The following is a 115343-nucleotide window of genomic DNA, read 5'->3' on the forward strand; positions in this document are numbered from 1 at the left end:
CATCCAGCGGTGTTGCCAGCTCACCCACCGCCCCGGAGCCGACCTCCTGATTCTGGTTGGCTACGGGTGTCAGGTAATACGCTACTTCCTCGTACGGGTGGGCCGCCCGCAACGCAGCCAGCAATGCATCCTGTGAGTGAGTGGGCAGGATTACCTCAATCCGGTTTTCGGGTTCCTGATGGTACTCGCCTATCTCGCCCAGAACCGGGTGCGCCTGTTCACCTGCTTCGTAGGCACCTGTTCCGGCAACCCGAAAACTACAGTTTTTATACGCCCCAATTTGACCGGCCCCCGCCTGATGGAGGGCATCCAGCACCCGCTGTGTGTCGGCCACGGGTACGAACGTCACCAGTTTGGTCAGGGTCTGGGCCTTGGGAGTCAGTATCCGGATGTTCTGCAACTGTAGCTTTTCAGCAATGTGGAAATTGACCCCGCCGATCACATTATCCAGATTCGTGTGGGAGGCATAGATGGCTACATCGTGTTTGACAGCCTTGATTACCGTGCGCTCCACGTAGTTTTTGCCATTCAGCTTCTTCAGCCCTTTGAACACGATGGGATGATGGGCCACAATGACATTGCACCCTTTGCTAATTGCCTCATCAACAACTTGTTCGGTAGCATCCAGTGTAACCAGTACGCCGGTAATGTCGGTGGATGGGTCGCCTACAATCAAGCCCGCATTGTCGTACGATTCCTGATAGGAAAGGGGGGCAAGTGCTTCGAGGTAGGTAGTAAGCTGTCGAATTTGAGTCATAGTAGCCGCTGAATTCCTGCTAAGAGGGTGCTGGTTTAGTTGTTTGCAAAGCTACGCATTGCGCAGGCCGATTCGGCAGTTTGTTGAGCATACGACGTACACAAACCGGTACCTGTTCCCCGGGGACAAAATGTGCTGGTGGGTTAGGTCTGCCGCGTATTGTAGCGTAACTCCAGTGGACAGGGCATATTACGGTAGCCTAAAAAACGGAGGTGTGCTCAGATAAAACTCCAAAAGTGAGCAACAGGACCAAATAGGATATAGTAATGATGATGTTGAATTTTAAGAAGCATTTTAGCTGTGTCATGCTTTTGTGCAAAAAAATATAAGAAAGTTCGTGCTTGTTTTAGTTACTATAAAATTGACGAAGACGGAAAGAAAAACGGAGTGAACGAACTCCCGGAAGAGCACAACGTATAACCAAGTGTACCTATTAAATTTCTACTATTTATGAATAAGAGAAGCTACTTATTTTTGCTGATTTGGCTGGCCATCTGCGGAATGGCACAGGCCCAGAATCAGCGCGTTACGGGGAAAGTTTCGGCCAAAAGTGATAAGCAGGGATTACCCGGTGCCAATGTCATCATCAAAGGCACTACTACGGGTACCTCTACAGATGTAGACGGCCAGTATTCACTGGAAGTGACTCCGGGAGCCGTTTTGCAGTTCAGCATGATTGGTATGACACCGCAAGAGGTGCCAGTGGGAAACCAAAGTGTTGTTAACGTTGAACTGGCCGACGATGCGCAGGCGCTGGAAGAGGTTGTAGTGGTTGGGTATGGCACCCAGCGACGGCGTGACCTGACGGGAGCCGTAGCGCAGGTGAAGGGGGAGGAAATTGTGAAGTATCCCGTTCAGACACCCACACAGGCCCTGCAAAGTAAGCTGGCCGGGGTGCAGGTCATCTCATCCGGGCGACCCAACGAACAGCCCCAGATTCGGGTGCGGGGCGTGGGTTCGGCACTGGCCGGCGTTAGTCCGCTGTACGTGGTGGACGGTGTACTGACCGACGATATTCGTAACATCAGTAATAACGATATTCTGAGTATCGAAGTCCTGAAAGATGCGTCGGCAGCTATTTACGGCGTTCGGGCCGCGAACGGGGTCATTATCGTTACGACCAAACGCGGTAAGAAAGGCCCCGTTCAGGTGCAGTATGATGCCAACATCAGTACGCGTCAGCCCGCTAACCTGGTCAATATGGCCAGCCGTGACCAGTACATCAGTTACCTTGCCGATGCTGCACCGACCAAAAACGTGAACGATTCGCCCCTGACCTATGGCGGCACTACCAACTGGTACAATGAGGCCCTGCGTAGCGCCCCCCAATCGAACCAGAATCTATCCGTTTCGGGCGGAGGGGAGAACAACACGTTCTTCTTTAGCGTGGGTTACTTCACCGACCAGGGGATTGTAAAAACCAATGACTTCAAGCGGCTAACCATTCGAGCCAACAACGAAATCAACATCAGCAAAAAAGTTACTTTCAGCAACCAGCTTTCGTTTTCCAGGGGGAACGAGCGAGCCGTCGATTTGGGGGGAGTGTACCCGAGCTTATACCGGGCCGCACCGATTGTACCGGCCATTGTAGATGGCAAATACGGTAACCTCTCGGCCTTCGGTAACGTGGGTAACCCCCTACTATCTCTGAACAACCGAAACCAGCGGATCATTAACAACCGGCTACAGGGCAATCTGTCCCTGGATTACCGGCCCGTTGAGTGGCTCAAACTGCACTCGGCCTTTAACACCGACCTGATTTTCAATCGGGACCAGACGTACCTGCCCGCTTTCCAGAACGATGCCAACACCTTTATTACGGCGGGTGGTAATCAGCGACAGCAAAACAGTTCGCTGAACCTCAACAATGGCCAGTCGATTCGGTATATCATCGACAATACCGCCACCGTCGACCGGGCGTTTGGCGAGAACAACTTCACCTTTTTGCTGGGTTCGGTAACGGAGCGATTTTCGTCCAATTTTATTGAGGGAGCGCGCATCAACGTACCGAACGATCCAAATTTATGGTACCTCGGCCTGGGCGATCCTAATCAGCAGTTATCCAATAACTCCGGGGGCGACCTTCAGACCCGGCAGTCATTCGTGACGCGGGGTACGCTTAGTCTCAAAAACAGGTACCTCTTCAATGCGTCGCTCCGAGCCGATGGTAGTTCCAAATTTCAGGAGCGGTGGGGCTATTTCCCAACGGCTGGCGTGGGCTGGGTCATTTCGGACGAAGCTTTCATGAAAAATCAGTCGCTGTTCGATTTCCTGAAGTTTCGGGGAAGTTGGGGTATTCTGGGTAACGATGTTATCGAAAGTAATGCCTACCTGCTGACAGCGGGTATTAACATTCCTTACTTCTACAACAACGGCCTGGTATTGGGTACGGCCATTCAGGATATCAAAAACCAGCAACTCAAGTGGGAACGTACGCAACAGGTCGATTTAGGGCTGGAATTCGCGTTCTTCGATAGCCGCCTGACCGGTGAGATCGACTACTACAACAAAACCACCCGCGACGCGCTGGCCTTCCAGATTATTCCGGCCATCTTCGGCGACCCGGACAACCAGTATCTGACCAATATTGCCTCGTTCCAGAATCAGGGGGTGGAGTTCGTCCTGAACTGGAGAGAAACAACCAAGAGCGGGCTTGGCTACAGCGTTGGCGGCAACCTGACGCTGAATAAAAATCAGCTCGTGGGTTTGAACGGAGGGCAGGCATTGCTGGCGGGGGGCGTTGGGCAACAGGGATTCACGACCCGTTCCGACAATGGCCAGCCGGTGGGCAGCTTCTACGTACTGAATGCTACCGGGGTGTACCAGAATCAGTCCGAAATAGACGGATCGCCCGTGTTTGGTACCCGCGCCAACGTTAAGCCCGGCGATCTGAAATACCAGGACGTGAACGGTGATGGGGTTATTAACTCCGACGACAGGATATACGCTGGTTCCTACCAGCCCAAACTCTACTACGGCATCAACCTGGGCCTGAACTACAAAGGGTTCGACCTGGCCGCCGATGTGTATGGCAACGCGGGCAACAAGGTTTACAATGGCAAAAAAGCGTTTCGGTTCGAAAACACCGATAACATCGAAGCATCTTATGCCGAAGCCCGCTGGACTCCTACCAACGCGTCTACTACAGATCCGCGCCTGATCACGTCAGCTACCCCTGCCTCTACGTATTTTGTGGAGTCCGGCTCCTTTGTGCGGCTCAATAACCTCACACTGGGCTACACCATTCCGGCTAGTCTGCGCGACAAAGCCAAACTCCGCCAGGCCCGCGTTTACATAACCGCGCAGAATTTGTTCACCGCCAAAAAATTCAGTGGCTTTAGCCCTGAACTGCCCGGCGGGCCGCTGGACTCCGGCATCGAACTCAGTTCATATCCTACTACCCGTACGTTTGCCGTTGGCCTGAACGTAGGTTTTTAATCAATCGACTTTACAAACATGAATCATACAAAACAATTCATCCGGCTTTCGCTGCTTACGGTCCTGTTTGGCACCGTGCTAACGGCCTGTAACGATTTTCTGACTACGCCACCGCAGGGGCAAATTGGTGTGGCGGCCGTGCAAAACGACCCCGCAGCCGCTCAAAACCTCGTTACGGGGGTATACAACATTATGTGGGAGGGTAGTATGCACGGCTTTGATTACGTGGGTATGACCAACATCGCATCCGATGATGCCGATAAGGGCAGCTCGCCCGCCGATGGGGCCAACTCGTACGGTACGTTCGATAACCTGAATATGACCCCCGGTGTAGGCAATATCAATAACGTCTGGTCTACCTATTTCCGGGCCATTGCCCGCGCCAATCAGGCACTGGGGTTGATTCCGCAAAGTGCCGCCGACCAGACCACCCGCAATCAACTGGAGGGCGAAGTTCGATTTCTGCGGGCTTATTTCTACTTCAAATTGGTCCGGTTTTTTGGCGGGGTACCACTCATCGAAAATGTGCCACCGGTAGAAAGCATCAACGACATAGCTCTGCAAAAGCGAGCTACCCCCGAAGCCGTTTACGCCCGCATCATTACCGATTTGCGGTTTGCCGTCACAAATCTGCCCATCAAAAGCCAAACCGCTACGGGTAAAGCCACTAAAGCAGCTGCCATGGCCATGCTGGCAAAGGTATATCTGTACCAGAAAAACTGGCAGCAGGCCTATAACCTGACCGATTCTATCATTAAAAATCAGGTGGGCACGTATAGCTTACTGCCGAATTATGCCAACATATGGCGGGAGGTAGGGGCCAATAGTTCCGAATCCATCTTTGAGGTACAAACGGGTATCAATCTGGCCTGTGATGCTGCCATTCCAATTTATGTCGTTAGTCAGGGACCACGCGCCGGGGGTAAACGCGGCTGGGCCGACTTAGGCTTTGGTTTCGGAACACCATCGCAGAGTTTACTGGACGAATACGAGCCGAACGACGTGCGAAAAGCTGCTACCATCATTTTTATCAACCCTGCTCCTATGGGTACGGTACTGTGGGATGGCTACCGGATTCCCAGCCGCGACTCGGTTGAAAATGACCGCTATAATTACAAGGCCTATCATAGCCGCACAGCCGAGAAGAACTGTGGTGTGAATGACCGGCTGCCCAAAAACCTGCGCATCATGCGCCTGGGCGAAGTATTGCTTATTCACGCCGAAGCGGCCTTTGCGTTGGGCAACAGTGCCGATGCGCTGACCGACATCAATAAACTCCGGGTTCGCGCCGGGCTGCCCGCCCAAACGACCATTAACCGGGAGCAAATCTGGCACGAACGGCGCGTGGAACTGGCGATGGAACATGACCGCTTTTTCGACCTTGTCCGGCAGGAGAGTGTCCAGCCCGGCCGGGCGGTGCAGGCGTTTGCTGCCCACGGCAAAACATTTATAAAGGGTAAAAGCGAAGTATTCCCTATTCCGCAAACCCAGATTCAGTTGAGCGGAGGGGCACTAACCCAGAATCCGGGGTATTGATATCGTAGACCTGTTTACCCACCCCTTGCTGTATGAATATGGCAACGGGTGGATGACGTTTAATTGCTCATACCTGCTTATGAAATCAATTGCCGCATTACTACTAGGTTGTCTTTCACTTCATAGTGCCTACTGTCAGCCGAAACAACGGGTGTCCGGCACGTCAACCACACGTCTGAACAATAACCAACAGGCTTTTCTGGATAGTCTGCAACGCGACACATTTCGCTATTTCTGGGAAACGGCTAACCCCGACAATGGCCTCGTGCCCGACCGTGCGCCAAGGCCTTCATTTGCCAGCATTGCCGCTGTTGGTTTCGGGCTTACATCGTACCTGGTAGGCGTGGAGCGGGGCTACATAACCCGGCAACAGGCGGCAGACCGAACCATAAAAACACTACGCTTTTTTGCCAATGCGCCCCAATCGGAAAACGCGGCAAATGTGTCGGGTTACAAAGGGTTTTTCTACCACTTCCTGGACATGAAAACCGGCGAACGTTTCAAGCAGGTCGAACTCTCCACCATCGATACGGCCCTGTTATTGGGGGGAATACTCAGTTCACAATCGTATTTTGACAAAAACACGCCGGTCGAAACGGAAATACGGCAGTTGGCCGAGCAGGTTTATCGGCGCGTTGACTGGACGTGGATTCAACCGCGCAAGCCTTTTGTGTCTATGGGCTGGCATCCCGAAAAAGGGTTTATCAAAAACGACTGGAAAGGCTATAACGAAGCCATGTTACTTTACGTGCTGGCCCTGGGCTCGCCCACGCATCCGGTAGAGGCCGATGCCTGGTCGGCCTGGACAAAAACGTATGACTGGGAAACGTTTCAGGGGCAGACACACGTCAACTTCGACCCGCTTTTCGGGCATCAGTACTCGCACATTTGGATTGATTTTCGGGGTATCAACGACTCATACATGACTGGAAAAGGTATCGACTACGCCGAAAACTCACGTCGGGCAACTTACGCCAACCGGGCCTACTGCCTGGAAAATCCAGCTAAGTGGCAGGACTACGGGCCAACCATCTGGGGTCTGACCGCCTGTGATGGCCCTAAAGATACGGTAGTCAATGGCAGGAAGTTCTTCTCGTACCGGGCGCGGGGCGCTGCGTCGACCCAGATTGTGGACGATGGTACTATTGCCCCAACGGCTGCCGGTGGCTCTATGGCCTTTGCCCCCGAAATATGCATTCCTGCACTCCAGACAATGAAAACGAAGTACGGCGCCAAACTCTATGGTGACTATGGCTTCCGCGATGCCTTTAATCCTACCTATCGCTACCCGGCCCGGATTTCCAACGGGCCTACCACAATGGGGTGGTTTGACATTGATTACCTCGGCATTGATCAGGGCCCTATTCTGCTGATGGCCGAGAATTTGCGAACGGAATTTATCTGGAAGCTAATGCAGCGTAATCCGCATATTCGGAAAGGCTTACAACGCGCCGGGTTCACCGGTGGCTGGTTGAAGTAATTGTTCGTGACCTTACCGGGTCTTGTTTTTCAGCACAACCAGCGGCAGGTGCATGTTCCAGCTTGGGGTTATCTTTTCCTGAATGATGAATGTTTTTGAGAAATTCCCCAGCACTACGTCCTGATCGCCATCCTGGTCAACGTCGGCTACATCCATACATATCCAGCGGCCCAGCGTGCTGACGGGCATGGCATGGGGTTGGAATTGCAATGATTCCTTCTGCTCAAAAAGTAAACACCCTTCGGAAGGATTGTGCCGGAAATCGGCAAAAAAGGCGATGGTCGCAATGTCCAGATCACCATCCTGGTCAAAGTCGGTTGCAACGGCTTTGGTACAGCCGTTGATGGGGTAAAAGTAGGCTTGTTTGTACTGTAAATCATCCTGATTCAGGTAGATATACAGGCCATGATAGGGTTTTAGAATCTTGGAATAGTCGCTGTTATCGCCACAAGTGTAAATAATGTCCAGTTTGCCATCCTTATTAAAATCTACTAACTGAAAACTGGTAGAGCCGTAAACCGACGGGAAACGGAGCAGATTTCGCTCGGTGAAGCCGCCCTTTTTATTGTTCAGAAACAGCCAGATACCTTCGTCGGCGTGGGCAAAAAGTACCATAAGGTCGGGCCAGCCATCAGCGTTGAAATCGCCGGTGATTGTCTGAATGGCACCGGGCGTGTCCCGAATAGTTTGTTTAGTGAATTTATCGTTGGCCTCCTGTTTCAGCCAGTAAAGTCCCCCTTTCAAGTGGCCAAATCCGCAAACGACCCAGTCCATCCGGCCATCTTTATTAACATCGACGGGTACCGATTGTAAAGGGCGGGGCAAATCGACCGCCAGCGTAGAGGAGTCTGCTTGCTGGTTACCATCCAGATTCAGTGAGACCAGTTCTCCCCGCGCAATATCGGCGGCCCGCATGGTTCCCAGCGTCGTGAAGGTCCCCCGTTCTTTTCCCTCCTTATCCCGAAAAAAATCAGCATTGACCACCGCCGAATTAAGTTGCCGAAAGCGGGTGGGTTGCAGGGCTGAATTCCAGCGGGTGAGGTCGCTTCGGAACGCATCACTAGTGTATAGTTGATGCCCGATGGTATCCATTTTTACCAGCGTCGTCATGGCCGTTCTGGTTGTATCGAGTCGAGGTTTTTCTACCGTGAAAATACCCCAGTTATCTATGGCGGGGGTGGGCTTGCTGGCTGGTTTAAGTTTTACCGGGGCAAGCGTTTGGTAGTAGGCAGTGAGTTTCTGCCAGTCGTCGAACGAAATTGCTGATTTACTACCGGCATAGTACAGCCCTTCGGGATATACTTCAAGTCCCAGATTGGTAGCCATAGCGGGTAGTACGTGCTTCACCCAGGTATCCTTATCCAGTAGCTCAGGCGAGGGAGTTTGATGGCAGTTGCTACAGTAGTGTTGCGCCAGTAGCCTGCCTTCCATAATCAGCGGGTCTTCCTGGGTGGACTGGCAACCAGCCACGGCGATGAACAACGCAAAACAGGTAAACAGTGGCAATCCAATCAACTGCCTGCTGATAGACTGACGGGACAAACCCACAGGCATGATACGTACAAAAAGGGGCAGGCTGTACCGGGTCACTCGTTTGTTGATTAGTAACGCTATTAAGGAACTGCCTGGACGGATGGGTTTATTTTTCACTCGATTCGATGCACTTTTCTACGTCCTCCGGCACTTGGCCGGGAGCGTGGTCGCTTACGGATTGGACAAGGAATAGCCCGCTTTACAAAGATAGTTTCCAAAGGCCGGTCATTTTTATTTTTCGGTTTTCAGACGGGTGCAACATCCAGTCGAATACTGAGTCTTTGGTTCATCGTATTGCGCTCCTCCACCTGTTACCCGCAACGCTATGATCCGCAGTTACCTCAAAGTCGCCTGGAGAAACCTCTGGAAAAATAAGCTATTTTCCTTTATCAATATCTTGGGGCTGGCCCTGGGCATGGCCTGTAGTCTGATGATTATGATATGGGTACAGGATGAATTGCGGATGGACCGATTCCATCAGCACGACAGTCGCCTGTATCGGGTTATGGAAAACCAGCAGTATACGGGCGTTGTCAATACGTATGCGTCGACACCCGGTATTTTGGCCGAAAATATCGTCAAAGACATTCCGGAGATTCAGTTAGCCAGTCAGATGCTCTGGGAAAATACACCTTTGTTTACGGTTGGAGATCTGTTTGAAAAGGAGAAGGGCCGTTACGTTCAGGGCGATTTTCTGACAATGTTTTCGTTTCCCCTCAAAGCTGGTGACCCCAAAACTGCCCTCAAACGACCCGACGGGCTGGTAATCTCTCAGAAACTAGCCGACAAATATTTTAAGGGCAAAAATCCGATGGGTCAAACCGTTCGGATAGACAACACCGATGATGTACTGGTAACGGGTATCCTGGCCGATATGCCGGAAGCCTCCTCGCTGAAATTTGATTTTCTGCTGAATTACAATCAATGGCAAAAGGCCAATAAATGGGCTACCGAATGGGGAAACAACGGCCCCCGGTGTTACGTGTTACTGGCCCCCAACGTGTCGATTGAAAAAGTAAATGCCAAAATCAAAAATTACGTAAAAACTAAAAACAAGGACAGTAACGTCGACCTGTTTTTGCAAAACTACGGCGAGTCGTACCTCTATTCGAACTGGGATGCGGGCAAGCAGAACGGGGGGCGGATTGAGTACGTTAAACTCTTTTCCATTGTCGCCATTTTCATTCTGGCCATCGCCTGTATCAACTTTATGAACCTGGCCACGGCCCGCTCCGTCAAACGGGCCAAAGAAGTGGGAGTTCGGAAAGTGGTGGGGGCTTACCGGAATAGTTTGATGGGCCAATTTCTGGGGGAGTCCATGCTGATTACCCTGCTGTCGCTGGTATTCTCGGTACTGATCGTGTTGCTGATGCTACCCGTGTTCAACACCCTAACCGAAAAACACCTGTCGCTTGCTTTCTCCAATCCTGCTTTCCTGGTATTGCTGGTCAGCCTGTCGCTGATTACGGGGCTTATTTCAGGGAGCTATCCGGCGCTTTTTATGGCCTCGCTTAATCCGGTGGTCATTTTGAAAGGGAGTTTAAAATTCAAATCGAGCGCAACGTATTTCCGGAAAGGGCTGGTCGTTCTTCAGTTCGGTTTATCCATTATGCTCATTTTTGGTACGCTGGTTGTGTACCGTCAGATTCAGTTTATTCAAACCAAAAATCTCGGCTACGACCGCGAAGATTTGGTGTATATGCCGCTGGAAGGCGATTTGCAGAAGAATTTTCAGGCATTCCGTCAGGACCTGGAAAGGCAGCCGGGTATCAAATCCGTGACCTGTGCCCAGGCAGACCCGCTGGAAGTGGGCAGTTCCACGCAGGGTGTCAGGTGGCCCGGAAAAGATACGACGCAGTTAATTTTGTTCAGCCAGAACGCCATCTCGTACAATTACATTAAAACGATGGGGATTAAGCTCCTTGGCGGACGTGACTTTTCAACGGACTACAGCACCGATACGACTAACTACCTGATCAACGAAGCAGCGGCCCGGAAGATGGGCTACACAGACCGGAACCGCACCGGCGGACCGGCCGGATCACCCGTTGGTAAAGAAATGACGATGTGGGATAAAAAGGGCAAAATCATTGGCCTGATGAAAGACTTTCACTTTAATTCCCTCCATACCGCTATTGACCCGCTGATTCTGCATTTGCAGCGTGGGGTGAGTGATACGACCAAAAATTGGGGGAGTGTGCTGGTCCGAACGCAACCCGGACAAACTAAACAGGCGATAACCAGTATGGAAGCCTCTTTCAAACAATTTAATCCGCATTTCCCCTTCAAATACTCCTTCACCGATCAGGAATTTGCCAACCTGTACAAGGCCGAAAATACGGTTAGTAAACTATCCAGCTACTTTGCCTTTCTGGCTATTTTCATCTCCTGCCTGGGCTTATTCGGGCTGGCGGCTTTCACCGCCGAACAGCGCACGAAGGAAATTGGCATTCGGAAAGTGCTGGGCGCCAGTGTTACCAACCTCGTAGGTATGCTGTCGAAAGAGTTTATCCAGCTCGTGCTGCTGGCAGCTTTCATTGCGTTTCCGCTGGGCTGGTATTTCCTGAGCGGCTGGCTTGGGAAGTACGCCTACCGAATCGATATTGAATGGTGGTATTTTCTGGTGGTCATAACCATAGCCGTGCTGATCGCGTTAGTGACGGTCAGTTTTCAGAGCATCAAAGCGGCCCTGATGAACCCGGTAAAGAGCTTAAAGACGGAGTAAAATTTATTCCTCGTAGAAATAACCGAAAATAATCCCCATTTCGTCCTCGCTGGTCAGGCCAAAATTGATGAGCTTCGATGAGGTGTTGTTATAGGTGATTTCGGAGGTCAGTCCTTCGCCTTTTTTCAGGCTGATGGGGGTTTTAAAGGTGATAATGTCGGGATGTTCCCAATCGGTTGACGTGTAAACAACCTCCCCATCACGGGGGCCACCCTTGATTTTAATCACGAATTTCTCGCCCATCTTGTGCATGTGCGACGTCAGCGTCAATACCAGCCGGGGCTTATCGAACGTAAACGACTTGGTCATTGTAGTCCGGGTGTTTGCGGGCAGGTTGAGGTTGGTATTACCCAGATTCAGCGTTTGCACTACATGTTGCACCGTGGATTTGTCGACGGTATAGAAGTTTATCTGGGCTTCCCCTTTCATCACCGTATTTGTCTTATTGACAAAATGAGTATTCAGGTCGAGCGATGCTCCGGCTGGAACGAGCAGGGCGGCCCCTGCCGGGAAAACGTAATCCTGGTATTGCGCCTGAGAACCGGCAAAATACAGGTGATTAGACATGCTGAGCGCCGTGAACAGGTTCAATGATTTGTCGGGATTTCGCAAATCGCGAATATCGTTGAGGTTAGGGAGTATGCCTTTATTCTGAAAATCGTACGCGACGAAGTGGTGGCTTCCATTGCGCATTTTGGTTTCGTAGCGATTTACGTAAATATCCTGCGTGTTTCCAACCATCCGGCGGGTAAATAACTCCCGCTCAAAATTCGGCTGAATCTCGAACAGCGGCACGGCCATCTGATAACCGGTACCAGCCGCCGGTACGGGAAGCGGATCGTAGGTAACTACCGTAACTGTTTTATCGTCGAGCAATGCGGCATCGGCTATAGTTCCCGTTTTGGGTGCTCCCGCGTCAATCCACCGCCTTACAAACTCAATCTGTCCATCTGGCAGCAACGTACCTCCCAGTGGCATCGGGTTTCCGTACTGCTTTCCTGAATGATGACTGGCAGCGGCACCCACGAGTTTATGGAACAGCAGGCTTTCCTGCGAAGCGAAAGCCTTCACCCGCTTCAGGCGGTCCGTTTTAGCATCAGTGTTTTTAGGGTCGACCCCCACCAAATTCTGATAGGCTACCCCTTCGGCCAGCACCAGGCCATGCTGGATAAAGGTGATATCTTTATCGGACAAATGGCAACCCGATGTGGCACAGGATGGGGTCAGGATTTTCTGCTGAATCAGGTCAAACGACGCTAGTTCGGTTGGGGCGGGGGCATCGGTGGCGGTTTTGGTGCAGGATACCAAATTCGTTAGCAGGATGGCCACAGCGGCACTAAAACCTAAGCGGGTATAAGTCAGGAAGTTCATAGATGAATAAGGCGTAGTTCGCCTGTTGAAAGGTAACGAAAAATGTTGGCTTTTCGTCCGCTCATGGTCAGGCAACGCTGCAATTTATGACGTTGACAGGATGGGATTACAAAGCCGCGTAGTTTTTGGCGGCATCGTCCAGCACCAGCACCCAATCCTGACCGTATCCCTGCGTTGGTGGCGTAAACTGCTTTGGCTGCTGATTACCGAACGTTCCGGCCGATTTTGTTTTGCCCGAACGCGGGTCGAACCAGGTTGCCGTAACCGTTTTTCCCGAAATTTTCCCCGGATTCACTGTGAATGGCTTCCCGGCAGTTGTGTATACAAACGCGTAATCAGTACCTCGGGTGGCCTGAATCCGTTCGGCAGGAGGGAGGTTATTTTCTACAATTAGGGACTGGTCCGGTACGCGGTCGAGCAGCGGGCGGGCCGTTATCAGGTGCCGAACGTGGGTCATCTGCCTGGCGCCGGGTAGGTCGAGGGCTTCCTGCCAGTAGAGGTGTGGCCCATTCACCGCCGGTCGGTTCGCACTGTACATCTGCCAGATGTCGTGGCAGCCGTAGGTATGGCCATGCGCCCCCGCAAACAGGTCGAGGTAAGCGTACACCCGAACATCATACGCGTTGGAGGTACCCAGGTCTTTGGCATTGAAACAAACGGGATGATCTTCGTAGATAGGTTCGGCATCCATCGTCGGTTTAACGGGCTGATTGTTGTAGGATACCGTAATGTTGTCGTACACGGCGGTATTGCGGCAATGGCCGTTCTGGTGCATATTGAAATCGAACCAGGCATCATCCTTAAACCATTTTGAGGCACCCCCATCCAGACCGTTAGGTTGGGGGTGGTAGGTCATCAGGGCTTTGTCGGCGCCCCCAACGCCTTCCTGAATACCGTTGGCCATTGCCCGCCAGATGGCTACGTCCTGAGAACCATCGCGGGGTTGCCGGTCACCACCCAGCACCCAAACGATATTCGCCCGGTTTTTATAGCGGTTCCCCACGTAACGCCCGTACGCACGGGCATTGGTAGGCGTAAATATTTCCGGGCCTTTCCCCCAGGTATTTTTAAAGACTTTGTCGCCCCAGGTTGGTAAAAAGGCAATGACGATGCCGTACTGAGCCGCTTTGTCAATGATATAATCGACGTGCTTGAAATAAGCTTCGTTGGGTTTGGCAGGGTCGTTGTCCAGCAGCGGCACTTCGCCGTAGGGGTTTTGCTCCTTGAGTCCGTCGAATTCGGCTAGGGCAACCGCCTGTACTACCGTAAAGCCCTGTTCAGACCGGCGTTTGAGATACTGGTCGGCCTCTTCCCGATTCAGCCGGTGGAAGAGCTCCCAGGCTGTGTCGCCCAGCCAGAAGAACGGACTGCCATCCTGATGCACCAAGTACCGGTGATTTTCGGATATGGTCAGCCTGCCACCCTTGAACGACTGCTGCGCCAGTGTCGGGCTTTGCCAGAGTAGTAATGCCGTAAGAACAACGCTGTATTTCATAGAGGATGGGTTTATTTTATCCGTCAACTCGAGCCACTAATGTCGCCGGACCTACTGTTTGGTAGCGGTGAAACTTACCGTCGAGTTGTTGAACGGGTAGGCCTTCATGGTAAGCGTGTTGTTGAACCAACTCCCTACCTGAGTACTTCCCGACAGCAGTGCAATGGCATTGCCCGATGGCTGGAGGGTGATCTGTTTGGTTTCTGAGAATGTGGAACTGCCCGACGTACCAACGGTGGCGTAGGTAAGCGTAAACAGGATAGCCGAGAGGGACTCGCCATCACGAACCATCAACGTACTACCATTGGTAACCGTAATAGCCGTCTGACTACCTGCCAGTGTTACTTCTGCCATTCGGTATAAGCCCACCACTGGCTTAGCCAAATCCTGGGGTGTGGTATCCGTTTTTTTGCAGCCGGTTGCGAGGGCTAAAAGGCTGATGAAACCAAGCAGTAGGTAACGCATAGGGTTAATAGGGATGGTATAACGTGAGTAGGGAATGTAAAAAACGGCAGGTAACAGGACTACCTATCGCCTTTATATAATTACCCTATAATGAAAGTCATCCAGTCAATCCGTTTACTGTTGATTCATTTCGGGGTACACAACTCCAATTAGCCATCGGCGTGTCGGCTGTCCTGTCTGGATGCTTATATTTGGCCATAAATCTGTTATTGACCCCTGATATGACCGTTGGCGCAGATTCTACCTATATGTCCTCTGCCTCTAAGCAACGATGGCAGCGTGCACTGGGTATCCGGCCCGAAGAGGGCCGAACAGTCGGGTTGTTTTTTGTTCATAACTTTCTGCTGGGCATTGGCACGATTCTGATTTACGTGGCGGCCAATGCGATTCTGCTCGAAAACAATCCGGAAACCAGTCTGCCGGTGGCCTACGTGGCTGCCGCCCTGTCTATGATTGGGGTAAGCCGGGTATACGCTTATTTTGAGCATCATCTGGCTTTGCAGGTCGTGGCTGTGCGCGTGCTGATAGCGGCCGTTGTTATGACGGTAGTGGTTGGTATACTGGTTGTTGTGGGACATTCGGTGGTGGCCGCAGTGACGATTATGACGGGCTACCGAATCATTTATCTACTGACTAATCTTGAGTTTTGGGGTGTTTCGGCGGTGGTGTTCGATACGCGTCAGAGTAAGCGACTCTTTGGCGTTATCAGTTCGGGCGATATGCCCGCCAAAGCAGCAGGTGCGGTGCTGGCGGCACTGGTTCACGCCCATGCCGATGTATTGCGGTTGCTGCTGGTGGCGTTTGGGGCCTTTCTGGCCGCCCTCTATGTACTCCGGTTAACCATCCGTTCGCACGATGTTCAGGCCGCATCGGGAGCCAGCCGGGTAGCCCGCCGGGAGCCGTCGCGGCTGGTAGGGAAACGGTTTGGGGGTAGTGAGTTAATTTTTTACATGTGCCTAAGTTTTACCGTGCTGGCCGCTGTAGCTACGGAAATAGAATACAATTTCTTTATCAACGTAAAACACCGCTTTCACGACCAGACCGACGTAATCCGCTACGTAAGTTATGTGCTGGCCCTGACCTATGGACTGGCTATGCTGGTTAAACTGCTGATGTCGCGGCAGGTACTCGACAAATTCGGTATCCGGCGTTCATTGGTGGTATTACCCTGGGTAGCCCTGGCAGGCCTTACGGGACTAATAATTCTGCATTACGCTGTTGTTTCAGAAACGGTGTTACTCATTTATTTCTGCGGCTTGTACCTGGTTTTTGAGGTGGCCCGGCGTGCCTTATTCGACCCTGTTTTTCTGGTGTTGTTTCAGCCGCTGTTGCCACCCCAGCGACTGAAAGGGCACACCCTGGCCAAAGGATTGTACGAACCGATTGGTTTAGGCGTAGCCGGCATCCTGATATTTTTGTTCCATAATACCCTTGAGTCGACCGGAGCCTTGTTTTGGATAGGCCTGCTCGTGGTGGCCATCTGGTTATTGCGACAAACATATAAACGGTACCTGCACGAATTAAACGATGCCATCGGGCGTCGGTTTCTGGAGCGCGACGAACTGGCCATGCCGGGAGTGGCGCAGAAAAACCTGATCAGGCAACTGCAGAGTAATAAAACCGGTGAGGTACTGACCGCTCTTGGCTGGCTGGATGCTCACAACCCTACCGAATTGGAGCCTCATATGTCCACGCTGCTCACGCATACCGAAAGGGCTATTCGCCGGCGTACGCTGGCAGCCCTGACGCATAGCAATCTGTCAGTACCCGTTCGGCCACTCACGCACATTGCGCTAATGGATGAGGACCCGGAATTGCGGCAGCAGGCGGCTTACCTACTGGGCCGACGTATCAATACCGAACCCGCCGAGCTGGCCCCCCTGATTCACCACACCGACCTAACCATCCGTCGGGGAGCCATCAGGGGTGTTCTGGAACTAAACCCGCATGATACGGCTGCCCAGACCGCGCTGCGCGAACTAATACGGGATGATGAGCCCGAACAGCAAAAAATTGCGCTTGACCTGATTGCGGTCATACAACTGAGTGATTTTGCCCCGGTGGTACAACAGTTACTCGCCAGCCCGAACATCGACGTGAAAAAGGCGGCTATCCTGACGGCTGGTCGCTTGACCAATAGTGGGTTATCGCAGTTCCTGCTCTTGAACCTGACGCACGAAACCCTGGGCCGGACAGTTGTGCAAGCCCTGAAATTGCGCGGCCCCGAACTGATTGCTCAGTTGCACGAGTTGCGCCGGGTGAACGGTAGCCGACTGATACTGGAACGGATTACAACCATTTGTGGGGCTATTCAGGCCCCCGAGAGCCGTCAACTCCTGAACGAACTGGCTCAGCAACCCGACTTATTGATTCGTGGGGCGGCCCTTCGTGCCCTGCGTCGTTTCCCGAACGAACCCGACGATGATGCGCTGTTCCGTACGCTGCTGCATGAAGATGTGTTGCTGGCTCAGCGGATGTTGCACGGCAGTCTGTCGGATGTCCTCCTAACGACAACACTGGATCATGAATTGTCGGTACTGGTGCAGCGGTTGTTCGATACGCTGGCTCAACTGTTTGATACCGAAACCATTGCCGGTGCCCGCATGGGTGTTGGGCATCCCGCCCGCGAACGCCGGGCTAACGCCCTCGAAATGCTGGATAACCTGATTCCCCGGGCTACGTACCAGACATTGCAGGTACTGGTGGACGACTTGCCCCGCCCGGAAAAAGTCCGTATCCTGGATAGTGAACTGGGACCGTTTCGCGAATCGGAACCGATCCGGTCGTTTATTCTTCGAACGGGTGAAACGGTCTTTTCGGCCTGGACTGTGAGTACTGCGCTACGTGGTTTACCCGAGACGGAAGCATCTGCCATCCGCGACGCATTGACCGCTCAATTTCCTGATTTATCCCCGTTGCTTATGCCCCACACGAGTCATTCAACCAGTCAGATTTCCGCGTATGACCGGGTTTTGCTGCTGGCCCAAACCAGTTTGTTTGCCCAAACGCCCGAAAACGTACTGGCCAGTGTAACGCCCATCATGAAGGAGGAAGACTATGTTGCCGGTGATCTGATTTTCCGCAAAGGGGACCTGGGTTCGGGCATGTATATCATCTACACGGGCGAAGTAGCCATTCTGGATGGTGATACCGAACTGGCCCGGTTTGGCCGGGGCGATTTTTTTGGCGAACTGGCCCTGCTGGACACTGAATCCCGCTCGGCCACGGCCGAGGCAATCACCGATGTGCGACTGCTGCGCATCGATCAGGACGATTTTTATGACCTGATGGAGGAGCGGGGCGAAGTATTGCGTAGTATTGTCAGAAGCCTGTCGGGCCGTATCCGGCGACAAAACGAGGTATTGGCAAACCGTGCAAGCGCCACGTAGTCGTTAACCCCCACCCCTCTACGAACATGAGTCTACCAACACCCGATGGCATTGGAACCGTAGTACTGGCAACGGCAGCCTTTCAGTTTGCTAATCGTTTTCTGGGCATAAAAACCCGGCTGCCCGCCTGGGAACCTCATATAAAGCGAATTTGGGCCTACGCCGGTGTCCTGATTGGGCTTGGTTTCGTTTTACGACTCGATTTTTCGACCGGCTGGTTTGCCCTGGCAGCGGGGCTGTTATTCAGTTACATGCTATGGCGGGTGTATGATTACCGGCCCGCCCGAACTGCACTGCTGGCAGCTGCCCCTTTCCTGCTCCTGACAGTAGTGGATAATTTTATGGAGCACTACGCCCCGGCTTTCTATAAGACAAGTGATAACTTTCTGGACAGTGCTATCGGCTTTTCGACCATTTGGGCCGTTACGTTCCTGATAATCGCCAATCGTCAGAAAAAGGCGTTGGTTGAAGAAGAACAGCAGCGATTACTGGAAGCGGAAGAGCGCCGAAAAATTGAAGCCAAAAAACAGGAACTGGAGTACCTGGTATCCGAACGAACTGCTGAAATAATGCGCCAGAAAGAGGAACTGGAACATACAGTAGAAGAACTAAAAGCCACGCAAACCCAACTGATTCAGAGTGAAAAAATGGCCTCTCTGGGCGAACTGACAGCCGGTATCGCGCACGAAATTCAGAACCCCCTCAACTTTGTTAACAACTTCTCCGAAGTCAGCATCGAGCTAATCGATGAGTTAGCCGAAGAGCAGCGCAAAGCCAACCGCGATGCAGACCTTGAAGCCGACCTACTTAATGATTTAAAACAGAACCTTCAGAAAATAACCCATCACGGTGGTCGTGCTTCCAGTATTGTGAAGGGAATGCTGCAACATTCGCGTACCAGTACCGGACAGCGTGAACCAACGGACCTGAACGGGCTGGCCGACGAATACCTGCGGCTTGCCTATCACGGACTGCGAGCTAAAGATAAAACCTTCAATGCCCAGCTTAAAACGGACTTTGACCCAGCCCTCGGAGACATTAGTATGGTTCCTCAGGACATGGGTCGTGTGTTGCTGAATTTATTCACCAATGCCTTCTACGCTGTTCACAAACGCCAGAAACAAGCTGCTGACTCTGGTTACCAACCTACGGTAAGCGTGAGCACCCGCTGCAAAGATGGAGAGGCCGTGATAGTAGTTAGTGATAATGGTGTCGGTATTCCCGACGACCTGAAGCGTAAGATATTTCAGCCCTTTTTTACCACCAAACCCACGGGAGAAGGTACCGGCCTAGGTTTATCACTGGCATACGATATTGTGGTGAAAGGGCACACCGGCACGCTGACGGTGGACAGCACAGAAGGGCAGGGTACCACATTTACCATAACGTTACCTGCCTGAGATGGGTTACGGTTTGAGATTTATAGTTTTCGGTGGCTGACGCGTGAGTGTAGTGCGTCAGCCACCGAAAACTATAAACCATATACCTCAAGCTACATTACTGTTTATCCCACCAAACGCGGGTGTCCTGGTTGTCGGCCCCCTGCCGGGTAACCGCTTCCTGTCGGTTTGCCGTATTGACTGAAATCTCCGAATCTGGGTAAGACAGGCGATTGATAAAGTTGCCTTTGATTTCTTTACCGGGATAGGGGTTTGGTGTCAGCGCAGGAAAGCCACTCCGCCGGAAGTTGGCAAACGCTTCGGGGCCATTTAGGAACGAGGCTACCCAGTACTGCGTATTAATCTGCTCCAGCCCTTTAGCCGCCACGTAGGGGTTAGCCTGTAGGTAGGCCGTAACAGCCGCCGGTGCAATGGCCGAACCTGCATCTACCAGGCCCAGTTGCGCCATATGGCCCGTTACGCCTGCGTTGTAAAAATCAGCCGCATTGCCGGTAATCCAGCCCCGCTGGGCTGCTTCTGCCAGGAGTAGTTGGGTCTGGCCGTAGGTGACCAAAAAGGTAGGGACATCGAAACGCCCTAAACGGTTGCGGTCCAGTTGCGAATAATCGTAAAAACTAGCCAGGCCGTCTTTCGTTGCCTGAGCAGGAATAGTACCATTGTCGAAGCCAAGGGGCATACCAATCTGCTGAGCCGGGTCGCGGATGGCCCGGGCGGGTGTTTGTTCCGGACCACTCTTGGCTCCTACGTAGCGCACGGCAATGGACATGAGCCGGGGGTCGTTGTTGGCCTTCAGGTAGTTGACAAAGTACCGGGTGAGGTAATAGTTGGCGGCTTCGGTGGCGTTCAGCGTGTTGCCCACCGGGTTTCGGTAATTGGCATTGTTCAGAACGGCCATATTGTCGGCATTGCTTTGCATGATGCCACCGGCAAAGGCTTTTTGCGCGGTTGACTGAGCCAGCGTGGGGTTTACTTTCGATAGCCGCATGCCAACCCGGAGCAGAAGGGAGTTGCCCGCCCGCTTCCATTTGCCAATGTCACCCCCATACGTAATCTCACCCGCTTCGGTTGGTTTGGTGGCATCGAGGGCGGCAGTGGCCTCGGTTAGCTCTTTTATCAGATCAGTATAGATACTTTCCTGCGTGTCGTACTTGGGCAATATGTTGCTGTTAATATAGCCCAGACCAGCCTGGCTGTAAGGAATATCGCCGTACGAGTCGGTCAATACCTGGAACACGTAGGCTTTCCAGATGCGGGTCATATTATACAGATTAGCCCGGGCAGGATCGGCTTTGGTTTGATTGATTACATCAACCAGATACCGAACCACATTCTGGTAGTAGCCCTGCCAGATAGCCGCATTGGGCCCCGTGGGCCCCCGGTTGTCGATGTTGAAATTACCCCCTGCCAGTACGCCGGAGTTGGGCGAAAACATCTGCTGCACAATCGCTTCCTCAAATACCAGCGTCGATGCCGGGTAGGCGGTGTTGATCATGGCATTATTGAACGTGAAAACGGGATTGAGCGCCGTGGCCGCCGTTGGATTCACATTCAGTGTATCAAAGCCTTTATCGCAACTGCTGGCAACGGTCAGGAGGACGGCCAGACTCAAAATAAGGTGTATCTTTTTCATGTATGGTAAGGTTTATAGTAGTCAGTTTACGGTATTCGGTTTGTTTGACCGTAAACCATAAACAGAATACCGTAAACTGTTTTAGAATTTAACGTTCAGGTTGAAACCAATACTTCGGGTGGTGGGTAAGCCGGTTGATTCCAGCCCAATCAGGTTATCAGAACTGAAGCCAAATTGCTCGGGATCCAGGTTGGGCAACCATTTTTTCAGAATAGCTACGTTGTTGGCGACCGCGCTGATGCGAATGGCTTTGATGAACAGGTCTTTGGGCAAAAGCTTCGTGAAGTCGTAGCCCAGGCTGATCTGACGGAGTTTCCAGAAGCCAGCATCGTAAACAACCTGCTCGCCTAGGCTCTTTGACCGGCCAACGGAGTAGTAATCCTGCACAAAGGCCCGCACCGCATTGGCTTCGCCATTCGTATTTACCCCTACGCCCACCATTTTATTATCGGCATCGCCCCGGCCCACCAGTGTTTCCTTTTGCAGACCGTGCCGGAACAGGTTCAGGTTTGTACCCGAAATCATCTTGCCACCTAATTTAAAATCAATCAGGAATGACAGGTTAAGACCCTTGTAATTGACCGTATTGGTGATACCGCCAATGTATTTAGGCAGTGCCGACCCGAACGAGATAGGAGCGGGTGTACGGTTGGGTATCCCGTCGCCCCCGTGAACGATACGTCCCTGGGCATCGCGGGCGTAACCAAAACTGTACAACTGCCCCAACTCTTCGCCAACTACCTGCCGAAGATCACCGACGTAAACGCCATTCCCCACTACAATCTGTTCAGGAACTTTTGGAGCCGTAGGGTTTGAGTTAGGAACAAAACCATCTGCTGATATTAATTTGAGCAGTTTCGTTTTGTTGTACGAACCATTCAGGGTTACATCCCAGTAAAAATTCTTGGTACGGATAGGCGAGAGATTCAATAACACTTCTACGCCCCGGTTGCGGCTCTGACCATTGTTGATCAGGGTACTGGTGTAGCCCGACGCATCAGAGGATTGTGCCTGTACAATCTGGTCGCTGGTAACTTTCTCATAAACCGCTATATCCAAACCAACCCGGCTATTGAACATTTTCAATTCCAGACCCGCTTCGGCTTCGGCCACCCGGCTGGGTTTTAGGGTGGCACTTGGTACGGTACTGGACGTAATGAACCCAACAGGTTGCCCCTGCCCGGTCGGGTTAGGAAACAGGTTGGCATTCACGCCGTAAAATAAGTTGTTGGAGTACGGAGACACGTCGCCATCGCTACCCACTTCGGCGTAGGCAGCCCGCAGTTTTCCGAAGTTCAGCCAGCCCGGCAGGTTGTCGAACGCCTGCGAGAAAACGAAACTAGCAGTAACGGAGGGGTACAGGATGCTGCGGTTGGCCGGGGCCAGCGTTGAGAACCAGTCATTCCGAACGGTTCCGTTCAGGTATAGGAAATCCTTGTACGACAATTCTGCCGCGCCATACAGGGAATTCACTTTTCGTTCACTGAGGCCATACAACGGGTCTTTCACGCGTCCGTTTTGTGGTACGTACAAGCCCCGTACAATGAAATCGGTTACCAGAACGCTGTTCAGGTCGCTCCGGCGGTAGAGCTGGTTACCACCCGCCGTAACGTCGATACCAAACACACCAAATTTGCGATTAGCCCCGATGAGGAAGTCCGAATTGAGCTCGCGAAACCGGCGGGCGTCCTGCACGTATGAGCCGTTGACAAAACCAGCGGGAGCCGCAGATAGCGAAGCCTGCCCCGTTGGGAAGTTGTAATCCTGATCCCGTGACCAGTAATCCTGCCCAACCCGGCCCTGAAGGTACAGCCAGTCGGTGAAGTTATAGCGAACGGCGATGTTACCGAACAGACGATCCCGGCGGATGTTCTCAAATTTGTTGCTGAGCACGAAGTAGGGATTCGTCCGGTTCATAAACCGCGAATAAATAAACTCATTCCCCGTGGCTGGGTTGATCTGGTTAGCTTCCAGCACGTCGAGCGGGATGGAGTTCGCCAGTGTATAAACGACCGTTGGCGTACTATTATCCTGCTGGGCTATCTGGGGCGGGTTTTTGTTATACTCATTCGAGTAGTTCATCGTACCCGTAACCGATAGTTTCGGCGACAGATTGTAACTGAAACCGAGGTTAATCGTTTTGCGGCTGTAGGTGTTGTTTCGGGTAATACCTTTATTATCCAGATTAGAGAGCGACAGGTTGAACCCGCCTTTCTCACTCCCCGACGAGAGAGCTACTGAGTTGGTCCAGGTGGAGCCAACCCGATAGAAGGTATTGATCCGGTTGTAAACAGGGGCGTAAGGGAGGGTAACACCACCAAATAACACCTGGGTCTGCCCCGCAAATTTCTCCCCGAAACTCCACACGCCCGATGTGGGGTTGGGCGCCGTTGGCCGAACGCCGTACTCACCCTGCCCGTATTCATATTGAAAATCGGTGTAGTCGAGTGGCTGGTCGGTCGTGAAGTTCGTATTGTATACTACGCCAATACCCTGGCTGGTACCTTTCGTTTTGGTTGTAATCAGAATAGCCCCGTCTTTGGCCCGTGAGCCATACAAAGCAGCTGCTGTACCCCCTTTCAAAACCGTCATCCCTTCAATATCGTCGGGATTAATGGATGAAAGGCCATCGCCCCCGTCGGAGTAGTTATTGCCGCTTCGGCTACCAACGGAGTTATCACCCCCGGTATTCCCGGTGTTCTGCCCGAAGTTAGAGTTGTCGATAGGAACGCCGTTAACAACGATAAGGGGGCTATTCTGTCCCGAAAAGGATGACTGACCCCGGATACGAATCTTGCTGGTACCAGCGGCACCCGTACCCAGATTGGAAATGTTTACCCCGGCAATTTTACCCTGCAGGGCGTTCATGAAGTTAACCGTTCGGTTGGTCGTAACCTGCTCGGGATTGACAACGGCGGTGGCATACCCCAGTCGTTTCGCTTCCTTTTTGATACCCAGCGCCGTAACGACAACTTCGCCCAAACTCTGTTCGGCTTCCTGGAGCGTGACGGTCAGTTGGGTTTGGTTGCCGATGGAAACCGTCTGACCCGTGAAGCCAATCGAGCTAAAAACCAGCGTAGCTCCGGCGGGGGCATTTAACGTGAAATTTCCATCGCCGTCCGTTGTGGTGCCCAACTCCGTGTTCCGGACCAATATATTTACTCCCGGAATGGGTTGCTTGTCCTTGCTGGATATCACTTTGCCTGTTACCCGGCGATCCTGGGCCTGGGCAACCTGCACCATCAGGAAAGTAACCAAAAGCAGGAAGCACCAGGCACTAATCCTTTTTCGTAAATTGTGTTTCATCGGGAATAGGGGTTATTTGTAACATCAATTAATAAGATAAATTAATCTTCTTTAGATTAAATTTCAAAAGTAGGTACAAATACCTATCTACTCTGATTTTCAGGCAATTTTCAAAAGTAAGTACCGGGCATATACGTCGAAGTTTTTTTACAGGAAACAGGATGCTGTGGGGAGTTGGTAAGGGGTAGCCAACCTGCTTGATACCGCTACTGGCACCCGTCACACACCCATGAAGTTGCCGATCCCGGATGAGGTCATACGGTCTACTTCCTTAAACGCAACAACTGGAAATGGATTTACCGGATCTGCCCCGCCTTCTTCAACAGGTCAACTACTTTGTCTACCGGTAGTTGCTCTACCGTATGCCCCTGGTCGCCGGTGGTCGTTTGGGCGGCAAACAGCGAGTTGATAATCGCTTCTTCGGTGGCTTCTATAGCGGCCATAAACAAGGGAGAGACATTATCATTCCGCAACACGTTCGTTGAATCCAGCGTCCGATTGGACTCGTGGGGAATGCGGTAAGCGGTAGATGCGGCAATAACATAATCGCCACTACCATTCGATGCGATACCACCCGTGTGCGCCAGACCCATAAAAGCGCGTTTTGCCAGCCGTTTGAGGTTACGGGCATCCAGTGGTGCATCAGTCAGTACAACCATCATGCAGGACCCGTCCAGGTTTTCTTTGAAGCTGTATTTCCCCAGTTCAACCCCAACGGGTATGCCTGCTATTTGCAGAACGCCCCCGAAGTTTGTTTGTACCAGTACCCCAACGGTATAACCGCCTAGTGAGGCAGGTAAGGTACGTGACGATGTGCCAATGCCACCTTTAAAGCCAAAACAGACGGTGCCAGTACCAGACCCTGCGTTGCCCTCCTCGACCGGACCGGATTTAGCCTGTTGAATAGCCTCCAGCACGTGCTGTTTCGTTACGTGTCGTCCGCGAATGTCGTTTAGAAAGCCGTCGTTGGTTTCGCCGATTACCGGGTTTACAGAGCGCACCTGTTCATTACCAGGCTGGGACAGTGTGTAGTCAATCAGGGCATCGGCAGCGGTGGGTACGCTTAGCGTATTGGTCAAAATGATGGGTGTTTCGAGCGTGCCGAGTTCCTCTACCTGACTGTAACCGGTTAGTTTTCCAAACCCATTGCCGATGTAAATAGCCGCCGGGCTTTTTTGCTGAAACTGATTCCCCGCGTGAGGCAGGATGGCCGTAACCCCCGTGCGAACGTTCTGCCCCTGTTTTATTGTCATTTGACCGACCCGAACGCCCGGCACATCTGTGATGGCGTTGAGGGGACCAGGCTTAAGCACACCGAAACGGATTCCGTACGCACGCGGCCGTTTGGCTGGCTGGGCGAGGGTAGCCTGAACCGACAGCAGGAGTGAAAGAGTCAGAAGTTGGGCGATGGACATCGGGAAGGACGAGGTTAAAACCGTGGTGAGCCAAAATTCGTCCATTTTCTGTCAACTACCAGACGGTTCATAAAAAACCAGCCGATTTTGCAAATGCGTTACCCGCTGCTGCATGTATTCCAGCCGTTCCAGCAGTTCGTTCACCACGTCGAGGTCGTCGGGGTGGATGGCTAAGTCCTGATGCAGCCGGACAAATTTCTCCAGTTGGGGTAACTGTTCGGGTTGCACATAAGTCGCTTGCTGAATCGTTTGCGTTTCAATGAGTCCACGCTGCTCCAGCAATTGAACAAACTCGACTTCGACGTGGTGATACACGCAGAATTCGTTGATGAGGATGAGGTTGGGTTGCATATGGTAAAACGTTACATGGCAGCTACTTGCCGGATTAGTTCTCTCTGCTCTTCAGTCAGGTTGGTGGGTAGTTTAATCTGCCACTGCACGTACAAATCACCGAACGTACCTTCCTGCTTGTATACCGGGAAACCCTTGCCTTTCAGCCGAACTTTTGCCCCGTTCTGGGTTTCGGGTGGTACGGTTAGCTTGACTTTACTGTCCAGTGTTTCAATAATTTTTTCGCCACCCAGTAATGCCGTATAGAGGTCAATTTCTTCATCTACGTAGAGGTCATTGCCTTTGCGTTTGTACCGGCTATCGTCGGCAATGACGAACGTGATGTATAAATCGCCGTTGGGGCCACCATTTACACCCGGCGAACCATAGCCACTCAGCTTTATTTTCTGTCCGTTATCAATGCCGGCCGGTACGGTAATGCGGATGTTTTTTCCGTCAACGTTCATGGTTTGCTTATGCGTCGTGTACGCATCGCGCAGGTTCAGATGCAGTTCGGCCTGGTAGTCCTGCCCCCTGAATTTGGCCTGCCGTCGGCCACCACCCGTACCTGCATCCTGCCCAAACATGGAGGAAAAGAAATCCGAGAAGTCGGCACCACCAAAACCACCCGAAAAATCGTCTCCGCCCGCGTACTGTCGGCGCGATTGCTGTTGTTGTCCCGCGTTGCGCCGGGCTTCGTCAAACTGGTCGGCGTGTTGCCAGTCTTTGCCGTACTGATCGTACTTCTTCCGCTTCCCGGGGTCGCTCAGAACCTCGTTAGCCTCGTTTATTTGCTGAAATTTTTTCTTGGCTTCCGCATCATCCGGGTTTAAGTCCGGGTGATGTTTACGGGCCAATTTGCGGTACGCCTTCTTTATATCGTCGTCTGACGCGGTTTTGGGTACGCCCAGCACACTATAGTAGTCGATGAAATCCATACGGGAGGGATGTTACGTGTAGTTCCGTATAAACTCGGATGAGGCAGGGAAGGTTGTGAACAGATAGAGTTTACATCGCCAAAAGCGGGAGGATTTCTCTATCTTGCTGCCCTCAAAACTTAGCACTAATCCCTATGAAAATTATTCGTTTAATTTCGTTTTTTTTCCTGGTAACCGCTTCTCTTTACGCTCAAACGGCGGCCAAAAAAGGTTCACTAGCCGATGTTAGTTTTATGGAAGGTCGCTGGTCAGGTTGTCCCCAACGGTGGCCCCATTGAGGCTAGCTGGATTGCCCCCGTTGGGGACAACCTGACCGGGTTTATGCGCATGATGAGAGATAATAAAGTTACCATGTATGAAATGTTGATCTTTGAACAAACCGAACTGGGACCAATCGTACTGGTGAAACACTTTAAGCCCGGGTTGATCGGCCAGGAAGAAAAAGACAAATCAGACCGCTACCGATTTATCGAAGCAGGCAGCGACAAGGCAATTTTTGAGAAAGAAGACGGCTCTATTCGGATTATCTACGAAAAACGGTCGCCGGATCAATTGGCGATTCAGCGGGGCATGCAGAAAGACGGTAAGTGGGCATTCAATGATTTGTTCGTCTTCAACCGCGTTCGATAATGATTCGCCTGCTGTTCTAGGGCCGCTCTGCCAACCGTTGAACTTCCTGCCGCAGTGCCCGTACTTCGTTGGTTAGTTCCTGAATAGCCTGTGCTCCGGCTACTTCTCCCTCGGTACTCTCAGCATCGCGGCCAACAAAGTAGGTGGCCAGTGTAGCGGTCACGTAGCCGAAAACGGCAAAGGCATACAGGGCCAGTAGCATACACAAAGCCCGGCCTTCGGGGGTTTTGGGCCAGTATTCTGATCCCATCGTAGTCATCAGCATGGCCGTCCACCATACTGCTTCGCCGTAGGAATTAAGGGAAGTGCCGGGTGCATCGCGTTCGAACGTGTACATGCCGGCAGCACCGGCAAAGGTCATCAGTAGCGTTAGCAGGACGACGTAACCAAACCCCCGCCGACTCATGCTGGCTCCCAATGCCCGCATTCCCCGGTTTATGGAGCCAACTACCCGTACCAGTCGTACGCCCCGCGCTACGCGCAAAAATCGCAGGACGCGTACGATTCTGAACACGCGCAACGCCGGCAGAAACAGGGAAATGACCGTTAGCCAGTTGTGTTTCAGAAACGGAATTTTTTCGGGTGCCAGGGTAAACCGAAGAAGGAAATCGAGGATGAAAATGATCCAGATTACGGTACCCAACTGTTCCCAGAAGGGTGTCAGATCGTAGGCCAGTTCCTGAACAAGCAGGCCCAGCCAAACGAAACCCAGCACCAGCATGGGTGTATCGAGCCAGTTGCTCAGGCGTTCGAGTAATTCGTGTCGTTGGCTGGTGAGTTCTTGCTGAGTCGGTTTTTTCACGGAGTTAGTCGATTGAGGGGTACTAATCTAACCCAGCAGCAGCAAAGTGGTTTACAACTACTGCCATGAACCGACTACGCACAAGTGCGGAACAAACGTGTACTAATGATGGAATGGTTTCAGCGTGGTGTCGGTTTTCGGCATTAGCCAGCCCGGCCAAAACCGACACCACGTTAAAAAGATACCCATGTATAAGGCCACGTACAAAACTGTACCTTGAATCAGACATTACTCCTACTTCCCACCACTCAGCTTAGACGCTTTGGCTTCGTCCAGCTCCTGTAGTAATGCCCCAACGGCTTTATCTAACTGCACGTTTTTGTCGGTATAGCTTTCCCCAATAGGCCTCGAAACGGCAATGTCGACCGGGCGGGGATTCAGTTCCATGTTCTTGCCCGCATTGTCTGTCACCTTGATAAATGGCAGCCGCAGGTTCGAGCCATCGATGAGCTGGGCGGCTGAGGTGTAAATAATCCAGCCCGCCGTTGGTTCACCCACTACTTTACCCACTTTGAGTGCCCGATAGCCTTCCGCGAAATCCTCCGCATCGGACAACGAGTGCTGATTGGTGACTAAAATCGTAGGCGTTTCCAGTGAGCGTTGCCCCAGTTGAGTTCGTGCCGGGGCTGATGGTAGCCCGCGTGGCGTCATGGTCAAATAACCTTTGCGGGTAAACACATCCAGGGCGTAGGCGTTCACAAAACCACCATTGTTGTTCCGAACATCGATTACTACCCCTTCGCGGGCGTGGTTGTCGGCATCCAGATCAATATTCAACTGGGCCAGTGATTCTGCCGACATATCATACAAATGAACATAACCCAGTCTGCCGCCACTGGCTTTATCGACGTATTGCCGCTGTTGCTCCACCCACTGTTTATACAGCAAACCTTTTTCCGTTGCTAGATTAACGGGACGAATAACCACGTCGCGGGGCGTGCCGGTGGGTGAAGAGGCTACGCTAAGGGAAACGCGTCGGTTAATCTGATTCTCCAGCAACTGGTCGAGGTTGGTGGTCGGGGTGATTTTGGTATCGTCAATGGCCAGCAAATAATCACCGGGTTTAATTGTACCCGACAAAGCCGCCGGACTGAGCGTGATGACTTCCGTAATTTTCAGCTTTCCATTGTTTTCATATTCCGCCCGGTCAAACCGCAGTCCAGTACGCCCCGTATTCGTCTGAACAGAACCGGCTGGCGCCGAAATGCCGGAGTGCGAGGCATTCAACTCGCCCAGCATCAGGCTAATCAACCGGCGCAGTTCGTCGGGGGTACGGGCACCGGCAGCCATCGGCTCGTAGGTGGCCCGAATGGCTTTCCAGTCGGCACCGTGATAGGTTGAATCATAGAATCCTTTAGACTGAATGTCCCAGGCCTGCCGAAAAACCTGCACTTTTTCCTCGCTAAAGTCAACATCCATTTCGGCGGTTACGCTCAGTGGTTTTGGCTCGCGCTTGTCCAACGCCACAGACTGAATTTTGCCCTGCTCCAGGTAAAAAACTTCTTTGCTATCGGCCGAAAACTGAGCACCACTTTTACTGCCCGCCGTTGCCGTCAACTGCTTCGCTACGGGCTGGTCGCGCCCTAACTCATCGAGGGAGTAGGTGTACAGGTTTTCCTGCCCCGCTACGGTAGCAATCAACAACAGCGTTTTACCGTCCTTACTAATGGTTTGCGCATCCACATCAACCCCAACCGGTAACAGGCTCAACCGCTGACGAATACCGTCGAACACGATTTTTGTGGGCTGATTTTTCGATTTGGCTGCTGTATCTCCCAGTGCCAGCGCGGTTGTGTCGCGGGGCGTAACTTTTTTGGTAGCCGGTGCCGCCGGAGCGAGGGTCTTCGGGATTTCTTCGTTGAATAGCTCCCGGAACTGATCTTCCCGGAATTTGGGCGGACGGGGTATTAAGTCGATGCGGGCAATCTGAGCGGTTTCGGTTCGCTGGTTGGTGATGAACAGCATATATTTCCCGTCGGGGCTCCAGCTCAGGTTTCCGCCGAACGTATTGGCCAGAAAACTAATTGGCTTACTCTCGCCACCAGCCGCCGGAACAACCGAAATATTCCGGAACGTTTTGGTTCCGTAAGACGTGAAAGCTACCCATTTATTATCCGGCGACCAAACGACTGAACCACTCGTAGCAAACGGCGGACGACCCAGATAGGCTTTTTTCAGGAGTCGCTCTTTTTTAGTGGCCAGGTCCAGAATGCGAAGTTCCTGCCCGTTTCGGACGAAGGCCAGCGATTTTCCATCGGGTGAGAAAACGGGTGAACCGTCGTCCAGTCCGTTGTCCGTCAGGCGTGTTTCGTCGCGGGTCGCAAAATTGTATTGGTATAGATTCGCGGCTCCGTCGCGGGTTGACACGTACACAAGGCTCCGGCTGTTGGGTGCCCAAACGGGCTGCGATTCATTGGCCGGGCTATGGCTAATCCGCGTGGCATCGCCCCCATCTTTAGCCGACGCGGCAAATACTTCTCCGTGAGCGATGAAGGCTACTTTCTTACCATCTGGCGACAAAGCCAATTCCCGAAACTGGTTGGTCAGTTTCAGGTGGTCAACGGCCGGACTGGCAGCCACGCCCCGTAACCGAACCGGAATGGGCGTTGCCTGTTTGGTGGCTATATCGTATTTCCAGAGTTGGAAATCGCGCTCGAACACAATAGCCCGGCCATCGTAGCCAATGGAAGGCCAGAGAACCCGGCCATTGGTAAAACTGGTCAGCATTGCCGCCTGACCACCCGGGGTTTTTGTCCACAGATTTTGGGTTTTGTTCCGGTCTGAAACGTAGTAGAGCGTTTTTCCATCCTGACTCCACATGGGCCACAGCTCTTTGGCACCTCCTTCGGTAACCCGCTCATACTGGTCGGCTTTTTTAGCCTCCGGACGATAGAGCCATAGTTCCGTTTCGTCGAGGTGACTGCGTCCCTTGCGCCACCACTGATTAGAGGCAATGCCCCGTGCCGAAAACGCCAGTGTTTTGCCATCGGGTGATGGGGCTCCGTAAAATTCATTGGCATACCGGTCGGCAGTGACGGGCATGGGCGTACCACCGGTAATGGCCACCCGATAAATATCGTTCATACCGGAAATGTCCCGGCTGGTGGATTGGAAGTACACCATTTTGCCATCCCTCGACCAGGCATTAAGTACCTCATTGCCATCATCATACGTCAACCGTTTTATGGCTCCCGTTTCAATGGTGAGCAGGTAAATATCCCCGTTACCGGTGCGGGATGAAGCAAAAGCCAGGTATTTTCCGTCCGGCGAATAAATTGGTCGGGATTCATTGTCCGGGTGTGACACCAGCAGCCGGGCGTCTCCCCCCGTTGTGGGCACCGTCCAGATATCACCACCCGATACAAACGCTACTTCGGCACCGTCGGGCGAAAGGCTGGGTTCGGCGAAGGCAAAGGTGGGCGTTGGGGGTTTCGTTTGCCCCTGTGTGGGGTTAATGGCGGTAGTAACGACAGCAAAGCAGAGGAGTGCAGAAAACGTACAGGTGCGCATTGCGATGAAGGATTTATTTTCAGGTCGATCTCGTTAGCAGTAACGATCTTATCACGGTAAAAATAGCGTTTAATTTAACAGCGTCCAGATTATCATGACCGTACCGTCTTATACCATTCCCGACCAGACCCGCATTGGGCATATTCACCTGAAAGTCGCCGATTTAAACCGGGCGCTGGCCTTTTACCGCGACCTGCTGGGGTTCTCGCTGGTAACGATGTATGGCAACGATGCCGCCTTTATTTCAGCCGGTGGCTACCACCATCATATTGGCTTAAATACATGGTATAGCAAAGATGGTCCACCGGCTCCTGTCCGTTCGGCGGGGTTATTTCATACCGCCATCGTATACCCTACGCGACGGGATCTGGCCGTAGCCCTACAGCGACTCATTGATGCAAAATATCCCATCACCGGCGCATCGGATCATGGCGTATCGGAAGCTATTTACCTGAATGACCCTGACCAGAATGGCGTTGAGTTATACTGGGACCGACCACGGGAGCAGTGGCCGCGCAAGGCAGACGGCTCCATCGAGATGTACACCCATGCGCTGGACCTGGAGGGATTGCTGGGAGAGATATAGGGTGAAGTAAGGAGTGCATCGCACGATGAATATACGAGAGCAGACCAAAGACACGTTGTTCAAGGGAAGAAAGATTGAGCAATTAGAGAGACTGAAAATTCATAGGATTTAGCACAATGATAGTGTAGGCAACGCACAACTTCTGTAATAATCGGGGTTGTGCGTTTTAAGTATATAACACTTAAACGATCGGAACGGAGTTGTGCTCAGAATCAGAAAAGTACGATAAGGCCAGTTAGATCCATTCACGGATTCTATACATGCTATGATTGGTTGGCACACGGTAGCAAATCTGTTTTAAGAGATTCGTATCAAGTAAAGTTTATCTTACGATGCTCTAATGGTGTGCGATATTCCACCTTATATTTCAAGAACCATTCTGAGATCTGCCTTCTGTGTTCAGGAATTACCTTAACTGCAATTAACTCCATATACAGAATAGATGTTAACATTACTGTTTGAGTTGTCACATCATGGGCTTCTCCCATATTCCTGATCTGATTCATTGCTCCTAAGCCATCTTTACCTCTTACTAGCACGTTAGTAGACAAATCTGTTCCATGAGTTGGATTAGACCAAGATTTATAGAAAAATTCGTACAAGTCTAACTTTTTGAGACGAGTAGCCAGCCACAAAACAGAGGAGGGTCCTTCATAAAGCGAATACCATTTGATGTCTGCATTGGGCTTCTTTTTCACTACTCTCAAATATTCTTCCCGAGCATCCTTATATATTGGTAGATTGACTAATTTCTCTTGATTTTCAAGCATGTGAGCGGCTCCTGGAACTGTGGATAAGCCAGTAAAAAACGAACCATACTGCTTGAGGTCTAACTTAAGTTTTTCGTTTTCCTTCGTGCCAGATGTCAGCTTTCTGTATATGTTTAATTTTCTGTAATGATCAACTATCATAAAACAGGTAGCCCGGCGCTCTCGATCTTTTGCTAGCATATATTCCAAGCTTAAGTAAGCTTCAAGTAAAGCTCTGAGTTGAATCTTGCAGGGCACTGCAATGCCTGCTTTTATTTGTACAGAAATTGCATCGACCAACTCTAAAATATGGCGGAATAATAGCAGAGCAGCTAAATCTACTTCTGAACCTATTTCCGTTTTAGGTTTATTTTGCTCTAAGGACCATTTAAGCATATGGGTACCAAAACAGACAAGTTCATGTAAAGCATCATGGTAAAAATCCATATACTGCTGAACTTTAGTATCTATTGGCAAGGGTAATAGGTCGTCAATTGGCTTAGTCATATAAAATACTCAAAAATTAAGCTTAAACTACTTTATCAAACGACACGACGCATTATAGAGAGTTGTAAAATACCCCAGCAAAACTGGGACTCAGCTATTCAGCAATTGATGATTTTGTTGAAGATTGTGGTCGAAATCACACCATGATCTGAGGAAATGACATATTTCATTGAATATTGCCCACATATAAACAAATGAGCCACTTACATAAATTGTAAGTGGCTCATTTCAACTGTCGGGAAGGCGGGATTCGAACCCACGACCTCTTGCACCCCATGCAAGCACGCTACCGGACTGCGCTACATCCCGAAGATATTTTTTACAGGTTATTGTCCTGTAAATATCGTTTAATTCCCCGGCTTTTAATCGTTTTCTCTGATCGAACTGCTTCAACTCTATCAGTACAATCAAAACAATTTATCAACCTCCAGGGAGCACCTTTCGATGTGTAATTTCCTTTGCCCGAATTGTGTTCCAATAGTCTTCGGTCAATATTGACGGTTTGTCCAGCGTAATACCTTGATAGTGAATCGCTAAAAATTATGTACACTACATATTTCATAAACGACCTTCCCGCTGCAAGCGGGCCACGCTACCGGACTGCGCTACATCCCGAATTGGACTGCAAATGTAGCGAAGTGTCGGTAATTGTCAAAAGATTTAGCGTGATAAAATGGCTATTAACCACGTCTGGGGTTTAAGGCGTTGTCGATGCGCGCTAATACGTCGCTTAGATGATACCGGCTCATCTTGTCGGTTTGACGCGGAATAGCCACCTTTATACTGCCTTTTAGACTAACCAACTGGGCGCGCACTTCCGACATGATGTCGGATTTGCGAACATCGGCAATGGGGCCGGCATTGTAGCGGAAACCATTACCCGAAAAGCCCGCGGCAGGCGCAACGGGTGGAGTTGGCGTCAACATCGAAATTAACTTCTCCGCGTATACTTTCTGAAGGTTACGGCGATACACATCAATGGAATGACCCGCTTTTAATTCTCTCCAGATTGATGATTGAAGATCGGTCATGAATTCATCCAGGCTGTAGGACTTAGCCGGACGGCTGCTGTTTTCAATCAGGCGCGACAGGCGACCAATATCCATCAGGCTGTTTAGAGTGGTTTCCTGTAAAGTTCGCAGGTAATCAACACCCTGGTCAGGCCGGACAAGCTGCATGATTTTAGCGTCCAGCAGCCAGGTTGGTGTTTGAAACAGTTGCTGATTCAGGAAAGTTACCGCGCTTTTTTGTAATGCATGGGGCGTTGGTTCATAAACGATACCCAACTGATCGTATGTGTGAGGGGTTTCATAAACACCACCAACGTACTTCGTTACGTGGCCCATGTACCGTCGGTATTGCCCGGCAATCTCCCCATACATCTCCCGTAGCTTATCGTAATCTTCGGCTTCTTCGCCCGTCCATTTGGTAAGATTAGGTAAAATTCGCTTAAGGTTTTTGATGCCGTATGTACTGGCAATCATGGCATTATCGCCTAGGTCTTCGCTTTGCGAACGGGGGTCAAGCGGGTTCGTTTCGGTGCCGAACCAATAACGTGGATCACCAACGTGTTTTTTTACCCACCCGTTCAACACTAACTTATCTGCCTCAGGTGTTGGTGTGTCGTAGATAGGCTTATAGCCCCACTCAATAGCCCAGATATCGTAGGTGCCAATACGCGGAAAGAGGTCTGTGATGTTGTCTTCAGGCTGCGCTACATAGTTGAAACGGGCGTAATCCATAATGGAGGCCGTGTGGCCGTATTGTTTGATAAATTCTTTGTCCCGTAACTTTTCAACGGGCGTAGCGTGGCTTGAACCGTAATTATGCCGCAACCCGAGTGTATGTCCTACCTCATGCGATGAAACAAACCGCACCAGCTGCCCCATTAATTCGTCGTCAAACTTTGGTTTACGTGCCCGGACATCGACGGCAGCTCCCTGCACCATGTACCACTTCCGTAGCAGGTTCATGACGTTGTGGTACCAGCCGATATGACTTTCGATGATTTCACCCGAACGGGGGTCGTGGACGTTGGGGCCATACGCATTTTCGATGTCCGATGCGAAATAGCGAATCACCGAATAGCGGGCATCTTCCAGACTCAATGTGCTGTCTTTGCTATCCCAGTCTTTCGCCATAATGGCATTTTTCCAGCCCGCTTTTTCAAACGCTACCTGCCAGTCGGCAACGCCTAGTTTTAGGGATTTACGCCATTTGAGGGGTGTTGCCGGATCGATGTAATAAACAATGGGTTTGCGGGGTTCAATGAGTTCACCCGCTTTCTGGCGTTGGGCGTCGGCTGCATTTTTGGGTTCCAGCTTCCAGTGTACGGCAAAGGTCTCATCCTCAGTTCGCTGTGAGGCATCATTATACACCGTGTAACCATTGGCGAAATAGCCAACCCGGCTGTCGAACAATCGTTTCCGCATGGGTGTGCGCGGTAACAGAATCATGGATGTGTTTATCTCCATTGTTACTGCACCTGCTTCGGTACCAACGGGTAACGCTACGGTAGGTAAGGGCGATGGTACGGGCGACGGTACGACCGGTGTTGTGTTGACGGTGAAGGTTTTTGTTACCATCACTTCCGTGTTGATTGGATACGATTTGATGCGTTGTACATATGACCGTTCCGGCGCCAAAGCCGTTAGCCGGTAACGAAATTTGGTGACTGGATTAATGGATACAACCTGATTGTCTCCCCTGAAAAAGTCCGTTACTTCGATCACCGACGCGAGTACGCTGTCTTTCCGAATGGCTCGCAGGTCGAACGCAAAGGCAATCGGTTCGACATTAGAGTTGCGGACGGCCTGCGAAATGGGCAGCGTGTCGCTCCCGACGTTGATGTAGCTCACAACCCGCAAGAGTAGTTTCTTTTCGGGGCCACGCTCCCAACGCAACACCTGTCGGTTGGCTAATTCACCGCCGTAGCCGGCACCGGTTGGCGCTTTGGCAATCCGCGTGATGGCCATGAACTCGCGGCCTAGCAAACTGTCAGGAATTTCGAGGTAAAATTTATCATCAATCCGGTGCGCGGTAAACAGGCCCCGGCTGGTTTGGGCCGCTGCCGTAATTACGTCACGGTAGGGTTTAATGGGTACTTTTGGGGCCGCAACAACGGTTGTTGCCGTGGGTGTCGCTGTAGCCGTTATGGGTAGCGTCATTGTTGGTGACGTTGGCAAGGTGGGTTTTGGGGCTTGTGCCCGTATCCCTTGAACCGTAAGCCCGAGCAGCGTCAGGAATGCAAAAAATAGTGTAGAAATTTTCATTTGATTCTGGAGGTGAATGTAAGTAGAGTAAGTCTGATTCAATAAAAAACGGTCTTTAACCAATCGTTAAAGACCGTTTTTGTGTACTGGTATTCGTATTTAGAACCGCTTAATTTTTGCCACTACCCTGCGTGGCCGGGGGCGGTGTGGGGCGTTTCTGTTGCTGCATGGGGTTTTGCCCCTGCCCACCGCGTTGCTGCTGTTTAAACAGCTGGAAGCGGGTTGGCTCGGCAACGCGGGGAAATGCGTTGTTCTCCGTGTCGATGTCCGCTATTTCCTGGAATGGGTCGAGCGTCCACTGCTTCACTTTTTTATTGGTGGCAATCACTTTCTTGATCGACACATCGTTGAAGCGCCAGATTTCGGCCGGGAAGCGGGCAACCGAATCCGTGCCGTCTTCAAACTCCATGCGTATGATGACCGGCATGGGCAGACCGCCCTTATTTTTCAGGGCCAGCGTATAGAAATTTTGCTTGTCAGCTGCTTCAATAGCTTTTCGCTCATCGTCATTCAACGAAGCCAGGTAATCCTGGTACTTCTTCTTATCAGCGTCGGTAACCGCGTACGGGTCGTAGCTATTATAGAAATCTTTCATGGTCGAATCCTGGGCCACAACGGTTTCGGCCTGCGTAGCGGCATCGCGCTGCTTGCTGATGGTACCGGCTTTGCGTTTTGCTTCGGCGCGGGCGGACGCTTTCGTTATTTCAGGATTACCCGAATCGACCTGGAACCAGTCGACTTCCACCAAATCCTGATCGACGGGTTCAACTCCGTAGAACCAACCTTTCCAAAACCAGTCCAGGTCAACGCCTGAGGCATCTTCCATCGTCCGGAAAAAGTCAGCCGGTTCGGGCGATTTAAACGCCCACCGACGAGCGTATTCTTTAAACGCATAATCGAATAACTCCCGGCCCATCACCGTTTCGCGCAGAATATTCAGAGCCGTAGCGGGTTTTGCGTAGGCATTGGGTCCAAGACCGATTACGTTGTCGGATGAGGTCATGATGGGGGATAACACCGCTTTGTCTGACTTCATGTAGTCAACAATGTATTGCGGCTCACCCCGACGGCTAGGGAAATTATAATCCCAGTCTTTTTCGGCCAGATACTGGCAGAACGTATTCAGGCCCTCGTCCATCCAGGTCCACTGACGCTCATCGGAGTTGACAATCATGGGGAAGAAGTTATGCCCTACCTCGTGAATGATAACCCCAATCATACCCGCTTTTACCTGCGGGGAGTACGTACCATCGGCTTCCGGACGGCCACCGTTAAACGAAATCATGGGGTATTCCATACCGCCACCAGCCGTAGCGTGGCAGGAGATAGCCACGGGGTACGGATACTTGATGGTCCGGTTACCGTACGATTTCAGCGTGTGCTCTACCACCCGGGTTGAATACTGCTCCCAAAGAGGATTACCTTCTTTGGCGTAGAAAGACATGCTCCAGATTTTGTGGCCATCACCGTACACATCGGTTTGCATGGCATCCCAAATAAACCGGCGGCTGCTGGCGAAAGCAAAATCACGTACGTTCTGCGCCGTATACACCCAGGTTTTCTTGCCGTTTGCTGCACCAGGTTTGGCTTTCAGCGCTTCTTCGGCTTCGGCCTGTGTAACGATAACCACCGGTTTTTTCGAGGTACTAGCCTGCGCCATGCGCTTCTGCTGGGTAGCCGATAATACCTGCTTGTAGTTCTGGCACTCACCCGTAGCCCCCACAACGTGGTCATTGGGTACGGTGATGGCTACTTTGTAATTGCCAAAAATGAGGGTAAACTCGCCCTGACCCAGAAACTGCTTGTTCTGCCAGCCATTCACATCGTTATAAGCGCATAAACGTGGAAACCAGTGGGCAATAAAGTAGTTGTAATTACCATCTTTCGGGAAAAACTCCATACCACTCCGGCCGTAATATTCCGTGACGAAGTAGTTCCAGTCCACATTGAAGGAGTAGCTGCCACCCGGTTTGAGCGGGGCTGGCAAGTCAATCCGCATCATGGTCTGGTTGATGGTGTACTTCAGCGCAGTGCCTGACTTGGTATCTTTAACGGATGTGATATTGTACCCGTATTTGTCCGTCGCCTGCTGACTGCTCCGCTCGCGAACGGAGGTCAGGTTTTGCAACTGCCCGAAACTCATGCCGTTTTCGTTGACGCTCCCCGTGCGGGTGACGCTACCGATGGAGCCTTTTGCAAATAAATTCTGGTCGAGTTGAAGCCAGATATAGGGCAATGCATCCGTCGAGTTATTATGGTACGTAACCGTTTCCGAACCAATAATTTTTTGGTTCGCATCGTCCAGCTCGACTTTTATGTCGTAGTCGGCCTGGTTCTGGAAATAGTCCTTACCGGGGGCACCGGCCGCCGTCCGGAAGGTGTTGGGCGTGGGCAGATTGGGGCCGAGTTGCTCAAAACGCGTGTTCGCATTTTGCGTCGGGGCTTGTTGAGCGAATACGACTGCTGACCATAGTGTAAGGCCAGCCATTAACATACTTTTTCTCATCGTTTATTTCTCATTTTAGGTTGTCGTTAATTTTTGCCACTTCCCTGCCGGGCGGGTGCTGGCTGCTGTTTCTGTTGTTGCATGGGGTTTTGGCCCTGCCCACCCCGCTGCTGTTGCTTGAATAGCTGAAACCGGGTGGGTTGGGCTACCGGTGGAAAGGAGTTATCCTCTGTATTAATGTCGGCAATTTCGTAGAATGGGTCGAGTGTCCACTGCTTCACCTTCTTGTTGGTGGCAATCACTTTGTTAATGGACACATCATTGAAGCGCCAGATTTCGGCCGGGAAGCGGGCAACTGAATCCGTACCGTCTTCAAATTCCATGCGTACAATGACCGGCATCGGAATGCCGCCTTTATTCTTGAGCGACAGCGTATAGAAGTTAGTGCCCGCTTCGGTCAGCAACTTTTCTTCAGCGGATAGAGAATTCAAATAGGCCTGGTACTGCTGACGGTCTCCTTCCGTCACGGCGTAGGGGTCGTAGCTGTTATAGAAGTCTTTCATGGTGGAATCCTGCGCTACCACGGTTTCGTCTTTGCTGAGTGCATCCCGTTGCTTGCTGATGGTATTCATCTTTTTCTGAGCAGCGGCACGGGCTTCCACTTTCGAGATGTCGGGATTCTGGGAACCCGCCTGGAACCAGTTGACTTTCACCAATGACTGATCGACGGGTTGTACACCGTAGAACCAGCCTTTCCAGAACCAGTCTAGGTCGACGCCCGAGGCATCTTCCATCGTCCGGAAAAAGTCAGCCGGTTCGGGCGATTTAAACGCCCACCGACGAGCGTATTCTTTAAACGCATAGTCGAATAACTCCCGGCCCATCACCGTTTCGCGCAAAATATTCAACGCCGTAGCGGGTTTACTGTACGCGTTGGGACCAAAGGTGTTGCGCGGAATATTATCCGAACTGCTCATAATGGGCACCTGCTTGCTGGAATCCATCTGCATGTAGGGTACAATTGATTGTGGCTCGATGCCCCGCGCCGGGAAGTTAGCATCCCATTCCAGACAGGCCAGTCCTTCCAGAAAACTGTTCAGGCCTTCGTCCATCCACGACCACTGCCGCTCGTCGGAGTTGACAATCATGGGAAAGAAATTATGCCCTACTTCATGAATGACCACCAGAATCAGAAAATTTTTGGTGCCCTGCGAATAGGTGCCATCAGCCTCCGGGCGGGCACCGTTGAAGCACATCATTGGGTATTCCATGCCCCCAACCGGCCCGTGTACGGAGTAGGCCACCGGGTAGGGATACCCGAACGTACGTTTCGAGTAGGAGCGCAGCGTGTGGGCAACTAGGCGGGTTGAATACTGGCCCCAGAGCGGGTTAGCTTCTTTTGGATAGAGGGACATGGCCCACACCCGCTTGCCTTCCACACTGGGTTGCAACGCATCCCAGATGAATTTACGGCTGCTGGAAAACGCAAAGTCGCGCACGTTTTCGGCTTTGTATACCCAGGTTTTGGTACCCGTTGGCTTGCCTTTCTCGGCGGCTTCGGCTTCGGCCTGCGTTACGATGACCACTGGGTTTTCGCCGGGCTTATCGCCCTTGCCTTTCGCTTCGTTCCAGCGTTTCTGCTGTGTGGCGGTTAATACCTGCCCCGGATTTTGTAGCTCACCGGTTGCGCCTACAACGTGATCATTCGGGGCGGTGATGGCTACTTTGTAGTTACCAAAAATGAGGGTGAACTCACCCTGACCCAGAAACTGCTTGTTTTGCCAGCCATTTACATCATCGTAGGCACACATGCGCGGGAACCACTGGGCCATCTCGTAAATGTAATTACCATCTTTCGGGAAAAACTCGTAGCCGGAGCGGGCATGGGTAGAGGTGGCATCGACAATGTGGAAATTCCAGTCGATTGAGAAAGCGACGGACTTGCCGGGAAGTACAGGTTGGGGCAGGTCAATCCGCATCATTGTTTCATTGATGGTGTATTTGATTGCCTTACCGGCCTGGTCGCGCACGGCGGTAATTTTATAGCCGTAATCTTTTCCAATCAAAGCGGCATCGGGATTGAGCTGGGCGAGACTGGCCCGTTCCGGGTTGAGGCTGTTTGTGGTTGCGGTATTGCCGGTGGCATCGGGGCGAAAAACGTTCTGGTCAAGCTGAATCCAGAGGTAAGGCAGGGCGTCCGACGAGGTGTTATGGTACGTAATCGTTTCGGAGCCGGTAAGTCGCTGTTTAGTATCGTCCAGCGTTGCTTTGATATCGTAGTCGGCCCGGTTCTGGTAGTAGTCTTTTCCGGGGGCACCCGATGCCGTGCGAAATGTATTGGGGGTGGGCAGTTTGGGGCCAAGTTGCTCAAAACGTGTATTGGCCTGCTGAGTAGGTGCCTGAGCAAGCATAGTCCCCATTTGAACGGCCAAACTCGTTACCAGCAAAATTATCTTTTGCATAAAATGGATTGTAGTTGTTGATGAAAAAGCTAAAAATACAAAAAAAAGAGTTTTGCTGACTTTTGATTTTGATGAAAACTCAGAATGGCCGGAGGAACGGTAGGCTTTACTTCAGTAAGTCACTCAAATACGTATTGTTGATAATCAGGGACAGCGCCATTCCGGCAACGATACCCGATATAATAAGCGTCCAGCGAAGACGGCTGGTTTTGAGGATATCGAGCAGCCCATAAGCGATTAAAAGAATCAGTATTACAATAACCAACTGCCCTATTTCCAGACCGATATTAAAAGCCAGCAGTGGCCCGATAATATCGGCCTCCCGGCCCAGCAGGCTCCGCAGGTAATTAGAAAAACCCATGCCGTGAATCAACCCGAAGGATAGTGCCAGTCCATAGCGCCAGGAACGACCGGAGAGTTTGCGAGATGTAAATTTCCGTTGCTTCGTGTCCCGAAAGAAGAAATTGGAAATAGCGGTAATTAGTATCGTAACTGGAATGAGCAGTTCAACAAGGGCTGTTTTATAGTGAATGAGTTGCAGCGTAGCCAGGGCCAGTGTAATGGAATGCCCAATGGTGAAGGCCGTAACCAGAATCAGTACCTGCCGCCACTCCCGAATGATGTAGACTGCACACAGCGCAATAACGAACAGAATATGGTCGTATCCCCTTGGGTCGGTAATGTGGTCGAACCCTAAGCGTAAGTAAATAAGAAAATCGTCCATAAGCGAAAGAAGTGTTCACGGCTGGCTGCCACGGGAACGGCTTCGCGTCAGCCAGCCGTGAACCAAAAACTGTTTACCGTAAACTTATTTAAACCACTTAGCATACATTACATAATTATCGGCGGTTCGGTCAAATATGTCGGCCTGTTCCAGCGAAACCGCTTTTAAAAAACGGGCCGGATTACCGGCGTAGATGCTACCGGGTGGTACTATCGTATGCTGCGTAACAATGGCCCCGGCCGCTATGATGCTACCTGTACCAACAACGGCACCATCCATAACAATGGCTCCCATGCCAACAAGCACGCTGTCTTCCAGCGTGCAACCGTGAACAACGGCGTTATGGGCGATGGAAACCGAACTGCCAATGGTGGTTTTAAACCGTTGGTAGGTGCAGTGGATAACGGCTCCATCCTGAATATTGGTCCGGTCGCCGATGGTGATGGCATTAACGTCGCCCCGGATAACGGCATTGAACCACACCGTGCAGTCCTGCCCCATGGTTACGTCGCCCACAATGGTAGCGTTCTCCGCAAACCAGCAGTTTTCGCCAAACCGGGGATGATTGCCCCGAACAGATTTGATTAGTGCCATACTGCAAAGATAGATAGCGAACTCCTTTTTTGACTGGTCCAACAAAAAGGGGTTGATTCGCTCGAATCAACCCCTTCTTCCAACTGGAAATGGTACTTATTTGGTTACCTTATCGGCGGTCTTGCTAAACCAGTCGCCGATGTCGTCAACAACTTTACTGGTTTCTTTCTTCACATCATCGAATGTATTGGAAGTAGCCCGCTGCACCTTGTAGTAAGCGTCGGACAACTGGCTGCGCTTATCCTGTAGGTCTTTAACCATGTCTTCACGCTTTTTCTTGTCCCGACGGCTTTCGTCTTTTACATCCTGCTTTACTTCGGACAGTTTTTGATCAATCTTGTCCATCTGAGACGAGATTTTGTCGCCTAAATCACGACGGTCCCGGTCAGATGACTGGTTGTTGGATTGATTACCAGTGTTGCTATTATTCTGACGGTAGTTCTGATTCGAGTTATCGTTCCGGTCGTTGTTGTCCCGACGGCTACCCGACATGTTGCTGTAATCACCCTGACGGCTGTTATCGCGGCTGTCGGAAGAGTAATTATTCTGGCTGTTAGTACGATTGGATGAATTGTCCCGGTTATCCATCTGACGATTGTTCCGGTCGTTGTTCATGTTCCGGTTATCGCGATTGTTGTTCCGGTCGTTGTTCATGTTCTGGTCATCACGACTACTGTTCTGGTTTGAATCGTAACTACGATTGTCACGGTTGTCCATCTGCCGGTTATCGTTCATGCTGCCACTGTTGCGGTTAGAATAACCATCATTACGGTAGGAATCCCGATTGTTGTTAGACTGATTATCGTACCGGTTGTTGTACGAATTCTGGTCGTTGTTCATGTTCCGGTCATTGTACGAGCGGTCATTGCTGTACGAATTCCGGGAGTCCCGATCATTATATTGGCTGTTCTGACTGTTGTTCGAGTACCGATCATTGGACTGGCGATCATCGTACGAACGGTTGCTGTTGTTAGACGAATTGCGGCTGTTGTCGTACCGGTCGTTATATGAATTTCGCTGATCGTACGACTGGTTATCGTAGCGGTCGGTGTTCATGCTACGGTCGTCGTAATACCGGCTATCATACGACCGGCTGGTATTGCTGTACCGATCACTATTGTAATAAGGATTCTGACGATCACCCGACCGGTAGGGGTTATTGTAGGTACCACTCCGATAACTCATCCGGCTCCCCTGGTCACCCGAGTTGCTATAAGGGTTCCGGTACGAACTGCTGTTGCGTGAGTTATTACTGTTATACCGCGAGTTGTTACTACTCATTCGCTCGTCATCGTCGGTACGATTTCGACGGTTGAATATCCTGTCCGCCTGATTATCGGCCGTGTTGCGTGATTCGCTGTTGCGATCCCGCTGTACAATGTCTTCCCTGCTGTTCTGTGAGTTTCCGTACAGCCAGCGCTCTGTTGATGCGCAGGATGATAAACTGGCCATTGCTGCCAGTAAAGCGCCTGCTGCCCATATTTTCCTTTTCATAACGTTGTATAATTTAATGATAAACTAACTTGTTTGTCAAAGTTGCTTTAGCCTATATAACTAATGAAGTAAGGCAAATGTTAGTATTTTATCCGTAAAGGAAGGGGGTTTTACTGTTGGTCTTACCGGTCAATGATAGAACGGATAAGCAGGGTGAGCGATGCTAAAAGCACCGTAATGACCATGATGGCTAATGCTGATAGGTAGGCTGACGGTTTCCTGTAACGAGTTTTTAATGACCAGAGCAGGGAGGCCATTTTTATCGCTGAAAACCTGCAATTCCTTATCTGCAACGGACGAAACCGCAGCGTAGTGTTCCAGAAGGCTAGTACGAAGCTGGGTAGACTGGTGCTGATTATCAGCACGTTCAAATAGAATAACTACTTGTTCGGGAATGGGGAGTTGGTTTGCAGGAAAGGCTACACTGGCAATGTAATTCGGCGTAATCAACGATCTGGTCCGGTATTCTTCTTCATACACCACGAATCCTTCGGCGGCTTCATCGGACCACGTTGTGAGGGTACAGCTTATTTTTTTTGGGTTGAAAACGCGCTTCCCCGTTTTCCGGGTGGTTGCTTTGTAGGCACTTTCCTTCATACTCCATAGTAGCCAAACCAGGCATTCCGGGTCAATGGCGCTCTGGATAAGCTGCTGTTCGGACGGGGTAAATAACTTATTCAGAAACCCTTTCCGCTGCCAGTTACTTTCCCGTTTTGCCTGCGCCCGATCAACAATGTCGTTGCCAATCATTTGGCCGCTAACTTTTCCTGGATAATATCAATGGCGGTTCCTACTGTGAGCATCTTCTCCATCGACTCATTGTCAATTTCGATGTCGTAGGCTTCCTCCACATCCAGGGCAATGTCGACCAGGTTAGCCGAGTTAATCTTTAAATCCCGGATAAAATCGGTTGCTTCTGTTACGTGCTCAAATGCCTGCTCATCCTGAACGTAGGGTTTCACAATTGTTTTGAGGGCAGTAATCAATTCGTCTTTTGTCTGCATTGTCTGTTTAGGCTAGAAACTTTTTTAAAAGTATACACGCATTTACGTCGCCAAAACCAAAGTTGGCTTTTGCTATGATCGTAATTTCTTTTCGAATGGATTGCTGAGGAATCCGGCTGACATCAATTTGAGCGGAAATATCCGGGTGACTGTCTTCCGAATTGATGGACGGATAAATAAACCCGTTATACAATTCCAGCACCGAAGCCACGCACTCGATACTGCCGGCGGCACTCAGGCAATGGCCCACCATTGATTTGAGCGAGTTAACATAAGGAAAATCGCCACCCTGGCGCTGCAGAGCTTCGCACCAGGCAGTCACTTCGGCCGGGTCTTTTATCGTTGCCGTCAAATGACCGTCTATTACATCAACTTCGTCGGCCCGGACGCCTGCCTGCACCAAAGCTGTTTCGATGCATTTTCTGACGGCCACCGGGTTGGGTGCGGTCATGGTTCCGCCTGCCCGCTGACCACCGGAGTTCATATGCCCGCCCAGTACTTCAGCATAAATGGTTGCCTTCCGTTCCTGCGCACTTTCCAGCGATTCCAGCACCAGCGCACCCGCACCACTGCCGGGTACAAAGCCGCTGGCGCTGGCACTAAGCGGCCTCGATGCCCGTTCGGGGTCCTCGTTGTACTGATAGGGAAGTACGCGCATGGCATCGAATCCACCCCAGATGTATGGGCCGTGGTCGCTGCAACTACCGGCCAGCATCCGTTTGGCCGAGCCGCTGGCTATTCGTTCGTAAGCCAAAAGTAGGGCTTCGGTACCCGTAGCGCAGGCGGAAGAGTTGGCACTAATCTGGTTACCGCAGCCGGTCATACCGGTCAGGTAGGCACTTACCCCACTGGTCATGATTTGAAGCACCACCGTACTGCCCAGCCGCCGAACCTGCCCCTCATCGACCTTGTAAATAGATTCCCGAAATTTATCGACGCTCAACATACCGGTCCCGAAAATAATGCCCGAATCCCAGTCCGGCTCATCGGTGGCCGTTGGAAGGCCAGCGTTATGCCAGGCCTCCATACCCGCCATAACCCCGTAGATTATGCCACTACTGTTGAGTCCTCTGAGCTGTAAATCAGTGAAGTATTGCTGCTTGTGCGCTTCGGTAACGGGGGGGATACCGCCTACCTGACAGGCGAATTTTAAATCGGCTAATTCCTGATGAAAGGTAATACCACTCTTTCCGGTTTCGATAGCCTCCAGGAAGGCGGGAACGCCTACACCATTGGGCGATACGACGCCCAGACCGGTAACAACAACCCGATTACGCATGTGATTTCGACTTCATCATACCGGCAATGGTGCCCCGGCATACCAGCTCATCCTTATCGTTTAGCATCTCTACTCTACATTTCAACTTATGAAACCGGAAAAAGTCTTTCGTTGACCGAACCGTAACGGTTTCGCCGGGGAAAACGGGCTTGTAGAAATCAATCTGCGTGGCGGTCAGGGCGATTTCCAGTTCGTCGGTTGGGGCGTCATTCAGCAAAAAAATACCCAGACAAACGACACCAATTTGCGCCATTACCTCCGTCAGGATAACACCGGGTGTAACGGGCATTTGGCTAAAGTGCCCGGCATAAAAAGACGAATCGGCTGGAAAAGTATACTGTCCTTCCACGCCATTCTCTGTAACAGATTGCAGGGAGTCAACAAACAAAAAAGGTTTGCCGTAGGGTAATTTCGAGAGGATATGGTCAAATGGCTGCACGTATAGTTTATTGGAGATGCTCGCCACCGTTGACCGGAATTACGGTACCGTTAATCCAGGCGGCTTCGTCTTTACAGAGTAAATAAACGACGTTCGCCACATCGTCGGGTGTGGTTAGGCGAGCCATTGGGTTTCGTTGCCGACTGTGCGCCAGCAACGTATCGTGACCCGGAATCATGCGTAGCGAATCTGTATTGGTAACCCCTGCCATGATGCAGTTTGCTCGAATACCTAAAGGAGCCATCTCCAGCGCAATACTCCTTGAAATAGCTTCTAGGGCCGCTTTAGCCGCCGAAACGGCTGCGTAGTTCTTCCAGGCTTTCGTGCTTCCCTCACTGGTGAAGCTAATAATACGGGCGTCGGGGGCAAACATATGTTCCATTACCAGCGCTTTTGTCCAATCGTACAAACTAATGGCCATCGCGTCGATGGTTAACTGAAAATCGTCGTGCTGGAGGCTCGGTTTCTCCTGGGCCAGCATTGGTTTCAAATTACCCTTGGCGATGCTGTGAATTAACGCCCTAATTTTCCCCTGCTCCCCCATCCGGTTGCGCAAATCGGCCATGATGGCAGTCCGCTTATCGGCATTGGTCGCATCCACGTTGACATCAATGCATTGAATACCTTCCGCTGCCATCTGACTGAATGCCCTTTCTACGTCGGGGAGGTCCGCTTTTCGGGTTCGGTGCACGATGCACAGATTCATGCCGTGCCGTGCCAGCTTCTGCGCCGTTGCAAGGCCCAATCCTTTACTACCGCCCAGGATAATGGCCCAATAATTGTGTTGACCAAATTCGGTTACCATCGTAGCAAAACGCGCTGTGCCGAAAAGCCCGGCCCAAAACTGAGCATAAGCCCGTACGTATCGGTAGGACATCCTTTGTCCATGAATTGTTCTAACACATACAGGACTGTTGCGCTGGACATATTGCCGTATTTTCGTAAAACATCCTTCGTTTCGTCAATGTTCTTGCCCATTTTGCCAAAAATGTCCTGTACTACTTCTACGATCTTCCGCCCGCCGGGGTGGAAAATAAGGTGATCAATGGATTCGATGGTGAGCTGGTTTTTTTCCAGAAAAGGATAAATAATAGCCGGGAAATGTTCGGCAATGGTATCCGTCACGGCTTTGTCCAGAATCATCTGCAAGCCGGTGTTACTGAGGCCAAAACCCATCATGTGGGTAGCCTCGTAAAAGTGGTACATATCTTCGGCTACCACTTCCGGTCCGGCATCCTCTTCATGCGATGACAGGAGAACACAGGCGGCACCGTCGCCAAATATGGCTGCGCTCACGACGTTGGCCATCGAATAATCGTCCAGTTGGAAGGTGGCCGTTGGGGACTCGACCGCTATCAATGCAGCCCGCTTGCCGGGATTGGCTTTCAGGAAATTCTTGGCGTAAATAATCCCCGACACTCCAGCCGCGCACCCCATTTCGGTAACGGGAAGCCGGACCACATCCTGCCGCATCTGTAAGTTGTTAATCAGGTACGCATCCAGCGATGGAATCATAATGCCGGTACAGCTGACGGTAATCAGGTAATCGATATCCGTCAGTTTCCACGTCGTTTTTGCCAGCGCACTTTTCAGTGCTTCCTCGCCCAGTTTAATGGCTTCACGGGCGTAAATGGCGTTTTTCTCGGCGAACGTGGTTTGGGAAAAAACCTCTTCCGGGCTCATGACCGAATACCGCCGGTCGACAGCCGCATTTTCAAATATCTTCTTTACTTTCCGCTGAAACCGGCTGTCCTGCCCGGCTAGCCAAACATCCAGAAAGGGTAAAATATCACTTGTATCCCGCCAATGTTGAGGTAATGCTTTCGCTACTGCTGTAATTCGTACACTCATAGGTTTTTTATAATCCATTGATAGCGAAACGCCCATCGCCAATTGATACTGTACTCGTTCAGATGCAGTTGTCTGGAATAGTTCTCTAAGTCCGCCCGCTTGAACCCCCGAAGAATTGATGTTAGTCCGTCTTCTCTGGACATTCTATTTAGTCCAAAAACGAAGCAGATGAGTTGAAATAATCGGTACGGAATCGGACTCCGTTGCAGGTCATTGATAACTACGCCCAGCGTAGCTTGTTCCGACAATAATTTCATCAGGGCCAAAATAGCATCGTCCGAAAAATGGTGCAGGGTCAGGGTACATACGGCAATGTCATACTGTACCGCTGTAAAGGCTTCGCTGAAAACGTCCTGCACCCGGTAGGTTATCGAGGGGTACTCGGTAGAACAGGCTTCGGCATGGCGGATTGTAAACGGATTAGCATCGATGCCCAAAACCGATACAGTCCGGTTTTCCTTCCGGGCAAAGTCCGCAATAGCGCGGCACATATCTCCATTGCCACAACCGATATCCAGGATAGAAACGGGTTTATCGTTCGGCTGGTTTTTGAGCAGGACCTTTATGCCATCCAGCGTAATTTTGTTGCCACCCAGCCATTGGTTAATCTCGGCAATTTTATCCAGAGCCTCCTTCAGTTCGTTGCCTTCCATCGAGAAATCATCCATTATTTCTTCTCTGGACGTGCGGTGTGCGGTATTCAATGCCATTCGATTCGTCTAAATAATGAGCTAATGTTCATCGCGGCTTACTAAGCGGCCACCAGTGGATTTCCGTGCGTTTGTTTAATAATAAGCGGTAATATTCCCGGCGTTAGCTGCACCCCCTTCATCACGAGTGACGTAGCGAAAGGCGACTGTAATACATATTGTAGGGCCCGCCCGGCGGTTAGTCGTTTATTAAATTCATGCGTCCAGGCAAGGGTATATTGTTTCTCCAGCGTTGCCCGGTCAATCGTGACCCAGTCAAAGGAATGGGGCTGGTAATGCATTTCAATCAATTCGGCCAGGATTTTGGCACTGTGAATGGCCATTGCCATGCCATTCCCGCAAAGCGGATGGATTAGCCCGGCAGTGTCGCCACTCATCAGCACGTGGTTTTCGACGGGCTGTTTTTTGGCAAACGAAAGCTGACTGATGACCAGTGGCTTGTCAAACAGCGGGGTAGCACTGGCGAAAAAACGATTCAGAAAAGGATTTTTTCGGAGTACCCGCTCCTGGAATTCGGCTACATTTTTATACTGCTTAAAACTGCTGTAGTGGGCCAGATAACAGGCATTCACGATGCCCTCTTCCACCTGACTCAATCCGCAGTACCCACCCTCGAAATTATGGAGCGATACCTGATCATTGGGAATATCAGCCCGGTAGTGGGCTTTAACGCCCAGCCAGGGCGAGGCCTGGTGCATGAATGCCCGGTTTAACTGCTTATCCAGCAATGACCGTTTTCCGTAGGCCCCGATAACCAGATTTGCCGTGTAGGTTTCATTACCTGATGTAGTGACGGTAAACTGATTATCCTCAAACTGAACGGCTTCTGCCTGAGTCTGCAAAACTCGTACACCCGAAAGAAGCGCCTTTTGGTACAAAAAATCATCAAGCCGATACCGGCTCACACCGAATCCGCCCAGAGGTAGTTTACTTTCTACTGATTTCCCGGAGACCGTGCTCAATTGAAAGCGATTGATTCGGGAAGGGCCGAGTTCATCGACTGATACACCTAACTGCTCAAGATAAGGAAGTACCTCGTTAGAGACGTATTCGCCACAGACTTTATGATGCGGATAGGCCTGCTTCTCGACCAGGATTACCCGAAATTTCTTTTGGGAAAGATGAATACCCGCTACCAGTCCCGCCAGTCCACCACCAATAATAATAACGTCGGCATTACACGGCATCAGCGGGTGGCTTTATAGAGTAAAGTCTGGTTTTGCTGCTAACAAACTGTCAAGGTAACATGTTCAGGTGATTCTTTCGGCAGCTATGAAAAAGCAGAACCGATAAATTCCTTATTTTATCGTTAGTGTACGCGCCCCATTGTAGCTGCGGTATTCCCCGTTGTACATAGCATCGGCCGAGACGGGTCCCACTACAAACCGCCCTCGCGAAACGGCCCGCGCCAGATAGTAGAACGATTTTTCGGTGCCCGTAGCAGTCATATAGAAATTAATCCGGTCGTCGCGCAGGTCGAAATAATCAGGCGTGGCGGGTTTCTGAATCCAGGGCATATCGCGCGGTTCATTAAGACGCGGGTTTTCCACTTCCAGCCCCGCCGGTAGTAAATCCGTGACGACTATGTTCTGCACATCAAGCCCATTAGTACTGGTCAGCGTGATTTTTACAACGACCAGATTATTCTGCTTAATAGCTTCGAGCGGATTTCCATCCCGACTGAGGTAGGTACGGCGAACCCGCAGTCCGTTGTCTTCTTCGGCAATTTTCCCGTTTGCCGGTATCCCTTCGCTCTGGGCAAAATAATATACGTTGCCAGTACCTTTGGCTATCAGGTTGAGCGGAGCATTCGTCGGAATTCGCTTAATGGTTAGGAATGGACCATTCAGGGCACCAATCACCGTCTTATTAGCGGTAACGGTCGCCGTGGCCGTGCTGTTGGCCGATTGCCGGGCTAGCTTACCAAGTGCCAGAAACGCAAAGGAGGCTTCCTGCGTGTTGAGGTAAGTTGCCTGTTTCAGCGCCCCGGCCAGCTGCCGGGCAAGGGTCGGAATCTGAATGTTGTTACCATCCGTTTCCACCAGTACATCCAGCACCAGGGCCAAGTTTCGTATGGGCGATGCATAACTGCCCGCCGTTTGCCGCCCCGTTGTGTTATCAGTGAATTTTTTGGGTAGCAGAGCCGAAAAGCTACGGGAATCACCCACGCGAAAGAAGGTCGACGCCAGCAGATACCGGCTGTCGGACGTGAGTAAGCCGCTGTTCTGCTTATAATAATTCATGGCCGACCGGTTAGGTTTACCCGCAATTGCCAACGCGTAGAGCGCGTAAATAGTGGTACGACTGGCCACTTTGCGGAAGGTGCGGCCACCGGCCTCATCAAACGTGACGTCGGTTTCGGTGGCTGGCCGGTTGGTGAGCGTGGTCAAAAAGTCAATGGCCTGACTTGTCACCGCTGGTCGCACTTCATACCCTGCCTCCTGGGCTTCGGCCAGAAAATGCAGCGCATAAGCCGTGGCCCAACTATCCACATTCGTTCGGCCCGCTACCACAGCCATGCCCGGCCACATGCTAAACCCACCGCCGGGCGTTTGCAAACTTTCAACCGTTTGAATGGCCTGCCGGACATTGGTAGCCGGATTTAAATCGCTCTCGCCCGCCCGTACAAAATACGTGTTGGTGTTCAGTTGCTTGGCTAAATCGGCGAAGTACAACTGCGGAAAGGCTTTCGAAATCGTTTGTTCAATGCACCCGTGCGGGTACCCCAGCAGGTATGACAGTTCCCGTCCGTACTGCGCCACCGGCGACCGGCTGAGGATCAGACTCGCTTTTGTCGTGCCGGACAGGAAAGAACCCGCCAGTTGAAGCGTTTGCAATTGTCCACCGGCCACGGCACCTGATACAGTCGTTTTTTGCAGGGAAGCTGCCGGACGAACGGTAATATCCGTCTTTTCGGTGAACGTCTCGTTCAGCCCATTGGCCGTTATGGTAATGGTTCCGGCCCCGATGGCCTGCTTCGCCGATAACCGGAACAGGGCCCGACTCTCGCGACCGGGTTGAATGGTTAGCTTCTGCGTGCTGATGCTATCGGCTACTAATGGGCCCGTCAGGCTCAGTTTAGCTGTAACCGTCGCTACCTGTTTGGTAGTATTGCTCAGATTGACGGGTAATTCGAGCTGGTCGCCGGGTGTCAGGAAGCGGGGAACGCCGGAACTGATCACAATGGGGTCGGCTACTTTCATGTTTGTGTTGGCCGACCCAAAGGCATTGTCTTTGTAAGCAACGGCCATCACGCGTAAATCGCCCGAAAACTGCGGAATATCTACAGCGAATGTCGCTTCCCCATCCGAGCCGGTTTCCAGAATGCCACTCCACAGGGCAACCAACTGAATACGGCCATTGCTGAGCGGGTTGACGCGCTTCTCCAAATCATAGCCATCCCCCCCAACACTTGATGTCGATTTCAGCGATAGTTCCGGGTAGAGCAGGGCGTAGAGGTCGTGACTACCGACTTCCAATGCCCGTTTCTGGTAGAAAAATCCGTGCGGGTCGGGCGTTTTAAAGTTTTTGAGTTGCAGAATTCCTTCATCGACTACGGCCACCGTTATCTGAGCGTTCTTCGCCGTTTTGACGGTGATTGTCTGCTTTGTTTTTGAGCGGGATTGCAGGGAGGCCGTGATGGTTACGGGCATTTTGGTATCGATATCCTGCACGGGTACGGGCGCAAAGCCGTGGGCCACCGTTAGCGGCAGGTTTGTATTGTCAATGGCCCGAATCAGGGTGGCGGTCACGTACACATTGGGCAGATGGGTAGCCCCCACCGAAAAATTCCACTCGGCGGATTTATTGGTGGTTTTCAGCCAAACCTGTTCCAAAACGCTGTTTCGCTCGATGGTCACCAGCAGTTTGCCATCGAAGGGAGCTTTGAAGAGTACTTTCGCTTTGTCGCCGGTTTGATAAACGGATTTATCGAGGGTCATCAGCACCTGCCCTTCCTGACTTACGTCAAAGGAAGAGGCCGATGTGCTGCCGTAGCCATAGGCATAGAAGCCGGTGGCTGCGTAGTTAACAGCGTCCGGTCGGCGGATCCGGATCTCGTACTCGCCCGAAACGGTGGGCACGTATCGGAAACTGGCTTTGCCACCTTTGACCGTCAGCAGGTTACTGTAAACCGGCTTTTCGCGCCGTTTAGTTGTGTATTTTATCTGCCCGCCGTTGCTTTCTTTTTCGATAACCGTCTGGTAATCATAGCGTACAACGTCAACGGTCGCTTGGGCCGAGGCCCGTACCGTCCCGGCTGGGTCGAGGGCTACTATTTCCGGGCTAAGAGGGGTATTGGTCGCTACGTATCGGTCAGGCAGGCGGGTGCCGAAGAACGTGTCCTGCGTGAGGACATCCAACCGGCGAAGGCGGTTAACGGGGCGCCCGTTCTCGTCAAATACCGTGACGAACAGTTTCGCTTCGAGCAATCCAATATCTTGGTACAAGGCGGGGATGGGGAATTTTTCGGTCACCTGCCCATTGGCATTGGTGCGCCCCTGCCGGACTTCTTTTGGAAAAACATCATTCTTCCCGGCATTGGCCCCCGACTGACTGTTGGCTATATCGAAGTCGTAGTCCTCAAAGCCTTTTGGCGCGAAGGCTTTCCGCTTCAGTTGCAACTCCATCTCGTATGACCGGTCGGCGGCCGGGGGGCCAAACAGGTTCGTTGCCGTAGCAGAGAGAGTAATCGTCTGGCCTGATTTATAACTCGCTTTATCCGTCAGCACATCAACCTTAATCCGGTCCGGTACGAACTCCTCCACACTAACCAACTGCGATGTCAGCAGCACATTGTTGGCGTTTAACACCTCAATCGAATAACTCCCGGTTACAGCCGCCGGGCTAAGTGGGACATCCGTCGTGACGGCCCCCTGTGCATTCGTCGTTTTGCGAAACACCTGTAATTCGCGCCCGTTGGGTGTCAACACTCGAATCAAAACGGGGATTGCGCCCACACTTTTCCAGGTTTGTGACCGGATGATGGTGTTAAAATGAATCGTTTCGGCGGGGCGATAAATGTCGCGGTCGCCGTACACGAACGCGTCGAAACCCGATTCGTTATCGTATTTCCCGGCCACATCGAAGCGCGACGTTTCAACCTGCGTGTCGGGCAAAAACAGAAAATTAAAGTCATCGCTGGTACGGGCGGTGAGCATGGCTATCTTGAAACCGGGTGCTTTTTCGGCTACCTTGTCGAACCTGACAAAGCCGCTGCCGTCGGTTTTGAGCGTGTAAACCGACTGATTGTTGTTGCTGACAAGCGTTATATCGACGCCTTGCAGGGGTTCTGCGGTATGGATGGAATTTGCCCAGACGAACACCTCATTTTTAGTCTGGTGCGCCACCAAGCCAATGTCCGACAGGGATACCAGTTGGTTTGCCTGCAAATAAGCTTCATCCTTTGAGTCGACCGAAACCAGATACACACCCCTGAACTCATTATTGGCATCGGGCAGGGCCAGGTTCAAGGCCGACACACCCCGGACTTTGGGGAGGTCGGCGGTTTCAACGGTTTTGTTGACCAGTACGGTACTTAAGTCACCCTGTTCATCGTCGCTGTAGTTGAACGTGCCCGACGGTCCCCAATCGCCACTGGCGTTCTCCCGGTAATCTTCGTAGCGGTTATTACGGAAATAACTCAGGAGGTTGTTTTCGTACACCTTCGCAATTTTCACCTGCACGTTGGGTACGTTAACAATGTTCAGACCAATGTTATGCGCTCCCTTCGAGGACAGATAGAGTGCCTTTTTGTTGGCAAACTGAATGCTGGCGGGCATTTTTCCGAAAAACAGATCACGGGTTACCGGCTCCTCCAGTTTGGTGCCCAATTCTCCCCGAATCTGGTCAGTCAGTGTCAGCACGTAGGTATCGGCCTCGTTGAAATTACCCCGGATTGTGAAACCGTTTTCGGTCAGTTCGGCCGTCGTTTCAACGGCGGGCTGGATGGTGTAAAACGCGCTCAACCGACCATCAGCCTGCAACGTTTGCGTCGTGATGACCCGAATTACACCCTGTGCGTTTTCGTAGCTTGTTTGTACATCGGCAATGTCGATCTTGAAACGCGAGGGCAGGGTACTGGTTTCTTCAATTACTTCTTTGCTTACATAAGCCGTGTTTGGCACTTTCACCCCCTTGTCGACCCTAACAAGCAGGGGTTGTCCATTTTTCTGAGCCGGAGCATTCGTAAGGGTCAGGGCAACCGCGTTTGGTGAGTCGCCGGGGGTGGTTTGCAGGGTGAGGGGTTTCTCGTCGGCAGTAGCTGTTACCTTGCTGGCCACCTCTGCTGATGAAATGGGGTAGTTGAAGTTTAAGCGGGTTCTGGCTACCGGTTGCCCCGTTTCGCGGGAACGTGTCCACCAATTTTCGACACTCGCCAGTTGCAGGTAAGGCGTGTGAAAGGCAATAGCATCGCCCGATACGTTCAAGTCTTTTTTATCGGACCGCTTCAATAAATTATCCGTCAGCTCGGCCTGGTAATCGGTAGCGGGGTCTAAAGATTTGGTGGGCGAGAAAACCAGCTCATTCGGGGCTGTCCACCTGAATTTACCTTGAATGGCGGGTATGAAGCGTATATACTGGGTTGAATCCCATTCGTTGACCTGTTTCGCCGGACCAACATTTTTATTAAAGGTGAAGGTCAGATTCTGGGTTTGCTGAACAACATCCCCAAAATTGCTCCCAATTACCGCTACTTCGTTGAACGGCAGTCGGGAGCACTGGAAAAGCAGTAAAGAGAGGGTAATGGAAAGCAGCAGGAAACGCGCGTAGAACGAAAAGAGATTTTGCATGATGGTAGGAGTGAAAACCGAATTTTGACGAAAAAACCCACTCGTAGTTTAGGGAGTGGGTTCACGTTTGCCGGACAAGTTACTAAGCGGTCATTGTAGTGCGGGCGTGAACTGAGCGGTAACAATTTTCCAGGAATTACGCTGCCTGATACACATAACGGAGAAGGTAACAGTGCTATCAAAGGGCTGGCCCTGTACGTTGCCCTTCGCTTTCCATTTGCCGGTTACTACGGCGGCATCACTGTTATACTGGCGGGTACGCGTATCCGTACTGGCAGCCGTTTCGATGACGATAAAACCACCCCCAACGCCCTGCACCATCAAATCGCCATCCACCACGATTACCGTCGAAACTGACCAGACTGAAATCGCCGGATATTGTCTTGCTAATCGCATTGCTGTCTTCATCGAGTAGGGCTTTGAAGAACGCGTTGGTCAGGATGAGCGGGTCCTGACTGGGGTCGGTGGCCGACTGGGCGAAGGTGGCCGTCGCGCATAGGCACGAGATAAGAAGGGCAAGGACTATTTTCACGAATCGGCGAATGGCTTCTGTCCTGTAAATGAACGGATAACAGGGAGAAAAGCAAAATAAACAACGGGTTACTCATTTTTTACCAGTACCCGTATATCGCTGTTCCTGCCTTTGTCGTCGGCGCACGAAATCTTCAGGGTGCCTGGCGTTGGCTTAAAAAAGATGGCTTCACTTGGTTTCGCCCGTCGGTACAGTTTATCGTTCAAATACCAGAATACCAGTTGTACATCATTAGGTGCCTGACAGCTCAATTCCATCTCTGCCGGTTGGGCTGGGTTGATGAAATACTCACTACCATCGTTCAGGCTGGTGATGTGGGGCCCCGTTTGTCCCTCGTTGCCGAATACCCGTTCACAAGCCGGATTGTGCGGGGGAATTGACTCAAACGGAACATGACGGCTTTGATAAAAGGATGCCAGCTCCGGCGATAAATTGGGATAAGAACGGCGGATAAAGCTCGAATCAGGACGGCACTGCACACAGTACGAAACCGTAGCCGATGGATTGGTCAAAACGGCTTTCCGGTGCTGACAGATCCGGTATCGCGAAACGCCCGTAATATAGTAGTCCGTCGTTGGGTTCGGGCAAAATTCACCCGGGATATCACCCGTTTCAGGGCAAATGACGCGCATCGAAAGGGTGCTGGCTTCTTTGGGTGTCCGAAACCAGCCCGTTGGCGAGTTATAATCGAGGACGTTGAAGAGTTGAAACAGGAGTGGGGTGGCGGTATTGGCCCCGCTCAATTCGGGCACTCCAACGCCCGAAAAATTACCAACCCAAACCCCAATGGTATAGCGTTGATTATAGCCGATGCTCCACGCATCCCGACGGCCGTAGGAGGTGCCGGTTTTCCAGGCGATGCGGGGCAGGTGGTAGCTGTTGTCGAAGTTATTGGGCAGGTCAGGGCGTGTAATCTGGGTTAGGGTGTGCGTAACCAGGTAAGCTGCTTCGGGCGAGAGCAGGCTGACCCCATCGGGTTGCTTCGATACGCTGGTTTGCGGTACTGATGGAAGGGTAAAGTTCAGCATAGCCCATCGGCCCCCGTTGGCTAATCCAGCGTACAGGCGCGTCATCTCTTCCAGCGTAACGCCACAACCGCCCAGAATCATGGAAAGTCCCAGTTGGTTAGCCTGCTGCTTTATGGCCGAAAATCGGGCATTTTTCAGCGTGGTTACCAGCGTTGATGTCCCCATTTCCTTCAGCAAAGCCACTGCCGGGATGTTCAGCGAGTTGGCTAATGCGAATTCTGCCGTAACCGGACCATTGAACCGCCGGTCGTAATTATCCGGTTCGTAACCACCGAAGTTGGTCGGCACGTCGGTGAGTTTTGTTTTCGGTGTAATGACGCCCGCGTCGAAAGCAAGGCCGTATAGAATTGGTTTCAGCGCACTCCCCGGCGACCGTATTGCCCGGATGCCATCCACCTGACCGCCATCGAATGAGTTAGTAAAATCGGCCGAGCCAACATACGCAACCACTTCCCGCGTCTGATTATCCACAACGAGCACGGCTGAATTATGAATGTTAAACGCCCGGATTCGATTGGCATATCGCTCCACCACCTGTTCGGCCGTGGTCTGTATGGTTAGGTTCAGGGTAGCGTGAATAACAGGGACGTTCGGGTTTTCGGTGCGGAGCCGGTACGCCAGGTGGGGTGCCCGCTGTGGTGCTTCCCGTCGGTAGGCGTCAAGCGGTTCATTCCGGGCATCCTGAATGGTTTGTTCATTGAAAAGACTAGCCTGTTGGAAGCGCACGAGCCAGCGATTTCGTTCTCGTTTTACCAATTCGTTATGCACGCCCAGGCGCAGGCTTGATGGGCGATTGGGGATAATGGTGAGTGTCGTTAGTTCGGCCAGGCTAAGTAACACGGGCAGTTTTCCAAAGTAAAGGAGAGAGGCCGATTTTAGCCCCTCAATATTGCCGCCGTAGGGGAGCAGGTTCAGATACAGTTGCAGAATTTCATTCTTCGAGTAATGAACTTCTAACTGTACCGCCCGGAATAACTCGATAAGTTTGTTCGTATAGGTTCGGTCGCGGGGTTTCAGCAACCGGACGGTTTGCATGGTTATGGTCGACGCGCCCGAGGTTCGTCGACCCGTCAGCAGGTTTCGGGCGGCCGCCCGCAGCATGGCAATAGGATTGAAACCGGGATGATAGTAAAAGTATTTGTCCTCTTTGAACAGAATGGCATCACGCAACGGGGGTGTAATCTCATCCAGCTCCGCGTACATCCGCCACTTATCGTCGCGACTCAAAAAAGCGTGCAGAACGGAGCCATCGCGTGCCGTAATCAGGGTTGAATAAGGAACAGTGGTGTTGGTGGGGAAGAAAAAATCCAGGCCAAAAAAAACCAACAAAGCCGCTAACCCGGTTTTGATTACGGGCGATTTCCACAAATGCTTCGTGATGATTTTACTTTTTTCAACAGACAACATGACGAATCCGTGTAACTCTCCGTTTATTTGTGCGGCCCAGGAGCTACGCAAAACGGAGTGCTACACAAATAAACGGATAGATTCACCGAGAACATACCTAAATCATGACCATTCAATTTTTTGGCGCAGCCCGAACCGTAACGGGCAGTAAACATCTGCTTACGACGGCCAGCGGCAAACAAATCCTGCTCGATTGCGGACTATTTCAGGGTATCAATACCGATGAACTGAATCAGCAGTTCGGCTTCGACCCGAAGCTGGTTGATTATATGGTCCTTTCCCACGCGCACATCGACCATACCGGATTGATTCCCGGATTGGTGCGGCAGGGCTTCCGTGGACCCATTTATACCACCGCTGCTACCATTGACCTTTGCGAAGTGATGCTGATGGATAGCGCCCGGATTCAGGAAAAAGACCTTGAACGCGTCAATAAGCGTCGTGCCCGCCGGGGTGACCCGGAGCTGGAAGCTCTGTATGATGAGACGGATGTAAAACAGGCACTGGGTCAGATGCAGCCAGTTGATTACCGAACACCGTTTGTTATCTGCGATGAGGTGACCGGGCTCCTGACCGATGCCGGACACTTGCTCGGCAGTGCCGCCGTTAGTCTGACGATAAAAGAAAATGGCACCGAAAAGCACCTCTTTTTTAGTGGCGATATTGGCCGCCCCAACGACAAGATTCTTCGCTCGCCCGACCCCTTCCCCCAGGCCGATTATATCATCTGTGAATCGACCTATGGCGACCGGTTGCACGAAGCTGAGCCGGATATGAAAGCGCACTTGCTGCGCATTGTACAGGAAACCTGCGTGGAAGGCCGGGGTAAGCTCATCATTCCTGCCTTCGCCGTTGACCGGACGCAGGAGTTGATTTTCGCGCTCGACCAACTATCGAGTGAGGGGCGGCTACCCCAAAAATTTCCAGTCTACATAGATAGCCCCATGGCCGTGCTGGCAACGAAGGTGATGAGTGACCACGAGGATGACTTCAACCCCGAAATTTTGGCGTATATCAAAAAAGACGGAGATGCCTTCGACTTTCCTAACCTGCATTACGTAACGGACGTGAACGAGTCGAAAGCCATTAATGACAGCAATGAGCCCTGTATCATCATATCCGCATCGGGTATGGCCGAAGCGGGGCGGATTAAGCACCACATAAAAAACAACATCACCAAACCGAATACAACCATCCTGTTGGTGGGCTATGCGTCGCCCAGTAGTCTGGGAGGTGCTTTAAAGCGGGGCGATAAAGAAGTGACGATTTTCGGAGAGCGGTACCCGGTTATTGCCCGCGTGGCTGTTATGGATTCATTTTCAGCCCACGGGGATTATAAAGAAATGCTGCATTTTTTAAGTTGCCAGAATGCCGGTCAGGTAAAAACCGTATTTCTGGTTCATGGTGAATACGATAAGCAGCTAATCTGGAAAGAACACTTGCTGGAGGCCGGATTTCAAACGGTTGAGATACCGGAGAAAGGACAAAAAATGACGTTGTGAACCAACTAAAAACGCCCCCGGCTTTTCAGAATCGGGGGCGTTTTTAGTTATACTGGTCTAGAACTTAGGTAAAACGTACCCGGCCGGCGAAACAGCGGTTCAGCACGACGCGATATACTTTGCCAAATTGGTGGTAGCACCAGCGCTTGAGCTGCTTAACTTCTTTAGGGATGAGTAACTTGATGGCCTTCGCCAATTCTTTTTGAAACAAAGAGCGGTCAAAACTTACCTTCTGAAGGATAGTTTTGATATATTCGAGCATAGAGAGCATAGGATAATAATGTTTAGGAAGCTTACAGGATGCTAAAGAAGTGTACAGGATTTACCCCTGTAGCCGTAACGATATGTTCTAGAATTTGTTGTTCAAAATAACGATGTTAGTTGCAATATTCCGCAATTTTTTTGCATTATTTTTCTTAAGTACACTCACCAATTTTGGTCAAGTACCTGATAATACATTATCTATCGAATTAGGTGTACTTACGTTTCCGCTTGAGCGACCTTTCACTATTTCAGTCACTATTCCAAACGCAGAGAAACGGGTAAGCGTTTCCTTTCCTGACATTAATGGGTTCGATAAAAAAGGAATATCGACCAGCGTAGCACCAGCCGAGATAGATGGAAAAACGGTCACCAGCCAGATTATTACCCAAACGTATCAGGCACGGGCCACTGGGCGTTTCCGCTTATTACCATTTACCATAGCGATTGACGGGGAAAGTATTTACTCTGACGGAGCAACACTTGTTGTGCAGCCCTCGGAATCAACGACTGCTCCTCAAAATAACACCCTTGCTCTGGCCGAAGCGGCTTCCGGCAATGCCGCTTTTCTATCGCTGCGTACTTCGCAGTCAACTATTTATGCGGGTGAGGGCGTTGCGCTCACGCTGTCCTTCTTTGTATCCGACAATTACCCGTATGAGCTAAGCTTTACGGCACTAGACCGTCAGTTACAGGCCATTACGAAAAGAATCCGCCCAGCCAACTCATGGGAAGAAAACATGGCGATAACGGAGCTAAAGCCGATTCCGGTCCTCATCAGAGGAAAAAAGTTTAGAGAGTACCGCATTTTTCAGTCGGTGTTTTTTCCGTTATCAAATCAAAACCTGAAACTGCCAGCGGTGTCTCTTCACTTGGCGCGTCCGAAACCTGTTATCGGGCCACCGACATCACAGCCGGAAACGGTCGTATTCACCAGCCGACCGATGGCAATAGTAGTAAAGCCTTTACCAGCACACCCATTGAGTGGCCGGGTGCCGGTGGGGTCGTTTCAGTTGGAGGAAGGACTGGAACGGCAGGAAGTAAATGTCGGGCAGAGCGTTCGGTACACATTCACCATTACGGGTGAGGGTAATATTGCTACCCTGCCAGCTCCGGCTCTTGTAAACCAGGTACCTGATTTTGATGTTTTCCCTCCCGAAGAACGGCATACCGTTGTACAGAATGGTAACCAGGTTACGGGCCATAAAACCTTCACCTATTTTATTGTGCCTCACCAGAATGGGCTTATTTCGTTGGCAAATCACTTCCAATGGATTTACTTCGACCCGCGAACTGCCCGGTACGATACCATTCAGCCGCATGTTGACCTATTGGTCGGCGGTAAAAAAACAACAACCGGAACAATGGTATTGATACCCGGTACCCAGGCGGATGCAGACGCCCCGGCCGCCAACTCGTTGTATACGGGCATTGAGGCTATGGACAGTACCCAGCAGCCAGTTAGTATCTCGACGCTGGTTCGCTCCATTGCCAATGTGCTGATTCTGGTTATGTTGCTGGGGATACTGGTCGTGTTTTTTAAAAAATAGGATACCGAACGATGTACGGTCGAAACCGGTTCTTTCATCCAATATTGATTAGATAAATACGCATGGGTAGTACGTACGGTAAACTATTTAAAATTTCCACCTTTGGTGAATCCCATGGGCCGGGTATCGGCGTTATCATTGATGGATGCCCCGCCGGATTATCGGTCGATACCGAATTCATCCAGCACGAACTGGACCGGCGTAAACCAGGGCAGTCGCGTATTACGACGCAACGGCGAGAAGCTGATGAGTTCGAGGTCTTATCGGGCCTGTTTGACGGCCGAACGCAGGGAACCCCTATCGCACTGCTCATCCGCAATACCGACCAGCGCAGTAAAGACTACGGCCATATCGCCGAACAGTTCCGTCCTTCGCACGCTGATTATACCTATCAAACAAAATACGGCTCACGCGACTACCGCGGAGGGGGGCGCTCGTCGGCCCGCGAAACGGCCGCTCGTGTTGCCGCCGGAGCCATTGCCAAACTGCTGCTTCAGCAACAGGGTGTTCAGATAAATGCCTACGTGTCGCAGGTGGGTACGCTTAAGCTGGAGAAGCCTTACACAGAACTGAATCTGGCTCTTGCCGAAGAAAACGCCGTTCGTTGCCCTGACCCTGACATGGCCGAACAGATGTTTCAGTATATCGATGAAATCCGTAAGCGGGGTGACTCCGTTGGTGGTGTAGTTGATTGCGTAATGACAGGTGTACCAGCGGGCTGGGGCGAACCCGTTTTCGATAAACTCCACGCCGAACTGGGTAAAGCCATGCTAAGCATCAACGCCGTGAAAGGGTTTGAGTACGGTAGCGGATTTGCCGGGGCGGAGTTATTTGGCTCACAGCACAACGACGAATTCTATACTGATACCGAAGGCCGCGTGCGTACAAAGACCAACCATTCGGGTGGTATTCAGGGAGGGATTAGCAATGGGGAGACGATCTATTTTCGAACGGCCTTCAAGCCAGTGGCTACCATTATGCAGGACCAGGATAGTGTGGATGTGCACGGGCAACCCGTAATAGTTTCGGGCAAGGGTCGGCATGACCCCTGTGTGGTGCCCCGTGCAGTGCCCATTGTGGAAGCCATGGCCGCCCTGGTGCTGGCTGATATGCACCTGCGCAACAAGGTGGCGCGGGTGTAAAGACGCCTGCTATTTTTTCTTTGAAAAAACTGTCTGCATGATTACGTACCCCAGAAAACCAAAGCCAGTGGCCTGCGCCAGAATACCAGTTGTAAACAGCGTTGGTGTTGCGTCCCATCCGGCACTGCGTCCGTAGGCACCCAGCACAATTAGTATAATACCCACTAGCCAGAATATGGCGGCCAGTACCATGAATTTGTTACGGATAGTAACCATATATGACGAGATTTAATGTTCAACCCTGCTAAACCAAACACGTTCTGACGGGCTCTTTGTTCATCCGATTAGTCATTCTGTTCCTGCTGTGGCCTGTTGATACTATATCCGCCCAATCGGAATCATTACTGCGTTTTACGTTTCAGCGCGGGCTGATGGGAACACAGTTTAATGTCATTTTCTACGCGCCCGATAGCCTGATTGCTCAACGGGCTTATGCTGCCGTTTCGGGTCGGATGGATTCGCTGAACTACGTCATGAGCGATTACTTGGATGATTCCGAGATAAACCGGCTGTCGGCAACGGCAGGAAGCGGGCGGTATGTACCGGTTTCTTACGACTTATTCAATGTGTTACAGAAAGCTAAAACGATTGCAAAAAAGTCTGATGGGTTATATGACCCAACCATCGGGCCTTTATCGCAACTGTGGCGCAGGGCCGTTCGGCGGCAAATATTCCCGTCGGTCAGGCAGCGTCGCCGGGCAAGGCGGGCCGTTGGGTATCGGTTGATGGACCTGGATAGTGCAACCCGTTCTGTGAAGTTAAACCGGAGTGGAATGCGGCTGGATCTGGGTGGTATTGGGCAGGGATTTGCTCTGGACGAGGCAATGGCTGTTTTGCATCGGTTTGATATTTTTGCGGCATTGGTTGATATTGGTGGAGATATTTTGGCCGATGAGGCTCCACCGGGTACTGTAGGCTGGTGCGTTGGAATTGGGTCGGGTAAGGCAGACGGTAGCGACACGACTACAATGTTGCTTGCCAAAGCGGCCATCACTACATCGGGCGACGCTTATCGTTTTCTGGAACATAATGGCCATCGATACTCGCACATTATGAACCCTCGTTCGGGACTGGGCCTTAAGCATTTTGTTCGGGTAACGGTCCTGGCCCCGGACGGCTACCGGGCCGACGCATTAACAAAAGTGTTCAGCGTGGCTGGTTGGCGTAAAAGTCGCCGATTGATAAAGCAATTTCCGGCCGTAACCGTGTTGATAGTGGAGAAAAAAAAGGGTCGGTCACAGCAGTGGCAATCAGCCCCATTTTGACCCATTCATTGCTTTTTGGCCGCTTGTCATTAACTTGTTCCCCCATGCAGCTCTCCGATTTTAAAACCGTAGCAACTAATTACAAAGTACTATTTTTCGATGCCTTCGGGGTTCTCAAAAACTCCGAAGGCATACTTCCGGGACTTGCATCTACCTTCGAGTGGTTACGGGAAACAGGCAAAGATTTTTATATTTTAACGAATGATGCCTCCCGAGGGCCAAAGGAACTGGCGGCATCGTATAATAACCAGGGATTATCGGCCGTCACCGCTAATCGAATTATATCGTCGGGTATGCTGGCGCGGGAGTATCTGGACCTGAAGGTTCATAACGGTACGGTAGCGTATTTGGGGACGGAGAAATCCGCTCATTACCTCGAAACGACGGGCGTTAAAACGTTGCCTATCAGCCAGGTTGATTTGAAAGATGTATCGGATATCAATGCGCTGGTTTTGCTGGACGACGAAGGCTTCGACTGGAATACGGACCTGACCAAAACCGTCAACTTACTTAGGAAGCGGAATATACCAGTCATCGTGGCTAATACAGATGCTACCTATCCGGTATCGAAAACCCGTATTTCCATTGCAATCGGTGCCGTGGCTAAAATGATTGAAACAATTGTTGGGAAGCAATTTATCCGTTTCGGAAAGCCGGATGCCCAGCTTTTTATGTTTGCTTATGAACGATTGGAAAATGCAGCGCATATCAGCAAGCGGGATATACTGATGGTTGGAGACACGCTGAAAACCGATATTTTGGGGGGTAATAAATTTGGTCTGGATACCGCTCTTGTTCTGACCGGTAACACGCAGGCTCAGGATGCCGAGGTACTAATTCGAAGCACAGGTATCATTCCCACCTATGTTTGTAAATCAGTTGTAATACGCTAAAATAGTTACCATTCAGTCGTTAATGCGCTGAAAAATAGCTGGTTATGTATAATTGGTGGGTATGAAATAGCGATTTTTCCCCTAAAAAATTGTTTGATAATACAAACGTAAATACGTTTCTTTGCGCAGTTTTTTAACTACAACGGACTACTAAAATGTCGGACATTGCACAAAAAGTTAAGAATATCATTGTTGAAAAATTGGGTGTCGAAGAATCAGAAGTGACCCCAGAAGCAAGTTTCACAAATGACCTGGGTGCCGATTCGCTCGATACCGTCGAGTTAATTATGGAATTTGAAAAAGAATTCAATTTACCTATTCCTGATGACGAGGCTGAGAAAATCTCAACGGTTGGTTTGGCTATCGAATACCTGGAAAAACACATTGGTAAATAAATGGTAGTAGTACCTCTGAACGATTATTTCGCTAGTAGGTCCAATCTGCAAACGCACTAATCGTTCAGGGGAATTAGTAAGTGGCTGAAAAGTCAGTGCCAGTCAGTAGAAAATTGGCATTAGCTTTTCGTTAATCATGACGCAGTAAAGCTGTATGGCGTTCAAAAGAGTAGTAGTGACCGGCCTTGGTGCCTTGACACCCATTGGCAACGATGTACCCACGTATTGGAGTAACTTAGCCGCTGGAATGAGCGGTGCCGGCCTCATTACAAAATTCGATGCCAGTAAATTTCGTACGCATTTCGCCTGCGAATTAAAAGGGGTAGATGTTACCCAGTATATTCCCCGTCAGGAAGCGCGCAAAATGGATGCTTTTACCCATTATGCCCTGATTGCTACGGAAGAGGCGGTGAAGGATGCGGAACTGAATCTTGATGCTATCGACAAAAATAAGGTCGGTGTCATCTGGGGGTCGGGTATCGGTGGACTCAAGTCGTTTGAGGATGAAATGATTGATTATGCCAAAGGTGACGGTACACCCCGAATCAATCCCTTTTTCATCGTCCGCATGATTGCTGATAGTGCATCGGGTCAAATTTCGATGCGATACGGATTTCGGGGAACAAACTACGTTACCGTTTCGGCCTGTGCCTCCACGAACAATGCGATTATTGATGCATTGAACTATATTCGTTTAGGGCGCCTGAACATGTGTGTGGTGGGCGGTTCCGAAGCTGCCGTGACAAAAGCCGGTATTGGTGGTTTTAATGCCAACCGGGCTTTGTCGGAGCGCAATGACTCCCCGGAAACCGCTTCCCGCCCTTATGATAAAGACCGGGATGGATTTGTTATGGGCGAAGGAGCAGGTGCCCTTATTCTGGAAGAATACGAACATGCTCAATCCCGTGGAGCCAAGATTTATGCGGAGTTAATTGGGGGTGGGATGTCGTCGGATGCCTATCATATCACCGCACCACACCCCGATGGATTAGGCGCATTTCTGGGCATGCAGGACGCCCTCAACGATGCGGGAATTGCCCCCGAAGAAATCGACTACATTAACACGCACGGTACGTCTACACCGATAGGTGACCCGCAGGAGCTCAAAGCTATTTATCAGTTGTTTGGTGAGCATTCATTCAAGATGAATATTAGCTCGACCAAGTCAATGACCGGGCATTTGCTCGGAGCTGCCGGAGCCGTTGAAGCAATTGCCTGTATTAAAGCGATGGAACACCAACTGGTGCCACCAACCATAAATCATTTCACCGACGACGATGAAATTGATTCGCGCTTCAATCTAACATTTAATACAGCTCAGGAACGTTCGATAACGACTGTCATGAGCAATGCCTTCGGATTTGGGGGGCACAATGCTATTGTCATTTTCCGTAAACCTAGCTGAGCCGTGCAAAGCGCTCTGCCTCGTAGTTTGTTTAATCCTTTAGACTGGTTTCGGCGGTCCGGCGATCCGGCTCGTAACAATGATCTACGCAAAAACCTGCGTCGCTCCATAGCGCATATTATTGGGTCCAGACCATCTAACCTGGGCCTGTATAATCTCGCGTTACGACACACTTCTGCATCGAGGGAAACGGCAATTGAAGGATTTCGGGAGTCGAACGAACGATTGGAGTATCTGGGCGATGCCGTCCTTGGCATGGTTATCGCAGAATATCTCTTTAAAAAATATCCTTACAAAGACGAAGGGTTTCTTACGGAAATCCGCTCCCGAATTGTAAATAGGGAGACATTGAATGGTATAGCTCGTAAAATAGGTCTTGATCAGCTTATCGAATACGATGGTAGCCGAACACGCAGTATGCCCGCCCGTACATCTATGTACGGCGATGCGCTTGAAGCGCTGGTAGGAGCTGTCTACCTGGACAAAGGCTTCCGATTTTCACGCCGGTTTATCCTGAAAGACCTGCTGGCCCACTATGATATTGATTCCGTCGTACAGAATAACGGTAACTACAAAAGTCGCTTGATTGAGTGGGCGCAGCGAGCCGGGAAAGAAATACGGTTCGAGATCGTTTCCGAAAAAGGAAATAGCCACTTCCGGGAGTTTATTTCTCAGGTTATGGTCGACGATGAACCTTTTGCCACGGGTAGCGGCTACAGCAAGAAAAAAGCTGAACAGGCTGCTGCCGAGAAAGCCTTCGAGATGCTGACTATCCAGTAGGTTTCTCTTTTCTTCGCCCCAACTCGTACGCAACGGCCTTCTCTCCTTTCCGAATACTCATTTCGGGACAGTGTATTCTTACCAAACAGGTCAAAATGACCTGAATCAATCAAGATTTCGGTACAGAAAATGACAAAATGGCTGACACAAAGCGTGTCTGGCCGGTTGGCATAAGGTTTGATAAATAATGAGTACAAGTTAATTAACCTCATTATTAACATAAAACAAACGAACAGTCATGAATCCGTTAATGCGCACGAGCAACAACTTACCATCGTTGATCGAGAACTTTTTCGGTCGCGACATGAACGATCTTTTTAACACGAGCGTGTCTTCGTTCAGTAATGTTCCAGCTGTGAACGTTTTAGAAAATGAAGATGGTTTTCAAATTGAAGTAGCCGCACCTGGTTTGAACAAAGAAAACTTCAAGTTGAACCTGAATCACAATAACCTCACTATTTCAGGCTCGCAGGAAACGGCCAAAGAAGAGTCGGACAAAGAAGACAAGCGATACACGCGCCGTGAGTTCAATTATTCATCGTTTCAACGGACGTTCACCTTGCCGACATCAGTAGATGTCGATGCCATCCGGGCTTCTTATGCCGATGGTTTGCTAACCATTGAACTCCCTAAGCGGGGGGAAGCTAAGGTAAAGCCTCCGCGTCAAATTGAAATTAGTAACTAGGCGGACAACAACTTAGTGCAAAGCCCGCGAGGGATTTTCTCGCGGGCTTTTTGTTGGTATTTTTTGGCCCAACAAAGCCTTGTTAAATTTTGTTAAGGATAGATACCCGCCGAATTTTTAGGAAGCCACTTTCCGTTATACCTATAAATACACAAAAAGTAAATTAGATTTTCCCCATTTAATCATGAAAAGCAACTGGAAACTATTGGCGTTGATGGCTCTTCTTTCGAGCGTGGTCACGCTGGCCGCTTACAACTTCCTGGGCTTCAATAACCGGGACGTAATTTTTAACGAATCGTCATCAACTCCAACGATCATGGGCCGACTGGCCTCTATGCCGAATGGGCCGACTGCTACACCAGGCGATTTTTCCATCGCGGCAGAAGCTGTGACACCAATGGTCGTTCACATTCGTACAACCATGACCCGCACCGTTCGTCAGCAGCAGCAGGTACCTGATATTTTTCGGGAGTTCTTCGGCGATGAGTTTGGTGGGCAGCGGCAACAGCCACGTCGCCAGCAGGGGCAGGCATCCGGGTCGGGTGTCATTATCAGTAAAGATGGCTACATCGTTACCAACAACCACGTTGTGCAGGATGCCGATGAAGTTGAGGTCATTATGACCGACAAACGTAGCTTTAAAGCCAAAGTAATTGGCACGGATCCTCTAACAGATCTGGCCGTTATAAAAGTAGATGCTAACAATTTGCCTGCTATTACATTGGGCGACTCAGATGCGCTGAAATTAGGTGAGTGGGTGCTGGCAGTTGGTTATCCACTCGATTTGGAATCGACGGTTACAGCCGGTATTGTGAGTGCTAAAGGACGCAAAATTGGTATCCTTGATCAAAACATCAGCAAAACTGATCCAAAACCTGATTCGCCGGTCGAAGCATTTATCCAGACGGACGCTGCTATTAATCCGGGCAATTCGGGTGGTGCGCTGGTAAATCTGCGTGGTGAACTAATTGGTATCAACTCGGCCATTGCCTCCGCAACAGGTTATTACAGCGGATATGGTTTTGCCGTGCCAGTATCACTTGTTAAGAAAGTGTCGGCTGATCTGCTCAAGTATGGTAATGTACAGCGGGGCTACATCGGTATTCTCCCCATTGAGCTTAACAGTACAGTGGCGAAAGAGAAAAACGTGAAAGTAGGACGCGGAATCTACGTTCAGGAAGCCGTTGAAAAAGGTGCTGCTGAAGCAGCTGGTTTGAAGAAGGGTGATGTCATCGTGAAAATGGAAGGACAGACGCTCGATTCAGATGCTCAGATGCGTGAAATCATTGGTCGTCGTCGTCCTGGTGACATTGTGACCGTGACGGTCAACCGGGACGGTACCGAACGAGACTTTAAAGTAGAACTGCGCAACCGGAATGGTGGTCGTGATGTGATCAAAAAATCAGACGTGACGGCTGCTAATACAAGTTCGCTGAGCTCCCTGGGTGCCCAGTTTGAAGAACTATCTGCTCAGGATGCCAAACAAATTGGTATCACCGGTGGCGTTCGGGTGAAGAAAATTACAGATGGCAAACTGGCTGAAACGGACGTGGAAGAGGGGTTTATCATTGTGAAAGCAAATGGTAAAAGCGTTAAAACGACAAAAGAGCTTCAGGCAATTATGTCGTCCGTGAAAGAAGGTGAAGGATTGATGCTCATTGGTATGTATCCTAACAGTTCGCGGATGTATTACTACGCAGTGCCTATATAACGGATCAATTCATTTCGATCCAACTAAACAAAAAAGGGCGGTCAGTTAAACTGACCGCCCTTTTTTGTTTGATGTAAAACGACCCTGATTACGTAGGTAAACGAGTGAGACTACTCGTAATAGTTCAGAATTTGATGGCCGCTCTTGGACAGAAGCTGGTCGCGCTGGAACAGTGCAATATCGGCAGTCATCATGTCTTTCACGAGGGCTGCCAAATCATACTTTGGCTTCCAGTTAAGTTGGGTCATTGCTTTGGTTGGATCGCCAAGCAACAAGTCCACTTCTGTTGGGCGGAAATACCGTGGGTCGATACAAACGACTGCTTTCCCTATTTCTACGGGGAACTCAGGGTTGGTTGAGCTTGTGACGGTTCCGACCTCCGAAACGCCCTCGCCACTAAAGCTGAGTTCAACGCCAATCTCGGCAAAGGACATCCGAACAAAATCGCGTACGCTGGTTGTAACGCCGGTTGCAATCACGTAGTCTTCGGGCTTGTCCTGTTGCAGAATCAGGTACATTGCCTCTACATAATCTTTTGCATGACCCCAGTCGCGCAGGGAGTCGAGATTTCCCAGATAAACCTTGTCCTGTAGCCCCAACCCAATACGCGATACGGCCCGGGTAATTTTACGGGTCACGAAGGTTTCTCCCCGAAGTGGCGACTCGTGGTTGAACAGAATCCCATTACAGGCGTACATGTTATACGCTTCCCGGTAGTTGACCGTAATCCAGTAACCGTACAATTTGGCTACAGCGTAGGGTGAGCGTGGATAGAATGGGGTGGTTTCTGATTGGGCGTGGCCCTGCACACCGCCGTATAGTTCAGATGTCGAAGCCTGATAAATGCGGGTTTTCTCCGTAAGGCCCAGCAAACGAACAGCCTCCAGAATACGCAACGTTCCGATACCATCTACCTGAGCAGTATATTCTGGTTCATCGAAACTCACCCGCACATGGGACATAGCACCGAGATTATAAATTTCGTCGGGCTGTACTTCCTGGATGATGCGGATGATATTGGTCGAATCAGATAAATCGCCGTAGTGGAGAATGAAATGTACGTTTTTTTCGTGCTGGTCTTCGTACATGTGGTCAATACGCTGCGTATTGAAGAGTGAACTCCGACGTTTGATTCCGTGAACTTCGTATCCTTTTTCCAACAGTAATTCGGCCAGATAGGCGCCATCCTGCCCGGTAATGCCGGTAATTAGTGCTTTTTTCATTTATTTAAACAGGTCAATACCAATGCTTTGAATTATCTTAACCAGGCAAAGTTAACGTATACCAGTGGAATTTATAAACTACTTTATCAATAGGCTGCGTCGAATATCTACTTTATCGGGCTGTAACTGCGCCGACGTAATTAGTCGGCGAATGGCCGAGTAGTAGCGTTCTGCGTCTAAACGACGCATAAAATCACCCACCTTTAATTTATAGGTTGGTTGATTATAACTCAGGTAAGGGTTCAGTTCGGGGAAATTTTGTGTAATAAGCAACTTGGCATCTTCAACCTGCTGACGTTGCGTTCCTACATAAACCTGAATACGGTAACCCGGCGCATAGCGGATAGAACGGTTTTCATCAGCTAGCGTATCAAGTGCCATGTCGAGCTTGCGGTTGATGTGGAGTGCTTCTACGGGGGCCGTCGTTTTACGGGTATCCGGTTTGCGGGGCGTCGTTGCTGGAGCGGGCACGGGTACCGGTGGACGATTGACTGCGGGCGGGGCAGGGGGGACTGAGTTATAAACAGGCCTTACCGAAGAGAGATCCTCATTATAACTGTTGTAATCGACAGTAACTGAGCCACGACCTGAAGATACAGAACGACTGCCTGCACAACCACTAATAAGGAGTACCGTGAGTAGTAAAAATCCGCACAATCTGCCGGTCATAAGCATTATTCGATAGCGTACAAAAATAGTCGTTTTGGGATTATAATACGTTAATCTGCTGATTCAACTTATCAGGCCGTTCCAAATTTTGGTTAATTTTGACTTTCATCGTCCATAAGACATGTTGAACATAGAAAGCCATGTATCACTCAAACCCTATAATACGTTTCGTATTGATGCTAAGGCACGGTACTGGGTTGAGATTACGTGCGAAGAAGATATCCATACGTTACTCCAGTTGACCGACTTTGTGGATACGCCCAAGCTGATTTTGGGCGGGGGGAGTAATGTTCTTTTGTGCCGGGATTTTGACGGTTTAGTTATCAACGTTAACATCCAGGGAATTGAGGTAATCCGTGCCGATGATGATCATACCTATATAACGGCTGGAGCCGGTGTGAACTGGCATAAACTGGTTATGTTTTGCGTAGAGCATGGTTATGCTGGTATGGAGAATCTATCATTGATTCCAGGAACGGTAGGTGCCGCACCCATGCAGAATATTGGGGCCTATGGCGTAGAACTGGAACAGGTGTTTGACTCACTAACGGCGATACATATACAGACGGGCGAAAAACGGACTTTCTCCTATGCCGACTGTGCATTTGGCTACCGGGAAAGCATCTTCAAGCGTGAGCTAAGGGATCAGTATATCATTACCAATGTAACTTTTCGGCTTGATAAGCAGCCTATTTTTCATACTCGCTACGGAGCCATTAGAGAAACGCTGGCCGAAATGGGGGTATCGGACGATAATTTATCGATTAAGGCAATCAGCGAAGCCGTTATCCATATCCGGCGCAGCAAACTTCCTGACCCTGCCGAAATTGGTAATGCTGGAAGTTTTTTCAAAAATCCTGAGGTGCCAAAACCACAGTTTGAGCGTCTGAAGGCTAAATACCCAGTGTTGCCAGGGTATCCTATTGGTGATGATGTAGTAAAAATACCGGCGGGATGGCTCATTGAACAGGCAGGCTGGAAAGGATACCGAACCGGCGATACAGGGGTCCATACAAAACAGGCACTGGTGTTGGTTAACTATGATAATGCTACCGGAAACGAGATTATGACGCTCGCCAGGCAAATACAGCAGTCTGTACTGGAAACCTTCGGCATTCTGATTTCCCCCGAAGTGAACATTGTTTGAAAAGTCGTAGTGCCACAACAATTAAAAGTCTCCGGTGGCTGACCGAAAGCAATAATAGCGCGTCAGCCACCGAAGACTTTTAATTGTTGTGAATTATAAGGCTTTATTCGAAGCAGAGCGAAGCTGCGCCAAGTAAACCAGCGTCATTCCCAAGGGTAGCCCGTTTAATGCTCAGGCCATTCTTGTAATAGTCATTGAGCCAGTAATCGAGGGTTTTGTTGACAGAGGGCATAATATAGTCGAAGGAAGCGGATAGTCCACCACCAATCAACACCTGCTTTATATCGAGTATTTTAATAAGAGCGGCCAGCCCTTCGCCGAGCATTTCGCCTACCTCGCCCCATACTTGTAAGGCCAGCTCATCCCCCTCGGCGGCAGCTGCTACCAGACCTGTTGTGGATATATGCCCGTCATCAGGCAACGACGTTTCACCCTTAAATGCTGTCCGGCGTTCGTTGGCCAGTTGAAGCAATTCAACCTTGCCAATATTCCGCTCCAGCACCCGGCCATTACGGGATGGGATATGACCCGGTTCCATGGCATTACCATCGCCCCCCGTAAAAATCTTTTTATTGATAATAGCCGCCCCGCCTATCCCCGTTCCGAGGGTAATGAAGATATAGTTTTCCGTAATCTTTTCTTCGGCAAAGTAATACTCACCCAAAGCGGCCGCATTCGCATCATTGGCCAGAAAAAATTGAGTACCCGGAAAACGCTTACTAAGTAAGTCGACCATGGGAATATCATTGATTTCCGGAATAGCCGTAATCTCGAGCGGAATCGTTCGTTCGCGATTGAGCATACCGGGAAGCCCGATACCCACCTGTTTTATATCCTTATGACTCAATAGTTGTAAGGAAACCGCATCGCCAAAGCGATCAATAAAATGGCCCGACTCACGCCAACTAATCGTGTCATGACTATAAAAGTTAGATATTTTGCCAGTATTGGCATCGACAATACCCATTTTGACGTTCGTGCCTCCAACGTCAATACCCAGATACTCAACGGAAGCCATTCGTAGTTATAGTCAGTTTAATAATGAAATTTTAGCAGCGTTCAGGAATAATAAAGCTGGGCGCAAGATACAAAAGAGTCAGTAGTGAATTATCATCAGTCGCTATTCGTGTGGGTAAATACGCTTAAATGTCGCCTAGTTGGGGACGAATGAGGATTTCTTCCACCACGGCACTGCGGGAAAGTGAATAGGCCCCCCATACACTATCGGCCACATCGGCAGGCTTCAGGAACCGCTCTTCCGGCAAGTCGGTCCCTTCCCAACTGGCAGTGAGCGTAGCACCCGGCAAAACGGCGGTTACTTTCACATCATGGGGCTTTAGCTCCTCACGCAGCACACGACTCATGCCCAACAGGGCAAATTTGGAGATACAATAAGAGCCGCCATTGGTGTACGGTGTGATACTGGCCGTTGAGCACATCATAAATATATGGCCCTGCCGACGGGTAATCATGCCGTTGAGTAAGCCCCGCGTCAGATGGTAGGCACTACCTAAATTGGTATTCATCACTACATCGAACGTTCCCTCTGCTTCATTTTGAATTTGGCCGGGCAAGAAGACACCTGTATTGTTGACGAGTACATCAACCGGTCGTTTCAATGAATGAATATAGGCAAGTAACACATCAACTCCCGCGCGGGTAGAGAGGTCAGCCGCCACGGGGAATATAGCATCCTGTGGGGGTACATCCTCAACGGAACGGGCACAGATAACCGCGTCAAACCCGGCGGCAATGAACCGGTCTGCTATGGCGCGTCCAATACCTTTAGTGCCTCCCGTTACAATGATTAGTGGATTCATTAAATTGATAGCTGTAGTTATAGAAATCTAAACGGATAGCCTTCTGCCTGCTGCGCAAGTTACATCAGAAACCATTCTATCTTTCCGGGGGTTCTTCCGAAGGACTATCATCCGCTGTACATCGGCGGGGCGGTCTATCCGTTTCGCTACCAGTTTATGTCAAGAATAGGCAATTACTTTCTTTTTTTGGGTACTCTCTTCCGCAATCGGGAGAAACTTGGGGTTTACTTGAAACTCATTTTGGACGAATGCACCTCCATTGGTGTCGGTTCTATTTTTATTGTAGCCCTGGTCAATACGTTTATCGGGGCCGTTACCTGCGTACAAACGGCGTACAACCTGACAAACCCCTTCGTGCCCCGAAATATCATTGCGCTCATTGTACGGGATAGCTCCATTCTGGAATTGGCGCCGACGTTGTCATGCATCGTTCTGGCGGGAAAAGTAGGCTCCAATATTGCCAGTGAACTGGGCACTATGCGCATTACCGAGCAGGTCGATGCCCTAGAGGTGATGGGAATTAACTCCAGCTCCTACCTCATCTTGCCTAAGGTAATAGCCTCTGTTCTTATGTTTCCACTGCTGGTAATTATGGCAGGCTTTCTGGCCATTCTGGGTGGGTACATTGCGGGTACGCTGGCGGGGGTAATTACGCCGGAAGAATATGTATCGGGTTTGCGGTTCGAGTACAAGCCGTTTGGCGTTGTGTTTGCACTGATTAAAACGGTCGTGTTTGCCTTTTTAGTCTCAACGATTTCGGCTTATCAGGGCTATCAGGTTCGGGGTGGGGCGCTGGAAGTTGGTGCTGCTTCAACAGCGGCCGTAACCAATAGCTGTATTGCTATTGTAGCCGCCGACTTCGTTCTGACACAGATGCTACTAACTTAAAGAGCGAAAGAGCGAAAAAGTGACAAAGCGAAAACGGACGCATCTGCCACTCTTTCACTCTCTCACTTTTTCACTCTTTACATTATGATTACGATCAAAAACATAACAAAAGCCTTCGATGACCGTCAAATTCTGTCAGGTATTGAAGGAGAGTTTAAACCCGGCGAAACGAGCCTGATTATTGGCGGTAGCGGCACGGGGAAAAGTGTTTTATTGAAGTGTATGATTGGTCTGGTCCAACCGGACTCGGGTGAGGTAATGTACGATGGTCGAAATTTCCTGACCAGTTCGCTGAATGACCAGAAGGCCATCCGGCGGGAAATGGGGGTACTGTTTCAGGGGTCGGCACTATTCGATTCAAAATCGGTACTGGATAATGTTCGGTTTCCACTCGATATGCTCACCGACCAGCCGGAGAATGAGAAGCTAGACCGGGCAATGGAATGTCTGAAGCGCGTCGGTCTGGAAAAAGCAAAGGATTCGATGCCATCCGAAATTAGCGGTGGGATGAAAAAACGCGTCGGTATAGCCCGGGCTATCGTACTGAACCCCAAATACCTATTCTGCGATGAGCCAAACTCCGGACTTGACCCGTTAACATCGGCTAAAATTGACGAACTGATTGGTGAAATTACCGAGGAGTTTAAGATCACTACCGTTGTAATTACCCACGACATGAATTCCATGATGGAGATTGGGGAGAAAATCATGTTTCTCTACAAGGGAAAAAAACTCTGGGAGGGTAATAGCGGTACACTAACCCATTCTCATATAGACGAATTGAATGAGTTTATCAATGCCAATAAGCTGATTCGGGAAATGGAGAAGTGACTGGTTAAAAACGCCAGCGTGCCTGAATCTTTACTTCCGTCTTGTGCGGAGTACTAATCTGGTCGAGGTCAGAACCAACGGTGGTTTGATTGGTCAGGTCCGTTCTGGCCCAGCGTACCCATATATCTAACTGCTGGCTCAGCCTGTATTGCGCCAGTAAATAATGGCGGACACCATGATTGAAGTACGCCGGAAATGAGAACGCGTACAGTACATCCCGCTCGTATACGTACTGCCTGCTGTCATAGTTATCCGTACCAAACAATGCTACCCGTCCGCTCAAACTCAGTCGCCGGTAATCGAATGTAGCATCCTGCACCAGTGCAAATCCCTGAGAAGCCGATTGGCCTGCATACCCAAAACTACCCCACTGTACTCGCGAACGCAGCGATAAACCCGGTATGAGTTTATAGTCTGCATTAAGCGCGTAACTACGGCGCGTTGTACCGACAACATCTTTTACCTTGCCAATGGTCAGATTCTTCTCCTTATGCTCTTCGTGGTAGATTGCGTAGAACGCCGTTTGGCGGTTGGGGGTATAGCGGCCCTGTAGCAGGTAGTCGAAACCGCCGGATGGTTTGTCAACCAGGTACTTCAACCACGGAAATTTATAGAAATCAATGAATCCGCCTACCGTCACTTTTCGATAAACGGTGTATTTCAGGCCAAGATAAGCCCCCGACTCGTTGTTGTTGCGGCTCCCCTCGCTGAATGCATTCCCGTAAAAACTATGAAAATTGCGGTCGTAATGGCGGAGAAGAAGAGCTATATCTACTTTTTTGGTTATGCTGGCTAAGGCACCTACTACCGCACCAATACCCCCCGAATTTTTGACGGAGCCACTACTATGGGCTACCTCGCCAAATAGATTCCAGTTGTGCCAGATGTAACTCCCATGCAGGCCGGCAACCAGGTTTTGCCTTCCGGTAAAGTCGTATTGATTGTAGGCCAGATCCCGCTTCTGGAAATAATTGTTGAACGTTGTTTGCAGTACTGTGAAACCAAGTTGAAACTGATTTTGGCTGTGATAGAGCACATGCGCACCCAGATTGGTCTCAAGTAAACTCCCCAGATCGTCAATTTCCGATTTTGTTCGATGAAGCCCGGATGTTTGCAGTGAACTGAAGAGGGTTCCCTTACCCAGACTATCCGGTACAATATTCGCATCGCGCCGGTTTCGGGATGCCATGAGTGTAATATCCAGCGTCTTGTTAAAAGCATACGTTGCCGTAGCACCCCGAAAGTAACCGTACTCGGTCAGGGAGGTATAGGGCCGGGCACCCAGGGTGGGACGACGAACGGTCTGCACCGTTTCGGCACTTTTCCCCAGCACGAACCCCGCCGACAGCACCAATCCCTGTCCGATTTGCAGTTGATAGTCCCCCAGCAGGATATTCCGCCAGCGCCCCCGGTTTTGAACCTGAGCATGAAAGGAAATATAATCCGCTCCGTAGCGATTGGCTGAAGGGTTCCAGTTTACCTGTTCGCCAGGATCTTTTTCCAGCGTTAGCCCGATGCTAAAAGCGCGCGGCCGACTGTATCGGTAGCGGGCGTACCACTGTCCGGCGTCTCCGAGGTAACGCGTTGGCAGGTTCCCTTTTTTGTCGGGCGTGGCTTCCGTAAATCCTTTCTGGACTTCAGTTACCCGCTCGTAACGCACAATCAGGTAGTTATCCGTTGGGGTTGGTAACGCACCAAATAAACCCGGAGTACCGGTAACCGTTACAAAAGGGAGCAACCGCCGGATAGTGGGTAAGTCAAAACCGGGTACTGCCTGCAGTTCGTTAACTGATAGTAAATCGCCCAGTTCTGTACGGTAACTCATTAAATTGCTTAGCTGACGTTCGGAGAGGAGATACGTAGCTTCCAATTCTTCCCGACTTGCCTTATTCAGATCAAGCTTACTGGCGTAGAGTTGGGTCAGTGCATCATAAACGGCCTGGTAATCAATACCCTCCGTTTGCACGGGAAACAGGTCCTGTAAATACTTACTGATATCGGCATCCCGACGCGAAGGCATAGTCGTTTGCGACTGAGCGGCAAACGACATAAAGAAGCCAGCCATCGTGAGCAGGTAAACCGTTCGCAAGATCTTGTCTGTCTAAATAAAATAGCCGCTTATGGCAAGCAGCCTAATCAACTGCATGCCATAAGCGGCTATTTGACGGAATCAATACAAAAAGGATACCACCAAAGAGAAAAAAAACGACGAAAGGGGAAACTAAGCGAACCTTCGCTTCAGAATTTCGACCAATTCACTGACTTCGTCACTGCTCATATCCCACAGATACTGAGAGGCATAGCGGTAAGAAACCAGGTCGAGCGCCTGCCCGTAGTTATCCAGGGTGTCAATTTCTTCAACGGCCTGATTATAAGCGCTTGAATTGCCGTTGAAAAGCTGATTGATAAACCTAAATTTTTGATTCAGCGAAATGCTCCGGGCAACACTCTCGATGGGTGCCCGATGGAATTTTTCGGCAACTGTATCGGAATCCCCGGCACCAGCTTCCCGTAGCGTATCGTTCAGAACGGGGGGCGAATCAACCACGGCAACGGGCTGTGCTGTTTCTTCTACAACCGGCTGCGAGATAGCACCCGTTTCCAGCTGCGAGGGTTGGCTGATTGGAGCGACCGGCTCCGGACCGGAGTGGCCACCCAAAAATTTCGCGCCTGTGACGCTGGAGGTTTCTTCAACCACAGAAGCAGGGGCTAAATCAGCTTTAGAGGCTATTGTATGCGTGGTAACTGCGGCTGTTGATTCTACTACCAGGGGAGCGGGTGGAATAGCGGTTTCAATCGCAGCATCGAAAAAGGAACGTACCGGAGACGCTGGAATATTGTCAGGTACATGACTCCGCAACAGGGCCGATACATCCATTGGTAACTTCTCCGAGAACAGCGCAACATACTTATCGTAATGCTCCAGTTCATGACCTTTCTGCGTTAGTGCTTCATCCAGATAAATAAGCGCCTGATTCACGTAAACGAACGGTTTGCCATTGGTGCGTTGTGTAATGTGAGTCGGGATAAACTGATTTATTTTTGTGTACCGCGTTATCTGGCGGAGGGCTTCGATTGTGACGGTAAAATCAAGCTGGCTACGAAGTACATCATCAAAATAAGCACGCGGGTCAAATATCAGGGTGATAGTACGGCGGGTAGCATCAGCCAGTAGTGGTTCCAGATGTTCGCGCCGAACAGCTATGTACTGAGATACCACGTTCATGAAGCTTTGTAAGGATTCCTGCACCTCTGCGGCCGTAAAATCGAAATAAGGACTACGGAATTTAGCCGTATCTGCCTGCCACTTGTCTGACAAGCTATTAATAATAAGAAAATTAATCTGACTAATAGGGGTAAGCGCCATAAGCTGCTGCCCATTTATGGCTGTGTGCTGCTGATAAAAATCAGCCGCAATCCGACGGGCGTAGGACTTGCTGTATTCGGTGAGAGCGTTGGCGTTAAACTTGTTCGACATTGGGAAAAGCCTTTGTTTTGTAAAGATAAAGTTTTCGGTCGCAAACTCATTTTGGGTATTAAATAAAGTTCAAAAAAGTGAGGATGCCTGCTGGCTGGGTAATAAGTGGCACAGACAACCTATCAAATGAGTTTTACAAAGACGCAACTACATAATGTTTATCGAACCTACACGACGGCGCGAACCAACTCATCTTCGAACGGGCTGGATCGAAGTAATTTGCGGATCAATGTTCTCCGGCAAAACGGAAGAACTGATTCGCCGACTCACCCGTGCCCGGATTGCCAAACTTAATATCCAGATTTTCAAACCCGCTCTGGATACCCGCTACCACCACGAAAACATTGTTTCCCACTCTGACCTGACTATTCCATCGACACCTGTACAAACAGCGAGCCAGATTCTGCCACTGGCGGGTGACTGCGATGTAGTAGGTATTGATGAAGCCCAGTTTTTTGATACTGACATTATTAACGTTTGCATCAGTCTGGCCAATCAGGGCAAACGGGTTATTGTGGCTGGGTTGGATATGGATTTTGCCGGGAACCCCTTCGGATGCATACCCCAGCTAATGAGCGTTGCCGAATATGTAACCAAAGTTCATGCCATATGTGTCGTCTGTGGTGACCTGGCTCAGTACTCATACCGGCTTGTACCATCGCAAGAACGGGTTTTGCTGGGTGAAACGGAGAGCTACGAAGCCCGCTGCCGACGCTGTTTCAACCTCGGTGAGAACGCAGGACGGAAAGAATGGGTGTACGAGAATGTTACGGATGATGAATTGTAATCAGCGCAGCACAATCATCCGGTATAGGGATAGAACACTATTCCTGATTGGCTGCCTGTTATTTGGTATTCAGACTATTACATTTTCTCAAATCGGTATTTGGCAAACGCACGCCAGCTACCAGTCCGGCCAGTCGGTAGCTGTAGTAGGCACGAAGATTTATGCCGCTACTCAAAATGGGTTTTTCTATTACGACAAGAACACGGGCGAAACCACAACGCTCAGCAAAGCGGATGGACTGAGCGATGTAGGCATTAACCGAATCCTGTACCTCGCCGATCAGAAGAAAATACTGATTGCTTATCAAAACGGTAATCTGGATTTTCTGGCGGTTACGGAAACGGGTGAGCCGAATGGGGTGACCAACGTGAATACGATTGTTTCGGCAACGAATCTGCCTGAATTACGGCGTATCAATCACCTGAATCGAATTAATAATACGGTGTACCTCAGTACCGCATTTGGTATAGTGGTACTGGACATTATAAAGAGTGAAGTACGGGATACTTACCTAGGTAGAAGGCTTGATGGGTTGCCATTATTTGTTTTTCAGACAACTGCTACTTCGGATAGCCTATACGCACTTACGGGGGCTTTACAGCCGTCCGATTACGTATCACAACTTCAGGCCATACGCTTTGCTCCTAACGTTAACATTGCGGACCCGGCCAACTGGAAATCGATAACCAAACCGGGCTCGCGTACGACTACTTCCGTTGAATCAATTGTTACGAATCAGGGGCGGCTGTCAATAACGGTAACAGGTACCGGCGTTTACGAACAGCAAAACGGCCAGTGGGTACTAACGAAACCACTGTTAAACACGCTGATTCGCCAATTTCCGGCTGCCAGCAGCCCTATTCTGGCTACCGATAAAGATGTTACACTGCCGGGCATTGGGTCATTTTCCGGGCCTTTACTGGCTAACCCGCGTGAGGTAGTGGCCGACGGAAATACAGTATGGGTTGCCGATGGTAAAAATGGGTTGTTGTTGGGCAATGCCGGTGCCTTTCAGCGTATAGCACCCGACGGCCCTTCCCGTGATTCCTTTACCGGTTTGTATACTTACCCGCAAACACTTGTTACGTTAGCGGCCAGTCGAACTGATAATACGCCTGTCCCTCTTGAGTACCTTTCTGTCCTGTCCGGGCGATGGAATCGTGTTGATATTGTAACAGCAGGGTTCAATTCGGCCGCCTACCTACCCACGGAGCAACGTCTTTACCTGGGTAGTTTCGGGAGCGGGTTGTGGAGTCAGAACGAAGGTCAAACGCCTGTGGCAGTTATGTTGCCAGCCACCATAGGCCCACTGATTACTAGTCTGGCTGCGGATACCGATGGGAATTTGTGGATAGCTACCAGCCAAACGAACGCTCAGCAGGCAACACTGCATCGTCGGCAGGCTGATGGTCAGTTCAAGTCATTTCCAGCGATTGGTCAGGTCGATATTGTACAGGTTGTTCCAGACGATAACGGATTTTTGTGGATAAGGCCCCGACTTGGTAACGGTCTGATTGTGTTTGACCCTGCAACCAACCGGGTGCGCTACCTGACAACCCAAACCGGGCAGGGAGCTTTACCTACAAACAGCGTTCGCTCCCTGGCGAAAGATCGAAACGGGGCTATCTGGGTTGGAACAGATGCAGGCCCGACGGTATTCGATAATCCATACAGTGCCTTTGATGGTACGGTTGATGCGCAGCCGCCTTTGCTGAACCGGCGTAGGTTGCTCTCCAATGAAGTCATTACGGCTATTGTTGTGGACGGTGGTAATCGGAAATGGATTGGTACCCGAAACGGCCTTTATCTCGTTGCGCCGGATGGATCTCAATTACTGGAGACATTCACGGCTCAAAACAGTCCCTTACCCGTCAATACCATACAGGCACTGGCGATTGAGCCAATTAGCGGAAAACTATTCATTCAGACCGGAACGGATACCCGTGCTTATGGATTAGTTTCGTATCAGGGAGCAGCCACTGAACCCATCGAAGTACTAACCGGCCTTACAATTTTTCCCAATCCGGTTCGGCCTGATTTTAACGGAACCGTTGGCATCCGGGGGCTAACGGAAAACTCGACGGTCAAAATTCTTGATGCCGGAGGGCAATTAGTGTACGAAGCCCGGTCGCAGGGGGGGACGGCTACCTGGAACCTGATTGACTATAGAGGGCGACAGGCCCAAACGGGTATTTATCTGGTCGTCGTTATCACAGCGGATGGCACAGAAGGGGTAAGGGGTAAATTGGCCGTAGTACGATAAACACTCATTCTGAGCGCAACTTCAATAGAAAACGGAAAGCCCTGCATACTCATTTGACGAATAAGGGCATTTTGCCTAATTTTGACCGGATTTCTGTCCTTTTATCCCGGCTTGTAAATTGACCGGATAAATAACAAAACGCAAACAACGCACTCAGCATGAGAGAAATACAGTTCCGCGAAGCCCTGCGGGAGGCAATGACGGAAGAAATGCGCCGGGACCCACTAGTCTATCTGATGGGCGAAGAAGTTGCCGAATACAACGGCGCTTATAAAGTTAGTCAGGGAATGCTGGACGAATTTGGCCCGGAGCGGGTTATTGATACCCCCATTGCCGAACTGGGCTTTGCTGGTATTGGCGTTGGTTCGGCCATCAACGGTCTACGGCCAATCATTGAATTTATGACGTTCAACTTTTCCCTGGTTGCCATCGATCAGGTGATTAATTCAGCGGCTAAAATTATGTCGATGTCGGGCGGGCAATACTCCTGTCCTATCGTATTCCGGGGGCCAACGGGTAATGCCGGGATGTTGTCTTCGCAGCACTCACAAAACTTCGAGAACTGGTTTGCCAATACATCGGGGCTGAAGGTAGTTGTACCCTCAAACCCGTACGATGCCAAAGGATTACTTAAATCGTGTATTCGCGACAATGACCCCGTAATTTTTATGGAGTCGGAGCTGATGTATGGTGATAAAGGGCAGGTGCCGGAAGAAGAGTACCTGATTCCAATTGGTAAGGCCAACGTTGTTCGGGAAGGCAATGACGTAACGATTGTTTCGTTCGGTAAAATCATGAAAGTAGCCCTCGCTGCCGCCGATGAATTAGCCAAAAATAACGTATCGGCCGAAGTAATTGACCTGCGCTCGGTTCGTCCGATTGACTACGCAACGATTATTAATTCGGTGAAGAAGACGAACCGATGCGTCATCGTTGAGGAAGCCTGGCCATTGGCTGCCATCTCGTCAGAACTGACATACAATATTCAGCGTAATGCCTTCGACTATCTGGACTCGCCGGTAATTCGGGTCAACAGCATGGATTTGCCCCTGCCTTACGCTCCGACCTTAATCGAGGTTATTTTGCCCAATGTAAAGCGAACGTTGCAGGCGGTAGAAGCGGTGATGTATAAAAAGTAATCACAGCCCCTGAAATTGGGTTTGTCATAAACGAATCAGCCGTGCATGAAAAGAACATGCACGGCTGATTCGTTTTGTAAGGAGCGTACCAGAACCTGACTTAACCGTCTCGTTTAGTCCTGTCCGATTGGCTCTCCAGCCAGCGTTGTCCGTAAAATCGCGACCAGTTTATCTATTTCCTCCGTTGTGTTAAACGCGTGAATGCACAGCCGTAATCGCTCCTGCCCGGCTGGAACCGTTGGACTCAAAATGGCCCGTACATCCAGCCCAACCTGTTGAGCCTGATGGGCCACCTGCCGGGCAAAATCATTGCCCGGTAGTATCAGGCACTGAATTGGGGACTGACTATCTGTCCAGGTCGCGTTGGGTAAAAAATGAATGACAGACTGCCGAAAATAAGCCAATTGTTCCTGAAGCTGAACCTGCGTACCGGCATCACTCATCCTGTATTGATGAGCGCATTGAATGGCCAGCAGACTATGTGCAGGCAAGGCCGTCGTGTATATAAACGTGCGGGCAAAATTGATGAGATAGTCCCGTAACACAGCAGGCCCGACGACGGCTGCTCCGTGAACGCCCAGTGCTTTCCCAAACGTGTGGACTCTGGCCAACACCCGGTTCTGCAAACCCATAGCAACGACCAACCCTTCGCCATTTGGGCCATAAATTCCCGTTGCGTGGGCTTCATCGACTAAAAGAGCTGCGTTATACTGTTCGCAAAGGTCGACTAGTTCTCGCAGGGGGGCAGTGTCGCCATCCATGGAATAAACGGACTCAACCGCAACGAACACCTGCCCTTCTTTCGATGATTCACGGGCGGTTTTAAGGTTGGCTTCAACATCCGCCAGGTCATTGTGCCGAAACCGCTGACGGGTTGCATAGCTAAGGCGTGCTCCGTCAATCATACTGGCATGAATCAACTCGTCCGTCAGCAGGGTGTCGCCCTCCCTCGGCAAGCAAGCCAGCAGGCCAAGATTTGCATCGTATCCTGAATTAAAGACGAGGGCAGCTTCGGTTAGATAAAATTGGGCCAGTTCCTCTTCCAGCTCTTGAGCCAACAATGTCTGACCCGCCAACAGGCGTGAACCCGCCGCTCCATTACGGGTATCTGCCTGTTCGGCATGCGCCTGATGAATAAGTAGTTTGAGTGCAGGTGATCGGGCAAAGCCCAGGTAATCATTCGAGCAAAAATCAGTTAAGTAAGGGGCTAATTTTAGCTGGCGTAAAAGGCCATTTTTCTGGTACGCTGCTAACCGTTCTACTAAAATCTGGCTCACTGGATGCTTCTTCTTTGTAACCATAGAGGCAAAGGTAAGAAGCTGCTCGATTCAAAATTTGACTGGCAAAACACTTACCATAACAACTTCTAAATCAGGAATATGGACGACTGTTTTCAGTGTCTTCAACGTATAATATGTGTATAAGTGTATAGTTATCCACACTTTGTTTGTGGATAACTACGTCAGACCCGTAGAAATGTTAGAATATTTGTTATATTGACCGCCTTATGTTTTCAAATTGATTAAAACGGTATCATAATCAAATAGACAAAACGATTTTCCCGAGTTGGCTGCCTTCGTCCATCTTCTGCATGGCTTGTTGAGTATCGGTAAGGGGTATAACCGTATCAACCACCGGAACAATTTGATGGTCAGCTACAAACGAGAGCATAGCAGCAAACTCACCTGATGTTCCCATTGTAGTTCCAAAAATAGATAGTTGCTTGAAAAACACTTTGGGGGGTATAATATCTGTTATGTTACCTGTAGTACTGCCAAAAAAAGCAATCCGTCCACCGGGAGCGGCTACGTCGATTAGTTTGGCAAATCCCGGTCCACCTGCACTGTCTATGATGACATCGAAGTAACCCCGGTTGCCGCCCGTTGTGTTTCCCGTTCCTGTCTGAGCCAGCAGTGCCTTGTGCCAATCGGCCTGTCGGTAGTTGACTCCGCCAGTGGCTCCCATTTCTTTGGCTTTCTTAATTTTTTCATCCGAGCCGGAGGTTACCCAAACCTCTGCTCCGGCAGCTACCGCAAACTGCAACGCAAATAAAGCGGCTCCCCCGCCGATACCCGTGATAAGTACTTTTTCGGCTATATCAGTACTATCACTACTTCTGTATAGCCCGGCCCGTGTCATTAACGCCCGCCAGGCTGTTAGGCCCGCAAGGGGCAATGCAGCTGCCTGCTCTACGGAAAGATGGCTCGGCTGATGGTGAATAGAGTTGGTAGAAATTCGCAAATACTCCGCAAAGGTGCCATTGGTAGGCATACCCAGAATTTGGAAATCAGCCCCGTAAAAAGTAGGATTAGGGCCCCAGTTCAACGCTGGATTGATAATGACGGACTGCCCTTTCCAGGATAAATCAACCCCTTCGCCTGTGTCTGACACCGTACCTGCGCCGTCGGAGCCCAGAATTACGGGTAGCTTGATACCCGGGTATAAGCCCTTCTGAATGAAAACGTCGCGGTGATTCAGGGCGGCTGCCTGGAGTTTCACGAGTACTTCGCCCGGCCCGGCAGTGGGCTCATCTGTATCGACATACTGAACGGGTTGGTGGGTTTCGGTGAGCCGAATAGCTTTCATGGCGTATCTTTGGCGTAAATTAACGAGCGAATGATTCGGTTTTTCAATGAGGATGTATCCTACAAACTTGCCCAAAAGCAGCCAACGCGTCAGTGGCTTAAACGGCAGGCCGAAGGCGAAGGTTATTCAATTGGTGAATTAAACTATATTTTCTGTTCCGACGACTATATCCTGCAAGTCAATAAGGATTATCTTAAGCACGACTACTATACCGATATCATTACGTTCGATCAGAGCGAAGAGGAAGGTGTACTGGCCGGCGATATTTTTATTAGTGTAGAACGGGTGAATGACAATGCAGGCCAGCTAAGGGTGTTGCCTGAGCAGGAAATGCGTCGGGTTCTGGCGCATGGACTACTGCACCTGTGCGGCTACAGGGACAAAAGTGATGAGGAGGCCATACAGATGAGGGCAAAAGAAGAGGAATGGCTAACCGGTTTTTCTGCCCCACTAAAGGCTTAGCCCGCTGTTAGGCCCCCGTCTAATTGAAGAGTCTGCCCTGTAACGAACGAGTTCTCGTCCGAGCAAAGCCACAAAATAGCCTGAGCAATCTCTTCTGGTTGCCCAAACCGGCCCATCGGAATCATCCGGCGCATTTTCTCCTCCATAGCGGGTGCCTGCTGAATCAACTCATCAACCATAGCAGAGTGCGTGTAAACGGGGCAAACGGCATTCACACGAATTTGCTGCCGGGCATACTCCAGGGCCGCTGTTTTGGTAAGACCAATCACTGCGTGTTTCGATGCACTGTACGGTGCGCCCATCGGCATACCGCGAACCCCTGCAATACTCGATACATTCACAATTCGCCCTCCCTTTACCTGAGTAAGCATTTGTTGAATCTGGTACTGCATCCCATAAAATACGCCCCCAACATTGACAGCCATGATATGGTCAAAGTCCGATTGAGTCTGTTCAATCAGGCGGCCATACTTACCACCGATACCCGCATTATTAATGCCGATATCTAACTGTCCATACACATCAATTGTATACCGAATGGCTGATTCAATCTGAGCAGGAACGGCTACATCACAGGCCACAAATAAGGCGTTGCCGCCCAGTTGGTGGATCTGCGAAACGACGCTCGGTCCACTGACTTGGTTAACGTCTGATACAACGACCGACGCGCCCGCTTTAGCGAAAGCAAGTGCCGTTGCCTGACCAATGCCTGATCCGGCACCGGTAATAAAAACAATCTGGTTCGTAAAATCCGGCATTGCTGAAAGAGGTGTGTAAGCAATCTTACTGCATTATTTAACTAATGTATTGTGTATTCAGCCTGGATAATTACTAACCTGCTCCCAATTGTATTAACCACTTTTTATGGGGCTTTCTCCGCACTAAATCACTTATTTTTATAATAAATACTTGATGCTACTGGCTAAATTTAAGAATATTTCGAAACCTTAGGCTGATAAGTGACTTAATTGGTTAAAAAAGCTGGTTGCATTTTTCTAGTAAGTTTCCTGAAGATTATGGCCGTAGAAGGCTTTTAATCAGTTGTTTGGTAAAATTTTCTATTAGGATTATAATAGGTTTTTGTTAAAAAAAAAATCTTTATGTCAGTTCTTGTAGTATATATATAAACTTAGTTGCTAAATGACTGAGAAAAAACATAACTTCTTTAGCTCAATGGAAAAAGTTACTAACCGACCCGATACAGTGTCTTCGGCCGCGGCCAGTCGCCGGTCGTTCATTCGGGTAGCAGGAGCAGCAGCCGTAACCGGTGGATTGCTGACCGCTTGCTCTACTGCAGACGAAACCTCTGTTCAACCAACTGGTAGTGCCCGTGCAGCGGGTGATGTTGTCAACCTCCCTACTGGAGATGTAGGTATCTTATCTTTTGCTTATGTACTTGAGCAACTGGAAGCTGCCTTCTACGAAATGGTTGTAGCCAAACCCTACATGGGCATGACTGCGAACCAGAAGCAAATTCTCACCGATATTGGTGGTCACGAGATTATCCACCGCGAATTTTTTAGAGTAGCAGTAGGCAATTTCGTGCCGAACCTAACCTTCGACTTCTCTGGGATTGATTTCAATGACAAAGGTTCCGTATTGCAGGCTGCTGCTGATTTTGAACTAGTTGGTGTAGGTGCTTATAATGGTGCTGGCAAGTACCTGAAAAGTGCCGATTATCTGACTCTTGCCGGCAAGATTGTATCGGTTGAGACTCGCCACCACTCTATCATCCGTGAACTGCAGTATCCCCGTCTGGATGCTTTCGCCGGTCCAACTATTGTTACCAGTGATACAGGCTTGCACAAGGCTTACGAGCCAACCTACGTATTGCCAATTGCGCAGAAATTTATTAAAGAGACAATCAGTGCCAGCGCACTATTAGCCAGCGTATCATAAACCACTCGACTCCAATGAACTTACAAAACATATTTAGCGAAATAGAGAAAGTGGATGGCGAGATTTTTGATCGTCTTGCACACGTCTCGCGTCGGGGCTTATTCAGCTCACTGACGAAAAAAACCATTGCAGTAGCGGCTCCGGCCATCATGGCATCGGCCCTGAACAAATCGTACGGACAGGCTTTGCCACAGGGTGTGAAAGATGTATTAAACTTTGCACTTGCCCTGGAGTATCTGGAATCTGGATTCTACAACACAGGTGGTAACCTGACGATGATTCCGACGATATACAAAGAGGCTTTCGAAATCATCCGTCGGCACGAAGAGGTACACGTTAAGTTACTCAGAACGGTGTTGGGCGCAGATGCTATCCCAATGCCAAAGTTTGACTTCACGGCCAAAGGTACTTTCCCAGATGTTTTTAGTAACTTCCAAACGTTTTCTGCAGTTGCTCAGACTTTCGAAGACACGGGCGTTCGGGCGTATAAGGGACAGGCCCCTAACCTGATGGTGGCACCAGCAATTTTACAGGTTGCGCTGCAAATTCACGCTACCGAAGCTGCTCACGCAGCCAACGTACGTCAGTTGCGGGGTCAGAAGGGCTGGATCACGGGTGGTACCGCAGCTATGCAGGGTCTTCCTGCCGTTGTAAATGCTAGTTATGCCGGTGAAGAAAACGTCGTACAGGCCGGCGCTAATTTAGCTAGCTTACTGGTAGGTAATGCTGCTCTGAAAATTCCAATTACTATGGATATGGTTACCGAGTCATTCGATGAGCCTTTAACCAAAGATCAGGTATTAGCCATCGTTGCTCCTTTCTTTGCCTAGTAGAAGCCAGGAATAAATACAGTACGTTAAAAAGAGGAAGTGCCCGGGAAATTTTTCCGGGCACTTCCTCTTTTTAACGTTATTACCAGCTTTACGATAGGCCAAAAGCCGACAGTGTTACAAATTCGTTTACCCTCGCTTGGATTTCATCCTGCGATAAGTTCATAATGCGCTCGGCCCCGAATTTTTCGACGCAGAACGAAGCCATGGCTGAACCGTAAATAATAGCACGCTTCATGTTGTCGAATGAAATATCATCCGTTTTGGCCAGATAGCCAATGAAACCACCCGCAAAAGTGTCGCCTGCGCCGGTTGGGTCAAAAACTTCCTCCAGGGGTAAGGCAGGGGCGAAGAAGACTCTGTCTTCACTGAAAAGAAGTGCTCCGTGCTCTCCCTTTTTAATAATAACCGTTTTGGGTCCCAGGGTCTTAATTTTGGCCGCAGCTTTCACTAGTGAATATTCTTTTGTTAACTGCCGCGCTTCTTCGTCATTGACCACTAGTACATCCACTAATTTCAGGAGGCTCATCAAGTCTGGATTGGCAATTTCAATCCACAGGTTCATCGTATCCAGCACGATGAGCTTAGGCCGTTTGTGTAACCGCTCAATTACCATTTGCTGGATGGCAGGAGCCGTATTACCCAGCATTAAGTATTTGCAATCCTGATATGATTCTGGAATGATTGGATCAAAATTTTCCATAACGTTCAGTTGCACTTCAACCGTATCGCGGGTGTTCATGTCGTTATGGTATTTACCCGACCAAAAAAATGTTTTTTCTCCTTCTCTGATTTCCAACCCTTCGGTATCAACGCCATGCTGATTGAGATCGGCAATCATCGCCTGTGGAAAATCATCGCCCACAACAGCGACGAGATTGTTGTCTTTCGTAAAGTACGAAGCTGAGAGAGTAATGTAGGTAGCAGCACCACCAATAATTTTGTCGGTCTTGCCGAATGGGGTTTCCAGGGCATCGAATGCAACGGAACCAACGGTTAATAAGCTCATTTTTGCTTGGTTTATAGTCAGCGGTTTAAGGGGTGCCGTGTATTGATTACCCGACAGAGCCTCTATCCGCAAACCTATTTTCTCCGCCCAATTACCGGGCAGCGTTTAAATGGTTTCGTTTCGTCGAAAAGTTTGCGGTACGTAATGTGGGTTTTAACAATTTTTGACCCTAACTGGCTAACAAAGCGCACCATGATCGGGTTAAAATCGCCCACCCAGTTCATTTCCAATTCGGTGTATTGAAAGCTGGGGTTATTGTCGGCTTCGTGTGGCATCCGTAAGGCAATGGCTGCTTCAACGCCCTTTCCCTGATGCTCCGGGGCTACACCAAATACCACCCCAAAAGCTTTGTGGTTGGTTTTTAGCAGCATATGCCACAGAAACTTCAGCTTCCCTAGTAAATTCATTTTGCCATTCACGTGCTTGAATACCTGATTCAGTTCAGGTAAGCACACAAAAAAAGCAACCGGCTCATCAAGGTAATAGGCAAAATAAATAATCTTTTCGTCAATGACCGGCTTGAGCTTTTCCATTAATGACTGCGCCTGCCCAGCCGACATTTCCTTCACGCCACTGTGTCCTCCCCAGGCAGCATTGTAAATATGGCGGAATTGCTCCGCGGCTGCAGGAAGGTGTTTTTTGTCGATCGTTCGAAACGTGTAATCCGGATTTTCGTAGATGCGTTTTGCCCTGTCTTTCACCGCCTGCGACATTTCGGTTAGTTTTGCCCAGGTTGTTGGAATACCAAACGTGAATTGTTTGAAGTAATCCTGAAAACCGTACTGCTCGAAGAACGGAATGTAGTACGGCTTTGTGTACGGCATACAGTAGTTCGGCTCCCGGTCAAACCCGTCCACCAATAACCCCCACCAGCGGTCGCGGTCGCCAAAGTTCACGGGGCCGTCCATGGCTTCCATACCCCGATTTTGAAGCCATGATTTTGCCGCGTCGAATAAAGCAAAAGCTGCCTTCTGGTCGTCAATGCATTCGAAAAAACCAGTCCCTCCCGTAGGTTGTTCATTATCCAGACTGGCAATTTCGTGATCGATAAAAGCCGCGATACGTCCAATGGTGCCGCCCTTATCGTCCAGTAGCAGGAACCGTACGCATTCACCCTGTTCGAATCGCTTGTTTCGGGATGGGTCAAAAACCTCCTCTACATCAGCATCCAATGGACGAATCCAGTACGGGTCATTCTTGTAAAGACGAACCGGAAACTGGATAAATTCTTTCTGATGCTGAGCGTTTTCGCCTACTTCAACTAGCTTCATCACGGACCTGAAACGGGGCAAATCTGAAAACAAAAGGCGAATATAGCCAAAAGTGCTTGAGTCGCTTCGGTAGCGCTACCGTTTTACCCGCAACAATCCGTAACTTCGCCCATATGAACAGGACCATTTCGGCCATGCTGACTAAGAGAACCTCCGTTTTATCCGCTCGTTGTTGTTGCTGAACAAGTGCGCTTACACCACCTGCTATTCGGTAGGTCATCTACCTATCAGTTTCCCGAAACTAGTTATCAGTCAATGCAACCGCTTCACTTATACAATACACTTTCCCGAAAAAAAGAACTGTTTGAACCGCTAAATCCACCGTACGTAGGCATGTACGTTTGTGGACCAACGGTCTATAATTACGTTCACCTGGGTAACGTCCGCACTTTTCTGACGTTTGACACCCTTTATCGCTACCTGACTTTTATTGGCTACAAGGTTAGATATGTCCGTAACCTGACCGATGTTGGTCATCTGGTAGGCGATGGCGATGAGGGCGAGGATAAGATTGGACGTATGGCCAAACTGGAAAAGGTGGAGCCTATGGAAATTGTGCAGCGGTTTACCAATGACTTTCATACGGTGATGAGTCAGTTCAATACCATTCCGCCCAGCATTGAACCGACTGCTACCGGCCATATGGTTGAGCAGATTGAAGCGGTTCAGGCACTGCTGGCTAATGGACTGGCCTATGAATCGAATGGCTCAGTTTATTTTGATATTGAAACGTATAATAAGCGGGGGGGGCAATATGGAAAATTATCGGGCCGGATTCTGGACGATCTGCTGAATGAGACCCGTGAACTGGATGGACAATCCGAAAAACGCAGCCCGCTCGATTTCGCCCTTTGGAAAAATGCTTCTCCTGAGCATATTATGCGCTGGAATTCTCCCTGGGGAGCGGGTTTTCCTGGCTGGCACCTGGAGTGCACCTGTATGAGTACCAAATATTTAGGCAAGCAATTTGATATTCACGGGGGGGGGATGGATTTGAAGTTTCCCCACCACGAATGCGAGATTGCTCAGGGCGATGGTCTGACCGGGCACGATCCGGTACGCTACTGGATGCACTCGAACATGCTGACGGTCAATGGTCAGAAAATGTCGAAGTCGCTGGGTAATTCGTTCCTGCCAGCCGAACTGTTTTCTGGTTCCCACCACCTGCTGGAGCAGGCATATAGTCCTATGACCGTTCGATTCTTCATGCTTCAGTCGCATTATCGCAGTACGCTCGATTTTTCGAATGATGCGCTCAAAGCGGCTCAGAAAGGCTATCGCCGGTTAGCCAATGGGTTGAGGGTTAGTAGAAAGTTAACCTATGCGCCTACCGACGAAAACGGTTTTGACGAAACAAAGCAGCGGGATATTCGGCAGGCCGTCCAGCAATTTTATGAGGCCATGAACGACGATCTCAACACGGCTGTTGGCATTGCCCAATTGTTCACGCTGCTGAAATATATCAATATGCTTTACCTGAACCAACTCCAGGTGTCGGCTCTGGGCGAGGAGGTGTTTAATCTGCTCAACCAATCATTTGCTACATTCATGCAGGATGTACTGGGTTTGCTGGAAGAAGGAACGGATAAGCAACCCGTTCTGGAAGGCTTACTGACTCTTTACCGTGAATACAAGGAACAAAAGCAATACGACAAAGTAGATCAAGTTCGTTCGTACTTCAAGGCGCAGGGACTGGCTATCAAAGACATGAAACATCAGATTGACTGGGCCTACGAAGAGTAAAGTGATTAACAGAAAGGACGATTAATGCCAACCAAATGACAAAATTTACTCTTTTTCTAGCGGGCCTGACGTTTGTTGTTATTTCCTGCAAAGAGAAACCAAAACAAACCAATACCGACCAGACGGCAACCGTTTCGGCTCCGCCGTTCAATGCCGATTCGGCCTATGCTTATATTGAAAAGCAGATGAATTTTGGTCCACGTGTCCCCAACACACCGGCCCATGTGCAAACGGGCAATTACATTGTAACTAAGTTCAAACAATTTGGCTGTACAGTAACGGAACAGAACTTTGTGGCCACCACCTGGGACGGTAAGAAATGGAATGCCCGGAATATTATAGCCAGTATTAATCCACAGGCTACCAAACGTGTTTTTGTTTCTTCCCATTGGGATTCAAGGCCATTCGCTGACAGCGATACCATACCAGCCAACCAAACGAAACCCGTACCGGGTGCCAACGATGGAGCCAGTGGGGTGGCGGTAATGCTGGAATTAGCCCGCACGATTCAGCAGTCCAAATCGAATCCAAGCATCGGCATCGATTTTGTCTGTTTCGATGTCGAAGATTTGGGTAATAGCGACAAGGCCGCTAAGGATTACGAAAAAGAAAGCGGAACTATTGACTACCTGGGTTATGGATTGGGGTCGCGCTACTGGGCTAAAAACTTACACAAGCCTGGGTATTCTGCTTATTACGGTATTCTACTCGATATGGTTGGTGGTAAAGGAGCTACATTTCCAAAGGAGGGGTACTCCATGAAAGTGGCACCAACGGTTGTAAACAACGTGTGGCAAACAGCCAGCCGGTTGGGTTACAGCCAGTATTTTGTTAGTACACCGGGCGGAGAAATCACGGATGATCACATTGCCCCAAATACCATCGCCAAGATTCCGACCATCGACATCATACAGATGAATTTGCAGACGGGAGGCTTTTTCCCGGCTCACCATACGCTGGCTGATGATATGAGAAACATTGACCGGGGAACGTTGAAAGCCGTTGGACAAACCTTACTGCAGGTATTGTATAATGAATAATCTACGATGGATGACGCATCCACTCCTTTGGGTAATACTCCTGACAGGAAGCATTTTGAGTTGTGACACAGTACAAGACCGGTTTGGCCAACTCGACCTGAAGAAATGGCGGGGCGACCGGGGGGGGTGCGATGGCATTCGGGCGACACTCCTGCCTGCGTTCAAGGCGGAAGTGCAAAATCTGAAAGGCAAAAGGACTAATACGATAGGTGACTTGTTAGGTCGGCCAGACATTAACCAGATTGCCGACCGAAATCAGAAATTCTACATTTACTTCCTGGAAAAAGGCCCTCATTGCGAACAACCAGGTGTTAAATCAACGAGTCGCTCGGTGGCTATCCGCATGAGCGCTATGGGAATAGCAACAGAGATTACGTTTCAAAATGGATTGCCCTGAGTAGTCTTAGCGGTAAAACTTTTTCCGTTCAATCATCTCTTCTACCGTTTCCGGCACCATATACCGGATAGAGCGGTTTGCCCGGATACTGTCTCGAATGAAGGTGGCTGATATATCTAGCAACGGTGCTTCCACCAGATGGACATTTGCATGAGCTTTCAGTCCGCTTTCTTCACTGCGGGGACGGGGATACACGTACAAACCATAGTATTCGAGAATCTTATCGTAGTTCTTCCAATTAGTAAACTGCTCCAGATTATCCCCGCCCATAATGAGCCGAAAGGTGTGTTGCGGATACTTTTCGCTGAGACGTGTTAACGTATCAATCGTGTAACTTGGTTTAGGCATCGAGAACTCGATGTTGTTGGCTTTAAGACGGCTATTGTCGGCAATGGCCCGCTCTACCATGTCGAGTCGGTCAAACTCGTGTAGCAGACTTTTGGTTTTCTTAAACGGATTTTGGGGGGACACAATAAACCAAACCTGTTCCAGATCGGTGTTGGTAGCCATCGTGTTGGCAATAATTAAGTGACCAATGTGGATGGGGTTAAAGGAGCCAAAGAATAAGCCAATTTTCATAAGCGCAATGAGCGGGGAGTTAGGATCGAGACTGTCGCGCGTCTGTATTCTCACTCCTAACTCTGTTAGATCAAGGTTGCTTTTGCTGGTACTTTGTTTTCCTTAATAAAATTATCAACCAGCGTCTGCGCCTTTATCAACGATTCGTTCAGGTCATCGTTCAATAGGACCACATCGAAACGATTCTGAAAACTCATCTCAAAGTGCACCTTAAATAAGCGTTTGGAGAGGCTTTCTTCCGTTTCGGAACCCCGGCCAATCAATCGTTCACGAAGCGTTTCTTCATTGGGTACCTTCACAAAAACGGCGAGGGCTTTATCGCCGTAAAATTCTTTCAGTTTCAGACCTCCCTGCACATCTACATCGAACAGAACATGTTTACCACTATCCCAAAGGCGCTGGATTTCTGATTTCAAGGTTCCATAGAACGCACCTGTGTACACCTCTTCCCATTCAACAAATTCGCCCTCATCAATTTTTTGTTTGAAATCTTCGGGAGTCAGGAAGTAATAATCTTTCCCATTTTCTTCCGCACGGCCCCGTCGGTCGCGGGTGCAGGCTGAAATGGAAAAGCCGAGATTTGTATTCTCGGCTAGCAGATGTTTGACAATGGTAGTTTTTCCGGAACCCGAGGGAGCCGAAAAAATGATAAGTTTACCGTCCACAGTGGCGATGGTTATGTAAAAAAAAGTGGGGTAATTAAGGTTGCTGTCATAAGCTTCACCCTAATTACCCCAATGCTTTGACTCGTATTAGCTAAAACTCAGAATTCTGGATTTGATCGTTTCCACCAGTTGACCGGGGCAACACCTTTTCTCCATTCGTTTAGTCAACAGTTCCTTAACTTCCCGTTCAAGATTGTACATCTCGATGCAGGGTTGGCAGGATTCTAGGTTGGCTTTTACTTTAGCCAGTTGCTGGTCGGTAGCTTCTCCGTCCAAAATCAACTGAATCATCTTCAGGCAATCGGCCCGGTGATCGCATTTTTCTTTCATCTCTGGCTTAGTACTGGATGAAGCTGATGTTGGCAATGACGTTTGCATTGGAAAAATTTAATTTATTCCAAGAATAATAATACCATTAAGTTATGAGCAGAACCGATTTATACGTAGAAAAAGTTCGGTTTAGTCGCCATTTTCTTCTTTATAGCCCATTGACGATGCGTAATCGCGCAATTTTTCTTTCAACAGGTTACGAGCACGGTGCAAACGGGAACGGACAGTGCCAATTGGTATATCTAAAATCTTTGCCATCTCTTCGTATGTAAATCCTTCAATATCGCAAAGGATAATTACTGTCCGAAAATCAACTGGCAGTGAATTCAGTGCATTCGCTACTTCATCCCCAATTAAATCAGAAACAGACTCAGCCCGTAGGTCGACTGTATGTTCAGATTCCGCATCTTCAGAATTATAGGTGGTTTCAACATCCTGATAATCTACTTTTGCCGGTTCTTTACTTTTCTTCCGATAATCGTTGATGAAGCTGTTCTTCAGAATGCGGAACAGCCACGCTTTAGCGTTAGTTCCTTGCTCAAATGACGAAATAAACCTGAAAGCTTTCAGATAGGTATCCTGAACAAGGTCATTGGCATCGTCCTCATCCATGGTTAGCCGAAAGGCAAAATTGTACATGGAGTCGATGTGGGGCATGAACTCCTTGTTGAATACCTGATACTTCTGCTCATCCGTATATCGGCGGGCAGGGGTTTCGGCCGGGGTCTGCTCAACAGCATCACCGTTAGGAAGCAATTGGTCGTCGTCGCGAGTTGGCGTATCTGACATAACTGGGTGTATGGTCGCCATAAAAGTAAGGGTAAATTGCCGTTTAGTGTCGGCTACTCTCAAGGAATTCGCTAATAAACCGCATCAAATTCCTGATTTGTAGTCTAACTCACTGCAAAAACCAAACCTTTGTTTAAAATTAAGGTTCAAAAATAAGTGTATATGACGATTTGGCATGAACGTTTACACACCCTCTCATGTTAAAGCCGACCTATCTACTACTATAAGCAGCAAATAGGTCGGCTCTACGCATCTTATTGGTTAATTAAACCGTGGCCGATTTAAAATAACGTTTCAACCAGGAGTCGGAAGCCTGAACATGCCAGCCTGTCAAAAACTCTGACTTTGTTGCCACCAGTGTATTTAGTAGGATTGAATCAGGGGTAATAATGCCTTCGGCAACAGCTGCTTTCAGCATTGGTAAGGCAAATGTCGAAACGGTTCCATCTGCCAGTCGGATGGCGGCTGAGCGGTCAAAAAAGTCAACGTTCAGCTGTTGCCCAATCTCCCGTAAGGACCGCATAGAGGCATCAATCGAACAACCGCTGGGCAGGTTATATCCCTCATCGACACCGATAATAACGAACCGATTGTCGATGACCTGCATGGATGCCAGTAGTGGCTGCCCATGCGCGGCCCACTGATTTAAGGCGGGTTGTAACGCTCCTTCTATCGTTTTTACGTCACCCGTTGTTAGCGGACGGTTTGCCTGGTATACCCAAACACGGGCCTGATCCGGCAGCTTATTAAAATCGATGTACATGCTTACTCTAGGGTGTATAGTGGTAAGTGTAGAGCAGAATCATAAAGCAGTATTGTTCCTCTCCACGCTTCATTAACCTCATAACCCCTGTTTTTGGGCGATGAGTTCCGATATATCGTAGACACGCACCTTGTCCTCCTGATTCTTGTTTTTAACGCCATCAGACATCATTGTCATACAGAATGGGCAGGCTACTGCAATAGTGTCGGCACCGGTAGCGAGGGCTTCTTCCACCCGCTCCACGTTCACATCTTTGTTGCCCGGTTCCGGCTCTTTAAAATACTGACCACCCCCCGCGCCACAACACAGGCCATTAGCCCGAACGCGTTTCATCTCGACCAGATCGGCATCCAAAGCGGCCAGTACATGGCGGGGGGCTTCGTACACTTTGTTAGCCCGGCCCAGGTAACACGAATCGTGAAAGGTTATTTTTCTGCCTTTGAATGACTCCCCATCTTTTACCTTAATTCGGCCTTCGTCAATAAGGCCCTGCAAAAACTGGGAGTGGTGAATAACGTCGTATTTACCACCCAGATCGGGATATTCGTTTTTGAGCGTGTTGAAACAGTGCGGGCAGGCCGTCACAATCTTTTTAACATTGTACCCATTCAGCACCTGAATATTAGCCATCGCCTGCATCTGAAACAGAAACTCGTTTCCCGCCCGGCGGGCTGGGTCCCCCGTACAGGCTTCCTCTGGCCCCAGTACGGCAAACTTGATACCGACGTGATTCAAAATTCTGACAAAGGCAATGGTTACCCGCTTATAGCGGTCATCAAACGACCCGGCGCAGCCAACCCAGAACAAAACTTCTGGCTCCTCGTTGGCTGCGGCCAAATCGGCCATGGTGGGTACAGTGTATGTTTTTTCAGTGGTCATTTTTTCTGTTTGTTGTTTATTAATTGCTGTTCGTAGTTGGCTTCCGTTGAAAAACTTCATACTTACTTAACTTCATTTACCTGGTCTGCCCAGTTGAACCGGTCGCTGGGAGAAAATTTCCAGGGGGCCATGTTATTCTCGATGTTGCTGAACATGGCGTTCCAGGAGGCTGGTGCCTGCGACTCTTCCATAACCCGATACCGGCGCAACTGGAGAATAATATCCAGCGGATTGATGTTGATAGGGCAGGCATTGATACAGGCCTGGCAGGTTGTGCAGGCGTTTATTTCCTCAACGGTAATATAATCTCCAAGTAATGATTTATCGTCTTTGTAATCGTCCCCGTTTGCTTGCCAGCCGCGCCGGATATCTTCAAGCCGGTCCCGGGTATCCATCATGATTTTCCGGGGAGATAGTTTTTTGCCGGTAATATTCGCCGGACAGGCCGAGGTGCAACGCCCACATTCCGTGCAACTGTAGGCGTTCATCAGGTTTATCCATTTCAGGTCGTACACATCTTTCGCTCCAAAGCGACCAATTTCTGCCGGTGAATCTGCTCCCGGTTGCTCCCCGTTATCATTCGCCTGTGACCCATCGGCGTTCGTTGAGAGCGGTATGCCCAGAGCTAGTTGTACCTCTTTCGTGATTTCGGGCATATTCTGCATCTCACCTTTCGGCTGAAGGTCGGAGAAGTAAACGTTGGGAAAACCCAGTGCAATGTGCAGGTGCTTGGAATACGTTACATAGATGGCAAAGGCGAGAATGCCCAAAATATGGAGCCACCAGGCCGTACGTTCGTAAGCTATCAACCCTGTGTCGCTGAAACTGGTGAACAACGGCTTCAAATACTGACTGATTAAAAAGTCTGGTACAATCCCGCGTAACTCGCCGTAATGCCCAACACCCCGGTCCCGCAAAACGCTATCGGACGCATTCCAGGTCAGGAAAGCAATCATCAGCAGGATTTCGGCGATAAGAATGATGGCGGCATCCTTACGGGGCCATTCCGTCATTTCGCGGTGGCGTTCCTGTTGAAAACGAGCGACTCGTGCTACAAAGCGCCGGCAAAGGAATACGATGCATACGATCAGCACACCAAATGCCAGTAGTTCAAAAACATCAATCAAAATAGAATAAACGGGCGTTATGTAAGGGGCGAACAAGCGATGAGTGCCCAGCACGCCATCGAGTATAATCTCCAGAATTTCGATATTGATGATTATGAACCCGGCATAGATAACAAAGTGCATCAGGCCAACCAGCAGATTGGTGAACATCTTCTTCTGCCCGAACGCTACCAATAACATCGTCTTCAACCGCTCATCGGCATGGTCGTATCGATTTTCTGGTCGCCCAAGTTTGATGGCGCGGGAAATAAGCCGGACGCGTTTGCTAATGTACCAAGCTACGGCAGTTAAGGCCGCGACGAATAAAATCTGCTGAATTATTTCCATTCATTTGATAAGCTTGTTTCGGCTGATAATCAACAAAATGAGTCAGTCGAAAGGACGTTATTAAAAAATATTCTGGTCTCTTTGTTGCAGGAAGACGAAAACGCCTTACTTTTGCACCCACGTTTTAAACGGTAATGCCGTTGAGGTGATGTAGCTCAGTTGGTAGAGCAAAGGACTGAAAATCCTTGTGTCGGCGGTTCGATTCCGTCCATCACCACCTCAGAAACCAGGGAGTTGCGATTGAAAATCGTGACTCCCTTTTTGTTTACGACAATACGTGTCTTTTTATTCATCTTCGTAGTCTGGTGCGCAACGACGCTTAAGATTGGCTGAAACACGATTAGTCGTTTTACCATTCATTTCCTCTCCAACCACGCTGCGACAAGGCAGACTAGTGTAATAGAACGCATTCACCTGCGAATATAAGCACTTTTCTGTTATTATTATGCATGCATACTATAGCTGTTTTTACCGCTTTGTAGCGTGGTATCCCGGATATTTTTGATGGACAAATACTGTGTCAGAATCCGTTACCCATGATTTTGCGGCAAGGCTGTACCAGGGTATCATCAGGAAGAAAAAGACGGGATAGCTCATCGAACTATCCCGTCTGTACAACATCCCGGGGTTTCCGTTACGGCTTGGGGGCGCCGGTAGCGTTACTCCCGTTGGCCGGTGCCAATGAATTGATCCAGGCTGCAATCTTTAGTGCATCAGCCTTAGGGACCTGCGGCATGGGAGGCATTTCGGTGGCGTATTCGGGCCAGTTTTGCGGTTGCGGATTGTAGATCAGCTTCACAATCTGTTCGTTCGTATATTTCCGCTTGGCCACATCCGCAAAGGCCGGCCCAACCTGCCGTTTGTTGGCCTGATGGCAGGCCGAACAGGTATGCCGGGTCAGCAGGCCTTTTACCTGTTCGTAAGTGGGAGCTTTTGCCATCGTAACAGCCTGACCTTCTACCAACTTTGGTTTTCCTCCTTTAGTAGAAGGGCCCCCAGTGGGCTTTGTGGTAGTTTTCCGGCTGGGCTCAGCTACTACGGGTGTCGTGGCTGAATTCCGGGTGCTCACATCCGTCATGGCTAATTTCTCACCCTCGGGAATATTGTTGAGCGTATAATAAGCGATTGGATGGACTAGTGAATAAGAGCCTTCTGTGCTCCGCAGGCCATCGAGTGTAAGTTGATGGATATAGTACTTGCGTAAGTCACCAACGATGAGCCGGGCTTTCATGCCATCAGCGGAGATCTTAACACCTTTGATAGGTAACGCTTCCTTGTTGACGGGTGGACTGCCGTATACGGAGTGGTACTTGTACAGAAAGCTCTCCACCCGGTAGGAAGCCAGATCTTCGGCTGATTTTCGATCAACGGGTTTAGTAAATTCTACGTCGAAGCCATCGGGCATGGCTTTCACCGTGCGTATCTCGAAGGGAATAGCCCCGTTCCACGCCAGTCGCTGCAAGCCTTCATTAGCTTCGCCTGCCGAGCCCCAGCCCCGGTTAGTTTCGCCCACAAACAGCGAGCCGTCCTGTGCAAACGCCATCCGCAGTACCCCGGATTTAAACCCATTTCGAAACTCGACGGCACCGCCCTGGTACTCGCCGTTTACCTTCTCCATGAACAACCGCGATAGTTTGCTCATGCCCTGGTCGCCCACGAGCAGTTGCCCGGCAAAGGGGCCAAAGGCCCCTTGTGGAATCTCGACAATTTCGGAGTTGGAGATACCCAGAATACCGTGCGGCAACCAAACAGCGGGCGTTTGAATATCCACACCCGGAAACTTGTCTTTCAGCGAGTACAGGAGTGTAGGGGATTCGTTCACTACGTTTTCGGGCTTAATGGCCCGTCCGTTCTCATCCCGCCGACGGCGTTCATCAATTTTAGCATTAAACTGCTCGGCAGTTAATTTTACCGGCGAATTGGTCATGCCACTCCACCGCAAACCAGCCGGGTGCCCAACAAAAGCCCCCTTTCTGATGTGAACAATACCGCCGGAACCCATCCAGTCGCCCTGGTTGTCGGCGTAGAACAGTTCGCCGTCGAAGATGCCCAGTCCGGCGGGTGAGCGCATGCCCGTGGCCCAGGGCTGCATGGTTCCATTGTCGCTGATTTTCATGGTCCATCCCCGCCAGGGAACGCGGCTTTCGCCCCGCCACCATTCTTCGTCGCCAAAAGCCACGTTGCCCGTCACGAAGAACTGCCCGTCGGGCGCAATTTTAGGCCCAAAACTGTACTCGTGGTAATGCCCCGACAGTGGCCAGGCAAACACAGTTTCAAATACATCGGCTTTGCCATCGCTGTTGCTATCGACCAGTTTGGTCAACTCACCCCGTTGCGCGCAGTAGAGAGCACCGTCTTTATAAGCCAGGCCCAGCACCTCGTGCAGACCCGACGCGAATTTGCGGAAGTAAGGCCGTGGGCTGGTGGGGTTTTCTACAATCCAGATATCTCCCCGGCGCGTGGCTACTCCCAGATTACCGTTGGGCAGTACCGTTAGCCCGCCCACTTCGAGCAGGGTGCCCTCGGGGGCGGTAACTTTCATAATCTTGAAGAAATCCTCTTCTTTCGGCGATTCCTGCGCCATACCAGCGGTCAGGCTGGTCAGAGTAATGAGGGTAATCAGTATCTTTTTCATTTAAAACAAGATTGAGTAAATAACTTTTCCTTTCACGGGCACAATTAACTCTTGCCGTCCGTTGCTCTCCCGAATGGTGGGTTTGGCCCCGCCCAAATCGTCGAGCCGGACGTATGCCTGCTCATCAACGAGGTACATTCCGTTTTCCAGCGGGGTGATGCTGTTGCCGCTGATGAGCCGGGCGTAGGTATCGCTGGCCGGGTTCGTAATGATCACCTCGCGCCGGATTCCCTGCCCATTGTCCAGCACCCGAATTTTGTCGTCAACGGAGGCTCCATAACTTTGGTAGCGAAACGTGGGTCGGTCGCTTTCATCCAGCACGTACCCTTTTGGTCGATAGGCAGAGCCGGTCGTATCGGCAGGCCAGTTGGCCTGGGGAGCGGGTAACCGGCTCAAAAACAAGACTGGAGTGCCCATCCGCTGCACCATGCCCATCGGTCGCGAAGAGCCGTCGCCCCGGTCGTGCCACATCGGCGTAGCATCCAGGAAATTACCCCGCCAAACCTGCACCAGTGCGCCTTTGTCCAGGTCGTACGTGTAATGAACCTGCTCCGGAGTACCGACCGAGATGGCATGGGTTACACGAAGTCTGCGGCCCTGCTGCCCCGGCATGGACGTGCCCGGTGTAGATTCGCCCGGTATATCCATAAAACTCCGGAGAAGGGTGTTCGTCTGTGCCTCTACAATAATAGGGTCCACCTCCCTTCCGTTTCCACCAACTCCTTCGCTTACGGCAAACTCACGAACGCCCGGCCCAGCCACGGTGAGACCTACCGCAGGCTGCTCCCAATCGACAAATTTGCTGTAGAACAGTTCAAAGGGCAGATCGCCCCTGGGTAGGGTAACCTTGCCGCTATTGTTCCTGCCAGCCGGTGCAACTACCGTCTGGTTGTTGATTTTTAGCATACCTCCCCCCCCCGGAACACCCAGGTTAAAGCGGTATTCGCCGGGCTCGGCCACGCGCATTGTGCCGGTATAGCGAATAAGAAATTCGTTGGGAATTCGGTTTACCGACGCCGATAATACTTTAGTAGCTCCTTCGGCTTCCGGTGCTTTTCCCCCGATTACATAATCAGACTCCTTCTCATACTTTCCTTTATACACCGCATAACTCAGGTTAAGTAGTTCGGGGCGGGGTTTATCATACAGCACGTAGCGAATGTTGCGGAAGGCCACTGCGCCATGGTCACCCTGGAACATGAGTGGGCCGGTTGCTTTCTCGTCCTCAAAAGCCGTTGAGCGGGTAGGGCCAGTGAGTTCGACATTATCCTGAACCAGTACGCCGTTCAGTTCCACCCGTATAATACGGGCGTTTTCGGTTTTTTGCGCACTGTTGGCACTAAAACGAGGAGCCTGAAAGGAGATCTTTAGGTGTTGCCACAAACCGGGTGCCCGGCTGGCGTTCTGACGGGCTGGATGGCCCTCGTAGCCTTTCTGGCCATCGGCCCTTTTCTCATCCCAACGCTCGTAAATAGACCCGTTGTCTACAGTTTTGGGTCGGCGAACGTCCCAACTGTCAAATAACTGCACCTCGTACCGCCCCTGTAAGTAAACACCCGAGTTCGATTGGGGAGCCATCATGAAATCCAGCTCCAGATCAATATCGCCGTGCTGAACGTTTGTCAGCAGGTTATACTTCTGACCGAAGCTGGCATCGGCTGGTATATTGGCCAGTACACCCGTTCCTTTTTCGGTCGTCAGGGTATTGGCTTTGTTGAGGTCGGCACGAACGCTTTTCACAATACGCCAGTTTGGCGAAGGAGAAATAAAGGCATTCAGGTCGTTAAGTGGAATAGCTGTACCAGGCGCTGGCGCGGGTTGGGCCAGGCTCAGGAATGGCCCGGCCAATCCAAAACCAACAGCCCCGCTAACAGCCAGTAACCTACGGAAACAAGCCGAAATAATAGTGGTTATCATAGAGTATATCGTCAGATTTAAGGGGATAAAATTACATTTTTTCTCGCTAAAAGACCGCTGTTAGACATTTAGCTTATCTTTGATCGTTTTTATCAGAGAATGCATTAACCCGAATTAGTTCCTATGAAAAACCTCCATGTATCACTGGCCGTGTGTGCGGCTATTACCAGCCTCACCCTGTCAAATAGTGTTATGGCTCAGCCGGAGCCTAACAAACAAACTCCCCAGTCTACCGAAATATGGGAGCCCGTACCACCCGTAGTAACACCAGGAACGGTGGCGGCAAATACCAGCGGTACTACAGCTCCATCTGATGCCGTTGTGCTTTTCGACGGAAAAAACACGGATGAATGGGTTGCCATTAAAGGATACTCGCCCGCCAACTGGGAGAATACTAACGAAGGTCCGCTGAAGTGGCCCGTAACCGACGGTATCCTATATTCAACCAAAGGATTCTCAGCCCGTTCGAAGAAAGAATTTAACGACTTTCAACTCCACATTGAATTCAAAACGCCGGAGAAGGTAGAAGGAAATGGGCAGGGCCGTGGTAACAGTGGCGTTTTTTTACAGGGACGCTATGAGCTACAGGTACTGGACAATTACAATAATCCAACCTACGTAGATGGCATGGTTGGCTCGATTTACAAGCAGACCATTCCGCTGGTCAACCCCAGCCGCCCGCCGGGGCAGTGGCAATCGTACGATATCGTTTACCAAGCCCCCCGTTTCAACAAAGCTGGCATGATGGTGGATTACGCCTATGTTACGGTACTGCTTAATGGCGTACTGGTGGAAAACCACGCGGCCATCCGCGGTACAACGGAGTACATTGGGTATCCTAAAGTGCAGGCCCATGGTGCAGGCCCCATTCTGTTACAGGACCACGGCAATCCGGTTGGTTATCGCAATATCTGGATTCGACCCTTATAATCGATTACCGCTTACGAATAATGGACAGGCCCCCGGCATTTACCGGGGGCTTTTTCGTATCATTGATGCGGGTTGGTTCCTGGTCTGAAATAAAATTGTTATGCTATGCGACTACTATACCATCTATTATTACTGGCTGGCTTGTCATTGACAGCCTGCACTACGACGACCGTTTACATTGTTCGCCATGCCGAAAAGGTAAGCGAGACTGATACCACGAACCTGACACCGGCTGGCTACGCCCGGGCAGCCGCCCTTGCCGATACGCTGGCTAACCGAGGTATCGACTCCATCTTCTCAACGCCTTACCGACGCACCCGACAAACGGCGCAGCCCCTCGCTACCCGCTTAGGCCTTCCGGTAGTGGATTACCCTGCTAAACCCATGGAGGCCATTGTTGATCGGATTAACCGGATGCGTACTAAAACCGTTTTGGTAGTTGGCCACAGCAACACCATTCTGGAGATTGCCCGGGGCCTGGGCGCGCAACCCGCCATGTCCAGAATTGAAGCCGGTGATTTTGACAACCTGTTCCAGGTGACGATCCACCATGGGCCATTTCGTAAATCCGTTGATTTTTCACCAATAACCTACGGGATGATTACCATGCCTTGAGTACATGCTGCGCCGTTTTTATCCGTTTTGTCAGCTTATTGTCTCAACTCATACAACTGTAATGGTTGCTTAATGTATTAATAAGCTTAAGTTCGATGCGCTGATAGCTGCTAATTACTTTATGAAACAACTTTTCCTTACCACACTATCGCTTGTCTTAATGACAGGTTTTCTTGGGACACAAACATCGTGTAGCCGGGCTGCGACCCCTGCCCATTATACAGGCAATCAGCTTATGCTGGGTAGCGGAGGAGGAGTTACGGGTTTCGCTACAACGTACTATCTACTGGCAAACGGAAAACTATTCAGTCGGAGCAGCCGCGATACCGTATTCACGTTTATTGGCCGACAAACAAGAGCCAATACGAAGCGGGTATTTGAAATGGCGGAACAGGACTGTGCCATCAAGACGACAAACTTTAACCACCCTGGCAACACCTATAAGTTTGCCCAGTGGAAAAAAGGAGAAGAGAGCTACCGGGTTACCTGGGGAGATATCAGTGAAACGGTACCGGCCAGCTATCCCCGGTTATACACCTCGTTCATGACAATGCTTCCCATTTCTGAGACGCTGCATTAGAGTATGGATTTGACTTGCTCAGTTAACAGACTACCTAAAACCTTATGCTGATGAAATCATTTTTTCTACTACTCCTGACTGTCACGAGCGTATGGGCGCAGCAGCCCAATGCGGGATTTGGCCGTAAGCTTAAAACGACTCCTCCATCGCCGGGGTTGGCCGAACGGTTAAACGCGGTTGTGGTCCCGCTGCCGACAGACAGAGCCGCCCGACAGCCGTTGCTGGGAGCCAGTGCCGGACAGCGGGTTTTGGACCCGTTACGCCTACGGGTAGTACGGGATTCCAGCACTGGGTTACCCATATTTATCGAGCGAAAAAGCAGTAGTAGCGTAGCCATAAACCAGGGAAAAAAGGCGGGGGCGCGGCTTTCGGCAACGGCGGCTGCATCGATTGCTTTCCAGTTCATCGGTCAGGTTGGGCATCTGCTTCAACTGGACAAGCCAGAAGAGAATTTCACCGTTTCGCGCACTGAAACCGACGACCTGGGACAAATTCACGTTCGGCTGGCGCAAACCTACCGGGGCGTGCCCGTGCTGAATGCAGAACTGGTTGCCCACCTCACGGATGGGGAAGTAACGCTGTTGAACGGACGCTACCAACCCATAGCTACCGATCTTTCAACGACGCCCAAACTGGCCATTACCGAAGCTTCGGAACAGGCTCTTAACGATATTCGGAAAACATCGAACGTGCGGTCATTTGGCGATAATCGTCTGAAAATGAACTTGTCGGAGGGGGAATTGTGCCTGTTTCCAACGCCCGGTGGTGGGGCTAAACTGGCGTATGCGCTCACGATTCGGCCCAATATGCTCGAACGCTGGGAATACGTGATTGATGCCCAATCGGGTGCAATACTGGATAAATACAACCATACCTGTTCCTTTCTGGGACCAATCACAACATCAGGTCGGGATTTGAATGGGGTAACGCGCACGTTTCAAACCTATCAGCAACCAGGCACTGGCTATTTTCTAATCGATGCAACACGCCCGATGTTTAACGCGACCAAGTCTAAAATGCCGGACGACCCGATAGGCGTACTCTGGACGATAGATGCAAAAAATACCTTCGGTGATAATCAGAAACTGTACCAGATTACGTCCGGTACCAATACCGACTGGACACCTTCGGCCGTCTCTGCGCACTACAATGCGGGTGTTGCCTACGATTATTACCAGAATACCTTCAAACGGAACGCATTGAGCGGCACCGGCGAAACGATAGTATCCGTCGTTAACGTGGTCGACGATGATGGTAAGCCAATGGATAATGCCTACTGGAATGGTAAAATAATGGCTTATGGAAACGGAAAACTCCTGAAACCGCTGGCGGGTGGCCTGGATGTAGCCGGACATGAGATGACACACGGGGTTATTCAGAATACAGCCAACTTGCAATATAGAAGTCAGTCGGGAGCCATCAACGAATCCTTCGCCGATGTATTTGGGGCTATGATAGACCGGGCCAACTGGACCATTGGCGAAGCTGTTGCCACACCGGCTCTATTACCATCCGGTGCCCTGCGGGATTTGTCGAACCCCAACCAGGGTGGTAAAAGCAGGGACCCAAACGGCTATCAGCCTGCTACGGTGTCGCAGTATGACAATACAACCGAAGACAACGGGGGCGTACATATCAACAGCGGTATTCCAAACTTTGCCTTTTATAAATTCGCTACGGTGGTTGGGAAAGAAAAGGCCGAACAAGTCTACTACCGTGCTCTGACGACCTATTTAGTGCGTACCTCCCAGTTTCTGGATTTGCGTCTGGCCATTATCAAAGCCGCCGGTGATTTGTACGGAGCAACGGGCGCGGAGGTGACAGCCGCCAAAAATGCCTTCGATGCGGTGGGCATTAATGAAGGCACACAGAGTACCCCCAGCAAACAACCTGATGTGCCGGTAGCGTCGGGACAGGATTTGCTGTTGCTGGCCGATGCCGGTGATTCCAAACTTTATTCAACTGTGGTGGGCGTTGCTTCTGCCGGGTTCGACCCAAAATCGACGTTGGGGTTAGTACATCGCCCCAGCGTGACCGATGACGGAAAATTTGCCTACTACGTGACGACCGACAAAAAAATCCGGGCGGTGAACCTGACGGGAACACCAGCCGAAACAATTATCTCCGCCGAGACTATCTGGGATAACGTGGCCATTTCGAAGGACGGCACTAAACTGGCAGCTCTCACCGCAACCCACGACGGATTGATATATGTGTACAGCTACGCGCAGAAGAAATGGGCGCAGTTTGAGCTGTATAATCCTACCTATACGGAGGGCGTTAAAACCGGCGAAGTAGAGTATGCTGATTCCTTTGAGTGGGATTTTTCGGGTGAAAATATCGTTTATGATGCTTATAACGCCCTCAAGAATAACTCCGGTAAGGCTATTGACTATTGGGATGTGGGTTTTATTAATGTATGGAGCAACACCGCCGGGGATTTTGCGAAAGGAAACATTGAAAAAATATTCTCCTCACTGGAAGAAGGCGAAAGCATTGGTAATCCCTCTTTTTCCAAGAACTCGCCCGACATTATCGCTTTCGATTATGTGGATGAAACGAATAGCACCTATCAGATTGTAGCTATTGACCTGAGTACTGGCAAAGGCAACGCCTATGATAACAATACCCTGGGTTTCCCAAACTATTCTCGGCTGGACGATAGGATTGTATTCAGTACAAAAACCAGTTCCAGCGAAGATGTATCGGTAGTGAACATGGGTGCTGATAAGATTACGTTCAGCGGTAAAGCTTCCGTACTGTACACCGGAGCTAAGTGGCCGGTCTGGTACACGCAGGGCACCCGTACCATTGTGCAGAAAGCCACTCAAACCATTACGTTCAACGCCATTGCCGACCGGTATAGCAACCAGGGTGACCTGACGCTAAGCGCCACCTGCTCCTCCAGCCTGCCCGTTAGTTTTCTGGTGAAAAGTGGCCCGGCAACCCTGACGGCATCGACGCTGAAATTTACGGGTGTCGGTTTGATAACGGTGCAGGCGATCCAGACTGGAAACGATCAGTTTTCGGCTGCTACACCCATTGAGCGCTCCTTCAATGTACTCACCGTTACGGGACTTGAGCCGTACTGGGCCGATGCGGTATCCATCTACCCCAATCCCGCTGGTAGCACGCTGACAGTCGATTTACCCGGTTCGCAAATAATTGAGCAGGTATCGCTCAAAACGCTGACCGGTACCACCGTCGCCCAGCCAACCCTCCGCGCCCGGCAGCATACGGCCACAATAGTGGTGGGGCACTTGCCAAAGGGCCTGTACTTTCTGCAAATACAAACGCCGGGCGGCACCGTGAACCGGAAGGTAGTAAAGGAGTAAGAGAAGGCATCCTGTTTTTTCTGTCATTCCGACAAAGGAGGAATCTCAATGCCGCTTAGTAGTCAACGTGAGGTTCTTCCTTTGTTGGAATGACACAGATTTGCGAGTTTTTACTTCATAGTAACGGCTATGGTACTAGCTGCTTTATCGATATTAACGCGGGCAATGGCATTGGGCGAAAGCGCCGTGACTTCCTCTTTGGTCGCTGATTTTCCATCGATGGTAAACGTCTTTACATGCTCCAGCGCCGACGCATCATTAGCCGGAACTGGTGGGGGAGGTGGAGGAGCGAGGCTTGTTTTTGGATTAGGTAGGTCTTGATCATCCAGTTCAAAATTAATCGGCAGGTTGAACCGTACGTTTACCAGTTTCCCGCTCTGCATGGCTGGTTTCCAGCGGGGCATACTCTGTACTACCCGAATGGCTTCCTCGTCGGCACCGAAGCCGATCCCTTTCAGAATCCTGACATCAGAGACTTCGCCGGTTTTACTAACGATGAAGTTGACAAACACCCTACCTTGTACATTAGCTTTTTGAGCTGCCGCCGGGTATTTCAGGTTGCGTTGCAAATACGGTCCTAATGCGGCCATGCCACCTTGAAATTCTGGCTGCTGTTCGACAACTGTAAACACTTCCCCTTCAACATTCGCTTGTCGGGCTGGTTGAGTGGATTCAATCGTCGAGCCGGATGCTGCGGGCTGGTCTTTGTCGGGTTGGGTACACATGACCAGGAGGGCGGCCAGCGGCAGGGCAAGGGCGTAGCCGAGCAATGCCCGGCGGTGGGTTTGTGGTTTTTGTAGCATAACGATTCGTTGTTTGAGGGTTGATTTTGAGACAAAAGGGGTTGTGAGGGCAGTCAACGGCACATCGAGTGCGTAGGCAACCAATTGTCGGGCATACGCTGGTTGCGCACTGACATCACTAACTGTTTCTTCAGTATCAGTGGTTTGGTAAATTGCGGCCCGGTCGGCCAGAAATTCGTGGACTTCCTGCAAAGCGCGTTTGTAAAGCCAAAGCACCGGATTAAACCAGAGAAAAGCCTGTACTACTTCCAGAAAAAGTACATCAGCCGTATGCCTCTGACGAATGTGGGCGGCTTCGTGCTGTATCAACGCATTGGGCTCGGTCAGGCTATCGGTCTGGTTCAATACCAGGTATCGTCCGAAGGAGAACGACGGACTGGCATTGTTGGGAAGCCGGATGAGCGTATAATCCGTTTTCCGTTCTGCCGTGCCGCTATGAATAAGCCGAAATACGGCCCGGAGATTCAGCCCCAGCCGACTAAACAGAATGACTACGCCTACCCCGTAAAGCAACCAAAGCCACTGCGCAGGAGTCAACCCATGCGGTTCAGCCGGGTTGGATGTACCGACCGAAAAGTCGGGCAGCGTAATAGTACCAACGGGCAACGAACTGGCCGTTTCGACTGGTAACTGAACCAGTGGAAGTACCAAGGAGAGCACTACCGATATCAGTAAATACAGCCGGTTCAACCCGAAGAACGTGTTTCGGCGCAGGAGTAAGCCGTAGCAACCATAAAACAGCAGCAGATACAGGCTGGCGGTTAGAAGATAAGGGAGGGTTGTCATTTCTTTTTCGTGGTTATGAGTATGACACCATATTGAGCTTTGGGTCCGTACGTAGCCGCAGCCGAACCTTTTAATACAGTTATATTCTCAATTCTGTCTGGAGTAATCTTTCTAATACCCCCAGTTGGTGCTTCTACACCGTCGATGATATAGAGAGGTTCTCCATCCGTAAGCACATTACCCCTAATTCGGATGGATGCCGATGAACGTGGATTTTGCAGGGAGTCGGGGAGCGGCATTGTGTAACGCTCTTTATTACCGCCGTTGTCTACATCATTGTACAGGGCAAATGGGGCGTTTTTGCTCTTATCAATGATGACTCCAAATTTCCTGGCTGAATCAGGTTGAGTGGTGGGTATAACCTGGCCTGTTCGTTTATCTTCAAATTTCTCTAGTTCAAATTTTATGGGTAGTACAAACTGCGTGGCTACGGGATTCCCATTTTGTTTGCCGGGATTCCACTTTGGCATTTGGCGCACAACGCGGAGGGCTTCTTCATTACAGCCACCACCGATACCTGTTTGGATAAACGCATTATCGATAGTACCATCAGCAGTAATGGTAAACTCGACCAGTACATTTCCCTGAATGCTGTATCGGTGCGCATCTGCCGGGTAACGTATGGTACTCCGTAAATACTGGCCAAGGGCTGGTTTACCACCAGGGAACTCAGGCTGCTGTTCAACAATGGTAAATACTTCGCCTGTAGATGATGTTAAACTTGATTGTTGAGTAGTTGAGCCCGTGGATTCGGGAGGTCCTTCGTAGCCTACGACTAACAGCGGGCTCAATTGATTCTTGGTTTGTTCCAGCGTGATATTAACGACCGTTTGTCCCTGCGTTTGAATTTCTTTGGTAGCAAACCCAATATGACTTGCGACCAATACTGGTTTTGGCCCTAACCCGCTGAGGGTGTACACTCCCTCTGAGTTAGCCGACGCTCCCTTCCGTGCATTCTTAACGACAACGGTAGCTCCCGCCAGAGGCTTCCCATTTGGCCCTGTAACTAGTCCTGAGATTACAATACCCGGCTGAGTTGCCTGACTAATTATCTCCTTGATGTTTTCCCGTGCGGTAGTCATGGCCAGCAGTCCGAATACCAGCGGAAGCACCAGTACATATTTGCCCAGTGCCCAGCGTGCCGTGGCCCGTTGGTGGAGCATCTGAATACGGAGTTTGAGCAGCGA

At 50.3% G+C, this 115343-nt stretch carries 88 protein-coding genes, 2 tRNA genes and 1 pseudogene (2 of these 91 running past the window's edge); 35 read left to right on the forward strand and 56 right to left on the reverse strand.

The genetic code is table 11. The annotated features are described in order from the left end of the window. Positions 1-757 carry the 5' portion of a Nif3-like dinuclear metal center hexameric protein gene (locus B156_RS0101015; protein ID WP_018617743.1) on the reverse strand. It extends 344 nt beyond the left edge of the window, so only the first 757 of its 1101 coding nucleotides appear in the window; its start codon is at positions 755-757; the stop codon falls past the left edge of the window. A gap of 450 nt (positions 758-1207) precedes the next feature. Here B156_RS0101015 and B156_RS0101020 point away from each other — a divergent pair, with 450 nt between their 5' ends. The 3 genes from B156_RS0101020 (at position 1208) to B156_RS0101030 (ending at position 7211) form a co-directional block, all read left to right on the forward strand. Next, on the forward strand, positions 1208-4195 hold the full coding sequence (locus B156_RS0101020) for a SusC/RagA family TonB-linked outer membrane protein (RefSeq protein WP_018617744.1): 2988 nt from the start codon (positions 1208-1210) through the stop codon (positions 4193-4195). Between the two features lie 18 nt (positions 4196-4213). Continuing rightward, positions 4214-5731: a RagB/SusD family nutrient uptake outer membrane protein gene (locus B156_RS0101025; RefSeq protein WP_018617745.1), complete on the forward strand. Its 1518-nt coding sequence runs from the start codon at positions 4214-4216 to the stop codon at positions 5729-5731. A 79-nt stretch (positions 5732-5810) separates the two neighbouring features. Further along, on the forward strand, positions 5811-7211 hold the full coding sequence (locus B156_RS0101030; RefSeq protein WP_026260510.1) for a glucoamylase family protein: 1401 nt from the start codon (positions 5811-5813) through the stop codon (positions 7209-7211). Between the two features lie 12 nt (positions 7212-7223). On the opposite strand, the gene B156_RS0101035 is transcribed toward B156_RS0101030, so the two are convergent. Further along, a complete protein-coding gene (locus tag B156_RS0101035) occupies positions 7224-8801 on the reverse strand; it encodes an FG-GAP repeat domain-containing protein (RefSeq protein WP_018617747.1) in 1578 nt (525 codons plus the stop codon). Positions 8802-9069: 268 nt separating this feature from the next. On the opposite strand from B156_RS0101035, the gene B156_RS0101040 reads away from it, so the two are divergent. After that, positions 9070-11469: an ABC transporter permease gene (locus B156_RS0101040; RefSeq protein WP_018617748.1), complete on the forward strand. Its 2400-nt coding sequence runs from the start codon at positions 9070-9072 to the stop codon at positions 11467-11469. 3 nt (positions 11470-11472) lie between these two features. Here B156_RS0101040 and B156_RS0101045 read toward each other — a convergent pair whose 3' ends face one another. The 3 genes from B156_RS0101045 to B156_RS0101055 form a co-directional block, all read right to left on the reverse strand. Further along, positions 11473-12840 carry a hypothetical protein gene (locus B156_RS0101045; RefSeq protein WP_018617749.1) on the reverse strand — a complete coding sequence of 456 codons (1368 nt, stop codon included), beginning with the start codon at positions 12838-12840 and terminating at the stop codon, positions 11473-11475. 106 nt (positions 12841-12946) lie between these two features. Next, positions 12947-14335, reverse strand: coding sequence for a glycoside hydrolase family 140 protein (locus B156_RS0101050; protein WP_018617750.1), 1389 nt, complete (start codon positions 14333-14335; stop codon positions 12947-12949). Between the two features lie 51 nt (positions 14336-14386). Further along, positions 14387-14800, reverse strand: coding sequence for a hypothetical protein (locus B156_RS0101055; RefSeq protein ID WP_018617751.1), 414 nt, complete (start codon positions 14798-14800; stop codon positions 14387-14389). Between the two features lie 248 nt (positions 14801-15048). On the opposite strand from B156_RS0101055, the gene B156_RS0101060 reads away from it, so the two are divergent. Together B156_RS0101060 and B156_RS0101065 are read left to right on the forward strand one after the other, a co-directional pair. Beyond that, a complete protein-coding gene (locus B156_RS0101060) occupies positions 15049-18189 on the forward strand; it encodes a cyclic nucleotide-binding domain-containing protein (protein WP_245563655.1) in 3141 nt (1046 codons plus the stop codon). A gap of 26 nt (positions 18190-18215) precedes the next feature. Then, positions 18216-19589 carry a sensor histidine kinase gene (locus B156_RS0101065; RefSeq protein WP_018617753.1) on the forward strand — a complete coding sequence of 458 codons (1374 nt, stop codon included), beginning with the start codon at positions 18216-18218 and terminating at the stop codon, positions 19587-19589. Between the two features lie 97 nt (positions 19590-19686). Here B156_RS0101065 and B156_RS0101070 read toward each other — a convergent pair whose 3' ends face one another. The 5 genes from B156_RS0101070 to B156_RS0101090 form a co-directional block, all read right to left on the reverse strand. Further along, on the reverse strand, positions 19687-21219 hold the full coding sequence (locus B156_RS0101070; protein ID WP_018617754.1) for a SusD/RagB family nutrient-binding outer membrane lipoprotein: 1533 nt from the start codon (positions 21217-21219) through the stop codon (positions 19687-19689). An 81-nt stretch (positions 21220-21300) separates the two neighbouring features. Beyond that, the gene (locus B156_RS0101075; protein WP_018617755.1) at positions 21301-24525 is read right to left on the reverse strand and encodes a SusC/RagA family TonB-linked outer membrane protein; all 3225 of its coding nucleotides are present in this window, start codon (positions 24523-24525) and stop codon (positions 21301-21303) included. Between the two features lie 296 nt (positions 24526-24821). Then, the gene (locus B156_RS0101080; RefSeq protein ID WP_040584998.1) at positions 24822-25940 is read right to left on the reverse strand and encodes a DmpA family aminopeptidase; all 1119 of its coding nucleotides are present in this window, start codon (positions 25938-25940) and stop codon (positions 24822-24824) included. A gap of 51 nt (positions 25941-25991) precedes the next feature. Then, entirely contained in the window at positions 25992-26291 is a 300-nt protein-coding gene (locus B156_RS0101085; RefSeq protein ID WP_018617757.1) for a chaperone modulator CbpM, read from the reverse strand. Positions 26292-26302: 11 nt separating this feature from the next. After that, complete coding sequence (locus B156_RS0101090; protein WP_018617758.1) at positions 26303-27208, reverse strand: DnaJ C-terminal domain-containing protein; 906 nt, start codon at positions 27206-27208, stop codon at positions 26303-26305. Positions 27209-27342: 134 nt separating this feature from the next. Here B156_RS0101090 and B156_RS28710 point away from each other — a divergent pair. Beyond that, a pseudogene (locus tag B156_RS28710) lies at positions 27343-27838 on the forward strand (DUF6265 family protein). A 16-nt stretch (positions 27839-27854) separates the two neighbouring features. Here B156_RS28710 and B156_RS0101100 read toward each other — a convergent pair. Both B156_RS0101100 and B156_RS0101105 read right to left on the reverse strand, forming a co-directional pair. Continuing rightward, positions 27855-28640, reverse strand: coding sequence for an ion transporter (locus B156_RS0101100; RefSeq protein WP_018617759.1), 786 nt, complete (start codon positions 28638-28640; stop codon positions 27855-27857). Between the two features lie 234 nt (positions 28641-28874). Continuing rightward, entirely contained in the window at positions 28875-32150 is a 3276-nt protein-coding gene (locus B156_RS0101105) for a S41 family peptidase (protein WP_018617760.1), read from the reverse strand. A 94-nt stretch (positions 32151-32244) separates the two neighbouring features. Here B156_RS0101105 and B156_RS0101110 point away from each other — a divergent pair, with 94 nt between their 5' ends. Continuing rightward, positions 32245-32736 carry a VOC family protein gene (locus B156_RS0101110; protein WP_018617761.1) on the forward strand — a complete coding sequence of 164 codons (492 nt, stop codon included), beginning with the start codon at positions 32245-32247 and terminating at the stop codon, positions 32734-32736. Positions 32737-33047: 311 nt separating this feature from the next. Here B156_RS0101110 and B156_RS0101115 read toward each other — a convergent pair whose 3' ends face one another. From B156_RS0101115 to pbpC, 20 genes are all read right to left on the reverse strand, one after another. Continuing rightward, complete coding sequence (locus B156_RS0101115) at positions 33048-33992, reverse strand: DUF5677 domain-containing protein (protein WP_018617762.1); 945 nt, start codon at positions 33990-33992, stop codon at positions 33048-33050. A gap of 235 nt (positions 33993-34227) precedes the next feature. Further along, a tRNA-Pro gene (locus tag B156_RS0101120) sits at positions 34228-34301 on the reverse strand. Between the two features lie 10 nt (positions 34302-34311). Then, a complete protein-coding gene (locus B156_RS32540; RefSeq protein ID WP_084757648.1) occupies positions 34312-34554 on the reverse strand; it encodes a GIY-YIG nuclease family protein in 243 nt (80 codons plus the stop codon). A 118-nt stretch (positions 34555-34672) separates the two neighbouring features. Beyond that, a complete protein-coding gene (locus B156_RS0101125) occupies positions 34673-37264 on the reverse strand; it encodes a zinc-dependent metalloprotease (protein WP_018617763.1) in 2592 nt (863 codons plus the stop codon). Between the two features lie 109 nt (positions 37265-37373). Then, a complete protein-coding gene (locus B156_RS0101130; RefSeq protein ID WP_026260513.1) occupies positions 37374-39770 on the reverse strand; it encodes a M1 family metallopeptidase in 2397 nt (798 codons plus the stop codon). A gap of 26 nt (positions 39771-39796) precedes the next feature. Beyond that, positions 39797-42172, reverse strand: coding sequence for a M1 family metallopeptidase (locus B156_RS0101135; protein ID WP_018617765.1), 2376 nt, complete (start codon positions 42170-42172; stop codon positions 39797-39799). A 106-nt stretch (positions 42173-42278) separates the two neighbouring features. Next, positions 42279-42896, reverse strand: coding sequence for a HupE/UreJ family protein (locus B156_RS0101140; protein ID WP_018617766.1), 618 nt, complete (start codon positions 42894-42896; stop codon positions 42279-42281). Between the two features lie 84 nt (positions 42897-42980). Beyond that, positions 42981-43490: a gamma carbonic anhydrase family protein gene (locus tag B156_RS0101145; RefSeq protein ID WP_018617767.1), complete on the reverse strand. Its 510-nt coding sequence runs from the start codon at positions 43488-43490 to the stop codon at positions 42981-42983. Between the two features lie 96 nt (positions 43491-43586). Then, positions 43587-44984, reverse strand: a complete 1398-nt coding sequence (locus B156_RS0101150; RefSeq protein WP_018617768.1) for a hypothetical protein — start codon at positions 44982-44984, stop codon at positions 43587-43589. Between the two features lie 129 nt (positions 44985-45113). Beyond that, a complete protein-coding gene (locus B156_RS0101155; protein WP_018617769.1) occupies positions 45114-45734 on the reverse strand; it encodes a 4'-phosphopantetheinyl transferase family protein in 621 nt (206 codons plus the stop codon). Further along, positions 45731-45988 carry an acyl carrier protein gene (locus B156_RS0101160; RefSeq protein ID WP_018617770.1) on the reverse strand — a complete coding sequence of 86 codons (258 nt, stop codon included), beginning with the start codon at positions 45986-45988 and terminating at the stop codon, positions 45731-45733. The genes B156_RS0101155 and B156_RS0101160 overlap by 4 nt, the downstream gene beginning before the upstream one ends. A gap of 7 nt (positions 45989-45995) precedes the next feature. Then, positions 45996-47267, reverse strand: a complete 1272-nt coding sequence (locus tag B156_RS0101165; RefSeq protein ID WP_018617771.1) for a beta-ketoacyl-[acyl-carrier-protein] synthase family protein — start codon at positions 47265-47267, stop codon at positions 45996-45998. After that, the gene (locus B156_RS0101170) at positions 47260-47733 is read right to left on the reverse strand and encodes a 3-hydroxyacyl-ACP dehydratase FabZ family protein (protein WP_157626889.1); all 474 of its coding nucleotides are present in this window, start codon (positions 47731-47733) and stop codon (positions 47260-47262) included. The genes B156_RS0101165 and B156_RS0101170 overlap by 8 nt, the downstream gene beginning before the upstream one ends. After that, a complete protein-coding gene (locus tag B156_RS0101175) occupies positions 47714-48511 on the reverse strand; it encodes an SDR family oxidoreductase (RefSeq protein WP_018617773.1) in 798 nt (265 codons plus the stop codon). The genes B156_RS0101170 and B156_RS0101175 overlap by 20 nt, the downstream gene beginning before the upstream one ends. Then, positions 48505-49557: a type III polyketide synthase gene (locus B156_RS0101180; RefSeq protein ID WP_018617774.1), complete on the reverse strand. Its 1053-nt coding sequence runs from the start codon at positions 49555-49557 to the stop codon at positions 48505-48507. The genes B156_RS0101175 and B156_RS0101180 overlap by 7 nt, the downstream gene beginning before the upstream one ends. Further along, positions 49554-50267, reverse strand: coding sequence for a methyltransferase domain-containing protein (locus B156_RS0101185; protein ID WP_026260514.1), 714 nt, complete (start codon positions 50265-50267; stop codon positions 49554-49556). The genes B156_RS0101180 and B156_RS0101185 overlap by 4 nt, the downstream gene beginning before the upstream one ends. 41 nt (positions 50268-50308) lie before the next feature. Then, entirely contained in the window at positions 50309-51454 is a 1146-nt protein-coding gene (locus B156_RS0101190) for an NAD(P)/FAD-dependent oxidoreductase (RefSeq protein ID WP_018617776.1), read from the reverse strand. Positions 51455-51565: 111 nt separating this feature from the next. After that, positions 51566-57058, reverse strand: coding sequence for an alpha-2-macroglobulin family protein (locus tag B156_RS0101195; RefSeq protein ID WP_018617777.1), 5493 nt, complete (start codon positions 57056-57058; stop codon positions 51566-51568). A 90-nt stretch (positions 57059-57148) separates the two neighbouring features. Continuing rightward, positions 57149-57466 (reverse strand): DUF4440 domain-containing protein, encoded by a 318-nt coding sequence (locus tag B156_RS28715; protein ID WP_245563656.1) that lies wholly within the window; start codon positions 57464-57466, stop codon positions 57149-57151. A gap of 192 nt (positions 57467-57658) precedes the next feature. Then, positions 57659-60025: a penicillin-binding protein 1C gene (gene pbpC, locus B156_RS0101205; protein ID WP_018617779.1), complete on the reverse strand. Its 2367-nt coding sequence runs from the start codon at positions 60023-60025 to the stop codon at positions 57659-57661. 104 nt (positions 60026-60129) lie between these two features. Here pbpC and B156_RS0101210 point away from each other — a divergent pair, with 104 nt between their 5' ends. Further along, on the forward strand, positions 60130-61527 hold the full coding sequence (locus B156_RS0101210) for an MBL fold metallo-hydrolase RNA specificity domain-containing protein (RefSeq protein WP_018617780.1): 1398 nt from the start codon (positions 60130-60132) through the stop codon (positions 61525-61527). A 64-nt stretch (positions 61528-61591) separates the two neighbouring features. On the opposite strand, the gene B156_RS0101215 is transcribed toward B156_RS0101210, so the two are convergent. After that, a complete protein-coding gene (locus tag B156_RS0101215; RefSeq protein ID WP_026260515.1) occupies positions 61592-61798 on the reverse strand; it encodes a hypothetical protein in 207 nt (68 codons plus the stop codon). Between the two features lie 103 nt (positions 61799-61901). On the opposite strand from B156_RS0101215, the gene B156_RS0101220 reads away from it, so the two are divergent. Further along, complete coding sequence (locus B156_RS0101220; RefSeq protein ID WP_018617782.1) at positions 61902-63338, forward strand: BatD family protein; 1437 nt, start codon at positions 61902-61904, stop codon at positions 63336-63338. A 62-nt stretch (positions 63339-63400) separates the two neighbouring features. Further along, positions 63401-64480 (forward strand): chorismate synthase, encoded by a 1080-nt coding sequence (gene aroC / locus B156_RS0101225; RefSeq protein WP_018617783.1) that lies wholly within the window; start codon positions 63401-63403, stop codon positions 64478-64480. 9 nt (positions 64481-64489) lie between these two features. Here aroC and B156_RS0101230 read toward each other — a convergent pair whose 3' ends face one another. Further along, on the reverse strand, positions 64490-64696 hold the full coding sequence (locus tag B156_RS0101230) for a hypothetical protein (RefSeq protein ID WP_018617784.1): 207 nt from the start codon (positions 64694-64696) through the stop codon (positions 64490-64492). Between the two features lie 56 nt (positions 64697-64752). Between B156_RS0101230 and B156_RS0101235 the strand changes: the two genes are divergently transcribed. The 7 genes from B156_RS0101235 to B156_RS0101265 all read left to right on the forward strand — a co-directional run bounded on the left by B156_RS0101235 (position 64753) and on the right by B156_RS0101265 (position 71614). Then, complete coding sequence (locus B156_RS0101235) at positions 64753-65745, forward strand: FAD:protein FMN transferase (protein WP_018617785.1); 993 nt, start codon at positions 64753-64755, stop codon at positions 65743-65745. 44 nt (positions 65746-65789) lie between these two features. Beyond that, the gene (locus B156_RS0101240; protein ID WP_018617786.1) at positions 65790-66638 is read left to right on the forward strand and encodes a TIGR01459 family HAD-type hydrolase; all 849 of its coding nucleotides are present in this window, start codon (positions 65790-65792) and stop codon (positions 66636-66638) included. Between the two features lie 155 nt (positions 66639-66793). Beyond that, entirely contained in the window at positions 66794-67033 is a 240-nt protein-coding gene (locus tag B156_RS0101245) for an acyl carrier protein (protein WP_018617787.1), read from the forward strand. A 154-nt stretch (positions 67034-67187) separates the two neighbouring features. Further along, positions 67188-68438, forward strand: coding sequence for a beta-ketoacyl-ACP synthase II (gene fabF, locus B156_RS0101250; protein ID WP_018617788.1), 1251 nt, complete (start codon positions 67188-67190; stop codon positions 68436-68438). A gap of 3 nt (positions 68439-68441) precedes the next feature. Beyond that, positions 68442-69218, forward strand: a complete 777-nt coding sequence (gene rnc, locus B156_RS0101255) for a ribonuclease III (protein WP_026260516.1) — start codon at positions 68442-68444, stop codon at positions 69216-69218. A gap of 238 nt (positions 69219-69456) precedes the next feature. After that, positions 69457-69903: an Hsp20/alpha crystallin family protein gene (locus B156_RS0101260; protein ID WP_018617790.1), complete on the forward strand. Its 447-nt coding sequence runs from the start codon at positions 69457-69459 to the stop codon at positions 69901-69903. 184 nt (positions 69904-70087) lie between these two features. Continuing rightward, positions 70088-71614, forward strand: a complete 1527-nt coding sequence (locus B156_RS0101265; protein WP_018617791.1) for a Do family serine endopeptidase — start codon at positions 70088-70090, stop codon at positions 71612-71614. Between the two features lie 110 nt (positions 71615-71724). On the opposite strand, the gene gmd is transcribed toward B156_RS0101265, so the two are convergent. After that, a complete protein-coding gene (gene gmd / locus B156_RS0101270) occupies positions 71725-72837 on the reverse strand; it encodes a GDP-mannose 4,6-dehydratase (protein ID WP_018617792.1) in 1113 nt (370 codons plus the stop codon). Positions 72838-72915: 78 nt separating this feature from the next. Continuing rightward, the gene (locus B156_RS28720) at positions 72916-73308 is read right to left on the reverse strand and encodes a hypothetical protein (protein ID WP_018617793.1); all 393 of its coding nucleotides are present in this window, start codon (positions 73306-73308) and stop codon (positions 72916-72918) included. A 319-nt stretch (positions 73309-73627) separates the two neighbouring features. On the opposite strand from B156_RS28720, the gene murB reads away from it, so the two are divergent. Further along, complete coding sequence (gene murB / locus B156_RS0101280; RefSeq protein WP_018617794.1) at positions 73628-74653, forward strand: UDP-N-acetylmuramate dehydrogenase; 1026 nt, start codon at positions 73628-73630, stop codon at positions 74651-74653. 103 nt (positions 74654-74756) lie between these two features. On the opposite strand, the gene B156_RS0101285 is transcribed toward murB, so the two are convergent. Then, positions 74757-75671: an ROK family protein gene (locus B156_RS0101285; RefSeq protein ID WP_018617795.1), complete on the reverse strand. Its 915-nt coding sequence runs from the start codon at positions 75669-75671 to the stop codon at positions 74757-74759. 124 nt (positions 75672-75795) lie between these two features. Continuing rightward, positions 75796-76473, reverse strand: a complete 678-nt coding sequence (locus B156_RS0101290) for an SDR family oxidoreductase (RefSeq protein ID WP_018617796.1) — start codon at positions 76471-76473, stop codon at positions 75796-75798. 156 nt (positions 76474-76629) lie between these two features. Between B156_RS0101290 and B156_RS0101295 the strand changes: the two genes are divergently transcribed. Then, positions 76630-77361: an MlaE family ABC transporter permease gene (locus tag B156_RS0101295; protein WP_018617797.1), complete on the forward strand. Its 732-nt coding sequence runs from the start codon at positions 76630-76632 to the stop codon at positions 77359-77361. A gap of 84 nt (positions 77362-77445) precedes the next feature. Beyond that, positions 77446-78192 (forward strand): ABC transporter ATP-binding protein, encoded by a 747-nt coding sequence (locus B156_RS0101300; RefSeq protein WP_018617798.1) that lies wholly within the window; start codon positions 77446-77448, stop codon positions 78190-78192. Positions 78193-78196: 4 nt separating this feature from the next. Here the strand turns inward: B156_RS0101300 and B156_RS0101305 are convergent, their stop codons facing one another. Together B156_RS0101305 and B156_RS0101310 are read right to left on the reverse strand one after the other, a co-directional pair. Continuing rightward, positions 78197-80257, reverse strand: coding sequence for a ComEA family DNA-binding protein (locus tag B156_RS0101305; protein WP_018617799.1), 2061 nt, complete (start codon positions 80255-80257; stop codon positions 78197-78199). 156 nt (positions 80258-80413) lie between these two features. Further along, positions 80414-81670: a hypothetical protein gene (locus B156_RS0101310; RefSeq protein ID WP_018617800.1), complete on the reverse strand. Its 1257-nt coding sequence runs from the start codon at positions 81668-81670 to the stop codon at positions 80414-80416. Positions 81671-81824: 154 nt separating this feature from the next. On the opposite strand from B156_RS0101310, the gene B156_RS0101315 reads away from it, so the two are divergent. The 3 genes from B156_RS0101315 to B156_RS0101325 all read left to right on the forward strand — a co-directional run bounded on the left by B156_RS0101315 (position 81825) and on the right by B156_RS0101325 (position 85859). After that, positions 81825-82457 (forward strand): thymidine kinase, encoded by a 633-nt coding sequence (locus tag B156_RS0101315; RefSeq protein WP_026260519.1) that lies wholly within the window; start codon positions 81825-81827, stop codon positions 82455-82457. After that, entirely contained in the window at positions 82444-84720 is a 2277-nt protein-coding gene (porZ, locus tag B156_RS0101320) for a type IX secretion system anionic LPS delivery protein PorZ (RefSeq protein WP_245563657.1), read from the forward strand. The genes B156_RS0101315 and porZ overlap by 14 nt, the downstream gene beginning before the upstream one ends. A 158-nt stretch (positions 84721-84878) precedes the next feature. Further along, complete coding sequence (locus B156_RS0101325; protein ID WP_018617803.1) at positions 84879-85859, forward strand: pyruvate dehydrogenase complex E1 component subunit beta; 981 nt, start codon at positions 84879-84881, stop codon at positions 85857-85859. A gap of 113 nt (positions 85860-85972) precedes the next feature. On the opposite strand, the gene B156_RS0101330 is transcribed toward B156_RS0101325, so the two are convergent. Next, complete coding sequence (locus B156_RS0101330; RefSeq protein ID WP_018617804.1) at positions 85973-87160, reverse strand: aminotransferase class I/II-fold pyridoxal phosphate-dependent enzyme; 1188 nt, start codon at positions 87158-87160, stop codon at positions 85973-85975. Between the two features lie 238 nt (positions 87161-87398). Further along, entirely contained in the window at positions 87399-88445 is a 1047-nt protein-coding gene (locus B156_RS0101335) for a zinc-binding dehydrogenase (protein WP_018617805.1), read from the reverse strand. A gap of 30 nt (positions 88446-88475) precedes the next feature. Between B156_RS0101335 and ybeY the strand changes: the two genes are divergently transcribed. Beyond that, a complete protein-coding gene (ybeY, locus tag B156_RS0101340) occupies positions 88476-88907 on the forward strand; it encodes an rRNA maturation RNase YbeY (protein ID WP_018617806.1) in 432 nt (143 codons plus the stop codon). Here ybeY and B156_RS0101345 read toward each other — a convergent pair. Continuing rightward, entirely contained in the window at positions 88904-89665 is a 762-nt protein-coding gene (locus tag B156_RS0101345; RefSeq protein WP_018617807.1) for an SDR family NAD(P)-dependent oxidoreductase, read from the reverse strand. The genes ybeY and B156_RS0101345 overlap by 4 nt on opposite strands. Positions 89666-90080: 415 nt before the next feature. Between B156_RS0101345 and B156_RS0101350 the strand changes: the two genes are divergently transcribed. Further along, on the forward strand, positions 90081-90806 hold the full coding sequence (locus tag B156_RS0101350) for a ferritin-like domain-containing protein (RefSeq protein WP_018617808.1): 726 nt from the start codon (positions 90081-90083) through the stop codon (positions 90804-90806). A 14-nt stretch (positions 90807-90820) separates the two neighbouring features. Continuing rightward, entirely contained in the window at positions 90821-91636 is an 816-nt protein-coding gene (locus tag B156_RS0101355) for a ferritin-like domain-containing protein (RefSeq protein WP_018617809.1), read from the forward strand. A 91-nt stretch (positions 91637-91727) separates the two neighbouring features. Here B156_RS0101355 and B156_RS0101360 read toward each other — a convergent pair whose 3' ends face one another. Both B156_RS0101360 and B156_RS0101365 read right to left on the reverse strand, forming a co-directional pair. Continuing rightward, entirely contained in the window at positions 91728-92645 is a 918-nt protein-coding gene (locus tag B156_RS0101360; protein ID WP_018617810.1) for a PfkB family carbohydrate kinase, read from the reverse strand. Positions 92646-92719: 74 nt separating this feature from the next. Further along, a complete protein-coding gene (locus B156_RS0101365; protein ID WP_026260520.1) occupies positions 92720-93916 on the reverse strand; it encodes a hypothetical protein in 1197 nt (398 codons plus the stop codon). Positions 93917-94171: 255 nt separating this feature from the next. Between B156_RS0101365 and cysS the strand changes: the two genes are divergently transcribed. From cysS to B156_RS0101385, 3 genes are read left to right on the forward strand one after another with little or no spacing between them, the layout of a single operon-like run. Further along, positions 94172-95659, forward strand: a complete 1488-nt coding sequence (cysS, locus tag B156_RS0101375; RefSeq protein WP_018617813.1) for a cysteine--tRNA ligase — start codon at positions 94172-94174, stop codon at positions 95657-95659. A gap of 35 nt (positions 95660-95694) precedes the next feature. Continuing rightward, entirely contained in the window at positions 95695-96699 is a 1005-nt protein-coding gene (locus B156_RS0101380) for a M28 family peptidase (protein ID WP_018617814.1), read from the forward strand. Further along, a complete protein-coding gene (locus B156_RS0101385; protein WP_018617815.1) occupies positions 96692-97096 on the forward strand; it encodes a hypothetical protein in 405 nt (134 codons plus the stop codon). The genes B156_RS0101380 and B156_RS0101385 overlap by 8 nt, the downstream gene beginning before the upstream one ends. 6 nt (positions 97097-97102) lie before the next feature. On the opposite strand, the gene nadD is transcribed toward B156_RS0101385, so the two are convergent. The 7 genes from nadD to B156_RS0101420 all read right to left on the reverse strand — a co-directional run bounded on the left by nadD (position 97103) and on the right by B156_RS0101420 (position 102555). Beyond that, positions 97103-97675 (reverse strand): nicotinate (nicotinamide) nucleotide adenylyltransferase, encoded by a 573-nt coding sequence (gene nadD, locus B156_RS0101390; protein ID WP_018617816.1) that lies wholly within the window; start codon positions 97673-97675, stop codon positions 97103-97105. A 65-nt stretch (positions 97676-97740) separates the two neighbouring features. Beyond that, positions 97741-98340: a guanylate kinase gene (gene gmk, locus B156_RS0101395; protein ID WP_018617817.1), complete on the reverse strand. Its 600-nt coding sequence runs from the start codon at positions 98338-98340 to the stop codon at positions 97741-97743. 87 nt (positions 98341-98427) lie between these two features. Next, complete coding sequence (locus B156_RS0101400) at positions 98428-98670, reverse strand: hypothetical protein (protein ID WP_018617818.1); 243 nt, start codon at positions 98668-98670, stop codon at positions 98428-98430. 129 nt (positions 98671-98799) lie between these two features. Further along, on the reverse strand, positions 98800-99459 hold the full coding sequence (locus tag B156_RS0101405; RefSeq protein ID WP_018617819.1) for a sigma-70 family RNA polymerase sigma factor: 660 nt from the start codon (positions 99457-99459) through the stop codon (positions 98800-98802). 265 nt (positions 99460-99724) lie between these two features. Next, complete coding sequence (locus tag B156_RS0101410) at positions 99725-100222, reverse strand: hypothetical protein (RefSeq protein WP_018617820.1); 498 nt, start codon at positions 100220-100222, stop codon at positions 99725-99727. A 78-nt stretch (positions 100223-100300) separates the two neighbouring features. Further along, complete coding sequence (locus B156_RS0101415; RefSeq protein ID WP_026260522.1) at positions 100301-101101, reverse strand: (Fe-S)-binding protein; 801 nt, start codon at positions 101099-101101, stop codon at positions 100301-100303. 62 nt (positions 101102-101163) lie between these two features. Beyond that, positions 101164-102555: a 4Fe-4S dicluster domain-containing protein gene (locus B156_RS0101420; RefSeq protein WP_018617822.1), complete on the reverse strand. Its 1392-nt coding sequence runs from the start codon at positions 102553-102555 to the stop codon at positions 101164-101166. Between the two features lie 144 nt (positions 102556-102699). Here B156_RS0101420 and B156_RS0101425 point away from each other — a divergent pair. Further along, positions 102700-102772, forward strand: a tRNA-Phe gene (locus tag B156_RS0101425). A 417-nt stretch (positions 102773-103189) separates the two neighbouring features. Here B156_RS0101425 and B156_RS0101430 read toward each other — a convergent pair. Both B156_RS0101430 and B156_RS0101435 read right to left on the reverse strand, forming a co-directional pair. Next, the gene (locus B156_RS0101430; protein WP_018617823.1) at positions 103190-105190 is read right to left on the reverse strand and encodes a c-type cytochrome; all 2001 of its coding nucleotides are present in this window, start codon (positions 105188-105190) and stop codon (positions 103190-103192) included. Further along, the gene (locus B156_RS0101435; RefSeq protein WP_018617824.1) at positions 105191-107107 is read right to left on the reverse strand and encodes a 3-keto-alpha-glucoside-1,2-lyase-like domain-containing protein; all 1917 of its coding nucleotides are present in this window, start codon (positions 107105-107107) and stop codon (positions 105191-105193) included. Positions 107108-107230: 123 nt separating this feature from the next. On the opposite strand from B156_RS0101435, the gene B156_RS0101440 reads away from it, so the two are divergent. From B156_RS0101440 to B156_RS0101455, 4 genes are all read left to right on the forward strand, one after another. Next, a complete protein-coding gene (locus B156_RS0101440; protein ID WP_018617825.1) occupies positions 107231-108037 on the forward strand; it encodes a 3-keto-disaccharide hydrolase in 807 nt (268 codons plus the stop codon). A gap of 105 nt (positions 108038-108142) precedes the next feature. Beyond that, a complete protein-coding gene (locus tag B156_RS0101445) occupies positions 108143-108652 on the forward strand; it encodes a SixA phosphatase family protein (protein ID WP_018617826.1) in 510 nt (169 codons plus the stop codon). Positions 108653-108773: 121 nt separating this feature from the next. Beyond that, the gene (locus tag B156_RS0101450; RefSeq protein ID WP_026260523.1) at positions 108774-109232 is read left to right on the forward strand and encodes a hypothetical protein; all 459 of its coding nucleotides are present in this window, start codon (positions 108774-108776) and stop codon (positions 109230-109232) included. A 50-nt stretch (positions 109233-109282) separates the two neighbouring features. Continuing rightward, the gene (locus tag B156_RS0101455) at positions 109283-112567 is read left to right on the forward strand and encodes a M4 family metallopeptidase (RefSeq protein WP_026260524.1); all 3285 of its coding nucleotides are present in this window, start codon (positions 109283-109285) and stop codon (positions 112565-112567) included. A gap of 110 nt (positions 112568-112677) precedes the next feature. On the opposite strand, the gene B156_RS0101460 is transcribed toward B156_RS0101455, so the two are convergent. Together B156_RS0101460 and B156_RS0101465 are read right to left on the reverse strand one after the other, a co-directional pair. Further along, positions 112678-114156, reverse strand: coding sequence for a M56 family metallopeptidase (locus tag B156_RS0101460; protein ID WP_018617829.1), 1479 nt, complete (start codon positions 114154-114156; stop codon positions 112678-112680). Next, positions 114153-115343, reverse strand: the 3' portion of a protein-coding gene (locus B156_RS0101465) for a TonB family protein (protein ID WP_018617830.1). It continues 738 nt past the right edge of the window; the window shows 1191 of its 1929 coding nt (coding positions 739-1929); its start codon lies off the right edge, out of view — the gene reads right to left on this strand; it ends in the stop codon at positions 114153-114155. Before B156_RS0101465 ends, B156_RS0101460 begins: the two co-directional genes overlap by 4 nt.

The sequence above is a fragment of the Spirosoma luteum DSM 19990 genome, assembly GCF_000374065.1.
GTDB lineage: Bacteria > Bacteroidota > Bacteroidia > Cytophagales > Spirosomataceae > Spirosoma > Spirosoma luteum.

What these genes read in the sequence shown, in the direction of transcription:
- B156_RS0101135 (WP_018617765.1), bottom strand. Translation starts at nt 42,172, where the DNA reads ATGCAAAAGATAATTTTGCTGGTAACGAGTTTGGCCGTTCAAATGGGG.
- B156_RS0101040 (WP_018617748.1), top strand. Translation starts at nt 9,070, where the DNA reads ATGATCCGCAGTTACCTCAAAGTCGCCTGGAGAAACCTCTGGAAAAAT.
- fabF (WP_018617788.1), top strand. Translation starts at nt 67,188, where the DNA reads ATGGCGTTCAAAAGAGTAGTAGTGACCGGCCTTGGTGCCTTGACACCC.
- B156_RS0101210 (WP_018617780.1), top strand. Translation starts at nt 60,130, where the DNA reads ATGACCATTCAATTTTTTGGCGCAGCCCGAACCGTAACGGGCAGTAAA.
- B156_RS0101160 (WP_018617770.1), bottom strand. Translation starts at nt 45,988, where the DNA reads ATGCAGACAAAAGACGAATTGATTACTGCCCTCAAAACAATTGTGAAA.
- B156_RS0101185 (WP_026260514.1), bottom strand. Translation starts at nt 50,267, where the DNA reads ATGGCATTGAATACCGCACACCGCACGTCCAGAGAAGAAATAATGGAT.
- B156_RS0101295 (WP_018617797.1), top strand. Translation starts at nt 76,630, where the DNA reads ATGTCAAGAATAGGCAATTACTTTCTTTTTTTGGGTACTCTCTTCCGC.
- B156_RS0101310 (WP_018617800.1), bottom strand. Translation starts at nt 81,670, where the DNA reads ATGTCGAACAAGTTTAACGCCAACGCTCTCACCGAATACAGCAAGTCC.
- B156_RS0101315 (WP_026260519.1), top strand. Translation starts at nt 81,825, where the DNA reads ATGTTTATCGAACCTACACGACGGCGCGAACCAACTCATCTTCGAACG.
- B156_RS0101380 (WP_018617814.1), top strand. Translation starts at nt 95,695, where the DNA reads ATGACAAAATTTACTCTTTTTCTAGCGGGCCTGACGTTTGTTGTTATT.
- B156_RS0101445 (WP_018617826.1), top strand. Translation starts at nt 108,143, where the DNA reads ATGCGACTACTATACCATCTATTATTACTGGCTGGCTTGTCATTGACA.
- B156_RS0101385 (WP_018617815.1), top strand. Translation starts at nt 96,692, where the DNA reads ATGAATAATCTACGATGGATGACGCATCCACTCCTTTGGGTAATACTC.
- B156_RS0101325 (WP_018617803.1), top strand. Translation starts at nt 84,879, where the DNA reads ATGAGAGAAATACAGTTCCGCGAAGCCCTGCGGGAGGCAATGACGGAA.
- B156_RS0101180 (WP_018617774.1), bottom strand. Translation starts at nt 49,557, where the DNA reads ATGAGTGTACGAATTACAGCAGTAGCGAAAGCATTACCTCAACATTGG.
- B156_RS0101450 (WP_026260523.1), top strand. Translation starts at nt 108,774, where the DNA reads ATGAAACAACTTTTCCTTACCACACTATCGCTTGTCTTAATGACAGGT.
- B156_RS0101175 (WP_018617773.1), bottom strand. Translation starts at nt 48,511, where the DNA reads ATGGTAACCGAATTTGGTCAACACAATTATTGGGCCATTATCCTGGGC.
- B156_RS0101075 (WP_018617755.1), bottom strand. Translation starts at nt 24,525, where the DNA reads ATGAAACACAATTTACGAAAAAGGATTAGTGCCTGGTGCTTCCTGCTT.
- B156_RS0101360 (WP_018617810.1), bottom strand. Translation starts at nt 92,645, where the DNA reads ATGAGCTTATTAACCGTTGGTTCCGTTGCATTCGATGCCCTGGAAACC.
- B156_RS0101070 (WP_018617754.1), bottom strand. Translation starts at nt 21,219, where the DNA reads ATGAAAAAGATACACCTTATTTTGAGTCTGGCCGTCCTCCTGACCGTT.
- B156_RS0101355 (WP_018617809.1), top strand. Translation starts at nt 90,821, where the DNA reads ATGAACTTACAAAACATATTTAGCGAAATAGAGAAAGTGGATGGCGAG.
- B156_RS0101440 (WP_018617825.1), top strand. Translation starts at nt 107,231, where the DNA reads ATGAAAAACCTCCATGTATCACTGGCCGTGTGTGCGGCTATTACCAGC.
- B156_RS0101455 (WP_026260524.1), top strand. Translation starts at nt 109,283, where the DNA reads ATGAAATCATTTTTTCTACTACTCCTGACTGTCACGAGCGTATGGGCG.
- B156_RS0101050 (WP_018617750.1), bottom strand. Translation starts at nt 14,335, where the DNA reads ATGAAATACAGCGTTGTTCTTACGGCATTACTACTCTGGCAAAGCCCG.
- B156_RS0101290 (WP_018617796.1), bottom strand. Translation starts at nt 76,473, where the DNA reads ATGAATCCACTAATCATTGTAACGGGAGGCACTAAAGGTATTGGACGC.
- pbpC (WP_018617779.1), bottom strand. Translation starts at nt 60,025, where the DNA reads ATGTTGTCTGTTGAAAAAAGTAAAATCATCACGAAGCATTTGTGGAAA.
- B156_RS0101085 (WP_018617757.1), bottom strand. Translation starts at nt 26,291, where the DNA reads ATGCAACCCAACCTCATCCTCATCAACGAATTCTGCGTGTATCACCAC.
- B156_RS0101365 (WP_026260520.1), bottom strand. Translation starts at nt 93,916, where the DNA reads ATGAAGCTAGTTGAAGTAGGCGAAAACGCTCAGCATCAGAAAGAATTT.
- B156_RS28715 (WP_245563656.1), bottom strand. Translation starts at nt 57,466, where the DNA reads ATGAAGACAGCAATGCGATTAGCAAGACAATATCCGGCGATTTCAGTC.
- B156_RS0101415 (WP_026260522.1), bottom strand. Translation starts at nt 101,101, where the DNA reads ATGACCACTGAAAAAACATACACTGTACCCACCATGGCCGATTTGGCC.
- B156_RS0101285 (WP_018617795.1), bottom strand. Translation starts at nt 75,671, where the DNA reads ATGGCTTCCGTTGAGTATCTGGGTATTGACGTTGGAGGCACGAACGTC.
- B156_RS0101230 (WP_018617784.1), bottom strand. Translation starts at nt 64,696, where the DNA reads ATGGTTACTATCCGTAACAAATTCATGGTACTGGCCGCCATATTCTGG.
- B156_RS0101330 (WP_018617804.1), bottom strand. Translation starts at nt 87,160, where the DNA reads ATGGTTACAAAGAAGAAGCATCCAGTGAGCCAGATTTTAGTAGAACGG.
- B156_RS0101030 (WP_026260510.1), top strand. Translation starts at nt 5,811, where the DNA reads ATGAAATCAATTGCCGCATTACTACTAGGTTGTCTTTCACTTCATAGT.
- B156_RS0101025 (WP_018617745.1), top strand. Translation starts at nt 4,214, where the DNA reads ATGAATCATACAAAACAATTCATCCGGCTTTCGCTGCTTACGGTCCTG.
- B156_RS32540 (WP_084757648.1), bottom strand. Translation starts at nt 34,554, where the DNA reads ATGAAATATGTAGTGTACATAATTTTTAGCGATTCACTATCAAGGTAT.
- B156_RS0101345 (WP_018617807.1), bottom strand. Translation starts at nt 89,665, where the DNA reads ATGCCGGATTTTACGAACCAGATTGTTTTTATTACCGGTGCCGGATCA.
- B156_RS0101055 (WP_018617751.1), bottom strand. Translation starts at nt 14,800, where the DNA reads ATGCGTTACCTACTGCTTGGTTTCATCAGCCTTTTAGCCCTCGCAACC.
- B156_RS0101125 (WP_018617763.1), bottom strand. Translation starts at nt 37,264, where the DNA reads ATGAAAATTTCTACACTATTTTTTGCATTCCTGACGCTGCTCGGGCTT.
- B156_RS0101020 (WP_018617744.1), top strand. Translation starts at nt 1,208, where the DNA reads ATGAATAAGAGAAGCTACTTATTTTTGCTGATTTGGCTGGCCATCTGC.
- porZ (WP_245563657.1), top strand. Translation starts at nt 82,444, where the DNA reads ATGATGAATTGTAATCAGCGCAGCACAATCATCCGGTATAGGGATAGA.
- B156_RS0101150 (WP_018617768.1), bottom strand. Translation starts at nt 44,984, where the DNA reads ATGAAAAGGAAAATATGGGCAGCAGGCGCTTTACTGGCAGCAATGGCC.
- B156_RS0101065 (WP_018617753.1), top strand. Translation starts at nt 18,216, where the DNA reads ATGAGTCTACCAACACCCGATGGCATTGGAACCGTAGTACTGGCAACG.
- B156_RS0101110 (WP_018617761.1), top strand. Translation starts at nt 32,245, where the DNA reads ATGACCGTACCGTCTTATACCATTCCCGACCAGACCCGCATTGGGCAT.
- B156_RS0101420 (WP_018617822.1), bottom strand. Translation starts at nt 102,555, where the DNA reads ATGGAAATAATTCAGCAGATTTTATTCGTCGCGGCCTTAACTGCCGTA.
- B156_RS0101190 (WP_018617776.1), bottom strand. Translation starts at nt 51,454, where the DNA reads ATGCCGTGTAATGCCGACGTTATTATTATTGGTGGTGGACTGGCGGGA.
- B156_RS0101155 (WP_018617769.1), bottom strand. Translation starts at nt 45,734, where the DNA reads ATGATTGGCAACGACATTGTTGATCGGGCGCAGGCAAAACGGGAAAGT.
- gmd (WP_018617792.1), bottom strand. Translation starts at nt 72,837, where the DNA reads ATGAAAAAAGCACTAATTACCGGCATTACCGGGCAGGATGGCGCCTAT.
- B156_RS0101115 (WP_018617762.1), bottom strand. Translation starts at nt 33,992, where the DNA reads ATGACTAAGCCAATTGACGACCTATTACCCTTGCCAATAGATACTAAA.
- B156_RS0101335 (WP_018617805.1), bottom strand. Translation starts at nt 88,445, where the DNA reads ATGAAAGCTATTCGGCTCACCGAAACCCACCAACCCGTTCAGTATGTC.
- B156_RS0101105 (WP_018617760.1), bottom strand. Translation starts at nt 32,150, where the DNA reads ATGCGCACCTGTACGTTTTCTGCACTCCTCTGCTTTGCTGTCGTTACT.
- B156_RS0101080 (WP_040584998.1), bottom strand. Translation starts at nt 25,940, where the DNA reads ATGTCCATCGCCCAACTTCTGACTCTTTCACTCCTGCTGTCGGTTCAG.
- B156_RS0101140 (WP_018617766.1), bottom strand. Translation starts at nt 42,896, where the DNA reads ATGGACGATTTTCTTATTTACTTACGCTTAGGGTTCGACCACATTACC.
- cysS (WP_018617813.1), top strand. Translation starts at nt 94,172, where the DNA reads ATGCAACCGCTTCACTTATACAATACACTTTCCCGAAAAAAAGAACTG.
- B156_RS0101260 (WP_018617790.1), top strand. Translation starts at nt 69,457, where the DNA reads ATGAATCCGTTAATGCGCACGAGCAACAACTTACCATCGTTGATCGAG.
- B156_RS0101265 (WP_018617791.1), top strand. Translation starts at nt 70,088, where the DNA reads ATGAAAAGCAACTGGAAACTATTGGCGTTGATGGCTCTTCTTTCGAGC.
- nadD (WP_018617816.1), bottom strand. Translation starts at nt 97,675, where the DNA reads ATGAAAATTGGCTTATTCTTTGGCTCCTTTAACCCCATCCACATTGGT.
- B156_RS0101305 (WP_018617799.1), bottom strand. Translation starts at nt 80,257, where the DNA reads ATGGCTGGCTTCTTTATGTCGTTTGCCGCTCAGTCGCAAACGACTATG.
- B156_RS0101215 (WP_026260515.1), bottom strand. Translation starts at nt 61,798, where the DNA reads ATGCTCTCTATGCTCGAATATATCAAAACTATCCTTCAGAAGGTAAGT.
- B156_RS0101195 (WP_018617777.1), bottom strand. Translation starts at nt 57,058, where the DNA reads ATGCAAAATCTCTTTTCGTTCTACGCGCGTTTCCTGCTGCTTTCCATT.
- B156_RS0101165 (WP_018617771.1), bottom strand. Translation starts at nt 47,267, where the DNA reads ATGCGTAATCGGGTTGTTGTTACCGGTCTGGGCGTCGTATCGCCCAAT.
- B156_RS0101430 (WP_018617823.1), bottom strand. Translation starts at nt 105,190, where the DNA reads ATGAAAAAGATACTGATTACCCTCATTACTCTGACCAGCCTGACCGCT.
- B156_RS0101300 (WP_018617798.1), top strand. Translation starts at nt 77,446, where the DNA reads ATGATTACGATCAAAAACATAACAAAAGCCTTCGATGACCGTCAAATT.
- B156_RS0101220 (WP_018617782.1), top strand. Translation starts at nt 61,902, where the DNA reads ATGTTAGTTGCAATATTCCGCAATTTTTTTGCATTATTTTTCTTAAGT.
- B156_RS0101400 (WP_018617818.1), bottom strand. Translation starts at nt 98,670, where the DNA reads ATGAAAGAAAAATGCGATCACCGGGCCGATTGCCTGAAGATGATTCAG.
- B156_RS0101060 (WP_245563655.1), top strand. Translation starts at nt 15,049, where the DNA reads ATGTCCTCTGCCTCTAAGCAACGATGGCAGCGTGCACTGGGTATCCGG.
- B156_RS0101045 (WP_018617749.1), bottom strand. Translation starts at nt 12,840, where the DNA reads ATGAACTTCCTGACTTATACCCGCTTAGGTTTTAGTGCCGCTGTGGCC.
- B156_RS0101350 (WP_018617808.1), top strand. Translation starts at nt 90,081, where the DNA reads ATGGAAAAAGTTACTAACCGACCCGATACAGTGTCTTCGGCCGCGGCC.
- B156_RS0101090 (WP_018617758.1), bottom strand. Translation starts at nt 27,208, where the DNA reads ATGGATTTCATCGACTACTATAGTGTGCTGGGCGTACCCAAAACCGCG.
- B156_RS0101240 (WP_018617786.1), top strand. Translation starts at nt 65,790, where the DNA reads ATGCAGCTCTCCGATTTTAAAACCGTAGCAACTAATTACAAAGTACTA.
- B156_RS0101435 (WP_018617824.1), bottom strand. Translation starts at nt 107,107, where the DNA reads ATGATAACCACTATTATTTCGGCTTGTTTCCGTAGGTTACTGGCTGTT.
- B156_RS0101405 (WP_018617819.1), bottom strand. Translation starts at nt 99,459, where the DNA reads ATGTCAGATACGCCAACTCGCGACGACGACCAATTGCTTCCTAACGGT.
- B156_RS0101410 (WP_018617820.1), bottom strand. Translation starts at nt 100,222, where the DNA reads ATGTACATCGATTTTAATAAGCTGCCGGATCAGGCCCGTGTTTGGGTA.
- ybeY (WP_018617806.1), top strand. Translation starts at nt 88,476, where the DNA reads ATGATTCGGTTTTTCAATGAGGATGTATCCTACAAACTTGCCCAAAAG.
- B156_RS0101245 (WP_018617787.1), top strand. Translation starts at nt 66,794, where the DNA reads ATGTCGGACATTGCACAAAAAGTTAAGAATATCATTGTTGAAAAATTG.
- murB (WP_018617794.1), top strand. Translation starts at nt 73,628, where the DNA reads ATGTTGAACATAGAAAGCCATGTATCACTCAAACCCTATAATACGTTT.
- aroC (WP_018617783.1), top strand. Translation starts at nt 63,401, where the DNA reads ATGGGTAGTACGTACGGTAAACTATTTAAAATTTCCACCTTTGGTGAA.
- B156_RS0101130 (WP_026260513.1), bottom strand. Translation starts at nt 39,770, where the DNA reads ATGAGAAAAAGTATGTTAATGGCTGGCCTTACACTATGGTCAGCAGTC.
- B156_RS0101145 (WP_018617767.1), bottom strand. Translation starts at nt 43,490, where the DNA reads ATGGCACTAATCAAATCTGTTCGGGGCAATCATCCCCGGTTTGGCGAA.
- B156_RS0101460 (WP_018617829.1), bottom strand. Translation starts at nt 114,156, where the DNA reads ATGACAACCCTCCCTTATCTTCTAACCGCCAGCCTGTATCTGCTGCTG.